The following is a 115,343-nucleotide window of genomic DNA, read 5'->3' on the forward strand; positions in this document are numbered from 1 at the left end:
TTAAAGCCTGGCGATGTCCTACTCTCACATGGGGAGGCCCCACACTACCATCGGCGCTATTACGTTTCACTACTGAGTTCGGCATGGGATCAGGTGGGTCCATAATGCTATGGTCGCCAAGCAAATTCTTTATTTACTTTCAGTTTTTGAAAACTGAAGGCAAAAGTAATCTTAGAAAGCTGATTCTCAAACGCACGTTCAAGTGTTCTTGGAGTCCGTATAAAACCCCTTGGGTGTTGTATGGTTAAGCCTCACGGGCAATTAGTATCGGTTAGCTCAATGCCTCACAGCACTTACACACCCGACCTATCAACGTTGTAGTCTTCAACAACCCTTTAGAGACCTTAAAGGTCTAGGGATGACTCATCTTGAGGCTCGCTTCCCGCTTAGATGCTTTCAGCGGTTATCGATTCCGAACTTAGCTACCGGGCAATGCGTCTGGCGACACAACCCGAACACCAGCGGTTCGTCCACTCCGGTCCTCTCGTACTAGGAGCAGCCCCTCTCAATCATCCAACGCCCACGGCAGATAGGGACCGAACTGTCTCACGACGTTCTAAACCCAGCTCGCGTACCACTTTAAATGGCGAACAGCCATACCCTTGGGACCGACTTCAGCCCCAGGATGTGATGAGCCGACATCGAGGTGCCAAACACCGCCGTCGATATGAACTCTTGGGCGGTATCAGCCTGTTATCCCCGGAGTACCTTTTATCCGTTGAGCGATGGCCCTTCCATTCAGAACCACCGGATCACTATGACCTGCTTTCGCACCTGCTCGAATTGTCATTCTCGCAGTCAAGCGGGCTTATGCCATTGCACTAACCTCACGATGTCCGACCGTGATTAGCCCACCTTCGTGCTCCTCCGTTACTCTTTGGGAGGAGACCGCCCCAGTCAAACTACCCACCAGGCACTGTCCGTAACCCCGATAAGGGGCCAACGTTAGAACATCAAGCATACAAGGGTGGTATTTCAAGGACGACTCCATAACCGCTAGCGCGATTATTTCACAGTCTCCCACCTATCCTACACATGTAGGGTCAATGTTCAGTGCCAAGCTATAGTAAAGGTTCACGGGGTCTTTCCGTCTAGCCGCGGGGACGCAGCATCTTCACTGCGATTTCAATTTCACTGAGTCTCGGGTGGAGACAGCGTGGCCATCATTACGCCATTCGTGCAGGTCGGAACTTACCCGACAAGGAATTTCGCTACCTTAGGACCGTTATAGTTACGGCCGCCGTTTACCGGGGCTTCGATCAAGAGCTTCGACCGAAGTCTAACCCCATCAATTAACCTTCCGGCACCGGGCAGGCGTCACACCGTATACGTCATCTTTCGATTTTGCACAGTGCTGTGTTTTTAATAAACAGTTGCAGCCACCTGGTATCTGCGACTCCCGGCAGCTTAGAGAGCAAGTCTCATCACCGCTAGGAGCGTACCTTCTCCCGAAGTTACGGTACCATTTTGCCTAGTTCCTTCACCCGAGTTCTCTCAAGCGCCTTGGTATTCTCTACCTGATCACCTGTGTCGGTTTGGGGTACGATTCCTTATAATCTGAAGCTTAGAAGCTTTTCCCGGAAGCATGGCATCAATGACTTCATCACCGTAGTGACTCGACATCGTATCTCAGCCTTAAGATGGTCCGGATTTGCCTAAACCATCAGCCTACGTACTTGGACCTGGACAACCGTCGCCAGGCTCACCTAGCCTTCTCCGTCCCTCCATCGCAATTATAAGAAGTACGGGAATATTAACCCGTTTCCCATCGACTACGCCTTTCGGCCTCGCCTTAGGGGTCGACTTACCCTGCCCCGATTAACGTTGGACAGGAACCCTTGATCTTCCGGCGAGGGAGTTTTTCACTCCCTTTATCGTTACTCATGTCAGCATTCGCACTTCTGATACCTCCAGCAAGCTTTACAACTCACCTTCAACGGCTTACAGAACGCTCCCCTACCCAATGGAAGTAAACTTCATTGCCGCAGCTTCGGTGTATAGCTTAGCCCCGTTAAATCTTCCGCGCAGGCCGACTCGACCAGTGAGCTATTACGCTTTCTTTAAATGATGGCTGCTTCTAAGCCAACATCCTGGCTGTCTGAGCCTTCCCACATCGTTTCCCACTTAGCTATAACTTTGGGACCTTAGCTGGCGGTCTGGGTTGTTTCCCTCTTCACGACGGACGTTAGCACCCGCCGTGTGTCTCCCGGATAGTACTTACTGGTATTCGGAGTTTGCAAAGGGTTGGTAAGTCGGGATGACCCCCTAGCCTTAACAGTGCTCTACCCCCAGTAGTATTCGTCCGAGGCGCTACCTAAATAGCTTTCGGGGAGAACCAGCTATCTCCGAGTTTGATTGGCCTTTCACCCCTAGCCACAAGTCATCCGCTAATTTTTCAACATTAGTCGGTTCGGTCCTCCAGTAAGTGTTACCTCACCTTCAACCTGCCCATGGCTAGATCACTCGGTTTCGGGTCTAATCCTAGCAACTATATCGCCCAGTTAAGACTCGGTTTCCCTACGGCTCCCCTAAACGGTTAACCTTGCTACTAAAATTAAGTCGCTGACCCATTATACAAAGGTACGCAGTCACCCAACAAGTGGGCTCCTACTGCTTGTACGTACACGGTTTCAGGTTCTATTTCACTCCCCTCACAGGGGTTCTTTTCGCCTTTCCCTCACGGTACTGGTTCACTATCGGTCAGTCAGGAGTATTTAGCCTTGGAGGATGGTCCCCCCATATTCAGACAAGATAACACGTGTCCCGTCCTACTCGTTTTCACTGATAATGCGTTGTCGGTTACGGGGCTATCACCCTGTATCGCAGAACTTTCCAGAACTTTCACCTAACGCAAAACTAGCTTAAGGGCTAATCCGGTTTCGCTCGCCGCTACTGCCGGAATCTCGGTTGATTTCTCTTCCTCGGGGTACTTAGATGTTTCAGTTCCCCCGGTTCGCCTCGTGCTGCTATGTATTCACAACACGATACTTACTTATGTAAGTGGGTTTCCCCATTCGGAAATCCCAGATTCACCGGTTTTTACTACCTTCTCTGGGCTTATCGCAAGTTAATACGTCCTTCATCGCCTCTGACTGCCAAGGCATCCACCGTGTACGCTTAGTCACTTAACCATACAACCCCAAGAGGTTTCAGTATGTTCAAACAACCAAGGTTTGTGTCCTTGATAAGAGGACATTGGTTTTTCGCCGGACTCGATACAAGACACTTGAATGTGTATTGTTTTGAGAACTCGTTTTCATCTTTCGATGAAAACTATAAATCAATCTATTCGATTGAATTTACTAGTCAGCTTTCCAGATTGTTAAAGAGCATAACGCAAAAGCGTTAATCAATAACGGATGTCATTAATTAGCACTTTCGCTATTTTTCTAAAACCATTTCACCAAGCAATCTGTGTGGACACTGCATTCAACAGTTAAGTCTTTAGGTAAGGAGGTGATCCAGCCCCAGGTTCCCCTAGGGCTACCTTGTTACGACTTCACCCCAGTCATGAACCACACCGTGGTAAACGCCCTCCCGAAGGTTAAGCTATCTACTTCTGGTGCAGCCCACTCCCATGGTGTGACGGGCGGTGTGTACAAGGCCCGGGAACGTATTCACCGTGACATTCTGATTCACGATTACTAGCGATTCCGACTTCATGGAGTCGAGTTGCAGACTCCAATCCGGACTACGACGTACTTTATGGGATTCGCTCACTCTCGCGAGTTGGCAGCCCTCTGTATACGCCATTGTAGCACGTGTGTAGCCCTACTCGTAAGGGCCATGATGACTTGACGTCGTCCCCACCTTCCTCCGGTTTATCACCGGCAGTCTCCCTGGAGTTCCCACCCGAAGTGCTGGCAAACAAGGATAAGGGTTGCGCTCGTTGCGGGACTTAACCCAACATTTCACAACACGAGCTGACGACAGCCATGCAGCACCTGTCTCAGAGTTCCCGAAGGCACCAATCCATCTCTGGAAAGTTCTCTGGATGTCAAGAGTAGGTAAGGTTCTTCGCGTTGCATCGAATTAAACCACATGCTCCACCGCTTGTGCGGGCCCCCGTCAATTCATTTGAGTTTTAATCTTGCGACCGTACTCCCCAGGCGGTCTACTTAACGCGTTAGCTCCGAAAGCCACGGCTCAAGGCCACAACCTCCAAGTAGACATCGTTTACGGCGTGGACTACCAGGGTATCTAATCCTGTTTGCTCCCCACGCTTTCGCATCTGAGCGTCAGTCTTTGTCCAGGGGGCCGCCTTCGCCACCGGTATTCCTTCAGATCTCTACGCATTTCACCGCTACACCTGAAATTCTACCCCCCTCTACAAGACTCTAGTCTGCCAGTTCAAAATGCTGTTCCGAGGTTGAGCCCCGGGCTTTCACATCTTGCTTAACAGACCGCCTGCATGCGCTTTACGCCCAGTAATTCCGATTAACGCTCGCACCCTCCGTATTACCGCGGCTGCTGGCACGGAGTTAGCCGGTGCTTCTTCTGTAGGTAACGTCAAACAATGCCGCTATTAACGACACTGCCTTCCTCCCTACTGAAAGTACTTTACAACCCGAAGGCCTTCTTCATACACGCGGCATGGCTGCATCAGGGTTTCCCCCATTGTGCAATATTCCCCACTGCTGCCTCCCGTAGGAGTCTGGACCGTGTCTCAGTTCCAGTGTGGCTGATCATCCTCTCAGACCAGCTAGGGATCGTTGCCTTGGTGAGCCATTACCTCACCAACAAGCTAATCCCACCTGGGCTAATCCTGACGCGAGAGGCCCGAAGGTCCCCCTCTTTGCTCCGAAGAGATTATGCGGTATTAGCTATCGTTTCCAATAGTTATCCCCCACATCAGGGCATATTCCCAGGCATTACTCACCCGTCCGCCGCTCGCCGCCCTTAACGTTCCCCGAAGGTTCAGTTAAGTCGCTGCCGCTCGACTTGCATGTGTTAGGCCTGCCGCCAGCGTTCAATCTGAGCCATGATCAAACTCTTCAATTAAAGTTTTGTTGGTCTTTCGACCGGCTCAATGAATACTGTTAATTCATCATAAAATGATGAATGAATTGACTGTGCTGATACCCTTCTTTATATAAAGAAGCGAATCAAATTGGTCACTAGTATCATTGATAAATCTTTTTGACTAATCATTCAACGAGTGCCCACACAGATTGCATGGTCAAATTGTTAAAGAACAATACTGATTCGTTGTTTGCCAGTGGCTTGCTCCGTGTCAGTGAGGTCGCATTATAGGGAGTTTGATCGCATTGACAAGTGTTTTTTTCGATAAAAATCACAATAACGAATCAAGCGTTCAATACTCCCTCAATCTTACCCATATCGAACAAAACTAGAGCAATAACTAACAAGGTTCGATACTTTGGTGATTATTTACTATTGATAATGCGCTTACCAAGAGCCTGCCCTTTTAGCTCTATATATCTATATGTCATCATCGAGACAGCGATAACAATACATAAAACTAATAACACTAGTAAGTTGTTATAGAAAACAGAACCCAAATCGATAAAACGTGCATCATTAATCATCGGTGCGATCTCTTTACCTATTACTTTTTGTCCAACCAGCGCCATGGAGGTGATCATAAAGAGGATTGCTGCATGAGTGAGGTAAATAGAATATGACCATTTACCTAAAGCCTGAAATAGACCTTTATTAAATAGCTGCGAGATCACGCCTGATTCAAATGCAAAAAACAGCACTACAACGTAAAACAATAATGTGGCGTATATGTATCGATCTGCAATCTCATTAGAAACCAAGTAGGTCACTGCACTTAAAAGTGCAATTTCAATAACAGAGCCAACAATGAAAGGGATCGATATATGCTTTATCTTGGTATAAACAACATAAGTAAATGCACCGCCAAAGAAGCACGATAAACCATTAAATACGTATGGTTGTAATAGATCAGATTTCTGCCCCATCAATATTAAGATCACAACAGCAATACTCAGCCAACTCCATACTTTAAATCGGCCAAATAAAAACAGTGTCAAAAAGAGTAAAACGTATAAGTAGAACTCGATACTGATACTCCATGATGGATAATTAAATGACAACGGATCTGTCAATGATGTCCATGACTGTAACATCAATAAGTTAGGCAAGATTTGTGTAGGAGAGCCATGCCCTGTAAAGGGTAATGCGTTAAAGCTAAAACCAGCCCCTTTATAAGCAAGGTATTTTACAACCTCCAACCCAATGAACACCATCAACATACAAAAGTACAATGGGTAGAGTCGGAAAAAGCGTGAAAGAATATAGGGTTTAAACTTTAAATTTTCTCGGAAACCATAGCTATGTGCGAGAACAAAGCCACTTAAAGCAAAGAAAAACTCTACAAATAATTCACTGCCTCTAAAAAAAGGCAACTCAGTAACACTTCCGACGACACGGAAGTGAAATAGCACTACAGATAATGCACAAAGTCCACGAAAGGCATCAAGTGCTTCAAATCGTCTTGTCATATAACAACTCAACTTCAATCAATTAATGTCTTACGACTAACTTGGATTCAATGAAATGCCAACTAAACATTGCAAACGAGAAAACAAGCACTGTTGCAATGGCTGCACCTTCATAAATGTTTTCAAAAAAACCGTACATGATTAGCGTTTGCAAGATCGGGAAGTGCCAAATATAGATACCGTAAGAAATATCACCAATGCGCTTACTCACTGCAATTGGTTTAACTTTAAACACAATCACATAGACCATAAAACTCACTGCAAAGGCATAAATCACAAACCAGCTTTGTAGAAATAAAACAACAGGGATCAATAATAATAAATGCCAAGGCTTTAAGAATTTAGGCTCAGCAAAGTTCCAATATGCGCCCAGCATAAAAAACACTAACATTGACGGTAACTGTCGGTTAATACTGGCTGGTAAACCATGATATTCAATTAAATATTGCCCCAAGTAAAAACAGCCAACAGAAAGTACACCTAATACTATTGTCAGTTTTTTATTGTCTAACTTTTTATTAAGCACACCATAAATAATAGGCACACAAACATAAAACATCACTTCAATCTTGATTGTCCAAAGCGACGCATTAACAAAAGGTTGGAAGTTATGTTCAAACAAACCTGGCAAGGTTGGCTGTAAGAAATTCGCTAATAAATAGTTAGCAGCTAGGTACTTAGCTGCACCATTACCTAAATAACTAGCAAAGCTATCTGAGTAATGAAGATAACCAAAAATAAATGCCGTTGTGATAACAATAAAATAAAGCGGATAAATACGTAAAAAACGTGATTTTACATACGTGGATAAGTGCTTACCTTTTAAGTAACTCTTTACGATCAAATAGCCACTGATCACAAAGAAACAATGAACAGCTAAACCACCAGGTACATACATAAGGTATTCATTTTGAGTTTCTATTCCCATATGAAAATAGAAAACAAGTACAGCGAGAAGAATTCGTAAGATATCAAAATTATTTTTAACCACGAGATAAGAACTCAAAAAATGAACAAGATATAATTATTGCACAGTTTTTTTTATTGTCGGAGGAACTGCTTATTTTCGGACAATATCTTCACATAAATTATGATAAATAAACGTGAGATAAGATAAAGCAGCTTCTCTTTTTCAGGGTTATCTCTCTGTTATTTTTAGCATACAACGCGAGAAATAATACTCAAACTCGAGTAATCGCCACTTAGACCTCAAATCGTTTAAAGAGAAAAGTGATGGGAATCGTGCAAGGTTATTTGCAGAGATAAATATAAGGAGGGCTCAGATACAACAAAGCCCCAATCTTTCGATTGAGGCTTTGTTTGAAATTTGGTGCCCGAGGACGGACTTGAACCGTCACTCCCGAAGGAAACGGATTTTGAATCCGTCGTGTATACCAATTTCACCACTCGGGCTGATGTCGGCTATTATACGTATACAATGCTGCTAGGCAAGCATTTATCGTTTAGAAACTCGCTCAAAGCGATTAAATGGTAATTTTTTATCCAATCAGCACTTTATTGCAGATAAACAAGCTGTTGACGGCAACTCTTTCTTACACATTCTGTAGCAATATCAGACATTCTCTGCCCTATCCTTTGCTGTTACACTCCTCCGTATAAATGGATAAACTAGCCTAACTCGGATGTACTATGACAAAGTCAGCACAACATAATACAACACCGCAATACCCTACCTTATTTCGCCGCTTTGCCGCGTGGTTTTATGATGCACTCGTCGTTGCTGCAATCCTCATGCTCGCTGGCGGTATTGCTATGGCACTGATCGCTCTACTGCTTCATTTCGATATTCTTGATATATCTGGTCATGAAGATGTAAGCGCCTACTTAACACTACATCCTTTGGCTAGCTCTATTTACACAGGTTACTTAGCTGCCGTGATTATTGGTTTCTATACCTACTTTTGGACACATGGCGGACAAACACTAGGAATGCGAGCATGGAAACTCAAGCTTCAAAATAAAGATGGTTCATCACTGACCACGACTCAAGCATTGATCCGCGCCACTACATCTGCGTTCGGCTTAGGTAATTTAATGGCTTTCAATACCAAGCGTCGAGCGTTACAAGATGTCATGGCTGAATGTGAAATGATCGTCACTAAAGACATTCGTTGACCAATAAAAAAGGAGCCTTAAGGCTCCTTTCTTTATTTTAAAGTTTACGTCTTAACAAATAAATTGTAATAAATAGGAAGACTAAACTTGGACCTAATGCACCGATAATTGGCGGCAGTCGATATACCAAGATCATCGGACCAAAGACCTGATCTGAAATGTAGAAAGCAAAACCAAAAATGACACCAGATAAAACACGAGCGCCCATCGTCACACTTCGTAGTGGCCCAAAGACAAACGAGAGTGCTAACAGCATCATTACTGCAATCGAAAACGGTTGTAGTGCTTTACGCCAAAATGCTAGCTCATAACGAGACGCATCTTGTTTTGACTCTTTTAAATAGCTGACATAGTTATAAAGGCCTGATAACGGTAACTCTTCTGGTTTCACTGTTACAACCGCTAGCTTATCAGGTGTCATTGTGGTGTCCCACTTCATTGATGCCACATGACTGTTGGTTATCTTGCTATCACCTGCAGTATCTGTGATCGTCACATCATGCATTGTCCAGCCTGTCGATTTCTCATAAATCGCACTTTTTGCTGACGTAACATCTTCAAGTTTACCTTTGTTATCAAACTTCCAGATATTAACAACATCAACTTTATTTAGATCGTGAACACGTCCCATGTAAATAAAGTCATTATCATTTTTCGCCCATACGCCGCTTTGCGCTGCAATAACACTGCCGCCATATACCCAAGCAGAACGATATTCACGTGCCATTTTTTGTGCTTGAGGTGCGCCCCACTGACCCAGTAATACCACGATGATCATCATAGGTACGGCTGTCTTTAACGTCGACAAACCAATATCTAGCTTAGAGAAGCCTGCCGCTTGCATCACTACTAGCTCAGAGCTCGATGCCAACATACCTAAACCAATCAACGCGCCCAGCAATACCGCCATAGGGAAAAACATGATGATATCTTGCGGCATTGATAACAATACGAAGTACAACGCTTTTAATAGATCATAACTGCCTTGCCCTACTTTACGCAGCTGCTCAACATATTTGATGATTGCAGACAAACCAACCAATGTTGATAACGTCAAGGCTGACGTTGCAATGATCGTTCGACCTATATACCAGTCGAGAATTTTAAACATTAACTGCGTCTCCGTAATTTATCTTTGAAGCGTCGAACAGGCATTGAATCCCAGCTATTTAAGCCAAGTGCCACCAGCAAGGTTACGATGTTAATCGGCCACATCCCAATCGCAGATGGAATAATGCCATCTTCAATTGCTGATTTTGCTGATGAGATCGCTAAGAAATAGGCTAAGTAAATCAGTACCGCTGGTGCTAATTTAGCAAATCGTCCTTGGCGAGGGTTGACCGCAGACAGTGGCACAACAATCATCACTAACAGCGGAATACATAAGATAAGAGAAAAACGCCATTGCAATTCAGCTTTTGCGGCAAGGTTACTCTCTTTCATCAAATCAAGTGTAGGTAACGCTTCCCAGTCACGATTGCCTTGCTTCACTTCACGTTGACCAATAAGGGCTTGGTAATCATTAAAGTGCGTAATCGAGTAGTTGAGCTGGGTTGGTATGCCTTCATAGCGGGTACCGTCACTAAGCTCTAACATTTGACGACCATCAGGTTGTTCTGTGATCAAGCCACGATCAGCCACCATCACACTTGGCTGCAAGGTGTCTGTTGCTTTTAATTGGGCAATAAAGACTTTACTTAATTTTGAGCCTTTGTCGGTAATGTCATCAACAAACACCACGCCTTTGCCGTCAGGAGTTTGTTGGAACGTCCCTTTCACCAGCATATTTAAGCCAGGACCCGCTTTCGCCTTTTCCATTACTTGCTCAACATGATCTTGTGACCAAGGAGCTAGCCATAACGCATTCACTGCTGCAATTGAGCCAGTGATTAACGCTAATGCTAATGCTGATTGGAGTAACAGCTTATTACCCATACCAGTTGCATTCATCACTGTGATTTCACTTTCAGCGTACAATCGACCGAAAGTCAGTAAGATACCGATATAGAGGCTAAGAGGAAGCATTAACAATGCCATAGAGGGAATCGATAATCCCATCAAGGTCATAATGAGATCACTCGGGATCGAGCCATCGCTTGCATCGGCTAAAATGCGAATAAACTTTTGGCTAATAAAGACAAGGAAAAGAACAAAAAGTACCGCAATTTGGCTCTTTAATGTCTCTCTCGTCAAATACCTAACAATAATCACGCGTTATATTCCCATAGAAAACTTGTTTTTTTGATGGAATCACTATAGTTTTTCGTTAAATCAGTTATTTTTTTATCTTTCAGCTAAATGAAAGACCGCATTCTAAGCGTATACCGAAATCTCGGTAGAGCAAACAAGTGTGGTATTATCCAACATTTAGCGTTAATTGTCTTTATTAGGATGTTAGGAGTACGCATGGAGTTCAGTGTAAAAAGCGGCAGCCCCGAGAAACAGCGTAGTGCTTGTATTGTCGTTGGCGTCTTTGAACCACGTCGCCTCTCTCCAATCGCGGAACAGCTAGATAAAATCAGTGATGGTTATATTAGCTCCTTACTGCGTCGCGGCGACCTTGAAGGTAAGCCTGGGCAAATGCTCTTACTACACCATGTACCAAATGTACTATCAGAGCGTGTGCTTCTGGTTGGTTGTGGTAAAGAACGTGAACTTGATGAACGCCAATATAAGCAGATCATCACCAAAACAATCAGCACCTTAAATGAAACAGGTTCAATGGAAGCGGTTTGCTTCTTAACTGAACTACACGTTAAAGGTCGTGATACTTACTGGAAGGTACGTCAAGCGGTTGAAACCACCAAAGACAGCCTATACACCTTCAATCAGTTTAAAAGCAACAAACCTGAAACACGCCGCCCGCTACGTAAATTGGTATTTAATGTACCAACTCGCCGTGAATTATCTCTAGGTGAGCGTGCTATTTCTCATGGCTTAGCCATTGCTTCAGGTGTTCGTGCAAGTAAAGACCTAGGTAATATGCCGCCAAACGTGGCAAACCCGGCTTACCTTGCATCGCAAGCTCGTCGTCTTGCTGATGATTTCGAAACGGTTTCAACTAAAATCATCGGTGAGCAAGAAATGCAATCTCTTGGTATGACGTCATACCTAGCGGTTGGTCGTGGCTCGAAGAACGAAGCCATGATGTCAGTTATCGAATATAAAGGTAACCCAGATCCTGACGCTAAGCCGATTGTCCTTGTAGGTAAAGGCTTAACCTTCGATTCAGGCGGTATCTCTATTAAGCCTGGCGCACAAATGGATGAGATGAAGTACGACATGTGTGGTGCTGCATCTGTTTTTGGCGCAATGAAAGCGCTTGCTAAGCTAAACTTACCAATTAACGTGGTAGGTGTGTTAGCGGGCTGTGAAAATATGCCAGGTGGTAACGCTTATCGTCCCGGCGACATCTTAACCACCATGTCAGGTCAAACCGTTGAAGTATTAAATACTGATGCTGAAGGCCGTTTAGTACTGTGTGATGCACTAACGTATGTTGAACGTTTTGAACCTGAATGTGTTATCGACGTAGCAACCCTAACAGGTGCTTGTGTTGTCGCACTGGGTAATCACATTAGTGGTTTAATGGGTAACCATAACCCACTTGCTCACGAAATCATTAATGCTTCTGAGCAATCAGGCGATCGCGCTTGGCGTCTACCAATGAGTGACGAATACCAAGAGCAAATCGCGAGCCCATTTGCTGATATGGCAAACTTGGGTACTCCAGGTGCAGGTACGATCACTGCAGGTTGTTTCTTATCTCGCTTTACTAAGAAATACAACTGGGCGCACCTTGATATCGCAGGTACAGCTTGGAAAGGCGGTGCAGCGAAAGGTTCAACAGGTCGACCTGTCCCTCTCCTTGTCCAATTCTTATTAAACCGAGCTGGCCAAGAGATTGTCGAGTAAAAGACATTGAAAAGGGCCGTAAGGCCCTTTTCTTTAGGAACAAAAACCATGACTCATGCTACGTTTTATATAATCGATGATAAGCAAGAAAGTGCTGATACAGATTTTCAGTGCCATTTTGCCTGTCATCTAGCAGCCATGAGTTACCGACAAGGCAATAAAGTTTATCTTCTTGCCGCAAATAAACAGCAAGCAGAACAAATAGATGAATATCTATGGCAACAAGATCCCGACAGTTTTGTTCCTCACAACCTCGTCGGTGAAGGCCCTAATGGTGGCTCTCCCGTTGAGATTGGCTGGGCAACATTACGTCATACAGGGCATCGTGCCACGCTAATTAATTTAGCGGAAACTGCACCAAATTTTGCCGTAACCTTTGCACAAGTGGTAGACTTCGTTCCTTGCGACGAAAAGCTCAAGCAGTTAGCGCGTGAGCGTTACAAGGCATATCGTCTTGCTGGCATTCAAATTACGACTGCCGCTGCTACTGAGACGCCCTAAATTCCACATAGATTCCTTCTAAGAGCGCTATGGAAAAGACATACAACCCACAATCAATTGAACAAGCGCTATATCAGCGCTGGGAAGAGGCTGGTTACTTTAAGCCTCATGGTGATACATCTAAAGATGCTTACAGCATTATGATCCCACCACCAAACGTCACTGGTAGCCTACACATGGGCCACGCGTTCCAGGATACCATCATGGATACCCTGATCCGTTGTGAGCGTATGAAAGGTAAAAACACCTTATGGCAGGTTGGTACTGACCACGCAGGTATTGCTACCCAAATGGTTGTGGAGCGTAAGATTGCTGCTGAAGAAGGCAAAACTAAGCACGACTACGGTCGTAATGCTTTCATCGACAAGATCTGGGAATGGAAAGGCGAATCTGGTGGCACAATCACTAAACAGCTTCGTCGTCTTGGTGCATCAGTAGACTGGGATCGTGAGCGCTTCACGATGGATGACGGTCTATCAAATGCGGTACAAGAAGTATTCGTACGTTTATACGAAGACGATCTTATCTACCGCGGTAAGCGTCTAGTTAACTGGGATCCTAAGCTACACACTGCGATTTCAGATCTAGAAGTAGAAAACAAAGACACCAAAGGCCACATGTGGCACTTCCGCTACCCACTAGCAGATGGCGTGAAAACAGCAGATGGTAAAGACTACATCGTTGTTGCAACCACACGTCCAGAAACCATGCTAGGTGATACCGGTGTTGCTGTGAACCCAGAAGATCCACGTTACATGGATCTGATCGGTAAAGAGATCATTCTCCCTATCGTAGGTCGTCGTATTACTATCGTTGGTGACGAACACGCTGACATGGAAAAAGGCACAGGTTGTGTGAAGATCACCCCTGCGCACGATTTCAACGACTACGAAGTAGGTAAGCGTCATAGCCTACCTATGATCAACATTCTAACTTTTGACGCTAACATCCGTGACGCGGCAGAAGTATTTAATACAAACGGTGAGCCAAGCGACGCATACAGCGCAGAGCTACCTACGAAATACCACGGTATGGAGCGTTTCGCTGCACGTAAAGCTATCGTTGCTGAGTTCGATGAACTGGGTCTTCTAGAAGAGATCAAAGATCACGACCTACAAGTGCCATACGGCGACCGTGGTGGCGTGGTTATCGAACCAATGCTAACTGACCAATGGTACGTACGTACTGCACCGCTAGCGAAACCTGCGGTAGAAGCCGTTGAAAACGGTGACATCAAGTTTGTCCCTAAGCAGTACGAAAACATGTACTTCTCTTGGATGCGTGACATTCAAGACTGGTGTATCTCTCGTCAACTTTGGTGGGGTCACCGCATCCCAGCATGGTACGACAACAACGGTAATGTATACGTAGGTCGTACAGAAGAAGAAGTTCGTGAGAAAAACAACCTTGCACCTGTTGTGGTGCTTCGCCAAGACGATGACGTGTTAGACACATGGTTCTCTTCTGCACTATGGACATTCGGTACGCAAGGCTGGCCTGAAAACACTGCAGATCTTCAAACGTTCCACCCTTCAGATGTATTGGTGACAGGTTTTGACATCATCTTCTTCTGGGTTGCACGTATGATCATGATGACCATGCACTTCTGTAAAGATGAAGACGGCAAAGCACAAGTTCCATTCAAGACAGTTTACGTAACGGGTCTGATCCGTGATGAAAACGGCGACAAGATGTCTAAGTCTAAGGGTAACGTACTTGACCCAATCGACATGATCGACGGTATTGATCTTGAATCTCTGGTTGAGAAGCGCACTGGTAACATGATGCAGCCTCAACTTGCAGCGAAGATCGAAAAGAATACCCGTAAGACATTTGAAAATGGTATCGAACCATACGGTACAGACGCACTACGTTTCACCCTAGCAGCAATGGCTTCAACAGGCCGTGACATCAACTGGGATATGAAGCGTCTTGAAGGTTACCGTAACTTCTGTAATAAGCTATGGAACGCAAGCCGTTACGTACTGATGAACACAGAAGATCAAGATTGTGGTTTTGCTGCAGGTAGTGAGCTTGAATACTCTCTAGCTGACAAGTGGATCGAATCTCAATTCGAGCTAGCAGCAAAAGAATTCAACGCACATATCGACAACTTCCGTCTAGATATGGCTGCGAATACGCTTTACGAATTCATCTGGAACCAATTCTGTGACTGGTACCTAGAGCTAACTAAACCAGTTCTATGGAAAGGCTCTGAAGCACAACAACGTGCAACGCGCCGTACCCTAATCACAGTACTTGAGAAGACACTACGTCTTGCTCATCCAGTACTACCTTACATCACTGAAACTATCTGGCAGAGTGTGAAGCCACTAGTAGACGGTGTTGAAGGTGACACTATCATGCTACAAGCTCTACCTCAGTACGATGAAAATAACTTCGACGCTGAAGCACTAGCTGATATCGAGTGGGTGAAAGGCTTTATCACTAGTATCCGTAACCTACGTGCGGAATACGATATTGCGCCAAGCAAGCCACTTGACGTAATGCTAAAAGCAGCTGATGAAAAAGATGCAGCACGCCTTGAAGCTAACCGTACAGTGCTAATGTCGCTAGCGAAACTAGAGTCACTAAACGTACTAGAAGCTGGCGCAGAAACACCAGCATGTGCAACAGCACTTGTAGCGAAATCTGAGCTAATGATCCCAATGGCAGGCTTAATCAATAAAGATGCAGAGCTTGCACGTCTAGCGAAAGAAATCGCGAAGACTGAGGGTGAAATCAAGCGTATCGAAGGTAAGCTAGGTAACGAAGGTTTCGTTGCTAAAGCGCCAGAAGCTGTTATCGCAAAAGAGCGTGAGAAGCTTGAAGGCTACCAAGAAGCACTTGCTAAGCTTGCTGAGCAAAAAGAAACTATCGCTGCACTATAATCTGCACTGATAATCTCTCGTAATAAAAACCGATGGCTTAGGCTGTCGGTTTTTTTATATCTCCAGCTTACTCTCTTTAATCATATAATAGTTTTTACCTATTAGTAGGATATAAAGTAACGAATTTAGTTATTGATATTTTTTCATAATAATGACTCCATCGAATTGAGGATCAGATTATGAAAAAGACAATCAGTTTTGCCGCCATCCATTTTACTGTTGCTTTTACAGTGGCTTACCTTCTTACAGGCGACATTATTATTGGTAGTTTAATCGCAATGATCGAGCCTATGGTTAACACCGTAGCCTTCTATTTCCATGAAAAAGTGTGGCAAAGCAAAACACTTAAACAGTCACGCTTTAGCACACCAAGTCGTAAAACCGTTAGCTTTGCGATTGTTCATTTCAGCGTTGCATTTAGCGTAGTGTACCTACTAACAGGTGACATCCTTATTGGTAGTTTAATGGCAATGGTTGAACCTGCGATTAATACCATGTCTTACTACTTCCACGAGCGTGTATGGCAACGTAAAGACAATAGCCAACAAGAGAAACACCAACACTCTTGGTTAGACGCCATGGCTTGTCAGCACTAATATCAGCATCATTACCATGAGTTAGGTTGACATTGTTGTAGGCTGCAACTAATTTAATTGCGTAGTGCAATTACATTCAAGGATGGATCATGCAGCCCCAACAACTTCGTCAACTTTCTCGGCAATTAGTCCGTCAATTAGGCATGCTTAATAGCCAATGTGGACAACTCGCCTTAACCCCAGTGCAAGCACACACCTTAATTGAACTTGAGCAAGGCCCTTGCACGGTTAATCAAATGGCTGAGCGACTACGGGTTGATAAATCCAATGCCAGCCGTAATCTCGCTATGTTGCTCAATCAAGGACTCATTGATTCAGTCCCAAATCCTGACGATAAACGTAGTCAACTGTCTCAACTTACCTCAGATGGTAAACGCACTCTCACCGCCTTACACCACCAACTCGATCAAGATACCCAAGCGATTTTAGATCAACTTGATCAAGACGAAATCGACCAACTCGAAAGTAGTTTGCTCCGTTACTACAAAGCGCTAACGATCACAGAACATCAACAAGGTTATACGATAAGAGAAATCACACCGCTGGATAATGCCGCCGTTGCAGCGCTTATTCGTCGGGTATCAGCAGAATATGGATTAACACCAGATAGAGGTTTTAGTGTTGCCGATCCTCACCTTGATGATTTGTGTCAGCACTACCAAACTGCGAATAGCCGCTATTGGGTAATAGAAAAAAATAATCGAATTTTAGGCTGTGGCGGCATCGCACCATTAGCGGGTGATACGCAGTGGAGTGAGCTACAAAAAGTCTTTTTCTTACCCGAGCTCAGAGGCAAAGGACTCGCACGAGTTTTAACAGTTAAAGCATTAAAGTTTGCCCGAGAAAATAGCTTTAAAGGCTGCTATTTAGAAACCACAGAAGTGTTAAAAGAAGCAGTGAAACTCTATCAATCACTGGGTTTCGTTGATATTCCTACCGCATTAGGCAGTACCGGGCATGATGCGTGTGAAATTCACATGCTAAAAACCTTCTAACCTGTTATTAAGGTGTAAGGTTTAGATAGTAAAAAAGCCTGCGGAGAGTGACTCAGCAGGCTTTATATTTCTCACAAGTACTATGAATTAATAACTTTGCTTTAGGTGATAAACACGTAAACCTTGCACTAGTTCATCGTAACTAGCTGAACCTAAGTATTTAACTTGGCGTTGGTGCTCAGGGACAAGAGTGAAACTTGAATCTTCAAAACGCCCCTCCCCTTCAAACTCAAGATGAACATAGAAAGCAGGCTTACTGCTACTTAGCATCACAAAGATCTCACCATGTAACTCTGCTACCTCAAAGCGCAGATCAGGATCTTCTAATTCACACTCTTTCGGCTTGGCTGGGAAGTAGGTATTTTCAATTAACTTCTCGCCATTACGTAAATGCACATGGAAGAAACCTTCTGTCTCGTGTCCCTCAAGATCTTCATTCAACCACTCCCACGTCACTTTCGTGCTATCTGGGTTTAAGAACTCTGAAATCGGTTCACGATATAAGATCTCACCAGCCCAACTTTGCCATACTACTTCACCTTTCAGCTCGGCACTGTCACGACCATCGTTGATCAAATGCAGTTTTACCCCTTGTTCATCACGAATAAAGGTCGCCATTTGCTGATCAAAGAAACGACGCACATGGTAATGCAACTGCTTCCAACGACCACTGTATTCCAGTGATGACCATGAACTTACTGGCCAACAATCATTTAATTGCCAGTATAAAATGCCACGGTTCGTTGGCTTATGAGCGCGCCAATATTCCACTGCGGTTTTGATCGCCATCGCCTGTTGTACCTGCGATAAGTACAGCATATTGACGAAACCATTAGGAAAACGGAAATAGCGAGTAAACATCTCAGTGATGATTGAGTTACCACGGCTGTTTTTCTGGTGGCACTCAAAACTTGGTGAGGTGATGTTCCAGTCTTGCTCTGGTGCAAAGGTCTTCACTGTTGGCAGAGATGGCCATGATTGAAAACCAAACTCAGAGCAAAAACGTGGGGTAACACTTTGGTACGCTTCTAAGTCTTTACCTGAATGCCACACATCCCAGAAATGCATATCACCGCGTTTATCGTCATGCCATGCATCACCAAAGTCTAACTCACCGTTACATGGTGAACTTGCCCAGAAACGACGAGAAGGATCTTCTTGCTCAACCACTTCAGCTAATGCGCGATTTAAGCGATCATAATTCACCAAGTATTTCTCACGATTTTGACGAGACTCAGGGTACCAGCTAATCGCCCCAATCACTTCGTTATCACCACACCATAGCGCAAGACTGGCGTGATCTTTAAGACGACGAACCTGATATTCTACTTCTTGGCGCACTTCTGCCACAAAGTCAGGGGTTGATGGATATAGCGCACAGGCAAACATAAGATCTTGCCATACCAAGATCCCAAGCTCATCACATAGCTCATAGAAGATGTCTTTTTCATACATGCCACCACCCCATACGCGTAGCATGTTCATATTGGCGGCAACCGCATCTTCTAACAGTGAACGGTAACGTTCATCCGTCATACGCGCTGGCATCGCATCCATTGGGATCCAGTTTGCCCCACGAGCTGATATATCAACATCGTTCACTTTAAAGACCATGCTCTGGCCTAGCTCGTCATCTTCAGTGATCAACTCAAGCTTACGCAGACCAATCTTCTTATCGATCTTATTGCCATCGGCTTCTATTTTCAGATCGTATAGCCGTTGTTTACCGTAACCTACTGGCCACCAGCGACGAGGCTCAACAATACGGAATAACACACAAGCTTTGGTTGCATCACGATCAAGCGTTAACTGGAAGGTTTGATCATCAAACGTGACGGCAGCTGTCGCTAAACCTTTATCTGACACCACTTCATAGTTCAAGGTAACGGAAAGCTCACACTCTTGCTCTAACCATTTTTGCTTAGTACTGATATGGCTAATACGAACATGCTCAATTGGCTGTAATTCAATATCGCCATATACCCCTAATACAGATAAACAAATACCCCAGTCCCAACCCGCATGACATTGGGTTTTACGCAAGGTATTCATATGTGGAATTTGGTTGTTTCCTTCCGCCCATGGCACTGGAAATGGCAGTTTATCAGCACGCTTTTTAGCAGCAAGATCGGCACGATGTAATACGATTTCAATACGGTTGCTGCCAACTTGCAGACAACTTAATACATCCACTTTGTGGCGCATAAACATATTATTGAAATCAGCCACGGTGTGACCGTTTAAACGAATTTCAGCAACGGTATCAAGGTGATCCATCACTAAATCCATCGCATTACAGGCTAACTGCGCTTCGGTTAAGTCGAACTGTCGACTTACTATCCAGTCGCACTCCCCAACCCATTGGACTTTCTTTTCATTGGTTGCCCAGTAAGGATCAGGGATCTCACCTGCAGCAAAAAGTGCAGAATGAACATCACCTGGTAAATCAATATGCAGATCTTGTAAAGCCGCTCGCTGAACACAGGTTAATTGCCATTGACCATTAAGCGAAATTGTCATCATAACTCCAGCACTGAGTACACTCAGTAAGCTTGATAATAAAAAAGGTATATCTACGCAGTTTTTCAATAACACACTGTGATCATTATTAAAATTTGATCATTAAGCAGAATAAAAAGTGCGAGTCCCCACAGCTAAAAGGCGAAAAAGCCAGCAAATATGCCGGCTTTTTTATTATTCGTCTATTTTTAACGATTATTCTTCGTCGTCGTACTCTTCATCGTCGTCTTCACCAGACTCGAAGTAAGTACCCCAACCGTCGTAATCGATCTTGTGTTTTTCAGCAAGTTTGATCAACTTCTCAGCTTGTTCATCGATCAATTCAGCTTTTAGTGCCGATTCCATTACCGCGTCAAAGCAAACGACCTTACCGCCGCCATCTTCTGGATCTAGCTCAAGCTCTTCAGCTTCTAGTACTTCAAAACCAAGTTTAAATGCTTCTACAGCTGCACCTTCTAGCTCTTCAAATGTATCAGCTGAAAAATGGTGCTCAATCGTATAAAGAGCATCTGGCTCACTGCCATCTTCAAGTAGTGCGGCAATAATTTCGCGCGTTTCTTCTTTTTGCTCTTCGATTAGTTCTGCATAAGACATGGGTTCACTCCAACTGTGGAATCAATTTGCTGGCAAATATCGCATGGTTTGCACTCAATTACCACCTGTTAAAACACCACCACTGACAATTCCCTAAATAGCCTTTGTTATCCCACTATGTTGGACTGTCTATAAGCCATGATAAAAGCCTAATTAAAGTAAATAAAATTGCTTAATAAGCGAACAAGTATTCACAACAAGCTAATAATAAGATAAACATAACGTAACATTATTAAATATCGAGCACCTAGGGATTACAGGTCGCATTCGATGTAAAGCAGCATAAAATGAACAGAGGGAACTCGTATGGCTTTTAATCTTCGTAACCGTAACTTCCTTAAATTACTCGATTTTACTCCTCGTGAAATTCAACACCTGCTAGAGCTCTCCGCTGAATTAAAGAAAGCGAAATATAATGGCTATGAACAGCCACGCCTGACGGGAAAAAATATTGCGCTCATTTTTGAAAAAGCATCAACGCGTACCCGTTGTGCATTTGAAGTGGCAGCATTCGATCAAGGCGCACGCGTTACATATTTAGGCCCATCGGGCTCGCAAATTGGTCACAAAGAATCGATGAAAGACACTGCGCGCGTATTGGGTCGTATATACGATGGTATTGAATACCGTGGCTTTGGTCAGTCGGTGGTTGAAGAGCTAGGGCTATACGCTGGCGTACCAGTTTGGAATGGCTTAACCGATGAATTCCACCCTACTCAAATTCTGGCAGACTTCTTAACCATGCAAGAACATGGACGTGGCAAACAGCTTCATGAAATCACCTTTGCTTATTTAGGCGATGCACGCAATAACATGGGGAACTCACTACTTGTCGGTGCGGCAAAAATGGGGATGGATATTCGCCTTGTGGCGCCAAAAGCATTTTGGCCTGAACAAGAGCTCGTCGCACAATGCCAAGCCATAGCTGCTGAAACAGGAGCGAAAATAACCCTAACAGAGAACGTGCAAGAAGGCGTACAAGGCTGTGACTTCCTCTATACTGATGTATGGGTATCAATGGGAGAAGCAAAAGAAGCTTGGGCCGAGCGTATTAAGCTGATGCTACCGTATCAAGTGAATATGGCGCTACTCAAAGCGACAGGCAACCCACATGTAAAATTCATGCACTGTTTACCCGCTTTCCATGGTGAAGACACGGTGATTGGTAAAGAATTAGCACAAGAATATCCAGAGCTTGCACAAGGTATTGAAGTCACCGATGAAGTGATTGAGTCTAAACACTCCATTGTTTTTGATGAAGCTGAAAACCGTATGCACACTATCAAAGCAGTCATGGTGGCAACATTAGGTCACTAATAACGATAGACAATTGATAGTTTTCGCAAACGCTTGCGTCACTAAAAAATGGCGGTATAATCCTTGCCAATTTGTCTAACACGAGCTAACACATGAACCTGACAATAACGTTACTAACAACTTATCGTCACCGCTTTTTCACGAAGGTTCGTGTTTCTATTTTTTCAAAAAAAGCCTCCTTTTATTAAGGAGGCTTTTTTTTGTCTGGAAATCGGCAAATAGCACGGTTTGACCGTTTATTAGCGTTATTTATTTTTATTTTGAGGGAAAGAAGCCATGGCTAATTCGCTGTTTAAAAAGCATATTATTTCCATCCCAGAACTAAGCCGCGCCGAGCTTGAACTAATTATCCAAACCGCTGGACAATTAAAAGCTGAGCCAAATCCGGAATTGCTAAAAAACAAAGTTATTGCAAGTTGCTTCTTTGAACCTTCAACCCGTACTCGCCTGTCTTTTGAAACGGCAGTTCAACGCCTTGGCGGTACAGTGGTAGGTTTTGATACCGCAGGCAATACTTCGCTTGCCAATAAAGGTGAAACCCTGTCTGATTCCGTTCAAGTGATCACCTCTTATGTTGATGCCTTTGTCATGCGTCACCCTCAAGAAGGTGCGGCACGTTTAGCCTCTGAGTTCTCAAATGGTACGCCTGTGATCAATGGCGGTGATGGGGCAAACCAACACCCAACACAAACCCTGTTAGATTTGTTCACCATCTATGAAACCCAAGGTACGCTAGATAATATCAACATCGCTTTTGTCGGTGACTTGAAATATGGCCGTACCGTGCACTCTCTAACCCAAGCACTATCTAAATTTGATAACGTGAAGTTCTTCTTTATCGCCCCAGAAGTACTCGCAATGCCTGATTATATCTGTGAAGAATTAGATGATGCGGGTATCGCTTACAGCTTGCATAGCGATATGGAAGATGTGATCCCAGAGCTCGATATCCTTTACATGACTCGCGTCCAGAAAGAGCGCTTTGACGAATCCGAGTACGCACATATGAAAGCAGCTTACATCTTAACGGCGAAGATGCTTGAAGGTGCACGTGATAACTTAAAAGTGCTACACCCTCTACCACGTGTCGATGAAATTACGGTAGATGTCGATAAAACCAAACATGCTTACTTCTTCCAGCAAGCAGAGAACGGTGTTTACGCACGTCAGGCACTATTAGCCCTAGTTCTTAACGAAACTTTATAAGCAGGAGCGATGATCATGTCAAAAGAAACCCAACTTAAAGTTGAAGCCATCAAAAACGGCACTGTTATCGACCATATTCCTGCTCACGTAGGTATCAAGGTGCTAAAACTGTTTAGCATGGATAATTCAAACCAACGTGTGACTATTGGTCTGAATTTGCCTTCGTCAGCACTTGGTGCCAAAGATCTAATCAAGATCGAAAACGTCTTTATCAATGAAGATCAAGCGAACCAGCTGGCGTTATACGCGCCGAAAGCAACAGTCAATCAAATTGAAAACTATGAAGTGGTGAAGAAACTGAACTTATCACTGCCAGATTTTATCAGTGCGGTATTTAAATGCCCGAACACGAACTGTATTTCCCACGGCGAGCCTGTCGATAGTGGTTTTAAAGTATTAACCAAAAAAGCGGACATTCAGCTGAAATGTAAATACTGCGAAAAAGTCTTCTCTCGCGAAATCGTGACCGAGTGTGGTGCTTAACCTCAGTCAATTCTTTTGCCTGCTATGCAAACCGTCATAGCAGGCAATTCATTACATATCATCAATGAGCTTACCACACCATCAACACCTATCTGAAAATCAGTATTAACACTACACATCAATACGTTATGCTAATCACTGTTTAGTGATAACCATCAAGTTTCTTATTCTCCTTAATTGATACCATTTTATTCCTCAAAGGTATTCCCTTTCTTTTGCTTTGCGTCTTACTAGCACAGCCGCACCCAATAACAATAAATACAAGGAGCTGTCCGTGACTGGGCATGAATTCCCTAACGCTATTTCCTGTCATTTCAACGATGAAGATATGACAGCTGCCTGTAAACGGCTATTACAAAAACAAAGCTTTTCCACTCAAGATGATATTCGCCATTCATTAGCTGAACTTGGCTTTGAAGATATTAGTCAATCTACGGTGTCGCGCCTTTTGGCAAAGCTTAAAATCATTAAAGTGCCCAATGCTTACGGCAAAAGAGTTTACTGCTTAACCGAAAGTACAGAGCCTGCACACCTGCACGCTGCAATTTCATCGCAAATAGAATCAGTTACCCATAATCAACTACTCGTGGTGGTAAAAACACGTCCAGGTTGTGCACAACTGGTTGCTAGGATCATCGATCTTCATCCTCATACTACGGTTTTAGGCACTATTGCTGGTAATGACACCATTATGGTTGCACCTCACGATATTCAGCAGATCGGAGAATGTGAAGCCGCAGTCTGTCAATGTCTAGGCTTACGATAAAAACCTCGATTGCAGCTTGAATATCTATTACTTTGTCCCCATAACTGTAACAATATCGGTGACATGCTTAGCATGAATCCACTGTTTACCTATATTTGCTCTCGTTGTATTTACACCGTATGAGCACAACCTGACAATAAGTAAGGAAAAACAATGACTAAGGTTCTTCACACAGAGCAAGCTCCTGCTGCAATCGGTCCATACGTACAAGGTGTTGATCTTGGCAACATGGTACTAACTTCAGGTCAGATTCCTGTAAATCCAACAACAGGTGAAGTGCCTGAAAATATCGCAGCACAAGCACGTCAATCTTTAGATAACGTTAAAGCAGTGGTTGAGTCTTCAGGTCTACAAGTTTCAGATATCGTGAAAATGACGGTTTTCGTTAAAGATCTTAACGATTTCGCAGCAGTTAACGAAGTTTACGGTAACTTCTTCGACGAGCACAATGCACCATACCCTGCACGTTCTTGTGTTGAAGTTGCACGTCTACCAAAAGATGTGAAAATCGAGATCGAAGCTATCGCTGTTCGTAAATAATCTCGTATTGATGGTGCACGATTAAACTCATCTGCACCAGAAAACAGATATAAAAAAAGCTGCCAAGGTGAACGCCTTGGCAGCTTTTTTATTGTGCGCTATTGATGGCTTATTTAATTGCAAAAGCAAATACTTGGCTAAACCATGCGGTAAATAACTCAGGCTGTGATTCTAAAGTTTGCTTAATGTCTTCTTCTTGCCACCAGCGATAATCCATCACTTCATCAGGATTAGGTACAACGCTGATCTCGCCAGTATCAGCTACTAAGACATGATCAAGCTCATGCTCAAACAGTTGATTATCAAGCGTTGCGTGATAGCAAAAGTGACCAATATCGGCTAAAGCTCGAACCTCAGTGATACCCATCTCTTCAGCTAACCGACGAATACCTGCTTGCTCTATCGATTCATGCTGACGAGGGTGAGAGCAACAAGTATTGGTCCACAAACCACCGCTGTGGTATTTGTGCATTGCACGTTGTTGTAGCAAATATTCTCGACCTGAAGGGGTATCACGGTACAACAGTACCGAAAAGGCCAAGTGCAACGCGCCCTCTTTATGCGCTGCCATTTTTTCTTGCAAGCCTTGGAATTCACCTTGGCTATCAACCAAGATCACATACTCTTCCGTCATTATTCTTTTTCTTCTGTTAGCTATGATTCCCTGTATCTTCAGGGTAATAAAATAAAACAAGGACATGTCATCAACATGTCCTTGTTCATTAAAACTTGGTGTTCTCTAATATTATATTTTAGTGCTTGTTACGCTCATTCGCTTCAGCATTTAGCTCGGCTAGCTTCTCTGCCATTAAATCATGACAACGAGTTGATAAGCTGCGAACATCATCTTTGCTTAAGCCATCTGTTGAAACAGGCTTCATTACTTCAACGATCACTACACCATTGTCCCAACGATTTAAGCTAACATTATCTGTAGAGCTACAAACGATAGGCACAACAGGAACATTGGCACCGATAGCAGCATGGAAAGCACCCGTTTTAAATGGCAGTAAGCCACGACCACGCGAGCGTGTACCTTCAGGGAACATCCACACTGATACTTTATTTTGTTTGATCTTCTCAACCACTTGGCTAATGGTGCTCACAGCCTTACTGCGATTAGCACGATCAATTAAGATGTTACCTGTGATCCAATATAGCTGACCAAATAAAGGGATCCACACAAGGCTTTTTTTACCTACCGTCACGGTACGTGGCATGATTGCACCAGATACTGTGAATAAGTCGTAGTTATTCTGATGGTTAGCAATGTATACCGCAGAGCCTAGTTCTTCAGCTGCATCATCGGCGTAACGGATCTCTAATTTGATCCCAAGTACGCGTGACATCTTGCTAAATAAGCGTCCAAACGTATAAACGTGTTTAGGGTTACGTGGGCTTAATAAACAGTAACCACAGCCACCGATAAACATTACGATGGCAAAAATTGCGACAGCAAAAATCCGCAATAGAAAAATCATTTTAGCTCTCCTCAGCGTACAAGCGTTCGCTAGTATACTCAGCATAAGAGAAAATACACGCTTTATGTGTACGCTTTACCCATTAATTACAATAATGTTAATGGTAAAAACAGGGATAAATAACACAAAAAAAGCCCTCATAAGAGGGCTTTATATATTCATAAACGCAATCTTTAAGCGTCAGTATCTGAATCAGAACTAGCGTCTTTCGGTGAGTCAATTTCCATACGTGTTACACGTTGTAAGCCACGCGGTAACATTGAACCACGACGACCACGCTCACCACGGAAGTTATCTAAATCCGCAGGTTTTAAGCACAGCTTACGCTTACCTGCATGCAATGTGACATGGGTATCTGCACCAATCACCGCAAGATAAGACAAGAACTCTTCTCGAGCTTTGGCACGTGCCGATGGAATATTGATGATCTTGTTACCCTTACCTTTACCCAGCTGTGGTAAATCTTTAATTGGGAACAATAACATACGACCTTCATTAGTGATCGCTAAGATCTCGTCGTTATCAATATTATCAACAGGCTGAGGCGGTAATACGGCAGCATTTTCAGGTACAGTTAATAAGGCTTTACCGCTCTTATTCTTCGATACCATATCCGTACTCTTACAGATGAAGCCGTAACCTGCATCCGATGCCATTAACCATAGTTGATCATCTTCTGCCATCAACACTTGGCGCATATTTGTGCCCGGTGTTAAGTTCAAGCGACCTGTAATTGGCTCACCTTGGCTACGTGCTGACGGTAAACTATGAGATTCTAACGCATAGCTTCGACCATCAGATCCTAGGAAAATAGCTGGCTGATTACTCTTACCTCGAGCATGTGCAAGATAGTTATCACCAGACTTGTAGCTTAACGTGGTTGGATCAACCTCATGACCTTTCGCATGGCGGATCCAGCCTTTGTCAGACAGTACAACAGTGATCGCTTCACTTGGGATTAAATCACGCTCAGTCAGTGCTTTTGCTTCTTCACGCTCAACAAGCGGTGAACGACGCGCATCACCGTACTTTTCAGCATCTGATAGAATTTCTTTTTTGATCAGGGTATTTAGACGACGCTCAGAGCCTAATAGCTTCTCTAGCTGCTCACGCTCTTTAGAAAGTTCGTCTTGCTCACCACGGATCTTGATCTCTTCCAGTTTCGCTAACTGACGCAGTTTGATTTCTAAAATCGCATCAGCTTGAATCGCAGATAAATCAAAACGTGACATTAACTCGGCTTTTGGATCATCTTCACTACGGATGATTTCAATCACTTCATCAATGTTTAAGTATGCTGCTAGTAAACCTTCTAAGATATGTAAGCGAGCAATCACTTTATCTAAACGGTATTGCAGACGACGACGCACAGTAGTACGACGGTACTCTAACCATTCAGCAATGATTTGTACTAACCCTTTTACTTGCGGACGACCATCAAGACCAAGCATGTTCAGGTTGGCACGGAAGCTCTTTTCTAAATCTGTTGAAGCAAACAGGTGATTCATCAACTGCTCGCAATCAATACGGTTAGAGCGTGGCACAATCACGATACGAGTGGGATTTTCATGATCAGATTCATCACGAAGATCTTCCACCATTGGCAATTTCTTCGCACGCATTTGGCTGGCGATTTGCTCAAGTAATTTCGCACCAGATGTTTGGTGTGGCAGCGCAGTGATAACAATATCACCGTTCTCTTTATGCCAAACTGCACGCATCTTAATGCTACCACGACCGCTCTTGTAGACTTTCTTCAAGTCCGCTTTCGAAGTAATGATTTCTGCTTCTGTTGGGTAATCAGGACCTTGAACAAACTCCATCAGCGCATCAAGATCCGCTTTTGGATTGTCAATCATATGTACTGCCGCATTTGCCACTTCACGGGCATTATGCGGTGGGATATCTGTCGCCATACCAACGGCAATACCTGTCACGCCATTAAGCAAAATATGCGGCAGACGTGCTGGCAACATCTTTGGTTCTTGCATGGTACCGTCAAAGTTCGGTACCCAATCAGCCGTACCTTGACCTAGCTCAGAAAGCAGCACTTCAGAAAAACGAGACAAGCGTGACTCGGTATAACGCATCGCTGCAAATGATTTCGGATCATCAGGAGCACCCCAGTTACCTTGACCGTCAACCAGTGGGTAACGGTAAGAGAACGGCTGCGCCATCAATACCATGGCTTCGTAACAAGCTGAATCACCGTGTGGGTGGTATTTACCTAATACGTCACCGACGGTACGAGCAGATTTTTTATATTTTGCTGTCGCACTTAAACCCAGTTCTGACATCGCATAAACAATACGACGTTGTACTGGTTTTAAACCATCACCGATAAACGGCAAGGCACGATCCATGATCACGTACATGGAGTAATTTAAATAAGCGTCTTCAGTAAACTTCCTTAGTGGAAGCTGTTCAACGCCATCCATTGAGACATCTGTCATCGTAAGATAATCCGTCTTTAATTTTGCTTATCCGCAAGCCATCGCCTGCGGATGAAATAGAGTAGAAAAAGCTGCTTATACTTCAGCCATATCGCCTTTGCTTTGTAACCAATGACGACGATCTTCGGCACGCTTTTTACCTAAAAGCATATCCATCATTTCGTTCGTTTCACTGTCATCATCAATGGTCAGCTGGACTAAGCGGCGAGTGTTTGGATCCATGGTCGTTTCACGCAGCTGCAATGGGTTCATCTCACCCAGACCTTTAAATCGCTGTACGTTCACTTTGCCACGTTTGCCTTTTAAGCGATCTAAAATGCCGTTTTTCTCAGCTTCATCAAGGGCGTAGTACACTTCTTTACCCAAGTCGATACGGTACAGTGGCGGCATTGCAATAAACACGTGACCGGCACGTACTAGCGCTTCAAAGTGCTTCATAAATAGCGCACAAAGTAGGGTTGCGATATGAAGACCATCGGAGTCCGCATCGGCAAGCACACAGATCTTACCGTAACGTAAGCCGCTTAAATCATCGCTATCCGGATCAATACCTAACGCTACCGAAATATCATGGACTTCTTGTGATGCCAGTACCTGATCTGCTGACACTTCCCATGTGTTTAGGATCTTACCGCGAAGTGGCATGATCGCTTGATACATACGATCACGTGCTTGTTTCGCAGAACCACCTGCCGAGTCACCCTCTACTAGGAATAATTCGGTGCGGTTGAGATCTTGTTGTGAACAGTCAGCCAATTTACCTGGCAATGCTGGGCCTGAAGCGATCTTCTTACGGACAACCTTTTTGCTAGCTCGCATACGACGATGGGCATTAGCAATACACACTTCTGCCAGTTGTTCAGCCAGTTGTGGGCGCTCGTTTAACCATAGACTAAAGGCATCTTTCACCACACCTGAAACAAATGCAGCACATTGACGTGACGATAAACGCTCTTTGGTTTGACCTGCAAATTGCGGATCTTGGATTTTTACTGATAGTACGTAAGCACAGCGATCCCAGATATCATCCGCAGTTAGCTTTACACCACGTGGTAATAAATTGCGGAATTCACAGAATTCACGCATCGCATCAAGCAAGCCCTGACGCAGACCATTAACGTGGGTACCACCTTGGGCAGTAGGAATAAGGTTAACGTAACTTTCAGTGATCAGTTCACCACCTTCAGGTAGCCACAATAGTGCCCAGTCAGCCGCTTCCGTTTGTGCGCTAAATACGCCTGTAAATGGCTCTTCTGGCAGTAAGGTATAACCTTTAACACCTTCCGCAAGGTAATCTTTCAGGCCATCTTCATAGCACCAACGAATAGTTTCATCAGTGATCTTATTAGTGAAAACAATCTCTAAACCCGGGCATAGTACTGCCTTAGCTTTAAGATTGCTCTTAAGGCGAGAGACTGAGAATTTTGCGCTATCGAAGTATTTCGCATCCGGCCAGAAATGAACACGAGTACCTTTCGCACGACGACCACAAGTACCAATGACTTCAAGTTCAGACACTTTATCGCCATTTTCAAAGGCAATTTGATAAATCTGACCATCACGTTTTACTGTGACTTCAACACGCTTAGAAAGGGCGTTTACAACCGAGATACCAACACCGTGTAGACCACCTGAGAATTGGTAGTTTTTACCAGAGAATTTACCACCGGCGTGTAGCTTACATAAGATCAGCTCAACCCCTGATACCCCCTCTTCAGGGTGAATATCAACAGGCATACCACGACCATCATCGACAACTTCTAACGATTGATCGGCATGTAGGATCACTTCAACTTTACGGGCATGTCCAGCCAATGCTTCATCGACACTGTTATCGATAACTTCTTGACCTAAATGGTTAGGTCTCGCCGTGTCGGTATACATACCGGGACGGCGGCGTACTGGCTCAAGGCCATTAAGAACCTCAATGGCTCCAGCGTTATAGCTTTGATCTGTCATATCACTGAAATTTACGGGAAAATTTTGAAAATAATAGTCAGTAACCCAGCCTTATATGTCAAGTTCTGGGAAACATTAAGGCTCACGACTGTGAGTTCTGACGCGCTTATCAATAAGCACATCAGGGTGAATATGTTTTAGAAATACAAACAATGATAGAGAGTATATAGTGACTCTCCTCTGCTAGCGAATGCTAAACATGGCATTATTGCCGCTGTTATAAATCTAAGAATTGGATGATGGCAGCAGGAAATCGTTCAAAATTAACGAAACTATGATCGCCATTCGGCTCAATAGTGAGCTTAGATTGTGCGTATTTGGTGACAGCTTGGCGATAATCTAGCACTTCATCGGCTTCTTGCAGCAATACCCACAAGCGTTCTGGATCGGTGATCGTTTCGACATCAAGTTGCTGCAGTTGTGCCATGTGCTCTGGCACTAGCACATACTCTTCACCACTGTATGGGTTTTGCTGAGATCCTAGATAATCAGCCAACAACTCATAAGGTTTAACGGCAGGGTTCACCAGTACTGCTGGCACATCAAATCGCTCACTCAGCCATGTACACAAGTATCCACCGAGTGAACTCCCCACTAAACCAATCTTGTTATCGCCATCTTTTAAGCTCTCCATAAGCTGCGTTAAATACTCAGCAGCATCATTAGGATAGCTTGGCAGTTGCGGCATCACGAGCTGAATATCAGGACGATGTGCAGCACAATACTCTGCCATTTGTAAGGCTTTTAATGATTGTGGCGAGCTATTAAAGCCATGAAGATAAACAAGAACCGATTGCATTAATAACCTGCGGCATCAAAGGTAGGTTTAAACTGATCACCGTCAAGGCGGTGAACATGAGTGATAACGTCGCCTGTCGACGTTAATTCTAAATAACGCCAACCTGGATTTTCTTGGTCTAACGCAAAATCATCTGAGTCTGGCAGAAATTGAATACACGTTGATGGCGTCGCAAGTACTCGTACCCCACGATACATACGATCGAGCTCTTGGTGAATATGCCCACAAAGGATCGCTTTAACCTGAGGATGCTTTTCAATCACTTCCCATAATGTATCATTATTGTGTAATTGATGCTGATCGAGCCATGCACTGCCCGCAGGTAACGGATGATGATGCAATAGCACTAATGCATGACGTTCTGGGTATTGCGATAACGCGTTATCAAGGAGCGATAATTGCGCTTGAGATAATTGACCGTGCGGAACACCAACCACTTGGCTATCCAATAGGATCATTTGCCAATGTTCGCCCACTAAGACTTGTTCACAAGGCTTAATCTGTTCTGATGGTAAAACAGATGCCATAGTTGGCTGGTAATCATGATTGCCCGGTAACCAAAAACAAGGCTGTGACCAGCGAGCAATGCCCGTGGCAAATTCTTGATAAGATTCAGGCGTATGATCTTGAGAAATATCACCCGTTGCAACAATGGCATCAAATTCACGTGCAACCGTATCTACCGCATCTAACACGGCATGAAAACTCTTTTGCGTTGCCACACCAAGTAATGCACCTGATTCATTGGCAAACAAATGGGTATCTGTAATTTGAAGAAGAACCACACTTTCAGGGTTCAACTGAGGCAGCAAATAAGTCTGCAAAACGTCAAAAACCTTGTCTTTAAATCAATCAAATATAATTAGCAAACAGATTGGTTACTGATCCCATGGCGTAAACAATGGTTCAACCAATCGCCTAAAAAACGATTTACTTGATGTTTCTCATCTTTCTGATGCATACGCAAGTTAGGATAATCATATATTGGCTTTAATCGAGAAATCTGCTGCGCAGAACACACTTCTGCGACTTTAGCATCATGATAAAGCCTGATCGTTAACGAAGGAGAAAGATAATCAGCAACAGATTGCTCCCCTTGTAACTCAAGAGAAATCATCGTGGTATAGCGTGTTGATTCAATGATTTTTAGGCAATACACATCATCACACACTCGATAAAACCTTTCATCCCCCACCGTATCACTACGCGGTAATAACGGGAGCAACTTAGCATAATTGGTTTCATACAAGCGCATCAAGCTTGATAAATCAACAGAATACCGAGAGTTCAAAGATAAAATCCTTTAGGTCATTACGACCTTTTGTTTGCCTATTTTTGCAGGCGTGAATAATGAAGCTGTAACCATTGTAATGCAATAATAGTGGCTGCATTTTCAATTTTACCAGATTCTACCCACTCATAGGCTTGTTCACGCGATACTACGTGCACTCGAATATCTTCACTCTCTTCAGCTAGGCCATGAATACCACTCGCTTGCGTGCTATCCACGGTTCCAACAAAAATATCGAGCATTTCAGAGCAGCCACCAGAACTTGATAAGTAACGTGTGACTTTTTCTATTGCTGAAACCGTTAAGCCAGCTTCTTCCACTGCTTCGCGCTTTACGACATCTTCGGCCGATTCGTCTTGGTGATCGATCATGCCTGCAACAATTTCTAACTGCCAAGGTGCACAATCAGCTGCCATTGCGCCAATACGAAATTGCTCAATTAATACCACTTCATCAGTAATAGGATCATAAGGCAACAATGCTGCTGCATGTCCACGCTCAAACATTTCACGACTTACCTCACCGCTCCAACCACCTGCAAAAAGCTTATGGCGAAAACGGTATTTCACCATTTTAAAGAAACCTTGATAAACCGTTTCTTTGGCAACGATATCGACATCTTCCATACCGAATGATTGCGGTTTTTCTAAGTGCTGAGACATGATGTTTCCCTAAATAAATTCAGTGCGCCAAGTCGCAATAATTAACTTACAGCCTAAAAAAGCAGAGAAGATTGACTATCTTTTCATTCAATTGCCTTATCAGCAATGATTTACTTCAACAAATTTGATAAATCTTACACCTTTTTTTAAGCCTCATCGTGTATTGTATAATTCACAAGCAGCATAAATGAAAAATAAACCGTTTTATTTACGTAAATATTTGCAATGATCAGTTTCAAGCAAGGCTCGTTAAGGTAAACTACACCTTGTACTTTTATATTTAGCTTCCATTTTTGTCAGCAAGACCAGGAAAGGCATCCATGAAAAAATTGCTTCCAATCGTTATTAGCCTTGCATTTGGCTCACTCAGTCAATCAGCGCTAGCCGAGGATCTCGCACAGATTTATCAGCAAGCGAAACAAAATGATCCACAACTGCTTAAAGCTGCGGCAGATAAAGATGCGGCGTTTGAAGCAATTAACTCTTCTCGCAGTGCGCTACTACCACAAATTAATTTAACTGCGGGTTACGATACTTTCCATTTAGATGCGAAAAATGCCAGCAAAAATGGTTTCAATGCTGGTATTGGTCTAACTCAATCACTATATAACCGTGCTAGTTGGGTTGGCTTAGATATTTCAGAAAAGCAAGCACGCCAAAGTGATGCTGTTTATGCAGTACAACAACAAGGTTTGATCCTTCGCGTTTCAGAAGCTTACTTTAATGTGCTAAAAGCAAAAGATGACTTAAAATTCGTTGAAGCTGAAAAAGCAGCGGTAGGTCGTCAATTAGAGCAAGTAAAACAACGCTTTGAAGTGGGTCTATCTGCTATTACTGACGTTCATGATGCACAAGCACAATACGATAGCGTATTGGCTAATGTAATCATCAAACAAAATGAAGTGGCAAATAGCTACGAAGCACTACGTGAAATCACAGGTCAAGATTACACATCAATTGACACTTTGAACACCAAGACATTTGCAGCAAGTAAATTACCACAATCTGCAGATTCTTTAGTGAAAACAGCACAAACAGAGAACCTAACCCTATTAGCTTCTCGCATTGGTCAAGATATTGCGCGTGAAAACATTTCACTAGCAGACTCAGGTCACTTACCAACATTATCGTTCACGACTGGCTACAGCTACAACGATACCACTAAAGCACCAGGCATGCCGGATGAAGGCGCACTAACTGCCGGTATTAAGATGGAGCTACCTGTTTACAGTGGCGGTAACACCACATCAAAAGTTAAACAGGCACAATATGGCTATGTTGCAGCCAGTGAATCACTGGAAGGTGAATACCGTACAGTGGTAAAAGATGTACGTAACTACTACAACAACATCAATGCACAAATTGGTGCTATTCACGCTTACCAACAGTCTGTGATTTCTGCAAAATCTGCATTAGAAGCAACAGAAGCCGGTTTCGATGTAGGTACACGTACCATTGTTGACGTATTAGACTCAACTCGTCGTCTATACCAAGCAAATAGCCAATTAGCGAATGCACGTTATGATTACATTCTTGCTCAACTACAGCTAAAACAAGCAGTAGGTACACTAAGTGAGCAAGATATCGTTGATATCAACAAAGGCTTAGTACAAAACTAATACTTTGTTTAACCAACACCAAAAACAAAAAAGCGCCTCTCGGCGCTTTTTTATTATCTGCGGTTTTGCTACTAAGCAATCATGATCAACGTATTAACCACGTCCACCACGGATCGCTTCAATAATTTTAGTGGTTGAGCAACCATCTTCAAAGTTCAGCACCAGTACTTGACCACCCGCAGCAATCACTTCTTTACCACCAGCAATGTCTTCAGGCTTATAATCACCACCTTTAACAAGAATGCTTGGTAGCACTTCACTGATCAAACGTTGTGGGGTTTGCTCGGTAAATGGTACTACCCAATCAACCGCACCAAGACCTGCTAACACAGCCATACGACGATCTTCTGGGTTTACTGGACGACCAGGACCTTTTAACTCTTTCACCGAACTATCAGAGTTCACAGCGACAATTAAACGATCGCCTAATTTCGCCGCTTCAGTTAAATATGCTACATGCCCAGCATGCAAAATATCAAAACAACCGTTCGTCATGACCACTGTTTCACCACGAGCACGTGCCGCTTTTACCGCTTGAATTAACTGAGGCTCAGAAATCACACCATAGCCGCTGTCTTGACTACCATGGATCGCATTGGTTAGCTCAATCGTAGATAGTGTAGATGTACCTAGTTTACCCACTACAACACCAGCTGCTGCATTCGCTAACTTACAACAATCAGATAACGATTTACCTGCAGCTAGAGAAGCGGCGAGCACAGAAATTACCGTATCACCCGCACCTGTTACGTCATACACTTCTTGTGCCTGCGTTGGCATGTGTAGTGGCTCTTGGCCTTTTTGTAGTAACGTCATACCGTGCTCTGAGCGAGTCACTAACAGCGCATCAAAATCAAATTTATCAATCAGGCTTAGGCCTTTCTCAACTAAATCTTCATCTGATGTTACTTTACCCACCACCGCTTCAAATTCAGATAAATTTGGAGTTAATAAGGTGGCACCACGGTAACGTTCAAAATCAGAACCTTTCGGATCGATTAAAACAGGTACGTTAGCTTCACGTGCTAATTGGATCATGCTTTGTACATGCTCTAACGCGCCTTTTGCATAATCCGATAAAATCACTGCTTTCACATCTGCCAGTGACTGCTTCATACGCGCTAACATTGGCGCAGGATCAACGTTATGGAAACCCTCTTCAAAGTCTAAACGGATCAACTGCTGACCACGACTCATCACACGTAGCTTAGTAATCGTTGGGTATTCTGGAAGCGACACAAAATCACAAAAAACATTCAGTGATGACAGTTTTTCCGTTAACGCTTTTGCTGGCTCATCAATACCGGTTAAACCTACCAATTTAGCGTGACCACCCAAGGCTGCAATATTCATTGCAACGTTAGCTGCACCGCCCGGGCGTTCTTCTATCTGATCAACCTTTACAACAGGTACAGGTGCTTCTGGTGAAATACGACCTGTTGGTCCTGTCCAGTAACGATCTAACATGACATCACCAACAATCAACACACCTGCTTGGTTATAATCAGGAAGGGTCAGTTTCATTTTTTTCTCCGGGAATGTGAAAACGCTCAAATACTAGCATAAACCAAAATTAAGATGCATCAGGACTATGTTATTCCGTTAATTATCATCACTATTGGGTGAGATTAAGAGCTTTTGCCAAATATCACTGACGTTTTGACGTAAATCAGCAAATTGTGTTTCAGGTACATAAGCATCTAGCCCTAATAGATTCAGCTTATGAATTTCATCTCGCATCTCACAATATGCCTGTTGCAATAGTTTGGCATCTTCCGCTGACAACAACTCACACTGCGCCATGGATGAGAAAATACGAATATTGTCTGACCAACGAGTCACCTCTGGCTTATCCGCAGCATGAGCCAGCACTAAATACTGTGCGATAAACTCAATATCTGTAATTCCGCCTTTGTCTTGTTTTAAACCAAACATCTCTGTTTTTTTCTGACCTAAGTGCTCACGCATCTTGACTCGCATCTCAGCAACCGCTATCGCCAGTTTCTCTGAATCACGAGATGCTGATAACACCTGTAAACGTACGGCTTCAAACGCTTGTTTTAATGGCATATCACCATAAACCATACGCGCACGAACTAACGCTTGGTGCTCCCATGTCCATGCTTCTTGCTGCTGATAATCAGCAAATGCACTCACAGTGCTGACAAGTAAGCCCGATGCACCAGATGGACGCAATCGCATATCAACCTCATACAACACGCCTGATGCGGTGCGAGTAGAGAACAAATGAATGATGCGTTGGGCTAAGCGTAAGTAAAATTGACGTCCATCGATTTCCTTACGACCATTGGTATAAATGTTATCAGGGCAATCATGCATAAACACCAGATCCAGATCTGAACCATAACCTAACTCCCAACCGCCAACTTTACCGTAACCAACAACGCCAAAGCCTTTGCCATCACGATCAACTAAATGGCTCGGCTCACCATATTTTTCAGCCATTTGTAACCAAGCTTGATTGACGACAGCAGCAATAATCGCTTCTGCTAAATAAGTTAAGTGATCGCTCACTTTCATTACTGGCAATACACCAGCAATATCAGCGGCTGCAATGCGTAATAACTGGATTTGCTTGAACTGACGGATCGCTTCCATCTGCTGCTCCATATCCTCTTCTGGAATACGAGCGAGATACTCACGTAATTCATCTTCGTAACAAGTCAGCTCGGTTGGCTTATACAAATGCTGAGGATCGAGTAATTCATCTAACAGTAATGGATATTGCGCTAATTGATCGGCAACCATAGGACTTGCTGCGCACAAACGGATCAGCTGTTTTAACGCCGCAGGGTGTTCAACTAATAACTCTAAATACGTAGTACGAGTAGCAATACGGATGATCAGTTTAGTTAAACGCGGCAATAACTGAATTGCATCATCACGGGTAACCACTTGCGATAACACTTCCGGCATCAAGCGTGCCATGACTTCACGTCCACGAGGGCCTAACGTACGCTTCGACAATTCCGCCTTAAAACCAATTAAATGCTCGGCTAATTCAACGGATGCTGCTGTATTTAGCTCAGATAAAATAGCCACTGATACTTCATAATTAAGTACCATTGCCCATAATTCATGGTATTGCGCATCTACTTCGACTTGTTCATCTTGCTCATCTGCACCAATGATCAGCTCGAATACTTGATGAATTTCACGCATATGGTGATCAACTGCATCAAGTAATGCAGCCCAATCTTGATACCCCATCGCACAAGCTAAGCGTTCTTGATCAAGCACTTTCTCTGGCAACGTCTGCGTTTGTTTATCATCAATAGCTTGTAGCAAGTTCTCTAAACGACGTAAGAAACAGTAACCTTGCTCCAATGCTGTCACTTCTTGCTGTGACAATAATTCAAGCTCTCGAATAGCCGTAAGCGTCGGTAGCAGACCTCGTCCACGCAAGCTAGGTTCACGTCCACCACGGATCAACTGGAACGACTGAGCAATAAACTCCACTTCACGAATGCCGCCCGCCCCCAGTTTAATGTTATTACTAAGTCCACGACGTCTAACTTCACTACTGATCATCGCTTTCATTCGACGCAAAGCTTGCACTGCACTAAAGTCGATATAGCGACGGAACACAAAGGGACGCAGCATCTGACGCAATTCTTGGTACTGAGTAAAGCTCTCACGCCCCATCACCCTTGCTTTGATCATCGCATAGCGTTCCCAGTCACGTCCCTGCTCTTGGTAGTAATCTTCCAGTGCCGCATAACTCATCACTAAAGGGCCACTATCACCAAACGGACGTAAACGCATATCAACGCGGTAACAGAAACCATCAAAGGTTTGCTGATCGAGCGCTTTAATCAGTTTCTGACCCAATCGAGTAAAAAATTGTGCATTAGCTAACGATCGGCGCCCGCCTTGGGTTTCACCATTCTCTGGATAGGTAAAGATCAAATCGATATCAGAAGAAAAGTTAAGCTCGCCACCGCCTAGTTTTCCCATGCCAAGCACTAGCATAGGCTGCGCTTCACCTTGCGCATTCGTCGGCGTCCCCCAATCAGCACAACATTGACGATATAGCCAATGGTAAGCTTCCATGATCAAGGCTTCTGCTAACTGCGATAACGCTTCTAAACTCTGCTCTAAAGGCACAGTGTTAGCAAAGTCATGCCAAGCAATTAAACACATTTGACGACGACGAAACTGTCTTAAAACACGCATCAATCCGGCTTCATCAGTGATCTTAGCTAATTGCTCAACTAACAATTGGCGATAGCAAACAGGCTCGTATTCGTGACGATGGGTTAGCATCCAACTTAACCACTCAGGATCCTTGATCAGTGACGCTGAAATAAAGTCACTCAACCCAAGGATTGAACGTAATTCCTCACGATCTTGACCTTGCCATTGAGCCAATACGTCAGGATGGTGTTCAGCTAGTTTTTCTATAGCAAGATCAGCTGCATCCGTCACAGCAGAAAAAGAAGAAATAGTCGGAAAAAGAGTGGGCGTTTCGACAGTCATGTGCTTTCCTTGAACAAGTAACCTGACAGAATTTGTTCTACCTTAGCATAGAAAAACGCCCATCAAATGATGGGCGTAATAATTTTATAAGTTATATAACATTGAGTAACTTAACAGCGGTTTACTACACTTGAAATGCCTTGATTTTATGTTCTAAATCATTGGCATGTTGATGCATGGTATCAGATGTTTCTGCCAGCTCCGTGACCACAACAACCGAGGCTTCCACCAACTCTCGCACATTAGTTAGATTCTGGTTCATTTCATCAGCAACCGCGGTTTGTTGCTCTGCCGCTGATGCAATATGGAAATTCATATCGTTAATAAGTTGCACTTGCGCCACGATCTTTTCTAATTCATCGCCAGCGCTAGTGACTAAATCAACCCCTTCCGCCGCTTCTTCTACACTTTGCTCCATCAAACCAACCGCTTGTTGCGCACTTTGCTGTAGCTGGCTGATCATATCTTGAATTTCAACCGTTGCGGTTTGTGTTCGCTGTGCCAAATTACGTACTTCATCAGCAACTACAGCAAAACCACGCCCAGCATCGCCCGCACGTGCTGCTTCAATAGCTGCATTTAACGCAAGTAGGTTGGTTTGCTCTGAAATACTTTGAATTGTCACAATCACTGAACCAATCTTCTCTACCCGCTCTTCGACTTGATTCACCGCATCTGCTGATTGACGAATATCATTAGAAAGCTGATCAATTGTACCCATGGTTTTACGTACGAATTCTTGTCCTTGTGTCGCTTGCTCTGAGGTACCAACCGTAGCATCAGAGGCTTGGCGAGCATGCTCTGCGACAGTTTGTACGGTTGATGTCATTTCAGACATGGCAGAAGCTAATTGATCTATTTCAGCAAACTCTTCCTGAGCCGATGATTTGGTTTCCACCATGCTGATAGACATGATATCCGATAAGCTTGATAGCTCACTTGCCGCTGCGCGTTGAGCCAATAATACTTCTTGTAATTGCAGCCGCGTTTTTTCTAACTCACGGGCTAAATCACCGAACTCATCATTACAACCCATAATGATAGGCTCTACTAAATTACGTTGAGCCAGCTTTTGAATACTTTGCTTTAAATAGTCTATTTGACGCAACATCACACGCGACCCGCCAAGTAATAACACCATAAAAGCAATGATCATCACCCCGGTTTGCCATGCGATTTGCCATAAGTATTGATGGTAATAAGCCTTTGCAACATCACTGGATTGTGACCCCACAACAAGCAAACCTAATTGAGGTAAAACTTCAGCATATTCAAAGCGCCCTTTTGACAACGTAATTGGAGAAGACGAGGTTAAATTGTTCAATAACGTTGATAGCGGCTGATTGCTCTCTGTTTCAGCATTTAATTGCGTTAGTTTTGTCGCTTGTGGGTGACCAAATACCTTGCCCGTTTTGGGTTCTAGCACATAAACATAAGCATCTTGTGCAGTTGTCAAAGATGAGGAAGCTAGCGCATCATGGTTTACCCCTGCTTGCAGCATCGCTTTTAATTGGTGGGCATGAGAGATAGCAAGCTCTTTCGCTCTATCTTGTTGAACCTGTAATACAGCAGAATAAAACGTTTGTGCATCCCATAACTGCTTACCAATCAACAAGACAGTACTAAACACCATCAATAAGATAAGTTTGGGTACTAGCCGAATATTGGTTAATCCTTTTTCCCATGGTGTTACTGTCATAATTGCCATGTACTACCTCCGGATTGCACTTCCTCATACCTAGCCAAAATGTGAAAGAGAAAACACAATAAAATATGAATAAATTTGTTATTGTTTGTTCAATAGCACTATATCGGCAAAGGCAATAAAGACCTTAATGATGAAAGTAATAGATGACGAAAAACATGAGCTACATCCCATGAGCTTGATGGCTGTCGTGCTTTCTATAGCATCACTAGCCTTAGTAACTGCCACGCTTTTTCTAAATAAAAATGAACCGACTTTTCATATATTCTTAGCCATTGATACTTTCATCTGCCTGATCTTTTGGTGCCAATTACTCTTTGATTTATCAAGAAGTTCCTCGAAGTCAGCCTATCTAAAGCAGCATTGGCCAGACTTCATTGCGAGCATTCCAGCCATCGAGCCTTTGCGCTTTATGCGCATACTTCAAGTGCTGCGCGTTTTCCGTTTACTCCGATCGAGTAAGCAGATTTACTTCCAAATGCTCAATAACCGCCGCGAAACAACATTAGCATCCATTTTCTTACTACTGACGGTACTCATTACTATCGGCGCAACCTCTATCTTATTTGTTGAAGGTCAGGTGGAGAATGCCAATATTCACACCGCAGGCGATGCGTTATGGTGGGTCTTTGTTACCATCTCGACAGTTGGCTATGGTGATTATTATCCAGTTACAACACTTGGTCGGATCATCGCGATAGGGATCATTATTTGTGGGGTAGGTTTATTTGGTATGGTGGCCGGCTTGATCAGCTCCGTCATTTCTGATCCTCAACATGAGAAAGCACAGCAAGAAAAAGAACATCGAAAGGAATGGCGTGAAATGCTCGCTAACCAACAAGTGCTACTTGCTCGGCTAGAGCGCCTAGAAACCAAGTTAGATCAGCTATCACAGATAGAAAACAAGAGCCAACAGAGACAAAAAAGCCCAACTAAGCAGTCCTAGTTGGGCTTTTAAAAGCAAGTTTGATTAAGGCCAATATGGCGCTAATTCAATACTCATCTTTCGCGTTTGATCCATTGCATGGATCAGAGATTCATTCTGACGTTGTAGCCATTTTTCAATCTGCAATAAATCTTCACCTTCAAATGAAGTTAGCAGTTGGCGAATAGGCTCAAGTGCCGATAAATCTTCAATACCTTGTAATAAATCAAACCAAGGCATACGGAAAACTTTACGCAATTCAGGTTCATAAAGCTCCGCAAAAGATAAACCGCACATCAGATTACGCTGGAGACGGGATTTCTGATCAATATAATCAGAACGTGTCAATTGACGCTCTGCTGGAAAAACTTCGAGTAGCTCACTCCAAGAGCGAGATAATACGTTATCCGCAAAAGGCTTTACTTCACCTAATAACTTAGCGCGCGCTTTATCATCAAGGAATGGTTGCCAACCTCGACTTAAAATCCAACGACTTAAATCAAGTAATAACCCACAGTAACGAGCAGAGTTCATCAGACGCAACATGTCTTCGCCATCTGGCAATTGCTCATAACGGGCTTCTAGTTGAGTCTGAAGTGCTTTTCGAGCATTAAGCTTACGCAGTACATAAGACTTATCTTCCGTTAGCTCAGCAATACTGTTCGCTTCTTCAAGCCATGACAGTTCACCTTCTAACCACTGCAGCTCTTGACGTAATAACGCACTCGCTCGACGAGGGATAATACCGCCGAAGGTTGCAAAGGTTTGACGAAGCAGACTTAGCGATTGGGAAATTTGTACCAACGCTTGTTGATCTTGGCGCTCAGTATAAATTTGCTCATGGTATAACCAATGCTCTAACGCGTGTTCTAACGTTTTTATAAACGTTGATTCAACCGTATCTTGCTCTGTCGTTGCAACATTCTCTAATGGCTTAACGGGATCGCCTTGATAATCTGCTGCTAGGCGGTAGCCACGGGCCGCTTTGCTTAGATTACCTAATCGCATACCACCGTTAGCACAAAGTTCACGTGCAAGGGTAAATAAGGCATCGGTTTGACCCGATTTTAATTCTAATTCCACTTCGCAAATCGGTGATGATTTACCATTAGCATGTACTTCACCATGATCGAAGGCCAATTCAATTTGGCTACCATCAGGCATAGCAACCAACCATTGTTGGCGTGTGAAATCGGTAGAGAATAACGGTTTGATCTGTTGCTGAACCGCTGCAACATCAAAATGGTCTGGCCATGCATCAGCAGGATGCAATGACAAAGTAGGTGCATCACCATCAATTTCTACATTATATTCAGGGCGCTGGTGTAAACCGGCAACAACCCTGCCTGCAGTTTTTAATGTTTGCACAGAAACATCATCAAAACGACGAACCCTAAGGCCAATATCATTTTGACGCAATATTTGGTCTGGCGTATCGAAGTAAGTATTACCTAATTCTCGACTACTCTGCTGCAGAATTTTCGCTTCCGTTATTTTGCTTAATAACTGGCTTGAAAATTCCGGTGAGACGATAAACTTCAGTTCTATCTCGGTTTCCATAGTTATACCTATAAACAGTGGCAATCCAAGGATATTTGCTTATGCGCTTAAGGGCAAGTCAGAAATATCGATAAAACCTTGATCAAAATTAGTTCCACTATACTCACATATACGTTAACATGCGCGCTTCAATGACCATCGCTCAAGATTTAGCCTTTATTAGGGCGCTCTCTAGGTTGATCGGCTATGCCAGTAAATACAATTATGGGGCTCTTTGCAAAATCCCCAATCAAACCGCTACAACGTCATGTTACTCGCGTAAATGAATGTTGTGACTTGCTTATCCCGTTCTTCGAAGCATGTAATGCTGGAGACTGGGAAAAGGCGGCCGTTTTACGCGAACAGATCTCGCAACTTGAAAAAGATGCGGATGTGCTTAAGCGTGAGATCCGTCTAAAGCTTCCTCGTGGTCTTTTCATGCCAGTAGATCGTACTGACATGCTTGGACTGTTAACCCAGCAGGATAAACTAGCAAACCTCTCTAAAGATATCGCAGGTCGTGTCTTAGGTCGTAAGCTAAAAATCCCTGCAGTCATGTACCCAGACTTTGTTGCTTATGTTCAACGTTGTTTAGACGCGGCTGATCAAGCTCGTCGTGTGATCAACGAATTAGATGAGTTATTAGAGACTGGTTTCAAAGGCAGAGAAGTGACGCTTGTTGCCGAAATGATCAATCAGCTAGATGTTATCGAAGATGATACTGATTCTATGCAGATTGCATTGCGCCAACAACTTATGTCCATCGAAGACCAACACAGCCCGGTGGATGTCATGTTCCTGTACAAGATTCTCGAGTGGGTAGGCGCTATTGCTGATCAAGCACAGCGTGTTGGCTCACGTTTAGAAATTATGCTTTCGCGTTCTTAATAACGAGAATTAACAAAAACAAGGTTTTACAATGGAAATCCTGGCTAACTACGGCACTCTGATTATTGGAGTGGCAGCTATTTTTGGTCTTTTGATGGCGATTGGTATTGGTGCGAATGACGTTGCTAATGCCATGGGTACTTCAGTTGGTTCAAAAGCGTTAACAGTGAAACAAGCGATCATCATTGCGATGATTTTTGAATTTGCAGGCGCTTACCTTGCAGGTGGTGAAGTCACCGATACTATCCGTAAGGGTGTTATCGAAACCTCACTGTATGCAGGCCATCCTGAAACACTCGTTTACGGCATGATGTCAGCACTTCTTGCTGCTGGTACATGGCTACTTCTCGCTTCTTATATGGGCTGGCCAGTATCAACAACTCACTCAATCATCGGTGCTATCATCGGTTTCGCGTGTGTGTCTGTTGGTACCAATGCAGTGGATTGGCACTCAATCCAAGGTATTGTTGGTAGCTGGTTAATTACACCTCTTATCGCAGGTATTTTTGCTTACCTCATCTTTATCAGCGCACAAAAGTTAATTTTTGACACTGATACACCGCTTATAAATGCAAAGCGCTTTGTTCCTATGTACATGTTTATCACTGCGATGGTCATTGCATTGGTAACAATTAAGAAAGGTCTAAAGCACGTAGGTTTGCATCTAACAAATGGTGAAGCATGGGTAGCATCACTTGTAGTATCACTTATCGTGATGGTTGCAGGTTACTTCTACATTCAACGTAAATATACTGATGACGGCTCTTCTGTTGATAGCAACGGTTATGCTGGCGTAGAAAGCGTATTTAGCGTGTTGATGGTTGTAACAGCATGTGCAATGGCATTTGCTCATGGTTCAAATGACGTTGCCAATGCGATTGGTCCTCTATCTGCGATTGTTTCTACAATCGAACATTCAGGTCAAATCGCAGCACAAAGTGAAATTGCATGGTGGATCCTTCCACTTGGCGGTATCGGTATTGTTATCGGTCTAGCAACGCTTGGTCATAAAGTAATGGCTACCGTAGGTACAGGTATTACAGAGTTAACACCAAGCCGTGGTTTCGCTGCTCAGTTAGCAACTGCATCAACGGTTGTTTTAGCATCAGGTACAGGCTTACCTATCTCAACCACACAAACACTAGTAGGTGCGGTTTTAGGTGTTGGTTTTGCTCGTGGTATCGCTGCACTAAATCTAGGTGTTGTTCGTAACATCGTTGCATCATGGGTTGTTACCCTGCCAGCAGGTGCGCTACTTGCTGTCATTTTCTTCTACATTATGCAAGCCGTATTTGGTTAAATAGTGGCACAGGTTCAAAAGAGGGAGGCTTAGCCTCCCTCTTTTCTTGCACCTTCCTTCCAAAATTCTTACTATCAACGACCTTAACAAAATTAAGACTCCCCAAGGATCAGATTGTGAAGTACCTCATTAGTCTTTGTTTACTTATTTGTGCTGCTGTTGCGCCAGTAGCAAATGCAGGACAGGTTCGTTATATCTCAGACAACCTATTCACCTACATGCATTCAGGTCCCGGCACACAGTACCGTATTATCGGTAGCGTTGATGCTGGTACTAAAGTTACCCTACTTAGCTCAAATAAAGCAGCTGGCTTTACTCAAATCACCGATGATCGTGGTCGTAGTGGTTGGGTTGATTCAAAGTTTGTTTCTAATGAAATGGGCCTTAAAGAGCGTGTGCCAGCACTGCAAACCGAATTAACGGAAGTAAAAGCAAAATTAGCAGAAGCGCTAACATCAAGCGATACGCAAAATGCAGGTCTAAAAAACACCTTAGCGCAACGTAACAGTCAAATTAACGATCTAGAAACGCGTAATAACAAACTACAAAGCGAGTTATCATCATCTCAAGATGAAATTCGTGAACTACGCGCTAAAATCGATACCCAAAAAGATGATCTACTAATGAAGTGGTTCACTTACGGTGGTTTAGTGGCTGGTGCAGGTCTTCTATTTGGTCTTGTGCTTCCACACATTATCCCACGTCGTCGCAAGCGTAATAACGGCTGGGCATAATCCTAATAGACTCAGATCTATAACGTTTGATCAAAAAAGGCAGCCACAGCTGCCTTTTTTATTATCTGCTTGTCGTTACCACTCTGAAAGTGCTGGCATACTGATTTCATAACCATCGTATTTCAAGATCACATCACGAGCTTCAATTCGTGCTAGTTTCACGCCCGGTGCAATCTCATCACCTTCATGCAATTCTTTACCATTTACCTTTACCCAACGATTTGCTGGTTTTGAAGAGTAAATATGTTGCTCAAAGTTCATTTTCGGTAATTGGTTTTGAACCGATGTTGGTAATAAACCAATCGGGATCACCTTGCTTTTAGGCTTAGCAGCAACAGGTTTCGTAGCTTCCTCATCAACACTACGATCTAACTCGTTGTCTTGATAGTTTTCACCATCAGTTGCCACAATGGCAGACTTCAACTGCGCAGCAAGCTCAGGTGATAATCCTGATAAATCTAAATTATCAAGCTTGTAAGGATCTTGATAATGCTCCGCTTTCTTAGGTGTAGGCTGACTCACATCAGGTTGTTCATAGCTTGGTTCATTGGCAGAATATGACTGAACAGGCTCTGTCACCTTATATTCTTGATACGCAGGCTCTGCCGAATACAAACTATCCCCCACTGGAAGTGGCTCTGTGACTAAAGAAGGAAAGTCCAAAAACAATACATCTTGATCTGAAGAGGTTACCACCGCTTTTTTCTTAGCCGCAGGTGCTTTTAACATTTGTTGCTCTTGCGTCGATATAACAGGTGCAGCATGCACTTCTCCTGACGCTAATGGCGCTTGTTGTTCATGTAACGACTGCGACTGATGATAGTATTTATAAGCCACAATCGAAGCGGCAGGCAATAACGCAATCACTAACGGTAATAACCACGATGTTGATGTTTTATGTGCTTTAACACTACGCATCGGATGCACCACTTTTGCGGCTCCTTGTAATACTTTAGCATCCATTTGATCGCTATTTTTCGTATCTGATTGCTTTAAGCTATCTAACAATTGAGACATTAACTTTGCTCCGGCTGTAACGTCGGCCCAGGTAAATTCATCGCAGAATCTAATACCATCAGTGTCATTGGTCCTGCAATACCATCTGCCGTTAAATCTTGAGAGCGTTGGAAACGACGCAATTTATCTAATACGGATTGATCAAAATAGCCTTTACGAGGCTTATCCTCACCAAGGAAATCATTCAATTGTTGATCAAGCCATGCCACTCGAGGGCCATTTTGGCCAAAACGAATAGTGCTTTTATCCCCTAACGGCGGACGCCACAACAGGCTAAATTTGCCATTCCAACGGGCTTCAAACCATTTTGGTGAAACGGAAATACGTTCCTTACCCAATAAAAGCTCGATACGATCATCTGTAATCGCATACACCACCGCATAAAACGGTTTCTTAGCACCATCTTCTAATGTCACCACCACAGGGCGATTAATTAACCCTAATTTGGCAAGTGTCGTTTTACCATCAAAACAAGCGAGGCTAATACGTGAGCTTGTCGCGCAGGTTGCTTGATTTAATGCAGTATCAAAGCCCCATAACCGATATAAGTTTTGCATCGCTATACGCTCTTTTCGGCTACCATCAATGGCTTTTGCTAAGCGAGAAAGCGTGGTTGCTTTGGTATTCATCTCTGGCGTTGATGCTAACGATGCTGGTGCCTCTACAGCTGATAAATCTGCCGCTGCATACAATGACTGATTCGGCTTGATCGGTGTTGCCTGAGGTGCTGCAGGCAACGGCCAATAATGCCATGCCCCTACCGCTAAAGCAGAGCAAACGGCTACAGCGATACCCCATGGTAACCACGATGATGGGTGACGTTGAGAGCTTCCAGAACGCGATGAAGACGACATGGCTGGCACTTGCCAACTTAGAATATCTTCACACGCTTGCACTGCCATCGGCTTACTCACTTGATGGGTGCCTGCTTGGCAAGCTAGCTGCATCGATTTATCACACACTAAATTGATTAAACGAGGAATGCCTTGGGTTTGTTTCGCAATATATTTAATGCTGCTAGCATCAAATACCGGGTATAAACAATCAACAGCAGTTAAACGGTAGTGAATATATTCACTGACTTCCGCTTCAGTCAGCGGTAATAAGTGATAGCGTGAAGTAATGCGTTGAGCAAGCTGGCGTAGACGCTCTTGTTGCAATAACTGTTGTAATTCAGGCTGACCTATTAACACCACTTTGAGCAATTTACGGCTATCCGTTTCTAAATTGGTCAACAAGCGTAATTGCTCTAACACATCAGGCATTAAATGCTGAGCTTCATCCACCAATAGTAAGGTCTGACGCCCTTCCGCATGGTTTGCCATCAAGTGACGATAAATAATATCGGTAAGCTGCTTAAAACTCGCATCAGACTCATAACTGAGTCCCAATTCATCACAAATAGCGGCTAGTAAATCATGAGCTGAAAGCGCAGGATTTAAAATCACGGCTACCTGTGTTTGGTGTGGTAAACGAGAAATCATTGCACGTAATACCGTGGTTTTTCCCGTTCCAACTTCACCGGTTAGCAAGCCGAAACCACCACCATCGGTTAATCCTGACAGCATATGTGTCAATGCTTCTCGATGTCGTTCACTGAGGTAGAGAAAACGCGCACTAGGGACGATCGAAAAAGGCGCTTCAGTGATCCCGAAAAAGTCCTGATACATAGAAAATACTCTGGTGCCTAAATGAGTGGTTAAAATAACGTAAATGCGTATTAGTTCTTAAAGACGCAACAATATAGCAAGATTTATTATCATCGGTATTCTTGCGAATATTGTATACTGCCTTGCTGTAGCACATCGACCAAGGTCACATTGATCGAGATATTATGGTCAGTTTTAAACAAAAGCGATAGAGATTCATCTCTGTAGAGTGAGTGATAAAGGAGCCTTCATTGCAAACATATCTTGTTGGTGGTGCCGTTCGTGACACCTTATTAGGCCTTGCGGTAACAGATAAAGACTGGGTTGTAGTCGGTACAACGCCTGAAGCGATGCTCGCTGCTGGCTTTGAGCAAATCGGCAGTGATTTCCCTGTGTTTTTACACCCAAAAACCAAACAAGAGCATGCATTGGCCCGTACTGAACGAAAATCAGGTCACGGTTATACTGGTTTTGTCTGTTATTCTGCTCCCGATGTGACGCTTGAACAAGATTTACTGCGTCGCGATCTCACCATTAATGCAATTGCACAAACGTCTAATGGCGATCTGATCGATCCTTACCATGGTCAGCAAGATATCACGAACAAAGTGCTACGCCATGTTTCTCCCGCTTTTGCAGAAGATCCCCTTCGTGTATTACGCGTTGCTCGCTTTGCTGCACGTTTTGCCCATCTTGGCTTTACTGTTGCTCCCGAAACTATGGCACTTATGCAAGAAATGGTCGTTAGTGGTGAGTTGGCAAGCTTAACTCCAGAGCGTGTCTGGAAAGAGTGGGAAAAATCATTATCAAGTAATGATCCACAAATGTTCCTGACTGTTCTTCGTCAGTGTGGCGCACTCGCGATTGTAATGCCTGAAATTGACGCGCTTTTTGGTGTCCCACAACCCGAAAAATGGCACCCAGAAATCGACTGTGGCATTCATACCTTACTGGTTGCGAAAAAAGCCGCTGAGCTCAGCACAGATAAAACTATCCGATTTGCCGCACAAGTACACGATCTTGGCAAAGCACTATCACCAAAAGACGATTTGCCACATCATAAGATGCATTGTCGCGATGGTATCAAACCAATTAAGGCACTTTGCCAACGCTTACGTGTACCTAATGAATATCGCGATCTGGCGCTATTAGTATGTGAGCAACACACCAAGATCCACCATGCCGAAGAAATGCGTGCCGACACTTTTATTAAAATTTTTGATCAAATCGATGCATGGCGTAAACCAGAAAGAGTGGCACAACTTGCAACATGTTGTCGTGCTGATGCTCGCGGACGTACTCACTTTGAGCAAACACCATACCCACAAGCTGATATCTTCCAAGCTGTATTTGCTATCGCCCAACAAGTGGATGTAAAAACAATTGTTGCTGCTGGGTTTAAAGGCGCGGAGATCAGAGAGCAGTTAGCCGCAAAACGTGTAGAGGCAGTCACGCTACATTTAAAAGCGACACGCCAAAGTAGCTAAGTATTATCCTCAAATAAAAAACACAAAAAAGCCGACGTGATGTCGGCTTTTTTGATCTTAAATAACGCGCTCTAATTACTTAGACATCAGGAATAAGAATAATCCGATACCTAAGATCAAACGGTAGATAACAAATGGTGTCATACCCAAACGTGTTACTAGCTTTAAGAACACATGAATACACGCATAAGCACTGATAAACGAAACAGCAATACCAATGCTTAGATTACCAAAATCGATTGGATCTGTGCCTGTCACCAATTTTAAACCAAGGTAACCACCAGCAAGCAGAATAATTGGGATCGACATTAAAAATGAGAAACGTGCTGCTGCTTCACGAGTAAAACCAAGATAAAGCGCTGCCGTCATGGTTGCGCCTGAGCGTGACGTCCCCGGAATGATCGCCGCAGCCTGCGCTAAACCAATAAATAACGCACTTTTCCAATTAGCTTTGTACTCATCATCAGTTTGCTTGGCACGTTTATCAACCCACCAGAGCAATAAGCCGAAGATAATCGTGGTACATGCAATCACCCAGGCTGAGCGCAAATACATTTCGATAAAATCTTTCATCACTAAACCGAAAATACAGGCAGGGATCGTTGCTATTACGATCATCCATGCTAATTTCGATTCAGCACTGTGCTCACGCTTAAAAATGGAATTTAGCCATGCACTGAGTAACGCCACGACTTCTTTGCGGAAATAAAGAATAACCGCCATTAAAGTACCGACGTGAACAGCCACATCAAATGCTAAACCTTGATCCGGCCAGCCTAAGATTTCAGAAGGTAGAATAAGGTGAGCAGAGCTCGATACAGGGAGGAATTCTGTTAACCCTTGAATAAGTGCCAACATGAATGCTTCAAAATGACTCATTAATTGTCCTTAATTTACAACACAAAACATCATAGTTAGTACCAATTAACTATGATAGTTAAATGACAAACTCAACAGGCCATAACTCCTGCTGTTGAGAAAAATTTTGCCAAAGTTGAGCTAACGTTTGTGTCTCTTTAGGGATCACAAGTTCAGGGCTCAACTCACTTAACGGCCATAACACAAAAGCAAAACGGTAAATATCTGAGCGTGGTAGTACAGGCAATTCAGTACTTACTACATCACCGTATAAGAGCAAATCAAGGTCGATAGTACGACTTTGATTCTTTACAGCATGCTCAGGGCGACCTAGCTGACGTTCAATCTCTTTTAACTGAACTTGTAATACAGTAAGAGGCAACAAGGTTTGGATTTCAATGACCGCATTAAAAAAATTATCGCCATCAAAACCGACTGGTTTAGCTTCAAATACTCGTGACATTCGCCACTGATTTGCCAGTTTTTTTACCGCATCTAAACCGGCTTTTAAGTGATATTCACGCTCAATATTTGTTCCAATACTGATATACGCTGTGATCACTTACTGCCTCGCTCAATTTGCACACCCACACCACGAGCATTTGCAACAGCACCAGGTTTTGTTACTCGCACTTTCACCCATGGCACATTGAAATCTGTCATGATCAAGCTCGCCACTTCTTCAGCAACACGCTCAACCAATAAAAAACGCCCTTGTTCAATCAGGTTTGTGACTGCGGTACTGACCGTTGAATAGTCCAACGCCAACATCACATCATCGTTATTAGCGGCAGGACGATTGTCATGTGCCATTTCCAAATCAAGCACAAGTTTTTGCTTAATTTCCTGCTCCCAGTCATACACCCCAATAGTGGCAATGACTTCTAATTGTTCGATAAATACCGTATCCATGCTAAATCGCTAATTTTGTTAGAGGTCGGATACCCAATATCAGCAAAAACGCGTATTATCAGGTAGTATTCGTTAACATGTATATTGCAAATAAGTATGCAACATTACCAATGTTAACTTGGGCTGGGACTATACCACAGCCATGAACGAGTCAAAATTTCTAACCCGTAATATTGACTCAGATAAGATCCAGTTAACATTTCAATTCATGTTGTACTGGCACTGCCCCTAGATAATCGGAATAGTAAATGACGCCATTAGCGCTACTGATGATCATTGCCGCCTACTTACTAGGCTCTATTTCTAGTGCCGTACTCATTTCACGGCTATATTGCCTTCCCGATCCTAGAAAAAGTGGCTCTGGTAACCCTGGTGCGACAAACGTCCTTCGATTAGGAGGCAAAAGTGCGGCTGCCATGGTATTAGTTGCTGATATTTTAAAAGGCATGCTGCCTGTTTGGATCAGCTACTTTTTAGGTATAAATCCGTTCCTATTAGGGATCATTGGTATTGCGGCCTGTTTAGGTCACATCTACCCACTGTTTTTTCACTTCCAAGGCGGAAAAGGCGTAGCAACCGCGTTAGGCGCACTTGCTCCAATTGGCTGGGATTTAAGTGGCATGTTGATTGGTACATGGATAGTTGCACTGGCAATCACGGGTTATTCTTCAGCAGCTTCTTTGATCGCTGCACTATTAGCCCCGATGCTGACATGGTTAGTCAAACCAGAATACACCATGCCAGTTTCTATGCTCTCTTGTTTGATTATTTTCCGGCATCACGAAAATATTCGTCGTTTACTCGATGGTGAAGAAACTAAGATTTGGGACAAATTCGCTAAGAAAAATTCAAATTCTTAAGATAATAAAAAAGCGAGGTGATCACCTCGCTTTTTGCTATCAGTCTTACGACAACACTTATTCTGCAATCGGTTTTAGCTGATCGATAGGCCAACGAGGATAAGCTTTCACACCTAAATCCATCGTTTCTTTATTTTTCAAACGCTGCATACCCGCATAAGCGATCATCGCACCGTTGTCTGTACAAAATTCTGTACGAGGGTAGAACACTTCACCCTTTAGGTTTTTCATCATGCTTTCAAGCTCTTGACGCAAGTACTTGTTCGCACTTACACCGCCAGCAATAACCAATCGCTTCAAACCAGTTTGCTTTAGCGCACGCTTACATTTAATCGCAAGTGTATCAACCACCGCTTCTTGGAATGCAAAAGCGATATCAGCACGGGTTTGCTCATCATCATCGTTGTCACGAATAGTATTCGCTGCAAATGTTTTCAAACCAGAGAAACTGAAATCAAGACCTGGGCGATCTGTCATTGGACGTGGGAACTTAAAACGGCCTGGCGTACCTTTATCTGCCATTTTAGACAACAGTGGACCACCGGGATAATCTAAGCCCATCATTTTCGCTGTTTTATCAAAGGCTTCACCTGCCGCATCATCAATTGATTCGCCAAGGATTTGATACTCACCGATCCCTTTCACTTCCACCATCATAGTATGACCGCCAGAAACTAACAGGGCGACAAATGGAAACTCAGGTGCGTGCTCTTCAAGCATTGGTGCAAGCAAGTGACCTTCCATATGGTGAACCGCAACGGCAGGTAAATCCCACGCATACGCAAGGCTACGACCAATGGTTGCACCCACTAATAATGCACCAACAAGACCAGGACCTGCGGTGTAAGCCACACCATCAAGATCTTCATGCGTCATACCAGCCGATGCTAGTGCAGCTTTGATCAATGGGATTGTTTTCTTCACGTGGTCACGAGATGCCAATTCAGGCACCACACCACCGTAATCAGCATGTAACTTTACTTGGCTGTAAAGTTCATGTGCCAAGAGACCTTTTTCATCATCGAAAATAGCTACGCCTGTCTCATCACAGGAAGTCTCGATGCCCAGTATACGCATAACAACCTCTATACTATTAGGGGGATCAAATGAAAAATCGGTATGGTTTCAATAACAACCGATCACTCAAATAGGGTTAGGAAGTACTAATTAAGGGGCATGTTACCGTTGTTGACAGAAATTAACCAGTTCATAGACGCAGAATGCTTTACAAATGCCCCTAGATCAGATTAGAATTTCGCACCATTTTTAATCAGCTGACACTTTGACGTCAGCTTTAAACCGAATCACTCTGAGGTGAGTATTACATGCCAGTAATCAAAGTACGTGAAAACGAACCGTTTGACGTAGCACTACGTCGTTTCAAGCGCTCTTGCGAAAAAGCAGGTATCCTTTCTGAAGTTCGTCGTCGTGAGCACTTCGAAAAGCCAACTACTGTACGTAAGCGCGCTAAAGCAGCGGCAGTTAAGCGTCACCTGAAGAAATTGGCTCGCGAAAACGCGCGTCGCGTTCGTCTGTACTAATCTTACGATTAAAAACAGAAGGATCGCGTAATGACTCTAATTGAACGTCTTAAAGACGAACAAAAAGCGGCGATGAAGGCGAAGGATAAACCTCGTCTTGGCGCTATCCGTTTAGCACTTTCAGCAATTAAACAACGTGAAGTTGACGAAAAGATCACTCTTAACGACGACGACGTGTTGGCTGTATTGACTAAAATGGTAAAGCAACGTCGTGACTCTGTAGCTCAATACGAAGCTGCAGGCCGTCAAGACTTAGCTGATGTTGAGCACGCTGAAATCAGTGTTCTAGCCGAGTTTATGCCTCAAGCATTAACTGAAGAAGAAATTTCTGCGTTAATGGATGAAGCTATTGCTGCGACTGGCGCTGCTAGCATGCAAGACATGGGCAAAGTGATGGGCGTACTGAAACCGCAAATTCAGGGTCGTGCCGATATGGGGATTGTTAGCAAGTTAGTGAAAACTAAACTAGGTTAATCACTCTCCTATTCAGCGACAAGCCGTGCTATCCTTTTGGGGATGCGCGGCTTGTTTGTATCTGACCATCTCAGATCGCACATCCCTTCTAAAACTTATCTTCATCATTTTACTATCAGGTTATTTGCTTTCTTATGGCAGGAAAAATCCCTCGCTCATTTATTGATGATCTCATTTCTCGACATGACATTGTCGATGTCATTGATGCGCGAGTGAAACTCAAAAAACAAGGTAAGAACTTTGGTGCTTGCTGCCCTTTCCATAATGAAAAAACACCGTCATTTTCAGTTAGCCAAGAAAAACAGTTTTATCACTGCTTTGGTTGTGGTGTGCATGGCAACGTTCTTGATTTTGTGATGGAGTTTGATCGCCTTGATTTTGTTGATGCTATTGAAGAACTTGCTTCGCAACTAGGCTTAGAAGTCCCACGTGAAAACGATGGTAATAATACACATCGTGGCCCAAAAGCGGCCGATAAACGCAACTACTATGAATTGATGGGCCAAGTATCGCAGTTCTATCAGTCACAACTCCGTACTAAAGAAGGTGAGATTGCGGTCGATTACCTAAAAGGGCGTGGTTTATCTGGCGAGATTGTTAAGAAGTTCTCGATTGGCTTTATTCCCGATCAATGGGACATGGTACGTAGCCGATTCGGTAGAGATAATGAATCGCAAAAAGCACTTGTGAACACAGGCATGCTGATCGAAAACGACAATGGTCGTCGTTACGATCGCTTCCGTGGTCGAGTGATGTTTCCAATTCATGATCGTCGAGGTCGAGTGATCGGTTTTGGTGGACGTGTCATCGGTGATGGCACCCCAAAATATCTCAACTCACCTGAAACCGACATTTTCCATAAAGGTCGTGAGCTTTACGGCTTATATGAAGTCCTACAAACTCACCGTGAACCAGAAAAAATCATGGTGGTTGAAGGCTATATGGATGTAGTGGCGCTTGCGCAGTTTGGTGTTGATTATGCCGTCGCCTCGCTAGGGACATCCACGACAGGCGATCATATCCAAAGCCTATTTCGCCAAACCAGCACCGTAGTATGCTGCTATGACGGCGATAGAGCCGGCCGAGATGCGGCATGGCGCGCGATGGAACAAGCATTGCCGTACTTAACCGATGGCCGTCAACTTAAGTTTATGTTTCTGCCTGATGGCGAAGATCCTGATTCTTGTATTCGCGCAGAAGGCAAAGACGCCTTTGAGCTTCGCGTAAACCAAGCAATGCCGTTATCAGAATTTCTGTTTAATAGCCTAATGCTACAAGTTGACACTACAAGTCGTGAAGGCAAGGCAAAACTCAGTACGCTAGCCGTACCTCTGATAGATAAAGTCCCGGGCGGTACGCTAAGGCTATACTTACGTGAACTGCTTGGCAAAAATTTAGGCTTACCTGACGAAGCACAGCTACAACAACTAATATCAATGCATGGCAAAGAATCTAAGCCTGTAGGCCAAGTACAAATTAAACGTACGCCTATGCGTGAAGTCATTGCCCTGCTGATCCAGCATCCTAACTTTGTCACTCAACTCGAATTTGATATGAGTGCATTTGATAATATTGAATTATCAGGCTTAAATTTATTGCTATCGATAGTTGATAAATGCCGAAATAACCCCAATATCAGCACTGGACAGCTTTTAGAGCACTGGCGCGGCACCAAAAATGAAGCCATGATGGCAAAGCTTGCTGCGTGGGAGCTACCGTTGTCGAAAGATGAAGACAACAGCTTAGATGTATTTTTAGACGCAATGGACAAAATTATTGATCAATGCGTTGAACAACAAATTGAACAGTTGCAGACTAAATCAAGAACTGTCGGCTTATCAGTCGAAGAAAAACAGGAATTACAGTTACTAATACTGAATCGTCCTGTTTAATAAGTAGTCAACAATTAAGAAATTTGTTATAATGACTGGTTTGCAACTCTGCATACTAAATTATCACTCAGACCCGAAGTTGGATACCGTCTATGGAGCAAAATCCGCAGTCACAGCTAAAGTTACTTGTTGCGAAAGGCAAGGAACAAGGCTATCTGACCTACGCCGAAGTAAATGACCACCTACCAGAAGACATTGTAGATTCTGATCAGGTTGAAGACATTATTCAAATGATTAATGACATGGGTATCAAGGTAGTTGAAACAGCACCTGATGCCGATGAACTCATGATGACTGAAGATAATGCCGACGAAGACGCCATTGAAGCTGCGGCGCAAGCATTATCAAGCGTAGAAAGCGAGATCGGCCGCACGACAGACCCAGTACGTATGTACATGCGTGAAATGGGTACGGTTGAACTACTTACTCGCGAAGGCGAAATTGATATCGCAAAACGCATTGAAGATGGTATCAACCAAGTTCAATGTTCAGTCGCTGAATACCCTTCTGCGATCGCTCACCTACTAGAGCAGTTCGACAAAGTAGAAGCTGATGAGCTTCGTATCACTGATATTATTTCAGGCTTTGTTGATCCAAACGAAGAAGCTACAGCAGCACCAACAGCAACGCACATTGGTTCAGAGCTAAGCGAAACCGATCTTGAAGATGAAGATAAAGATCTTGAAGATGATGAAGACGATGACGAAGACGCAGAAAGCAGCGATGACGATGACGGTAGCATCGATCCAGAGCTTGCGCGTGAAAAGTTCATCGAGCTACGCCAAGCTTACGACAAGATGGCGCTAGCAATTGAGACCAATGGTCGCCAAGACAAGCAAACTGAAATTGCTGTTGAAGAGCTATCAGAAGTATTCAAACAGTTCCGTCTGATCCCTAAACAGTTTGATCGCCTTGTTGGCTCACTACGTGACGCGATGGATAAAGTACGCACTAACGAGCGTCTTATCATGCGCATGTGTGTAGACAACAGTAAGATGCCTAAAAAGACCTTCGTTACACTATTTGCAGGTAACGAAGCGAACCAAGATTGGATTGATGAAGCACTAAATTCTGGCAAGCCATACGCTGAGCGTTTAAAAACATACGAAGAAGATCTTCGTCGTTCAGCAATTAAACTGCGCATGCTAGAAGAAGAAACGGGTCTTTCAATCGAGCGTATTAAAGACATCAGCCGTCGTATGTCTATCGGTGAAGCAAAAGCACGCCGAGCGAAGAAAGAGATGGTTGAAGCAAACTTACGTCTGGTTATTTCTATCGCTAAGAAATACACCAACCGTGGTCTGCAATTCTTGGATCTAATCCAAGAAGGTAACATTGGTTTGATGAAGGCGGTTGATAAGTTTGAATACCGTCGTGGTTACAAGTTCTCAACTTATGCAACATGGTGGATCCGTCAGGCAATCACGCGTTCAATCGCCGATCAGGCACGTACGATCCGTATCCCTGTTCACATGATTGAAACGATCAACAAGCTGAACCGTATTTCTCGTCAAATGCTACAAGAAATGGGTCGTGAGCCGTTACCGGAAGAATTGGCTGAACGCATGCAAATGCCGGAAGACAAGATCCGTAAAGTATTGAAGATTGCTAAAGAGCCAATCTCAATGGAAACACCAATTGGTGATGATGAAGATTCACATCTAGGTGACTTCATTGAAGATACAACTCTTCAATTACCAATGGATGCGGCAACAGCTACGAATCTACGTGCAGCAACGAACGATGTCCTTGCTGGCTTAACACCGCGTGAAGCCAAAGTTCTACGTATGCGTTTTGGTATTGATATGAATACTGACCACACGTTAGAAGAAGTTGGTAAGCAGTTTGACGTAACGCGTGAACGTATTCGTCAGATCGAAGCAAAAGCGCTACGTAAGCTACGCCACCCAAGTCGTTCAGACGTACTACGTAGTTTCCTAGACGAGTAATCTAGCACGACATAAAAAAGCGAGCACTGAGCTCGCTTTTTTTATATCTCAAACTCGGTATATAACAAGTCAAGTCGAAATACCGCTATACAATGTTCAGTTTTAGCTTACTTAAATTCTTCTAACTGTTGAAAAAGCAAACAAAATCCAAACCTTAATCGCTAGACAAGGGCAGAACCATCCCCTATAATTTGCCCCATATTGGCCCCTTAGCTCAGTGGTTAGAGCAGGCGACTCATAATCGCTTGGTCCCCAGTTCAAGTCTGGGAGGGGCCACCAAATACAGAAAGGCCGAAATGGTTATCCATTTCGGCCTTTTGCTTTTCTAATAATCGCACTTTCGATTCACCTCACAAAAGCCATCATTAAGATTTCATCAGTTACTCGATAGTCAGTTAAATACAAAAGAAAATATTGTCTTCTTAAAACAATATTGAATAACCCTTCAACTCTTGATAAATGACAATACTTTATTTTTATTTTTCAGCATAATCATCATCGTTGCGTCACATAGCAATGAGACCATTTAGCCTCTTAACTCTAAGTGCAAATAAAAAGAGTTCTGCTATAATGTTGCGCTTATTAATCACGGATTTGATTAAACAGTTTCATATTACTGGCTAAACGCAAGTACCAAGATCTAACCAACGATGAGTAACGATTAAAAATTCAATACCACCACTTTATCAAAGCGCCAACGTTTTTATAAAGTAATGTTTATCGAGTTTTTTATTACAACCATCATATCAACAGTTATCTCATTAAAGGATGTAGCAATACAGAAACTAACATGATGATAATCGTTCTATGGTGATAATTTCCCCTTGGGTAAAAGTTCGTCTGGAGAGAACCCTCAATGAAAAAGACCAAGATCGTATGTACGATTGGACCTAAAACTGAATCTGTAGAAATGCTTACTAAACTAGCTAACGCTGGTATGAACGTAATGCGTCTAAACTTCTCACACGGTGACTTCGAAGAGCACGGTCAACGTATCCGTAACCTTCGCGAAGTAATGGCTAATACAGGCAAAGAACTAGCAATCCTGTTAGATACTAAAGGCCCTGAAATCCGTACAATCAAACTAGAAGGCGGTCAAGACTTCTCTCTAGTAGCTGGTCAAGAGTTCACTTTCACAACTGACACTTCAGTTGTTGGTAACCAAAACCGCGTTGCTGTAACTTACCCTGGTTTCGCTAAAGATCTAACTAAAGGTAACACTATCCTAGTAGACGACGGTCTAATCGAAATGGAAGTGCTTGAAACAACTGATACTGAAGTTAAGTGTAAAGTTCTTAACAACGGTGACCTTGGTGAAAACAAAGGTGTTAACCTACCAGGCGTTTCTGTAAAACTTCCAGCACTTGCTGAAAAAGACAAAGCAGACCTTAAGTTTGGTTGTGAGCAAGGCGTTGATTTCGTTGCTGCTTCTTTCATCCGTAAAGCAGAAGACGTACAAGAGATCCGTGCTCTTCTAGCAGCTAACGGTGGCGAAAACATCCAAATCATCTCTAAGATTGAGAACCAAGAAGGTGTTGATAACTTCGACGCTATCCTTGAAGCTTCTGACGGTATCATGGTTGCTCGTGGTGACCTTGGTGTTGAGATCCCAGTAGAAGAAGTTATCTTCGCTCAGAAGATGATGATCGAGAAATGTAACCGTGCACGTAAAGTTGTAATCACTGCAACTCAAATGCTTGACTCTATGATCAAGAACCCACGTCCAACTCGCGCAGAAGCGGGCGACGTTGCTAACGCAATCATGGATGGTACTGACGCAGTTATGCTTTCTGGTGAATCAGCGAAGGGTAAATACCCAATCGAAGCTGTAACTATCATGGCTCAAATCTGTGCTCGTACAGATGACGTTCTTAAGCCTGAGCTAGGCTCTCGTCTAGATAGCCCACGTCTACGTATCACTGAAGCGGTATGTAAAGGCGCAGTAGACACAGCTGAGAAGCTGAATGCTCCACTGATCATCGTTGCTACTGAAGCTGGTAAGTCTGCACGTTCTGTACGTAAATACTTCCCAACTGCACGCATCCTTGCAGTAACAACAAACACTAAGACAGCAGCTCAACTATGTCTATCTAAAGGTGTTACTCCTGTTGTTGTTGATTCAATCGAAAGTACTGACGCATTCTACCTACGTGGTAAAGAGCTAGCACTTGAGACTGGTCTTGGCGCTAAAGGCGACATCGTTGTTATGGTTTCTGGTGCACTTGTTGCTTCAGGTACAACTAACACTGCATCTGTACACGTACTATAATTCGTACTCACAAATGCTAAAAAGGAGCCCATGCGGCTCCTTTTTTATTATCATCAATTAAGCTCATATCCTACATATATTACTCAAGAACATCCCTATAAGATAAGAGGTATAACCTACAACTCATGAGGTTATATCGCTCATTTAGCCATCACTAGTTTGATATCCCTTCTATAAATGACCAAATACCATCTAAAATGTTTAAGCAATAAACAAAGCAAGGTATAATTAATTTTAGCCGAACTGTAAAGTTCGATATACAGCAAAGCAAAATCCCAATAATAATAATAACGGGATAATAATAACAATAATGAGGACTCACGTGTCTAGCCCGACTTTAACAAATCAGGTTATGGAAGTAATTCGACAGGACATCTTGCTCGGTAAACTCACTCCTGGACAAAAACTGGTTGTAGCTGATCTAAAAGAACGCTACAACGTTGGTGCATCGCCAATCCGTGAAGCATTGGTGCAATTATCATGGAAGAAGTACATTAAATTTGCACCACAAAAAGGCTGCTGGGTAGCCCCTGTCTCTATTGAAGAGCTACAGGATCTTTTCAGTGCTAATAAAATTATTTCACGTGAACTATTAACACGTGCAATTACCCATGGTGATGAAGCATGGGAGCTTAATATCCTAACTGCTTACCATAAACTAAGCCGTCTTGATCCTACGTCAGATGAAACAGATTTATCTGAATGGGAACAACGTCATTGCGATTTCCATACCGCAATTCTTACCAGTGAGCATTCTCCTGTAATGCTAGATATCTACCATGATATCTATGATCAGATTAAGCGATATCGCCATATTTGGGTCAGTAAAACCCGACAAGTCGAAGATCGTTACACTGATGAAGGTGAACATGAAGCATTGATGAAAGCAGTGCTAGCACGTGATGTTGAGCTCGCACAAAAGATCATGCACACCCACTTTGAACGTGCGGTAGAAGATATTAAAAACTATCTTTAATACGCTTAGTTTAAAATAATAAAAAGCTCGCTAACCACTTAGCGAGCTTTTTAGATCTTACCAGCCAAAAATCTCTTTATGATGGGTATTGAGTAGTAAAACTACCAATAAAAAGTAGATAGCACTCACTTTAAACCCCAAAATAACCAGAGTAGCTGTGGTTAATCGGACCAAAAATTGCTGCAGCATCGCTTACCTCTGTGGTACAGCGCTTCCCTGCCTTCTGCTCCTCAATTAAGCTTAGTCTATGTTTATTAAACCATTACAAACAAAAGAGCCGATTGCTGCTATCAACAATCGGCTCAATATTAATCGGCTATGATTATGCTCTTAGTGCACGCTCTCCACGGGCCATACCCACTACACCACTTCTAGCAACTTCAATAATTTCAGTTGCTTCACCGACAGCTTCCAGAAAAGCATCAAGTTTATCGCCAGTACCTGCAAGTTGAATGGTATATAACTGACTGGTCACATCAATGATCTGTCCACGGAAAATATCTGCAGTGCGTTTAACTTCTGCGCGAGCAAAACCACTGGCTTTCACTTTCACTAACATCAGTTCACGCTCTACATGTTCCGACTCAGTAACATTACTCACTTTTAAAATATCGATCAGCTTATGCAGTTGTTTTTCAATCTGCTCATAAGCCGATTCATTTTTAACATTTGTCGTAATGTTTAAACGAGAAAGCGTTGGATCATCAGTTGGTGCAACGGTTAACGATTCAATGTTGTAGCCACGCTGAGAAAACAGACCAACCACACGAGACAATGCGCCCGGTTGGTTTTCAAGTAATACTGAAATGATTCTACGCATTATGTTCTCTCCGTTTTACTTAGCCACATCTCATTCATTGCACCACCACGGATCAACATTGGGTACACATGCTCCGTTTCATCGACGCTGATATCGATGAAGACTAATTTATCTTTCAGCGCTAACGCTTTTTCTAATTCACTTTCTAATTTATTCGGATCTGAGATACGTACACCAACATGACCGTAGGCTTCAGCTATCGCAGCAAAATCAGGTACTGAGTCCATGTAAGAGTGAGAATGTCGACCTTGGTAGATCATGTCTTGCCACTGCTTAACCATGCCTAAGAAACGGTTGTTTAAGTTAATAATTTTAACTGGGATATCATATTGCAGTGCGGTCGATAGCTCTTGAATATTCATCTGAATACTGCCATCCCCCGTGACACACACCACTTCTGCATCAGGCAGGGCAAACTTCACCCCCATCGCAGCTGGAAGACCAAAGCCCATGGTGCCAAGACCACCTGAATTGATCCAACGGCGAGGCTTATCAAACGGATAATAGAGAGCAGCAAACATTTGGTGCTGACCTACATCTGAGGCAACATACGCATCACCATCAGTTAAACGATGCAACGCTTCAATCACTTGTTGTGGCTTAATACGCTCGTTACTCGTCTCGTAGTTTAAACACTGGCGATCACGCCATGTTGTGATCTCTTGCCACCATTGATCTATAGCTACTTGATCATTTTTCACTTCGTGCTCTTTTAACTGTTTTAGCATTTGATTTAAAACAGTATCAGCAGAGCCAACAATAGGAATATCAGCAGAAACCGTTTTAGAAATTGATGAAGGATCAATATCAATATGCATGATGGTCGCATCAGGGCAATACTTCTCTAAGTTATTGGTCGTACGATCATCAAAACGCACACCTACCCCAAAGATCAGATCAGCATTGTGCATCGCCATATTGGCTTCATAAGTCCCGTGCATACCTAACATGCCTAGACATTGCTTATGAGTACCGGGAAACGCACCAAGCCCCATTAAAGTGTTAACTACTGGAATATTTAATGATTCAGCAAGCTCTATCAACTGCTCGCTACACGATGACATGATCGCGCCACCACCAACATATAAGACGGGCTTTTTCGCAGACAGCAATGCTTTTACGCCGCGCTTAATTTGGCCTTTATGGCCTTGCGTAGTGGGATTATAAGAGCGAAGGGCAATCGACTCTGGATATTGATAAGGATACGCTTCTGCAGGGTTTAACATATCTTTTGGAATATCAACCACAACAGGACCAGGACGCCCTGTTGACGCAATGTAGAATGCTTTTTTAATGATCGCTGGAATATCTTCAGGCTTGGTCACTAAAAAGCTGTGTTTCACCACCGGACGTGAGATCCCGACCATATCACATTCTTGAAAAGCATCATTACCAATCAAGCTACTCATTACCTGACCGGATAGCACCACCATTGGGATAGAATCCATATAGGCTGTTGCGATACCTGTAATAGCATTGGTTGCGCCAGGGCCTGATGTGACAAGCACAACACCAACTTCACCCGTTGCACGTGCGTAACCATCAGCCATATGCACAGCGGCTTGTTCATGGCGAACAAGGACGTGTTCAATATCGCTTTTCTCATGAAGGGCATCGTAGATATCAAGAACTGAGCCACCAGGGTAGCCGAATATATGCTTAACGCCTTGATCGATCATAGAACGTACGATCATATCAGCGCCGGACAACATCTCCATATTTTGTCTCCAGGTCGATGAAACATAGTTAGGGCTTATTTTTAGCCTAATAAACACATGATCTTGTCATGCTATGTATGCTGCGCTAAGTCATAACAAAACGCAGTTACCTGTAACAACTTTAACGCCTTTGCAGCATTTAGATCCAGTAGCTAAATAGAGTTTACGGTTAAAATCTAACAAATGACTTATTCATAAGTATTTCTACAAACAACCTCTTTGGTTGCCATATCAATAACTAGATTATTAAACCGATACCAAACATGTCACTAGTGATAATAAAAAAGGAGCCCCAAGAGGCTCCTTAATTTATTAAAAGTAAAACATTAATCGTCTTTATGAGAGGCCTTTTTATGGCTTTCCTCATACATGCGTTCAATTTCTTGATGGTAACGATCTTGGATCACTTTACGACGCAGTTTTTGCGTTGGGGTTAATTCACCATGATCCATCGAGAACGATTTGGGTAACAAGGTAAATTTCTTCACTTGCTCAAAACGGGCTAAGTCTTTTTGTAGCTCAACGACGCGCTTTTCAATCAACTCAACAATTTGGCTATGTTTGATCAGCTCTAAACGGTCTTTATATTTGATATTCAATTCACGAGCGTGCTCTTCAAGGGTCTCAAAACACGGAACGATAAGCGCTGATACAAACTTGCGGGTATCCGCAATAACAGCAATTTGTTCGATGAAGTGATCTTTACCGATAGCCCCTTCAATCACTTGTGGTGCGATGTATTTACCACCAGAAGTTTTCATCAACTCTTTAATACGATCAGTGATAAATAAGTTACCTTGCTCATCAATGTAGCCCGCATCACCAGTTTTCAAGAAACCATCTTCAGTGAAGTTTTTCGCTGTCTCTTCAGGCATGTTGTAGTAACCACGCATCACCATCGGACCACGTACTAAGATCTCGTTTTCTTGACCGATCTTCACTTCAGCACCTGGCATTGGCATACCGATGGAATCAGGGTTATAACAGCTGTCATCCCAACAAGATACGGTTGCTGTGGTTTCAGTCATGCCATAACCCAGCTTCACATTAATACCGATGGCATGGAAGAAACGACCGATACCTGCATCCAGTTTTGCACCACCACATGGCATGAATTTAATGTTACCACCAAGCACTGCCTGCAGTTTTGATAACACCACTTTCTCAGCTAATGCATAAGATTTCTTCAATAACCAAGATGGCTCACGACATTCTTGGCGTGCAACCGACATCTTCGCGCCCATATTAACCGCCCATGTGAAGATCATTTTACGGTGTAATGGTGCACGAGAAACTTTGTCGTGAATACCAGAGTAAATTTTTTCAAATACGCGTGGTACCGCTGACATGTAATGCGGTTTTACTGTTACTAACGCTTCTTTTAGCTTGTTTGTATCTGACAGATAACAGTTCACCACACCACGATGGAGCACATAGAACGTCCATGCGCGCTCAAATACGTGTGATAACGGTAAGAAACACAGTGATGTGTCGCCTTCATCTAAAGCTAAACGCTGATCGTGCGCTTCGATTTGTGAAGCAATATTCGCGTAATCTAGCATTACCCCTTTAGGTGTACCAGTTGTACCCGAGGTGTAAATAAGGGTGATCAGATCATCCATTGCTTGTTCAGCTAAACGGGCATCTAGCTCTTGCTGATACTCTACGCTTGCTTGATTAACAAAGTCATTGTAATGACAAGCTAATGGGTGCTTAGGAATAACGACATCATCAGATAAAGCAACAATTCGCTCTAACTGAGGGCATTGTTCTGCAATTTCGACAGCCGCATCCATTTGCGCCTGCTCGCCAACAAATAAAACTTTTACGCTTGCATCTTGCAGAATATAAGCTGCTTGTTGCGGTGTACTTGTTGGGTAAATAGGAACAGTAATACAACGATTGTATAAAGTAGCAAAATCAGCCACAGTCCAACGAGGCATATTATTTGAGAAAATACCTACTTTATCTTGAACTTGTAGACCCTGACGCAATAGCGCTAACGCCAATTGCTGAATTTGTTCACCAAAACAATTCCAACTAATATCTTGCCATTCACCATCAACTTGATGACGTAATGCTGCCTTCTCGCCTAAACGGGCAATTTGGCTACGAATGCGGTGAACAATATGAAAATCGTGTTGTGCCATAAGTACTCTGTTTTTTTAGCTTACACTTGTAAGCTGATTCGAGGTATGCAGTCTACAATTCAGCCTATAAAAAGCCAACCATAATGCGCATAAAAATATCTATTCTGATGCCCGAACTTCACTCTACGCCTTATGAATAAAGGCTATCAAACGACTTTTTGAGCAATTGATAAAAGTGTAAGAATCTATAAATAACATGGATGAACAGCGAAACCCCACGCTTACACTTATATACCGAAATGACTTGAGTATATTAATAATATTATCATTTCACTTCTCGTATTTACTGCTCTTACCACTACTGTTCATAGGGATATAATAAAAAAGGTCAGCAACTAGGCTGACCTCTCTTTCAATGATGCTTATAGATTACTGTGCTAGATCGCCACAGATAGCCATTAATTGATCGCGCATCCAAATGTTACCTTTGTCTTTTTGTGTTGATTCATGCCAACTTAGGTAACCACTGATCTTGTTGTTCGCAAATGGTAGCTCTAATACCTTTAATTGTAGGTTATCAGCCACAGATTCCGCTAACCAACGAGGTGCTACAGCAATCAGTTCAGATTGACCTACAACGTACATAATATTGCTCAGGCTTGCACCTTGATATGCTTCGTTATAATTCACTGCTTGATTGTAAATATGATCAGCAAAGTTTTTTACTTCTGGTACATTTTTAAGTACCGCATGCATTTCATGGTTAAACTCGGATTCTGAAATAGTATCACCTAAACGCGGGTGCTTATCTGAAGCGATAACCACTAGCTCATCGCTGAACAATTCTGTACTACAAAAACCTTGCTCATCAAAGCGTACATAATCAATAACAAAATCGATTTCCTGATAACGCAATTTTTGTGCTAAATCCGCTTCAAATTCTGCTTCAAGTTGTACACGCAAGTTCGGCGCTTGAGTGCTCATTTCTGTCAGAATTTGTGGTGCAAAACGCATGTCTGAAGGGCTACAAATAGCAAGCTTAAATGAGCGGCTCGATGTCTGAGGACTAAAGATAGAGCACGGCAATTCATTCTTCACTAATTGCAACGCTTGGCGTAATGGACCAAACAATTGTTTTGCTCGTTGAGTAGGTTGAATACCACGGCCATGGCGAATAAAAAGTTCATCATTGAACATAACTTTCAGGCGAGCAACAGCATTACTTACAGCAGGTTGTGACATACCCAAATTATGTGCAGCACGAGTGATATTTTGCTCTTGCATCACGGCATCAAAAACCGTCAATAAGTTAAGATCAACACTACGTAATGTCGATTCCATTGAGTAATTGTCTGCTGGGTAAACTGTAGATGTCTTACGTGTCATGTTATGCCTCTAATTATTAATTTATAGGCATATCCGTTATGCCAGCAGTAACTTAGAAGCCTAACGCTAACTTCTAGTGTTACTCCCCTAAACTCGGGATGAGGCAAGTATTATCCAAACCGATTGATGAGACTAATAATAGAAAATAAGCGATCATGAAGATTGTATGAATCGATAAACATTCAGAAAACAAAACATTAAAAATCAAATATATAGTTGATACATAAAATAAATAAAAAAAGATATAAATAAAAATTTAGATTGTTTTTTAATATAAAACCTCACCACCAATTCAAGAATAATCAGTACTCTAAGGTCATTAATTCACTTCATTAATGGTTTAGTTAACGAAAGGTTCGAGGTGATATATTGGCTTTCTGGATAATGTTCTGACATCACCTCACAAACTAACTCAGGGAATTCAACTTGCGACCAAAGTGTATTTTGTAGCGTTGTTATATCATCCCAATCACCACTAAGTAACCACTTACCAACTTCACTTGCAACATCAGGAATTTTGACTCGTCCTACACTTTCACTATCTAGCCATACTCGCATCGTCGTGACATCTAACGACTGAGTAACATGAGCCAATCCCATCATTGCTAAAGTGGCAACATTACTGCTTTGTTCAAATTGCCCTTGTAGTGGTTTCAACAACAATTTTTTTCCCAGTGAAATCGCCTCCGATGGCAATTCAAATCCCCCGTTTGCCACCACGCCTTTGCATTGATGTAAGTGATGATGAAAACCATCACGACTAAGTGGCTTTAACTGCACATTTTGCCATTGAGATTCAACCTCAATATCGGGGTGATAACAGACAAAATTAATCTGCTGAAAATGTGAAAGTAGCTCGGTAATTTGAGTTAAGGATTCAAATGGCAAATACACCAAAATGAACGATGCTTGATTGATGCTTGGCTTATCAAAACAAGGAATAATCGGTGGTAATATTGGACAGTTAAAATGATACCAATGTAGTCCAATTTGATACTGAGTTGGAGCAAAATAACGCGTCAATAATCGATCAAATAAGCTGTCGTTAACCTTAGGTACATGATGAAGAAATGCCGCTTGGTGGCTAAGCGATAAACTGGGTACTTGCTGTTGCTTGGCTGCCCATGCTGTTACTGGATCAAAATCATTAAGCACCAGATCATAATCGGATAAATCTAGCGCTTTCACTTCTTGACGAAAATAACCTAACTTCAGCTGACGCCACGTTTTCCACTTTTGCACGCAGCCTTGCTCGGTAACAAACGTCAGCCCTTTACCTACTTGAAAGTCACCAAAGCAACTCATATCAAAAAATTTGTCTGCGGCTCGACCTGAAAAGTAATAATCAACCTCACAGTCTAACACCTGAAAAACCCGTGCCATTTCGCGAGCGCGAGAAATATGACCATTGCCTGTACCTTGGATCCCATAAAGTATTTTCATTGTTTATTCCTCACAAGGTAACACTGACTAATTCAAAGCAAACAAGGCCTAATAACGCACCTGCCACAATGTCGCTAAAGTAATGTACCCCCAGCAACACACGAGATAGTCCAATGCAGCTAGCCCAACACCAAACCAAGAGGCTAAAAGCAGGAAAAAAACTTGAAATCAACGCCGCCATCATAAAAGCGGCCGCAGTATGACCTGACGGCAAGCTGTAGCGATCGGAAGGTTTAATAAAGGTGGGTAAACTGACTGGGCGATCGCGTTTGAAGCTATTTTTCAACAGCCAGTACAGGGGCAATTCAAGTAAAAACATCAATAAGCCGTAGCGTAAAAATGCACTACCTTGTTGATCATCAAGCAACCATACCATCAAGCCAATCAAAGCATAGAGATGTCCATCGCCTGTACGAGAAACAATACGGCTGATCTTAGCCACAGAAGGGGTAAAACGATGACAAAGACAAAGCGTTGAAAAGGCATAGTCAAAACGCTGAATAGGGCTTAATAACGTCATCTATCAATCTCCTTTTTATAATTATCACTAGCATAAAAAGGAGTTATGACAGCAAAGTTAAGCTTCAAAGGAGACTCAATGACAATCCATTTCTCTATTAAAAAGCAAGAAAATGTTAGCTAAATGTAATAAGAACAGATACTTTAAAATAATATTGATAGCATCATGCCTTGTGCTTATATCGAGAAACAACACTTTCTTTTAATTTAAAATCAACACCTTAATGGTATATTTGTAAAATAAACGTAATTATTGGTTGACCTTTGACCTGTCTATTTGGTATTCATTTGTTAATTAACTTTATATAAGTGTGTACAAGATGAAAAAGCATTTCTCATTACTCCTAAGCCTCCTCCTTATCGTGACTTAATCGCGCGGGTTGCTTATGGGTGGGAAATGCCACTGATGAATTTAGAACCCGCGCCACTTGCGCGGGTTTTTTCATATATCGACTAGCGCAAGTGAATGCGAACTAACCTGTAACGGTAATAGACTAAAAGGAAGTAGCAATGAAAGATCAGGTCATTATTTTCGATACCACGCTACGTGACGGTGAGCAGGCCCTATCAGCAAGCCTAACCGTAAAAGAAAAGCTACAGATCGCATACGCATTAGAACGTCTAGGTGTTGATGTTATTGAGGCGGGTTTCCCAGTTTCATCACCAGGTGATTTTGAGTCAGTGCAGACCATTGCCAAAAATATCAAAAATAGTCGTGTTTGTGCCCTTTCTCGTGCCGTTGCGAAAGATATTGATGTGGCAGCAGAATCTTTAAAAGTCGCAGAAGCTTTTCGTATTCATACCTTCATTTCCACTTCGACCGTTCACGTCCAAGACAAACTGCGTCGCAGCTATGATGACGTGATTGAGATGGGTGTTGCCGCAGTTAAACGTGCTCGCAATTACACTGATGATGTCGAGTTTTCTTGTGAAGATGCAGGTCGCACTCCTATTGATAACCTGTGTCGTATGGTAGAAGCTGCGATCAATGCAGGCGCGAACACCATTAATATTCCAGATACCGTAGGCTACACCCTACCAAGTGAATTTGGTGGCATCATCACTCAACTATTTAACCGTGTTCCGAATATCGATAAAGCCATCATCTCGGTTCACTGTCATGATGATTTAGGTATGTCTGTTGCTAACTCAATGGCAGCGGTTCAAGCGGGTGCTCGCCAAGTGGAAGGGACGATTAACGGCTTAGGTGAACGTGCAGGTAACTGTTCGCTAGAAGAGATCGCCATGATCATCAAAACCCGTCAAGAGCTACTTGGCGTGACCACCAATATCAAGCACGATGAAATTCACCGCACCAGTAAAATGGTCAGCCAACTGTGTAACATGCCTATTCAGGCCAACAAAGCGATTGTTGGTGCTAATGCCTTTAGTCACTCATCAGGTATTCACCAAGATGGCATGCTAAAGAACAAGAACACCTATGAAATCATGACGCCAGAATCTATTGGCCTTAAAAACCAAGCGCTAAACCTAACTAGCCGTTCAGGTCGTGCAGCAGTGAAAAGCCATATGGATGCCATGGGTTACACCGAAAACGAATACAACCTAGATAAATTGTATGCGGATTTCCTAAAGCTAGCGGATCGTAAAGGTCAGGTGTTTGATTATGATCTTGAAGCGCTGATGCATTTTTCCAACCTACGTGATGAAGATGACTACTTCAAACTCAATTACCTAAGCGTGCAATCAGGCAGTGTAATGGCAACCACCAGCATCAAGCTGCAATGTGGTGATGAAGAAAAATGTGAAGCGGCTGTCGGTAATGGCCCAGTTGATGCGCTATACCAATGTATTTACCGTTTAACAGGTTACGACATCGTATTGGATAAGTTTGATCTAACCGCCAAAGGTGAAGGCGAAGATGGTCTAGGTCAGGCAGATATTATCGCTAACTATAAAGGCAGAAAATACCACGGTACGGGTCTCGCAACCGATATTGTTGAAGCCTCTGGTCAAGCCCTACTGCACGTTATTAATAGTATTCACCGTGCCGATCAAATTGAAGAGATCAAACAGCGCTCTGCTCATTGAGCTGATAGCAAACCCAGATAACGAATTTTAATGTTTACATAATTACGGAGAGCAACAAGCCATGGCAGGTTCTTACAAAATTGCAGTTCTACCCGGTGACGGGATTGGCCCTGAAGTGATGCAGCAAGCACATAAAGTGCTAGATGCTGTTGAAGCTAAATTTAATCTTACCTTTGCTCGTACCGAGTATGATGTCGGCGGGATTGCTATCGACAACCACGGTTGCCCACTACCTGATGCAACCCTAAAAGGCTGTGAAGAGGCTGACGCTGTACTATTTGGCTCTGTCGGTGGCCCTAAATGGGAACACCTTGCACCAAATGATCAACCTGAGCGTGGTGCCCTACTGCCACTACGTAAACACTTCCAACTATTTTGTAATCTTCGCCCAGCACAGATCCACCGTGGCCTTGAGAAGTTCTCGCCACTGCGTGCTGATATTTCTGAGCGCGGCTTTGATATTGCGGTAGTCCGTGAACTAACGGGCGGTATCTACTTTGGTCAGCCAAAAGGTCGTGAAGGTGAAGGCGATCAAGAAAAAGCGTTCGATACCGAAGTTTACTATCGTTATGAGATTGAACGTATTGCCAAGATTGCCTTTGAATCAGCACGTCTTCGTAGCAAGAAAGTATGCTCGATTGATAAAGCGAACGTACTACAAAGCTCAATTCTATGGCGTGAAGTGGTCGAAGAAGTGGCAAAAGACTACCCAGATGTCAGCCTTAGCCACATGTACATTGATAATGCGACGATGCAGCTTATTAAAGATCCTTCGCAGTTTGATGTGATGCTATGTTCAAACATCTTCGGCGACATCATTTCAGATGAATGTGCCATGATCACAGGATCTATGGGTATGTTGCCATCAGCCAGTCTTAACCAAGACAAGTTTGGCATGTACGAACCAGCGGGCGGCTCTGCACCTGATATTGCAGGTAAGAATATCGCCAACCCAGTGGCACAGATCCTATCAGCTGCACTGATGCTACGTTACAGCCTTGGCGAAGAAAAAGCTGCACGCACTATTGAGCAAGCTGTATCACAAGCATTGGAAGCTGGTGAACTCACCGCCGATCTTGCCAGTGATAAACCTGCATTAACCACCTCTGAAATGGGCGACAAGATCGCTGCATACATTCAGCAAGCATAAGGGAGCATGAGCAATGTCGAACACTAATAATAGCGCCCCTAAAACGCTTTACGAGAAAGTTTACGATGCCCACGTTGCCGTTGCAGCACAAGGCGAAAACCCGATCCTGTATATCGATCGCCACTTAGTGCATGAAGTGACATCACCACAGGCTTTTGATGGTCTGCGTGAAAAAGGTCGTAAAGTACGCCAAGTATCAAAAACCTTTGCCACCATGGATCACAATGTCTCTACTCAAACTAAAGACATTAATGCCTCGGGTGAAATGGCACGCATTCAAATGGAAACGCTAGCCAAAAACTGTGAAGAATTTGGTGTTACCCTGTACGACCTAAATCATAAATATCAAGGCATTGTGCACGTTATGGGCCCAGAGCTAGGTATTACGCTACCGGGTATGACCATTGTTTGTGGTGACTCACATACCGCCACTCACGGTGCCTTTGGCGCGCTAGCCTTTGGTATTGGTACTTCTGAAGTGGAGCACGTTCTAGCAACTCAGACCCTAAAACAATCTCGTGCCAAAACCATGAAGATTGAAGTAAAAGGTAAAGTTGCTGAAGGCATTACCGCTAAAGATATCGTCCTTGCGATCATCGGTAAAACCACTGCCGCTGGCGGTACGGGTTATGTAGTGGAGTTCTGTGGGGAAGCCATTACCGATCTGACGATGGAAGGTCGTATGACCGTCTGTAACATGGCAATTGAACTGGGCGCAAAAGCCGGTTTGATCGCACCGGATCAAACCACGTTTGATTATATTAAAGATCGTGAATTTGCACCGAAAGGCGCTGACTTTGATGCAGCAGTCGAATACTGGACATCACTGAAATCGGATCCTGATGCTGAGTTTGATGCAGTCGTCACCCTTGATGCGAAAGATATTAAACCACAAGTGACATGGGGAACTAACCCTGGCCAAGTGATTGCCGTTGACGAGCCAATTCCAACACCTGAAAGCTTTAACGATCCAGTAGAAAAAGCATCAGCGGAAAAAGCCCTCGCTTACATGGGGCTAGAAGCAGGTAAAGCACTGTCTGATTTTTCTGTTGATAAGGTATTTATCGGTTCATGTACCAACTCACGTATTGAAGATATGCGTGCAGCAGCAGCGATTGCCAAAGGGCGTAAAGTTGCCCCTAATGTTCAGGCTCTGGTTGTGCCAGGTTCAGAGCAAGTTAAAGCACAAGCGGAAAAAGAAGGGCTAGATAAAATCTTTATTGAAGCCGGCTTTGAATGGCGTCTACCTGGGTGCTCAATGTGCTTGGCAATGAATAACGATCGCTTAGGTCCCGGTGAACGTTGTGCCTCAACCAGTAACCGTAACTTCGAAGGTCGCCAAGGCCGTGATGGACGTACTCACCTAGTAAGTCCTGCGATGGCAGCCGCTGCGGCATGTGCTGGTCACTTTGTCGATATTCGTCAACTAGACGCAGCTTCTGCGTAACAAAAGGATGTGAACATGACTGGTTTTAAACAACACACTGGGCTTGTCGTACCGCTAGATGCTGCCAACGTCGATACCGATGCGATTATTCCAAAACAATTTTTACAGAAAGTCACTCGTACTGGATTTGGTAAACACCTTTTCCATGACTGGCGTTTTCTTGATGATACTGGCGAGCAAGCAAATCCTGATTTTGTAATGAATGCCCCACGTTACCAAGGGGCTAGTATTCTGCTTGCCCGTGAAAACTTTGGCTGTGGTTCATCTCGTGAGCACGCACCATGGGCACTGGCTGATTACGGGATCCAAGTAATGATCGCACCAAGCTTTGCCGACATTTTCTACGGTAACTCGATCAACAACCAAATGGTGCCTGTTCGCCTAACCGAGCAAGAAGTCGATGAGCTGTTCCAATTTGTTGAAGCCAATGAAGGTGCTGAGATCAACGTCGATCTCGAAAAGATGATCGTCACCGCTAACGGTAAAACCTATTCATTCGAAATTGATGAATTCCGTCGCCACTGTTTGCTTAATGGTCTAGACAACATCGGCTTAACGCTACAACACGAAGATAAGATCGCCAGCTTTGAGAGCCAAATCCCTCGCTTCCTTGCTTAATCATTCATCATTTTAAACTTCATAGACGCCCTTTGTGGGCGTTTATTTTTTGTCGCTAATAACAAAATAAACAATAAAAGCAGGTTTTAGTCACCAAATACTCTATAGTCGTTTAGAAAAACGATTGCTTACTATTATCAAGGAATACAACACCTTGATGAGAGAATGTTAATACTGTCATTGCTTTAAATAATATGCGCTTTGTCTACAGCAGGTGGTGTATTCAGACGCTATCACTTATTTACTGTTACAGGTACAATGCATTGTTCTCATTGGGGAGCCTGTTGGCTGAGATTGTTAAGCATAACTGCTTTATACAGAACCCATCGAACCTGAACCAGGTAATGCTGGCGTAGGAATTGAGATACTCGAACATTTAACTAAATGCTCGAGTCTGCTGCACCGCACGATGCGACAGCTCTCAAACCTGTGCCGCTCTCTCTTTCTATTTTTGTCCATAGGATGTCGGACATACCGGAGCGCATAGTGAAAAAAACAACCACTCTTCTACCACTTATCTCATTGTCACTTATCGCAAGCACTGCTTTTGCTGCCGACAATACTCTCAACGTCTACACCTACAGCTCATTTGCATCTGAATGGGGCCCTGGCCCTGTGATCAAGAAAGCATTTGAAGCGCAATGTAATGGCTGCAAGGTAAATTTTGTTTCACTAGAAGATGGCGTCTCTATTTTAAATCGTGTGCGTCTTGAAGGTAAAAACAGCAAAGCCGATATTCTATTAGGGCTTGATAATAACCTGATGACAGAAGCAAAAAACACTGGATTACTAACAACCTCTAACGTTGATACCAGTAAGCTAACACTACCCAAAGGCTGGAATGACGATACATTCGTGCCTTATGACTATGGCTACTTTGCCTTTGTCTACGACAGTTCAAAACTGCCAAATCCACCAGCAAGTCTTGACGCCTTGATCAAAGATCAAAACATTAGTGTGATCTACCAAGATCCTCGCACCTCAACCCCAGGCCAAGGTTTAATGTTGTGGATCAAGTCTGTCTATGGCGATAAAGCACCGGAAATGTGGCAGCAATTGGCAAAACACACCGTCACTGTAACCAAAGGCTGGTCAGAAGCTTATAACATGTTCTTAAAAGGCGAGTCAGATATGGTGCTGTCATACACCACATCACCGGCTTATCACATCATTGCTGAGAACAAGCATCAGTACAAAGCGGCTGATTTTAAAGAAGGCCACTACATGCAAGTGGAAGTCGCAGCGAAGATGAAAAATAGCCCACATCCAAAACTGGCTGATGAGTTCATACAATTTATTGTCAGTGATGCGTTCCAATCACAAATCGCTACCCATAACTGGATGTATCCAGTAACCAAACAAAACTTACCAAAAGGATTTGATGAGCTCACCGTACCAAGCAAAGCCCTTGAGTTTAGTGCCGATGAAGTGGCAACACACCGCAAAGCTTGGATCCGCGAGTGGCAACAAGCATTGACTCAATAATGGTTTAAGACTTTGAACAAACGCATCACCTTATTGCCCGGTATGATCAGTGCCGGGCTGATCATTTTCATTGTCGTTTCTGCGCTATATGCCTTAATCAGTGAAGCTAGCGATTGGCAACTGGCAACCTTATGGCATGATCCCTACCTGCGTCATGTAACGGGGTTTAGCTTCTATCAAGCGATCCTCTCAACGCTACTCAGTATCATTCCTGCGATCCCCATCGCCTATGCCCTTTCTCGTCGTCAATTTATCGGCAAAGCCCTACTCCTTCGCCTCTTTGCGATGACATTGGTTATGCCCGTCTTAGTGGCCGTTTTTGGTTTACTGTCGATTTATGGCAAAAGCGGCATCATCAGCCACGGCTTAGCGGCACTTGGCTTACCACCATTAAATATTTACGGCTTAAGTGGGATCTTACTGGCACATGTGTTTTTAAACCTGCCGCTTACTGTACGCTTTTTACTGCAAAGCCTCGATGGTATTCCTGCTGAGCAACATCAACTTGCTGCTCATTTAGGGATCACAGGATGGAGTAAGTTTCGCTTAATTGCATGGCCTCGACTACGCCAGCAGCTACCGCACATTGCCGGCTTAGTCTTCATGCTGTGCTTTACCAGTTTTGCGGTGATCATGTCATTAGGTGGCGGTCCTAAATCCACCACGATTGAACTCGCGATTTATCAAGCGCTGCGTTATGACTTTGATTTAGCAACCGGTGCTATTTTGGCGCTATGGCAAATGCTGCTGTGTTGTTCGTTAGTATTGATCACTCAACGCTTTGCTAAACCACTATCAACCCTAAATGGCTCGATCAATAAAACGGTAGTGAACTATCACGATCACTGGCGTGCTAAATGTTGGGATGCCTTTTGGATCATCGTAGCATTACTGTTTGTCGTACCACCGATCATCGCTGTGGTCGTTTCGGGTATTAACCGCCAATTGCTCACTATTTTAGAGCAAGAGCAACTCTGGTCCGCTATTTATAACTCGCTGCATATCGCCCTGTTTTCTTGTGTTCTCGCTTTCTGTGCTGGGGTGATGATTTTGATCACCAGTCGCAGTTTACGTATAGCCCGTCGCAAGCTTGCCGCCGATGGTATCGAAATGATAGGTACCGTGATTTTAGTGACGCCGGGGCTGGTACTGAGCACCGGGATCTTCTTATTATTACGCCAATACACCGATGCTTACAGTGCTGCATTTTGGGTCGTCGTCTGTGTTAATGCCCTAATGGCGCTGCCGTATGTGATCAAAACATTAAGCCAGCCAATGCTACATCTAGCGCAACAATATAATCCGTTATGTCGCAGTTTAGGTATGACACATCTATCACGATTACGCTTAGTTGAGTGGCGTGCGTTACGTGCCCCTATTGCCCAAGCTCTCGCTATTAGCTTTGTGTTATCACTGGGGGATTTAGGTGCCATAGCCCTATTTGGCAGCCAAGATTTTCAAACCTTACCATTGTATTTATTTGAATTAATGGGTAGTTACCGAATGGATGCAGCAGCCGTTGCAGCACTCGTTCTACTATTACTCAGCTTAGGTTTATTTAGTGTTGTCGAGTATTTGGTTGTGACTCGTCATCGCCAAGGAGTTCATCATGCTAAACATTAATCAGCTCAACTATACCTATTTACCTCAACATAAAAATGAGGTGTCGATGGCATTGAGCTTTGATGTTCAACTTGAGCAAGGTGATATTGCCGCCCTTATTGGCCCGAGCGGTGCGGGTAAAAGTACTCTATTGGCGCTTATTGCAGGCTTCCTCGTGCCTGATAGCGGTGATATTACGATAAATGGTACATCTATCTGCCAGCTAGAGCCTGCACAGCGTCCGCTGTCTATGCTATTTCAAGAGCACAATTTATTTCCCCACCTCAGTGTGTTTGAAAATATTGCATTGGGAATAAACCCTAAGCTTAAACTCACAACAGAGCAAAAACAGCGGGTGATTGATAGTGCCAAACAGGTAGGAATTGAGAGTTATCTTGAGCGTTTACCTGAGCAGCTTTCTGGAGGTCAACGTCAACGGGTTGCGCTCGCACGTTGTTTACTCCGTGATCGTCCATTGCTGCTACTTGATGAACCATTCTCTGCGTTAGATCCTGCGCTTCGCGCTGAAATGCTGACGTTAGTGCAACAACTGGCGAAAGAGAAAAACATCACGGTATTAATGATCACCCACAGCCCTGATGACGCCAGAAAAATCGCCGATAAATGTATTTTTATTGATGATGGCAAAATTAAAGCAGAAGGTGTAACGCAAGCAATCCTTGATAATCCAAGCTTACCTGAGCTGAAAAAATACCTCGGATTAACGCCCACTGTGATTTGATTTATCGCTATCTACAATCAATTCACGGCAAAAAAAGCGAGCACCTAATGTGCTCGCTTTTCATATCTATTAAGTAATGTGAATTAGAGATTTTCTTCAGCAAATTCTGCAAGGCGACTTCGCACCACACCATTGAGGTAAATGTTGGCGCTCCCTTCGAAGTTTTTAAAGCGCTCAACAATGTAAGTGAGTCCTGATGTCACAGGGGATAAGTAATTCGAGTCAATCTGGGCTAAGTTACCCGAACACACAATTTTAGTGCCTTCACCACAACGGGTGATGATGGTTTTGATTTGAGAAGCGGTTAAGTTTTGGCACTCATCCAGTAATACAAACGCATTTTGGATCGAGCGTCCACGCATAAAGTTAATCGATTTAAATTGAATATTCGCTTTATCAAAAATGTACTTCATTGAGCCGTCAGTACACACATCATGCTTATGAAGAGCTTCCATAGTATCGGTAACGGCAGCAAGCCAAGGCATCATTTTCTCTTCTTCTGTGCCCGGTAAGAAACCGATAGATTCTGCAATTTCAGGCGTATTTCTCGTCACTATGATCTTGTCATACATCCCTTTTTCAATCACCTGCTCAAGTGCTGCCGCCATCGCTAAAATGGTTTTACCACAGCCCGCTGGGCCCGTTAAGATCACCAGATCGATGTTTGGATCGAGCATGGCATCGAGTGCCATTCCTTGATAAATGTTTTTCGGGGTAACACCCCACGCTTGTCGATGCATTAACCGCTCTTGGCTAATGTCTTTTATGGTTACTGTTTCGTCATCAATACGTTGAATTCGCGCAGCAAAATCACTGCCTTCATCAACAAGGTATTGGTTTATATAAGGAGTCTCAAAAAGTGATTTAGGAAGTGTGTGCAGTGTCGCTCGGCCTTTATTTTCAGATTGGCACTCAGCAACGTTATCCCAAAAATCACCATTGTAACGATGGAAACCTTTACTTAATAAGGCAACATCATCGATAAGTTGGTCGGTACGATAATCGTCAACATGTAATACACCTGCACCCTTAGCGCGCAATCGCATATTAATGTCTTTAGTTACTAATACCACAGGTCGTGGCGCATGTTTTTGTTGCAGAAATAGAACACTATTAAGGATCCGGTTATCACCTGCTTTATCACTAAAAGCATGAACCGTTTCTTTTACTTCATAATCGGCAAAAATAGAAATTGTGCCGCTATGTGCGACTGTGTCATTGAAAGGAATACCTGCTGAAATTTGCTCAGGTGGCGCATCGTGAAAAATATCTTCTAACGCACGTATGGCGACTCGTGCATCACGAGAAACATCACGTTTACTGTCTTTAATTCTGTCCAATTCTTCCAGTACCGTCATGGGAATAACCACGTCGTGTTCCTGAAATGAAAAGAACGCCAGAGGCTCGTGGAGAAGAATATTTGTATCTAGTACAAACAGTTTCCGTGCGGCGTCGTCCATAGGCACCTCCTTGGTTGTCTGGACAGCGATAATTTAGCTATCACTCTTTTAGCTTACGTCATAATTTACAATCCGGTTTAATTCTGACGTATTTCTTATTAAGCCCTCTCTAAATGAAAGTTTTATGATGATTTTACTGTGACGTATTTTCATCACTTTCACCGTGACCTTAATCACATCATGCAGTAACATTACTCCCCTTTTTTGAGCTATGCACAAATTTCAAATTCTAGCGTACACTTATCTTCAGTGTCGCTTATTAATAAACTGCATAGCTTAATGCACTCTCTTTGATATCAAATAATTAGAAGGTTTCTACCACTATGCCATTTGCTTTGGGTCAACGTTGGATCAGTGATACAGAAAGTGATTTAGGTCTAGGTACCGTTGTCGCTCTTGAACCAAGAACGGTTACCTTGATGTTCCCCGCATCAGATGAAAACCGCCTATATGCACGTAATGATGCCCCTGTTACCCGTGTCATGTTTAATATTGGTGATGTGATTGAAAGCCATGAAGGTTGGTCACTAAAGGTAGAAGCGATCAACGAAGACAATGGTGTGATCACCTACATCGGTACTCGCACTGATACCGAAGAAGAAAATGTCGCGCTACGCGAAGTTTTCTTAAGCCACCAAATCCGTTTCAACAAGCCACAAGATAAGCTATTTGCAGGTCAAATCGATCGCATGGATCGCTTTGCATTGCGTTACCGTGCGCTAAAAAACCAGTACGAGCAGCTTAAGAGTCCATTACGTGGTTTATGTGGTATGCGCGCAGGCTTGATCCCCCATCAGCTATATATTGCCCATGAAGTAGGTCGTCGTTACGCACCACGTGTTTTACTTGCCGATGAAGTTGGTTTAGGTAAAACCATTGAAGCAGGCATGATCATCCACCAGCAAGTACTATCAGGCCGTGCTGAACGTATTCTGATCGTAGTTCCTGAAACCCTACAACACCAATGGCTAGTTGAAATGATGCGTCGTTTCAATCTGCACTTCTCTATCTTTGATGAAGAGCGTTGTGTTGAAGCCTTTGCTGATGCGGCCAACCCTTTTGATACCGCGCAATATGTACTGTGTTCTTTAGACTTTTTACGTAAAAGCCGTCGTCGCTTTGAACAAGCGCTGGATGCTGATTGGGATCTACTGGTTGTCGATGAAGCGCACCACCTTGAGTGGAGTGAAGATAAGCCAAGTCGCCAATACCAAGTAATTGAAGCACTTGCTGAAAAAACACCGAGCGTACTGCTACTAACCGCGACACCTGAGCAATTAGGCCGTGAAAGTCACTTCGCACGTCTACGTATTCTTGATCCTGATCGTTTCTATGATTACGAAGCGTTTGTTGAAGAAGAACGTCAATACGAGCCAGTAGCTGATGCAGTCACTCAACTGCTTTCTGGTGAAAAACTCAATAACGATGCAAAAAACACCTTAACTGAGCTGTTATCTGAGCAAGATATTGAGCCAATGCTGCGTGTTATCGAAGATTCAACGCAAGACGATCCTGAAGCGTTAACTGCACGTCATGAGTTGATCAACAACCTAATGGATCGTCATGGCACTGGCCGTGTATTATTCCGTAATACTCGCTCAGCGATCACAGGCTTCCCTCAGCGCCACCTAAACATGTATCCGCTAGCCATGCCGAACCAATACACCACAGCGATGCGTGTTGCCTCAATGATGGGCGGAAAAATGGGTGTCAACGAGAAAGCAATCAAGCTGCTGTACCCTGAAGATATCTACCAAGAATTTGAAGGTGAATCTGCCACTTGGTGGAACTTCGATCCTCGCGTGAACTGGCTACTAGATATGCTAAAAGCCAACCGTAACGAGAAGGTATTGGTGATCTGCTCTCGTGCACAAACAGCACTTACGCTTGAACAAGCACTACGTGAACGTGAAGGTATTCGTGCCACTGTGTTCCACGAAGGCATGTCGATCATCGAGCGCGATAAAGCCGCCGCTTACTTTGCGCAAGAAGAAGATGGCGCACAAGTGTTGCTATGTTCGGAAATTGGCTCAGAAGGTCGTAACTTCCAGTTTGCTAACCAATTAGTAATGTTTGATCTACCAAGCAACCCAGATCTGCTAGAGCAGCGTATTGGTCGTTTGGATCGTATCGGTCAAAAACGTGAAATCGAAATTCATGTTCCTTACCTCGAAGGTACTTCCCAAGCCCTATTGGCGCGTTGGTTCAACGAAGGTTTAAATGCCTTTGAAGAAACGTGTCCAACAGGTCGTGCGGTTTATGAAGAAGTCTGTGAAGATCTGATCACCTTACTTGCTAGCGATAAGCACGATGTTGAAACACTAGAATCTGTGATTCAACGCAGTGCTGAAATGCACAGTGAGCTAAAAGCAAAGCTTGAACAAGGTCGTGATCGCCTATTAGAAATTCACTCTAACGGTGGCGAAGAAGCACAAAAACTGGTTGAAGAAATTGGCGCAAAAGATGGCGATACTAACCTGGTGACTTTCGCACTTGGCTTATTCGATACCATTGGTTTGAACCAAGATGACAAAGGCGAAAATGCGATTGTTGTAACACCTTCTGAGCACATGATGGTGGCAAGCTACCCTGGCTTACCTTACGACGGTTGTACCATCACATTTGATCGTGATACGGCACTATCTCGTGAAGATATGCACTTTATCAGTTGGGAGCATCCAATGATCCAAGGTGGTATCGAGTTACTACTCAGCGAAGGTGTCGGTACAACAGCGGTTTCTCTGCTTAAGAACAAAGCACTACCTGTAGGTACCCTGCTACTTGAGCTGATCTACGTGGTAGACGCACAAGCACCAAAACAATCAGGTATTGGTCGTTTCTTACCAAAAACACCGATCCGCATTCTGCTTGATGGTAAAGGCAATAACCTATCGGCTAACGTTGAGTTTGAAGGCTTTAACCGCCAGCTAAGCCCTGTTAATCGCCACTTAGGCAGCAAACTGGTTAACTCAGTACAAAAAGACATTCATACCTTAATTGAGTTTGCTGAACGTGAGATCAGCAAAGAGTTAGATGTTGTTCGCAGCCAAGCACAAGCGGAAATGGAAGCGACGCTACGCGCTGAGTTTGATCGTCTACAAGCGTTAAAAGCGGTGAACCCGAATATTCGTGATGACGAATTGGAGTTAATCGAAAGCCAAATCAATGAGCTAACCGGCTACATTGAGAAAGCTCAGATCCAATTAGATTCACTACGATTAATTGTTGTGAGCCATAACTAAGCCACAATAGATTGATGACAATGAAAAGCCGTGAGTATTTAAACCAATACTCGCGGCTTTTTTCTTAAATCCCTTCGCCAAACATACCAATTTGCTACTATTCATATTAGTATTCAGCCCGTTTTTTTCACCTTAATCCTGCGAGCGCATCATGAAACCATTGCCAGTGCTGAACTACAATCCACCGACAGATCCATGGTTGGATACCCTTTTTCTTGATAGCGACATTATTGCGGTTAATAAGCCTTCCGGCATACTGTCAAATCCAGGGCGTGCGCCTGAGCATCATGACAGTATCTTTGCTCGAGTGCTAGCAGAGCATCCAGAATCTCAAATCGTCCATCGTTTAGACATGGGCACTTCAGGTCTCATTGTGCTGGCACTTAATAAAAACTCTGAGCGTCATTTAAAAGCACAATTTCGTGAACGAGACACACAAAAAGTCTACTACGCCCGCGTATGGGGACATATCGCGCAAGATACGGGCACCGTTGATCTACCACTGATCTGCGATTGGCCAAATCGTCCTCGCCAGAAAGTGTGCTTTGATGATGGTAAACCGTCTGTGACCCATTACGAAGTGGTTAGTCGAGATGAGAAAACAACCTTAGTTCGCCTGCTTCCAGTAACGGGTCGATCTCACCAACTTCGCGTACACATGCAAGCATTAGGTCATCCGATTTTAGGCGACCAATTCTATGCAACTGATGAAGCGCTTGCGGCTTCTCCTCGTCTATTACTCCATGCTGCAGAGCTAACATTTACTCACCCAGGTACAGATGAGCCAATGCATTTATTCGCACCTTGTGAGTTCTACCCTGATGCGCCTACACAAACGATTTTTAATAAAAAGTCGTAACGGCAATCACGCAATAGTAATCAAAGAGATAATTAGATTGTAAGTACAAACAATGCTAGCTTAGTTGCTAGCATTTTTATTTCAGCGGAACGTGACGTTCCATGGAGCTTACAGTGGAACATATCGTCTTTTTAGATCGCGCAACCATTCCAAGCCATATCACTATCCCTCGTCCACGCATTCCTCATCAGTGGACGCAATACCAGCGCACCAAGCCCGAACAAGTGATTGAACGCTTGCAAGATGCCACCATCGTTATTAGCAATAAAGTCTTACTCACTGCCGATATTTTATCTCAGTTACCAAAGCTAAAATTTATCGCTATTGGCGCAACTGGCACCAATAACGTCGATATTGATTATTGTCACCAACATCATCTTCCTGTGGCGAATATTCGTGGTTATGCGACACGCTCAGTCCCTGAACATGTGATTGCGATGATATTTGCTTTAAAACGTAACATTGTTGGCTATCAACAAGATATCATCGCTGGCGAGTGGCAAAAGCAGCAACAATTTTGTTTTTTCACTCACCCCATTAGTGATATTGCAGGCTCAACCTTAGGAATTGTAGGTAACGGGAGTTTAGGGCAAGCGACAGCAAACTTAGCTAGAGCACTGGGGATGAAGGTGTTATTTGCTGAGCATAAAGGGGCAAGTGTATGTCGTGATGGCTACAGACCTTTTAATGACGTATTACAGCAAGCCGATGTACTGAGTTTGCATTGCCCACTGACACCAGATACCCAAAACTTAATCGCTAAAACCGAGCTTTTGCAAATGAAGCCGAATGCGATTTTAATTAACACAGGGCGTGGCGGCTTAGTCAATGAACAAGACTTAGTCGATGCATTGTTACATCAAGATATTGCAGGCGCTGGTTGTGACGTGTTTACTACAGAGCCACCTACTAATGATAATCCCTTATTACAGCATGCCCATTTACCGAACTTATTACTCACTCCACATGTCGCTTGGGGCTCAGATTCAGCCATAACAACCTTAGTTGAACAGCTGATTGAAAATATTGAATGTTTTTATAATGGCAAACCGCAGAATCTCGTTTAAATATCAGCCCAATAAAAAAAGCGAGCTCAAGGCTCGCTTCTATTATTTATTCCATGCAGGCTGTTGATTACTTAAATCCTTTCTCTTTTCGGATCAAATCATAAGCCGCTTGTAACTCTTGGGTTTTCTGCTTGGCAATTTCCATCATCTCTGGTGGTAAGCCTTTCGCAGCCAGTTTATCTGGGTGATGTTCATTCATTTGCTTACGATAAGCACGCTTTACATCTTGTGCTGAAGCATTTTCATCAACGCCTAATAGATTAAATGCATCTGCTAATTGATCACGACTTGGTGGCGCTTGGTAACTACCGCCTTGCTGTTGATACTGCTGATGGAAGCCACCTTGTTGGAAACGAAACGCCGCTTCTTGCATACGTAAACGTTGCTCAAGTTGTGCTTCTGAGAAACCAAGGTAACGCGCAATGATGTGCAGTAACTGACGCTCTTTCGGGTGAATCGAGCCATCAGCAAATGCAGCTTGAATTTGTAACTCTAAAAAGAACTGTAATAGATCTGCACGACCTGCACGGCTACGCACTCGATTTAGTGTCTCTTCTAACGGAAAGTTATCTTCTTTGCCTTCACGAAATGCATTTTGTGCTTGAAGGCGAGACTCTCCTTGTAAGCCCATACGATCCATGATCGCACTTGCAACACGGATTTCTTCTTTTGTTACACGCCCTTTAGCTTTTGCGACATGTCCCATAACTGCGAAGCAAGCATGAAAAAAGGCAGCTTGCTGCTCTGCACTGCTAGCTCGGTTTTGTCCAAATCCAGCAAAACCGCCATTCATCTGACGGGCGTACGCCTTATCAAACTGATGACCAATAAATAAGCCAATCAACAATCCAGGCAATTTACCAATGGAGAGGCCAAGTAACGCACCAATAATTTTTCCCCATATACCTGTCTTCTGCATTCTATACTCTCTGGTAATTTGTTAAATTTTTTCAAGGTTTACCCAACAGCATGCGCTGAAAAGATGCTGTCTGGTCGAATTTGCATTATGATAGCTGTCATTTATCGGGAATGCTTGTAAAAAGCGCAATTATTCGCCTTGCTCTCAAACTGATACAGGAATGTTGAATCTGATGTCACTTACCTCTCACAGCTTACTTGCCACCATGATTGGCCTTGCCATATATGGTCCGGCGATGGCAGAAGATGCCACTTCTTTACATAAAGATATCAACAATAAACATGCTGTAGCAGAAGATCAAAGCACAAATGAAGCAATCGCTAATGATCCTTTAGCTATGGTACGTGGTGTTTGTATCGCGCCAAAAGATCGCAAAGAAGATACCAATAACTTACCAATACACATTGAAGCAGACAGTGCAAAAGCTCAGAACGAGCATCAAGCTGTTTACACTGGTGATGTAATTGTTCAGCAAGGTACCCGTACTATTGCAGCAGATAAGGTAACACTAAAACAACCAGAAAATATTGTTACCGCCAAGGGCAACGTTTTCTACCACGATGGTGGTATTGAAATGGAAGCCAAACAGTTACAAAGTGATCTTGATACCAAAGATTCACAAATGGATGATGCCGTCTACCGTATGACCTGTCAGGCAGGTCGTGGTGAAGCAGAGCAAATCGACAAGCGTAATGTTGATGGTACCCAATTCTACAAAATGAAAGACGGTACCTACACTACTTGTCCTGAAGGCGATAAAAGCTGGCGCTTTGCGGCAGGATCGCTAGAGCGCGATGGTGAATCGCCTTTTGCCGATCTCTACAACGCGCGCTTTGAAGTACTTGATGTGCCCGTTTTCTATTTACCTTGGTTACGAGTACCCGTCACAGATGAGCGTATGACAGGTTTCCTATACCCGACGTTAACCTATGGTTCACGTAACGGTATGGAGTATGAAGCGCCATTCTACTGGAATATCGCACCGAACTACGATTTAACGCTAACGCCTAAATACATGAACCACCGTGGTCTACAAACGACCGCGAAGTTCCGCTACCTAACTGATTTCGGTGAAGGTGATTTAATTGGCGAATACATGGGGCGAGATAAGAAGACTGATTACGATAAACGCTGGGGTTTCCAATGGAAGCATAACGGGATCATTGATCAAAACTGGTTAGTTAATATCGACTACAGCAAGGTCAGTGATTATGAATACTTTGACAGCGGCTTAGATTCCAGCATTGGTGAGCGTGAAGATAACAACCTGCTACAGACAGCAGAGGTGTCTTACCGTAATGCCAACTGGGATACCATGCTAATGGTGCGTGACTTCCAGCCACTAACAATGGATGGACAAGGTACTCAATACCGCTTAATGCCTCAGCTATCATCCACTTACTATCGTAATAATTTAGGCTACGGACTCGATTTCAAAATGCCTATGAGCATCAGTAAATTCGATAACGATGCTAAAAATAAACCAACAGCGGATCGTATTGTATTAGAGCCAACGTTAACCCTGCCTTATGCAACACCTTGGTGGTCTGTAACCACACAAGCAAAAGTTAACTACGCCCATTACAACCAAGACAAGAAAGAATCAGGGTTAACCACTCTGAAAGATAATGTTGATCGTGTTGTTCCTGAGTTTCGAGTTAACAGCAGCCTCTACTTTGAACGCGATACCTCTATTTTAGGTAGTCATTATACCCAAAGTTTAGAACCGCAGATTCAGTACCTATACATTAAAGATGTCGATCAAAAAGGGATTTATAACCCATTTGATTACGTTGGTGGTGGTTATGATTCAACTCGCTTACAACAAGACTACTATGGCTTATTTAGCGATCGTACCTATAGCGGTAGTGACTACATCGCCCCTGCGAACCAATTCACAATTGGTGCATCAACCCGTTACTTTGACGAAGATTTTAAGGAACGATTTAGCTTATCTGTAGGTCAAATCTTCTATATTGATAAACCAGTAAACCAAGGTACGGATAACAAAGAAGCAAAAAGTTATTCGGCAACCGCGCTTGAAACTGAATTTAACCTTGATGATAACTTATTCCTAAAGAGCTCAATGCAATATGACTCAAGTGAGAATGAAATTCAGCAAGGTAGTACCACCGTTGAATACCGTGATGGTGGTGTCTTTGTTCAACCAAGCTACCGTTACGTATCTAGTGATTACTTAACCAAATACGTAAATAACCCGAACCCAATTATTCCAGGAACCAAAGATAAGCGTGATGGTATTTCACAATTAGGTTTATCCATCGGCTTCCCTGTGAGTGATAACATTGATGTCAAAGCGGACTATTTCCAAGACATGAATGTAAATAAAATGCTGGAAAGTAAAGTTGGCTTCACTTACCGCTCTGCGTGTTGGATGATTGGTCTTAGCTACAATCGATATGCAAAAGATCCACTGTCACAAGACTTTACTGAATACGATAGCAACGTAAGCTTCTCGTTCAGCTTATTAGGGTTACAAGGTGCACGACCTTTTGGTCAATCATCGGATGATGGCGGTAATATTTTGTCTTACGGCGATCCGTTCACTCTTAACAATTAATGTTTTGGCGGTACTTGTACCGCCTCATAACCTGATGGAATATAAATGAAAAAGTGGAAGTATTCTGTACTTAGTCTAATGATGATGGGCATGTCAGCAACCAGCATGGCGGCACCTCAAGAGCTAGATCAAGTTGTCATGACTGTTAACGATGGAGTGATCCTACAAAGCGACGTTAACGCAATGCTTAAAACCGTTCATCTAAACGCTGCTGAAGAACACCAACAGTTGCCACCTAATGACATTTTGCGTCAGCAAGTGATGGATAAACTGATCATGGAAAACTTGCAGATCCAGCAAGCGAAACAGCTTGGGATCCGTATTGATGATAGCCAATTAGATCAAGCGATTACCGATGTTGCTAAACAACGTGGTATGACAGTCGATCAACTTCGCCAAACATTAGCAAAGGCTGGTATCTCTTACCCAATGTTCCGTGAGCAAATGCGTAACGATATGCTTGCATCAGAAGCGCGCACCATCATTGTGCGTAAGCGTGTAAATATTCTGCCGCAAGAAGTGGATGCACTAGCGAAACAAATGGCTAAGCAAACACAGCAAAACGTGCAATACAACATCAGCCAAATCCAAATTCGTGTTGATGAAGATGCCGACAAAGCAGCGCGTGATAAAGCGAAACAAGAAGCAGAAGACATTGTTGCTCAGCTTAAAAAAGGGGCTGATTTCTCGCAACTGGCTTACCGCTACTCAAAAGGTCCTAAAGCCTTAAAAGGTGGAGAATGGGGGTGGATGAGCAAAGAAGAAATGCCAACCATTTTTGCCGATCAAATCCAAAATAATGGAAAAAATGCGATCATTGGTCCATTTCGCAGTGGTGTGGGTTACCACATCCTAAAGATCAACGATGTGAAAGGTATGCCTAGTGTCTCTGTGGTTGAAGTCAAAGCTCGTCATATTTTGATCAAACCATCAGTGATCCTAAGCGATGCAGCAGCTAAGAAAGAGCTTGAGCAAATTCGCCAGCGTATCATTAGTGGTAAACAAAGCTTTGCTGCAGCAGCGAAAGCTTACAGCCAAGATCCAGGTTCAGCAGCTAATGGTGGTGAACTAGGTTGGCAAGTGCCAGATATGTATGCACCAGCATTTAAAGACAAAGTAGAAACACTACCAGTTGATAAAATCAGCGAACCGTTTAAATCAGCGTTTGGTTGGCACATTGTAGAAGTAGAAGGTCGTCGTAAAGTCGATCGTACTGATGCTGCAATGAAAAACCGCGCAGCCCAAATTCTCTTTAACCGTAAGTTCAATGAAGAAGCGCAAACCTGGCTGCAAGATCTGCGTGCAGGTGCTTACATTGAACAAATGAATAAGGTAAATAATGACTAACACAAGTACAGTGACTAACACGCAACGGATTGCAATTACCCCTGGTGAGCCTGCAGGAATAGGCCCTGATTTAGTCATTGCCTTGTGTCAGCAAGATTGGCCGCATCAACTTGTTATTTGTGCTGACGCACAGGTTATGGTAGAACGTGCGGCTAAATTAGGTTTACCACTAACCGTTTTACCCTATCAGCCAGAACTTGCAGCAAAACCGCATCAAGCTGGAACTATCACCGTGGCGCAAATTGATCGTGCCGTTGATGTTATTCCAGGCTTGTTGGACGAACGAAACGGCATGTATGTGCTATCGACGCTACAACGCGCAGCTGAAGGATGTATAAATGGCGAGTTCGCTGCGCTCGTAACAGGCCCTGTACATAAAGGGGTTATTAACCGAGCGGGCGTCTCATTTAGTGGTCATACCGAGTTTTTTGCACAACAATCAGAAACCGCACAGGTTGTGATGATGCTTGCTACCGAGGGATTACGAGTTGCACTAGTGACTACTCACATTCCTCTTGGCTGTGTATCTAAAGCCATTACTGAAGCAAGATTAAAGCAAGTAATTCGAATCTTACATGCTGATCTGGTGAGTAAATTCGGTATTCCATCGCCGAAAATTTACGTGTGCGGTTTAAATCCTCATGCTGGTGAGGACGGGTGTTTAGGACGCGAAGAAATTGAAGTAATTTCTCCAACTCTTGAACAACTGCGCCAGCAAGAGAATATGGATCTTATCGGCCCATTACCGGCTGATACTATTTTCCAACAAAAATATTTAACTGATGCCGATACGGTATTAGCAATGTATCACGATCAAGGGCTACCGGTGCTGAAATACAAAGGCTTCGGTAAATCCGTTAACATTACGTTAGGACTGCCCTTTATCCGAACTTCAGTAGATCATGGTACCGCACTGGAACTCGCAGGTACCGGACAGGCAGATACAGGTAGCCTTTGGACAGCGCTATCTCACGCCCTCGAATTGGTAGATAAACAAGCATGAGCAGCGATCAAGTCCATCTAGGTCACCGCGCCCGTAAGCGCTTTGGCCAGAACTTTTTGAACGATCCGTACATCATTGATGGCATTGTGTCAGCAATTAACCCGAAACCAGGTCAGAACTTAGTTGAGATCGGCCCTGGTCTAGGTGCAATCACAGAGCAAGTCGGTAAACTAGTTGATAAATTTACTGTTATCGAACTTGACCGTGATCTTGCAGAGCGCCTTGAGAATCACCCAGATCTAGCTTCAAAGCTAACGATCCACCAAGGTGATGCGATGCGCTTTGACTTTACGCAACTTATTAAAGAAAACAATAAGCTACGTATTTTTGGTAACTTGCCATACAACATCTCAACCCCTTTAATGTTCCACATTTTTGAATTCCACAAAGATGTGCAAGACATGCACTTCATGCTACAGAAAGAAGTGGTTAATCGTCTTGCGGCAGGCCCAGGTAGCAAAGCATATGGTCGTCTAACGGTCATGGCACAATACTACTGTCGTGTAATGCCAGTACTGGAAGTACCGCCTGAGTCTTTCGTACCAGCACCAAAAGTAGATTCAGCAGTGGTACGTTTAACTCCTTACGAAACACTGCCATACCCATGTACTAACCTAAAATGGTTAGATCGCGTATGTCGTGAAGGCTTTAACCAGCGCCGTAAAACTATCCGTAACTGTTACAAAGCACTATTTACTGCTGAACAGTTAGAAGCGCTAGGTATTAACCCATCTCACCGCCCTGAAAACATCACTGTTGAACAGTTTGTTGCGATGGCTAACTGGTTAGATGCAAATTACCAAAAAGATGAGAACGCCTAAATTTATTTGAAGTGCGTTACACGAAAACCCCGAGAGCCTCACGGTTATCGGGGTTTTTCTTTCTTTGTGTTTGAATAAAGCTAGAATGAAAGAAGATCATAAGCAAAAGGATGTTGTCTGTGAGTATTACTTCTCCCCCAACAATCAAATGTTATGTTGTTACCCATTATCTCGCCGATCAATCAGAGCCTGATGAAAACCGTTACGTTTTTTCCTATACCATCACCATTCATAATCTTGGTCGAGGTCAAGCCCAACTACTTAAACGTCACTGGTTGATCACCGATGCCAATGGCAAAAAGTTAGTCATCGATGGTGAAGGCGTCGTCGGCAAACAACCTGTGATTGAAGCTAGTGATGACTATACCTACACCAGTGGTACAATTATCGATACCCCGATCGGTGTGATGCAAGGCCATTACATTATGGAAGACGGGAACGGTAACAGCTTTAAAGTGGACATCGCTCCATTTCGTTTGGCGATGCCCAATATAATCCACTAGCTGTATCACTCACTTTCCTCAATACGAGAGCACTATGGCAACCTACCTTGTTGGTGATATTCAGGGCTGCTTACCTGATCTAAAAAAGCTCCTTTCTCAAGCAAACTTCAATCCAGAATACGATCAACTATGGCTTGCTGGCGATCTGGTAGCTCGTGGTCCAGAGTCATTGGAAACCCTACGCTTTGTAAAATCATTAGGTGATAGCGCCCAAGTAATTTTAGGTAATCACGATTTACATTTACTTGCAGCGGCAAACGGATTAGCACGTTTGAAGCCTAGTGATAAAACCCAAGCGATTTTAGAAGCGCCTGACTGCAATGAATTATTAGATTGGTTGCGCCACCAGCCACTATTAGCAGAGCATCCTGACTTTCCTCTTGTGATGGTACATGCAGGCATTAGCCCACAATGGTCACTGGCAACAGCACGTCAACAAGCCCGCCATGTCGAGGCCCTGCTACAATCCGATCGCTATGTATGGCTGTTAGAAAACATGTATGGCGATGGGCCTGATTTTTGGCAAAAAGATCTGAGTGAATTAGAGCAACTTCGCTATACCATCAATAGCTTTACCCGTATGCGCTTTTGCGAGCCAGATGGGCGTTTAGATATGCATTGTAAAGTAGAGCCGGGAAATCCAGACGTCGGCAGTTTAATCCCATGGTTTGAAGTAAAACGTGCAGAGCCGATTGAGAAAACCATTATCTTCGGTCATTGGGCGGCACTAATGGGACATACCGATGAGCACTGTATCGGGCTTGATACCGGCTGTGTATGGGGTAATAGTTTAACCATGCTGCGCTGGGAAGATGGCAAACGCTTTGTTACTGAGTGTCCAATCTATTAACTTGCGTAGTATTAGAAAATAGAATAATGCCCACCATTTTGTGGGCATTATTTACATTTAATTAATCACGTTCAAGCACAGTAAAGTCCATCGCATACGCATTTTTTTCATCAGCAGCGTAATGCTCTGTACTCACTTGATGCCAGCCATTACCCCACTCAGGAAAACGTGTATCACCATCAAGATCAGCATCAATAAACGTCAAATACAGACAATCAGCTTGCGCTAAACAAGCTTGGTAAATACTGCCACCACCGATGATCATCAGCTCTTCAACATCGCCAGCCGCTTGCTTTGCGGTATTAATATCACCGACCACCGTGATCCCTTCAGCATGAAAGTCAGGATTTCGGCTGATCACAATATTGTGTCGCCCCGGTAATGGACGACCGATTGATTCAAACGTCTTACGTCCCATCACCACAGGCTTCCCTAAAGTACATTGCTTAAACCAAGCAAAATCAGCAGGCAAATGCCATGGCATCGCATTTTCTTTTCCAATTACTCGATCATGTGCCATTGCAGCGATCATACTGATCTTCATCTTTAGGGATCTCCTTTTAAATTCGTGAAGCTAGGTTATACCACAGGACGACGGCGATAGAACAATAATCCCGGCATGGCTAAGCCAATCGCTAAGGCGGCAACGATAAAGATCGCTTTTAACACGTTCTCAATCATCAACCCCCATAGCTCCATCGAAAAACCACGGTGATTGATCTCTACTATTGCAATCATTGCCTTATAAGCAAACACACCGGGTACCATAGGGATCATCGCCGCGACCGTAAACACTTTAGGGTGCGCTAAAAAGCGGTGTGACCAGTGTACACCGATCATTCCCACCACAGTGGCAGCAGCAAGTGTAGCCCACTCAATCGGCATTCCCCAATGCATCAAAAGAAAACGAGTTCCGTGTCCTAATGCGCCACCGATGGCACAGTACTTCAGTGCTTTTGGTGGTACGTTAAACACTAATGCAAAACCAACCGCAGGGATCATCGCAAAAAACATATCATTGCCAAGTGCGATCAGAAGCTCCAACAACGCATTCATAACAACCATCCCCACACATTCAGCACGTTCATTGCTGCAACAATGCCAATGCAAGTGGCTAACGTCAGTAAACTCGCCATTGTCCATCGTGCTAATCCCATCGATGGATAGCCTTTCACCATATCAGCAACAGCATTAATTAAAGGAAAACCCGGTACGAGCATTAACACAGAAGAAGCCATGGCGATAAAAGGCTTATCGCCTATTTGATACACCTGAGCAAAGCCAGAAATAAGTGTGGTGACAAATGCAGTGAAAGCAAAATTGATCAAAGGGTTGAAATGACAATGGGCAATCTCTTGGCGGACAAACATACCAATAGAAGAGGCAATAAAGGTAACAAAGAAAACAGGCCAATCGCCACCAGCTAAGCGGCTGAATGACGCACAAGAAAGACCGATCATAATGATCACTAACAAGCGAGGATAACGCTGGGGTTGAATTTGCTCGAGTTTGTTATGAACATCTCTAAGATCCATTAAGCCACGTTCAGTCAAAATACAGATCCGTTGGATCTCAGTGACAATCTGCATGTTGATCCCACCGTCTTGGCATTGGCGAGTGGTAGTAATACAGCTTCCCATATGGCGAGTACTGATCACCATAGAACTGGCAGACAGTGATACTTCAACACTTTCTACCCCTAACGCCAGCCCTAAGCGTCGTGTTACATCCATTACTAAGGCACTTTCTGCACCGTGCTGTAATAAACGTTGACCAGCTGAAATAGCCAATCGTGTGATTTCCCTTTGCTCTGGTTCCGAAAGTGGGGCTATTTCACGCTCCGTGTAACTTGCCATGTCTCATCCATAATGATTGGTTACTTTTCATACCACTAAGCATATCGAATTCGATCACACTTTATTTTGATAAGGCACAAAAAAAGCCGTACCTCTCAGTACGGCTTGTTCGACACAATCAAATCAGATTATGGCTTGTAGATGATTTCAACATCGTAATCATCTTCATTCCAATCATCCCAATCTTCATCGTCGTCGTCATCGAATTTCGCTTTCTTAAGCTGCTCAGCGTGGTAATCATCCCACTTGAAGTCAACTTTATCTTCTTTCGCTTCTTCTTCAACGTATGCTTCACGAGGCAATGCTTCAATTGCTTCCATTAGATCATAAGTAAGCTCTTTCGTACCTGTACGATTTAGCGCAGAAATACTGTAGTACTTATCTTCCCAAGCAAGGGCTTCAAGTACTTCAGTCATCTTCTCTTGTGCTTCTTCTTCATCAAGCAGATCAGCCTTGTTGAAGACGATCCAACGCGGCTTGTTACCAAGCTTATCGCTGTATTGCTCAAGTTCGTTGATGATTGTAAATGCATTCTCAACGGGATCAGAACCATCAACAGGCAGTAGATCGATCATGTGAAGCAATACACGACAACGCTCTAAGTGCTTAAGGAAACGAATACCTAAGCCAGCACCATCAGCCGCACCTTCGATTAGACCAGGAATATCAGCAACCACAAAATTACGGTCTGAATCCACACGTACCACACCTAAGCTTGGTACTAGGGTTGTAAATGGGTAATCTGCTACTTTTGGCTTAGCCGCTGAGACAGCACGAATGAAGGTAGATTTACCCGCATTAGGTAAACCAAGCATACCTACGTCAGCCAATAGTAATAGCTCAAGACGAAGATGACGAACTTCACCCGCACTACCCATGGTCTTTTGACGAGGAGCACGGTTTACAGATGATTTAAAGCGAGTGTTACCAAGGCCGTGGAAACCACCTTTAGCTACCATCACTTTCATGCCGTGTTCAGTCAGATCGGCAATCACTTCACCTGTATCTTCATCAACAGCACGTGTACCTACAGGCACAGTTAGCACCTTATCAGCACCACGTTTACCGGTACAGTTACCACCACGGCCGTTCTCACCACGCTCAGCAGCATGGAAACGCTCGAAACGGTAATCAATCAGGGTGTTAAAGTTTTCATCAGCGAGTAGGTAAACGTCACCGCCGTCACCACCATCACCACCGTCAGGTCCACCTTTCGGGATGTACTTTTCAGTACGAAAACTTACTACGCCGTTACCACCGTCACCGGCATCAACTTTGATAACTGCTTCATCTATAAACTTCATTCTTTTCTCCGCACTCTGGCGTTCAACATACGATCATGATCACCAACGCATCATGATGTAGTAATACTTGTCATCGACCTGATTATTTGTGCTGGCGAATAAATTTATGGCCTATAGCACAGCATATCGCACCGCTTACCACGACCATTGCTCCGAGGTAACCCCAGATATTCAGCGTTACCGCTGCAACATATTGTGGCCAAGCAAGGCTGGCGAGATCGACAAATAATATTGTAAACAAAGGAGTCAGCGTGATCACTGCACTCACTTGCGAGGCTTGCCAACGTGACATTGCTTCAGCAAAGGCACCATAGCCAACAAGCGTATTAATACAACAGAACATCAACATCGCAAGTTGACGATCATCCATTGCAAAGATCTGTTCAGGTTGTGCCATTGGCGTTAAGATCAAGGCACAGATCACATAGATCATCAGCAAAATTTGTGCTGATGTAAACTGCCTTAACAACCACTTCTGTGCAAGGCCATATACCACCCACACAACGGCAGCCGCCACTGCTAAACTTACACCTAGAGTATAACCAGAAAAACTGGTAAACAACTCAATTAAGCGTTCGTTAAAAAACAATAAAAGGCCGCCAAGTAAACAACTCACACCAATGATCTGATGTTTGGCGAGCTTTTCTTTAAACACCCATGCACTGGTCACCAACAGCCCCACTGGCGCTAATTGGATAATAACTTGTACAACAGGTGGATTAAGGTACTGCAACGAGCTATTAAACAGAACGAAATTACCAGCAAGCCCCAAGCTTGCAACCAGTAATATCACGCCACCGACTCGTCCAATATTTGACACGCTTGGTAACTGTTTTTTCCAGCCTAACAGTAAGCCTAAACCCACAGAGGCGGTAATAAATCGATACCAAACGATGGTAAAAGGGTCCATCACTTCAACAGCTTGCTTCATCGCAATTGGTAACGCGCCCCAAAAGACTGCCGTTGTTAATGCGAGGAAAAAGCCGATCATAGGGCCACGATCGCGCATAAACCCTCCAGATATAAAAAGCCCCGCCAATAGGCAGGGCTTTAATCTTCGTGTCAAAGTTGAATATTATTCAGCTTCGATAGATACGAATTTACGGTTCTTAGGACCTTTAACTTCGAACTTCACTTTACCGTCAGATAGAGCGAATAGAGTGTGGTCTTTACCTAGGCCAACATTGTTACCAGCGTGGAACTTAGTACCACGTTGACGAACGATGATGTTACCTGCTAGTACAGATTCGCCACCAAAACGCTTAACACCTAGGCGTTTGCTTTCTGAATCACGACCGTTGTTAGTAGAACCGCCAGCTTTTTTGTGTGCCATCTTTAAATTCTCCTGTTATTAAGCGCTGATGCCAGTAATTTTGACTTCAGTGAACCACTGACGGTGGCCCATTTGCTTACGAGAGTGCTTACGACGACGGAACTTAACGATTTTAACTTTATCGCCACGACCGTGAGTAACAACTTCAGCTGTTACTTTACCGCCAGCTACAAAAGGTGCGCCTACAGTTACTTCTTCGCCGTTAGCTACTAGAAGTACTGAGTCGAATTCAATGCTAGCGCCAGTTTCAGCGTCTAGTTTTTCTAAGCGTAGGGTTTGGCCTTCGCTTACACGGTGTTGTTTACCACCACTTTGGAAAACAGCGTACATGTCTTACTCCGCTTGTCCGCATAGGCCATATGCCACGTATATTGGGCTATGGGTATGCGCTTAATCTTGTCATCAATAGGGCGCAGATTCTACGTAAAAATAGGGCTTATGGCAAGCCATTATGGAAAGAAAATTGATGAAAAGCTGCTCAACAAAAAAAGTCTTTGAAATAGCGCACGTTGGGGTTATGAAGATAGGACTGTTTTAGTGTAAGATTCGATAAATCATTCGAATCACTTTTCCGCCCTACGTGGCTAACAATCTTGCTGGATGTACAATGGATTTTAAAGCTATCCAAGCGCTCACCGCCAACGATATGGCCCAGGTCGACGCGAAGATACAAGCGCAACTTAACTCAGACGTTGCCCTTATCAATCAACTAGGTTTCTACATTGTCAGTAGTGGTGGCAAACGCCTACGCCCCATGCTAGCTGTACTTGCAGCGCGTGCATTAGGCTATGACGGTGAAAAACATACAACGGCAGCCGCTTTTGTTGAATTTATTCACACCGCAACATTATTGCACGATGATGTAGTTGATGAATCAGACATGCGTCGCGGCAAAGAAACCGCCAATGCCGCATTTGGTAATGCAGCAAGCGTCTTAGTTGGTGATTACATTTACACCCGCTCATTCCAAATGATGACTAGCCTACGATCTTTAAAGATCCTCGACATCATGAGTGAAGCTACCAACGTGATCGCTGAAGGTGAAGTATTACAGTTGATGAACTGTAATGATCCTGACACGACAGAAGATAGCTACATGCAAGTTATCTACTCAAAAACAGCACGCTTGTTTGAGGCATCAACACAAATCGCAGCAATTATTGCTGATGCCCCAGCTGAAATTGAACTTGCCTTCCAAGAGTACGGCCGTTACTTAGGTACAGCATTCCAGCTTATCGATGATGTCCTTGACTATATTGCTGATGGCAAAGAAATGGGCAAGAACGTAGGTGATGATTTAGCAGAAGGTAAACCGACGTTACCATTACTCCATGCAATGCACCACGGTAATGAAGAACAAGCAGCAATGATCCGAGAAGCGATTGAGAAAGCCAATGGCATGGAGAAACTGGATGTTATTCTAGCTTGCATGCATGAACATGGCTCACTGGAATACACTCAAAAGCGCGCTGAAGAAGAAGCAGAAAAAGCCATTGCAGCCTTAGCGCCTATTGCTGATTCTGACTACAAAGAAGCCTTAGTTTCACTGGCTCACATGGCAGTACAACGCAATAAATAAGCCAGCACCTTAACTCAATAAAACCTGTCATCTTTGGCAGGTTTTTTTATGCCTAAAATAGAACGAACATGATGATCTATACTTTAAATCAACCTATTTCTTTTGCTAAATCGGTAGGAGTAAATAATGGAGATAACCCAACTTAAGGTGGGTATGTGGGTAGAATCATTGCATGGGGTTGGCAAAGTGATCGGTATTGATCCACAAAACAATGCCGTGATCATTGAACACAAAGATGATCATCAACTTCGCTCAGTTGAATGCAATGAGATCGTTGACCAACCACAACTACATTCAGGCTGTGATCGTTACTATTGACAGTATTGATACCGCAATATGTTCAGATAATAAAAAAAGCGACTCATAAAGCCGCTTTTTCTCTTCTTTTAATCGCAATTATTTCGCTGCGAACTCTTCACCTAACGTGATATCGCCTTTTAGCGTCTCTAGCATGCTTTCCATTGCAGATTGCTCAAAGTCACTTAATGAACCGTAGTCCATGACTTCTTCAATACCTTCTTTACCTAAAAGTACTGGTTGTGCGAAGAAACGTGCATGTTTACCATCACCTTCAACATAAGCACATTCAACAATACCTTGCTCACCTTGCAGTGCACGAACAAGAGCAAGACCAAAGCGACATGCCGCCTGACCCATAGATAGTGTTGCTGAGCCACCACCCGCTTTGGCTTCAACCACTTCAGTACCCGCATTTTGGATACGTGGTGTCAGTGCTTTGATTTCTTCTTCAGTAAACTCAACACCTTCAACTTGTGATAGTAGAGGCAAGATAGTCACACCTGAGTGGCCACCAATAACCGGAACACGAATATCACAAGGTGCTTTATCTTTTAGCTCAGCTACAAAAGTTTCTGAACGGATCACATCAAGCGTTGTGATACCAAATAGTTTACGTTTGTTATAAACGCCAGCTTTCTTTAATACATCTGCCGCGATTGGTACTGTTGTATTAACAGGGTTAGTGATAATACCTACGCAAGCTTCTGGACACACTACCGCAATTTTTTCTGCTAGTGACTTAACAATACCTGCGTTCACATTAAATAGATCCGCACGATCCATACCAGGTTTACGTGCAACACCTGCAGAAATTAGGACAACGTCAGCCCCTTCTAATGCAGGCGTTGGATCTTCGCCCGCATAGCCTTTAATAGTAACAGGGGTTGGGATATGGCTAAGATCAGCAGCAACACCCGGTGTAACAGGTGCAATATCATATAGAGCAAGATCTGAGCCAGCAGGCAGACGGTTTTTAAGTAGCAGAGCAAGTGCTTGACCGATACCACCAGCAGCGCCAATTACAGCAACTTTCATGTTCGTTCTCCTTTACGATAGAAGTATCTTTTTTTATTAGTACATCTTATTTGAACACCACTATAAATGGTCAAATAAGAAGATTAATGGGACGTTATAGCAAGCTGATAACAAATACAATCGCCAGCCTCACGCTTTGCGAAGTTGAGCAGAAACCCACTTTATTGACCTATAATCTCACAAGAAGAAAACACTTTTATTCAAAAAAATGAGAATTTAATCAAAAAGCAGTTTATGTTATTCAATAAAAACAATAACAAAGATTGTTTTGCAGTTTATGCAGATCGCTAACCTCTGATAATGCAAAAATCAGATTTCATGCAGTTTGTTTGCTAGTTAGTGATAGGTTATGCAAAAATACCTTACCTCGTCCCTGTAGATAATATTTATTTATGCGAAATTCAGATAAACAAGAACGTTTAGTAAAAGCGTTTAAAGCAATTCTAAAAGAAGAAAAATTTAGCTCTCAAGGTGAGATCGTTGACACCTTGAAGGCTCAGGGTTTCGATAATATCAACCAATCTAAAGTGTCACGTATGCTAACCAAGTTTGGTGCGGTACGTACACGTAATGCAAAAATGGAAATGGTGTATTGTCTACCTGTAGAGCTAGGCGTACCAACCACCACAAGTCCATTAAAAGATCTTGTGATGGATGTGGGCTATAACAGCGCATTAGTGGTAATTCACACAGGTCCTGGAGCCGCTCAAGTGATCGCGCGCCTATTAGATTCATTAGGCAAAGCAGAAGGTATTCTTGGTGTAGTCGCTGGTGACGATACTATCTTTATCACTCCAACGAACACAGTAACCACTCTTGAGTTGTACGATTCAGTGTGTGAGCTGTTCGAATACAGTAAGTAATTTGTTTGGGTCTATTTATTTTCACAATTAACAGAAAACTCAAATAGACCCGGCACCTCACCTAACATATTCTTTGATCCCTTTCCTGCTAACTCCCCAACATTTCGTTTTTTACATCTTATACTTCTGCTAAGTGAGCGATTGCTCACAGACAAAAACAGCACCCCTTATTCTCATTTGCTATGATAAACATTCAATTTATTCATTAATACGCTCTGATTTTATATTTACTCATTTCATGATAAGAAAGGATTCATTCATGACATTAAAAAAAAGAGTAATGCTTGGGCTATTTACGCTAGGTTGGTACTGCTTTATGACTACCGCCCATGCTCAAAGCTTTATTACTATAGGAACTGGCCCGATTAATGGCGTTTACTATCCAACAGGTGGTGCCATCTGTAAGCTCGTCAATCAAGAACGTCAGCTGCATAACTTACGCTGTTTAGTTGAATCGACAACCGGCTCGATATACAACATTAACAAACTTAAAGATCAGCAACTCGATTTTGGTATTGTGCAATCAGACTGGCAATTTCACGGCTATAACGGCACCAATCAATTTAGCTCTCAAGGTCCATACCACAAGATGCGGGCGATCCTGTCACTGCATGATGAGCCATTCAATATCATTGCCCGTAAAGACTCTAATATTAATAACCTAGATGATCTAAAAGGAAAAAGGATCAATATTGGTGAAACAGGATCCGGCGATAGGGCTACCATGAAAATCGTCATGGATAGTCTCGGATGGGATCATAATGATTTTCAACATGTCTCCATTCCACCTGCAGAACGTTCAGAAGCATTATGTAATAACAAAATAGATGCTTATATCTTTTTGGTTGGTCATCCTAATGGCGCAATAAAAGAGGCGGCTGTTTACTGCAATGCGAAAATGATCTCAGCAAAAGGAAAAAATATCGATAAGATCATTTCAACGCACCCTTTCTATGCCAAATCCATAACCCCTAATGGACTCTATAAAGGGATCGAAGAAGATATTGAAAGTTTTGGTGTTTCAGCCACCTTAATCTCAAGTACAGATGTCCCAGACGAGACCGTTTACGCCCTTACAAAATCTATTTTTGAAAACTTTGATATGTTTAAGCGTCTACACCCTGCTTTTGCCAACTTAAATAAAACCGACATGCTGAAAAACGGTTTATCTATCCCCTTTCACCCTGGCGCGGTGCGCTATTATCAGGAAGCTGGCTATCTGCCAGAAAATGAAAAGTATTAAAAAAGCCCGCACAATTGCGGGCTTTATTTATGCTTAAGCTATTAGCGTTGATCGTATCCCCATCGAGGAACGAGACCTTGCTCCACACCAAGGTGATCGAGAATTCGAGCCACCATAAAATCAATCAAATCATCAATTGACTGAGGTTGGTGATAAAAGCCGGGAGCAGCAGGCATCACCGTCACACCAAGCTTTGATAATTTCAGCATATTTTCTAAATGGATCGTAGAAAATGGCGTTTCACGTACCACCAGCACTAACTGACCACGCTCTTTGATCACCACATCAGCTGCACGCTCAATCAAATTATCAGACATCCCATAAGCAATAGATGCCAGTGATCCCGCTGAACACGGACAAACAACCATTTGTTTTGGGGCTGCCGAACCTGATGCGACCGGTGAGAACCAATCATCTTTACCGCAAACAATCAATTTTTCAGCATCACAATGAAGATGCTCAACTAATTGCTCTCGCGCTTTATCAGGCGATGCCGATAGCTTCAAGCCATGCTCAGTTGCTAGAACCACGCGTGCTGCTGATGAAATCAACAAGTATACCTGATAATCAGCCGCTAATAAGCACTCCAATAGTCGCAAACCGTAAGGAGCACCCGATGCGCCAGTCCATGCGAGCGTTATACGCTTATCCGTCATTCCCATTTCCTACTTACTTTGCTAATGCGGTTAATAGCTTGTCGTGAATACCACCAAAGCCACCGTTACTCATCACTAAAATGGTATCGCCTGGCTTTGCTTGCTCCACAATACGCTTAACCAGTTCATCAAGATCACCATTGCAATAGGCAGGTTGAGAACATTGCTGTGCGATCTCTTCTACCGACCACGGAATATTGGGTGGTTGGAAGAAGAACACTTCATCAGCCGCATGTAACGATGGTGCAAGATCGTCTTTGTGAACACCCAGTTTCATGGTGTTTGAACGTGGCTCTAACACCGCAAGAATACGTGAATTACCGACTTTAGCGCGTAAGCCACCAAGAGTAAGTTCAATTGCCGTTGGGTGATGAGCAAAGTCGTCATAAACCGCAACGCCATTTTCTTCACCTTTTAGCTCTAAGCGACGCTTGGTATTAATAAATTTCGCTAATGCTTCACAAGCTAGATCTGGTGTTACACCGACATGACGCGCTGCGGCAATCGCCATCAATGCATTATTAACATTATGATCGCCAACTAAAGACCAGCGTACCGTGCCAACATTATCGCCATCAAGATGCACATCAAACACACTGCCATCTTCACGGTGTTTTTCTGCACGCCAGTGACCATCACCACCGATATATTCAAGCTCACTCCAACAACCCATCTCTAGGGTTTCATCGATATTCTTTACCCCTTTCGGTGCTAAGATACGACCATTACCTGGAACAGTACGAATCAGATGGTGGAATTGACGTTGGATTGCTTTTAGATCATCAAAAATATCAGCATGATCAAATTCCAAATTATTCATGATCAAAGTACGAGGGTGGTAATGGACAAACTTCGAACGTTTATCAAAAAAAGCACTGTCATATTCATCCGCTTCAACCACGAAGAACATGCTTTCACCTAGGCGTGCTGAAATACCAAAGTTACCTAAAACACCACCGACTAAAAAGCCCGGCTGATAACCACAATCTTCTAAAATCCAAGCCAACATACTAGCTGTGGTAGTTTTACCGTGTGTACCTGATACCGCCATTACCCAGCGATCATGTAATAAATATTCTTGTAGCCACTGTGGGCCTGAGGTATAGCGTAAATTGTTATTTAATACGTATTCAACGCAAGGGTTACCACGACTCATGGCATTACCGATCACCACTAGATCAGGTGCAGGATCTAACTGAGCAGGATCGTACCCTTGAATAATTTCAATGCCTTGAGCTTCTAACATGGTGCTCATTGGCGGATAAACATTAGCGTCAGAACCAGTGACTTTATGACCTAGCTGTCTTGCAAGCATTGCAGCACCGCCCATGAATGTACCGCAAATACCGAGAATATGAATGTGCATTACTGCTGGCTCCGTGATTAATTCGGCTCTTTTCACGCTTTCGCGTTACTTCGTTACCATAAAAAAGATCTTTATATACAATTCTTTATATAACAAAAAATACAGTTAAGCACTCGCCTTCATCCCTAATAAAGAGGCCTAGCGCTATATTGTACTCTCTTCACCCGATGATATGACAACAAGATGCAAGGATTGTTTATGGCAAATATTAGAACGCTTGGTGAATTCATTGTCGAGAAACAGAGTGATTTCCCGCATGCCAGTGGTGAACTTTCATCACTGCTAGGTTCAATCAAACTCGCTGCTAAAATTGTTAATCGAGAAATTAATAAAGCAGGCTTAGTCGACATTACTGGAGCAGCAGGCGATCAAAATGTTCAGGGCGAAGAACAACAAAAACTCGATATTTATGCCAATGAGAAATTTAAAGCCGCTTTAGAAGCACGGGATCAAGTGTGTGGTATTGCCAGTGAGGAAGAAGATAACGCTGTTGGCTTCAATAAACCGCTAAACCTCAACGCCAAATACGTTGTGCTGATGGACCCTCTTGATGGTTCATCCAACATTGATGTCAATGTCTCGGTAGGCACCATATTTTCTATTTATCGCAGAATATCGCCGGTTGGATCGCCACCAACAGAAGAAGACTTTCTCCAACCAGGTAGCCAACAAGTTGCCGCAGGCTATGTCATTTATGGCTCTTCAACCATGCTCGTTTACACCACAGGCAACGGCGTTCATGGCTTTACATATGATCCATCCCTTGGCAGCTTTTGTCTCTCCCATGAAAATATGACCATACCCCAAGACGGCGTGATTTATTCCATCAATGAAGGTAATTACATTCGTTTTCCAATGGGCGTGAAGAAATACATCAAGTTTTGCCAAGAAGCCGTACCAGAAGAAAAACGTCCTTATACTTCCCGTTATATTGGTTCCCTTGTTGCTGATTTCCATCGTAACTTACTAAAAGGTGGCATTTACCTCTACCCAAGTACTGCCAGTTACCCTAACGGAAAACTGCGCCTGCTTTATGAATGTAACCCAATGGCATTTCTAATCGAACAAGCCGGTGGTAAAGCCTCGGATGGCTTTCAGCGGATCTTAGATATTCCACCCACTGAATTACACCAACGGGTACCTTTCTTTGTTGGCTCTACCAATATGGTCGAAAAAGTTGAAGACTTCCTTCGTGAATATCCTGATGAGTAAGTACAAGCGATACGTGTCGCGCATTTGATTGTGCGACACCGCAACGATGATGATTTGCTTTTGTTTTTGTTTACATTCATTATAATTTTAACAAACAACAACATCTCATTAACCTTAGAAGGAATTAGTCATGAGCCTTAATCAGGTCCCTGCTGGCAAGGATATCCCAGAAGATATTTACGTTGTTATTGAAATCCCTGCAAACGCAGATCCGATTAAATACGAAGTAGACAAAGACACTGGTGCAATTTTTGTAGACCGTTTTATGTCTAGCCCAATGTTCTACCCATGTAACTACGGTTACGTAAACGACACCCTATCACTTGATGGTGATCCGGTTGACGTACTTGTCCCAACGCCATACCCGCTAGTACCTGGTGCGGTGATCCGCTGTCGTCCTGTGGGCGTATTGAAAATGACGGATGAGTCTGGTGAAGATGCGAAAATCGTAGCTGTACCACACACAAAGCTAAGCAAAGAATATGATCACATTAACGATGTAAACGATCTACCAGAGCTACTAAAAGCGCAAATCACTCACTTCTTCGAGCGTTACAAAGAGCTTGAGCCAAACAAATGGGTAAAAGTAGAAGGTTGGGATAACGCAGAAGCTGCTAAAGCTGAAATCTTGACATCTTTCGAGCGTGCTCAAAAGAAATAACAATGATGTAAATCTATCAATAGCGGTGGAAGTATGATGAAAAAGACACGTGGCTTAGTTACCCTCTTATTTGCTCTCTTTCCCGCTATTTCATTGGCCAAAAACGTCACACCTGATGAGTTTTGGCAGATCGAAAAAGCCCAACAACCTCTGATTATTGATGTTCGTACCCCTGAAGAGTTCAGTGAGGGACATCTCACTAATGCCATCAATATTCCTTTCGATCAAATCGCTAAAATCGAAAACTACCTTACCGATAAGTCCAAACCTATTTTATTGTATTGTCGCTCTGGCCGACGTGCAGAGCTGGCTGAAAACACACTCTATACACTTGGCTATAAAGAAACCTTTAACGGTATGAGCTACCAGTTATTGCTTAAAGCCAAACCCCAAAGTTAAAAATGCTATGTCACTAAATCAAAATAACCAGATATAAAAAAACCCAATGCTCTGCATTGGGTTTTTATTTATCTCACGCTTACGATTAGTTAAATTCAAATTGGTACAGTAAGTCGACCGCCTGATCTAATCCAGACACAGCCTCTACGTACAAATTCTTCATTAAACGATAACGCAGTGTAAATTCATCCACTTGGTTAAAGATACCTACGCCATACTTCACCTGTAGACCTGGAGCAATATAGCCACTAATCTGTACTTGTGAGTCATCACCAGCACCAGCCGTTGACAAGCTAAGATCTTTAATGCCTACCGCTTCACCAACATCACCGACTAGCTGACCACTTTGCGCTAGACCCATACCAATTAAGGCTGTTGTCATTGCGCTATTCGAACCACCGTCACCTTCACTGTCGATGTTACGTCCCGTTAGGATGTAAGACAGTGCGTTTTGTTGTGGCATTGCAGGATCAGAGAAAATCGTCACTTCTGGCTTATCAGCTGAACCCGTCACCTTCACACCAGCAATCACGTCATCTTCGATATTATCCGGATCACGGATCGCTTCAATCGATAAGAACGGTTGATCTGCAGGGCCATTAAACAAGATCTGACCTTTACGGATCTGTAACTCTTGACCTAATGCACGATAGAACGAGCCTTTGGCAATGTTCACTTCACCGTAAATCATTGGACCTTTACCGTCTTGGCGAACATTAAGATCACCTAATAGACCGGCCTTCAGACCAAAGGCTGACAATTTCACATCATCACCCACATGCACCATGATATTGGTTGTAATATCAAACGGTGTTGATTTTGGTGGTACTACTGGCTCTAAGTTATCTTTTAAGATCACCTGATCTTTAGATACCGCTATCGCAGATTTTGGTAATTGGTTAACCGTAATACGGCCCCATGGAATACCGACTTTACCAGTGATATCAGCTGACTTTGGCGTCGCTTTGATCGTGAGATCTGGCGACACTTTCAAAGACACCATTGGTGGAACGCTAACCTGTAGCTCTTTACCATTAATGTTTAGCTCAGTTTTCCAATTTGCCATATCTTGCCAGTCACCCATACCACGTAGCAGTAACTGACCATCTGGGGTATAGATATCACCCATCAATGTGGCGTTATAACCCGTAAAGGCTAACTTCACATCTGCATTTTTAATATCAAGTGGGACTTTGCGTCCTGTTGCTTGCAGCTTAGTCACTTGAATAGAACCGTTCACCGCAGGGTGCATGATCGGTCCTGTAACTTGCAAGTTGGTATCTACTTGACCATTAAACTGATGGTAATCTTTGATCACAGGCTCTAAGAATGCCAACATGAAACGATCCAATTTCACATTCGCATTAATACGCTTATCACCTTGTAAGTTAGTGATCTTCGCATTACCAGATAAATCACCATTATCTTTCACAGCCACTAACCAGTTAGCATTCAGTACATCGTTTTGCATCTCTGCATTCACGGTCACTTTATCCCAACCTAGGGTTAATGGTTTATCATCCGCTGCTACTTGCTGAGTAAATCGGCCGCTTGGCATCAAAATATCAGCTTTCACGTAAGGTGCTGCTTTTGGTGACCACTTCGCTACAACATTCGCACCAAGCTCGCCTTTCACGTTCATCTCATCAGGAATGAACTGCTTCAATAAATCAAAGTTAAACTGCTTGATTGCTAACTGCGCTTCACCCGATGCACCTGCCGTCAGATCCTGAGTTAAACATATCCCTGCTTTTCCTTGCTGCCAACAGTGCGCACCCACAGTTGCCATCGCGGTTTTAAGATCATAACGAATTGGTGTTGGGTGATTCAGTACCCAGTCTCCAACAGGTGTAGTAAAGTCGCCTTTTTGCAACATACCTTGCCAACCTGTCTTACGATCTAACTTACCGGTCAGTAATAGCTCTGTACCAACAGGCTCACCTTTAACATTGACTGATAAACGATGATTTTGCTCGGTACCTGTAAACACCACATTCATGTCATCCAGTGTCACCGTATCAAACTTACCTTTCTTCGCAGTGAGGCTTACATCTGCTTTTAACGAAGGCAGTGGTGTCACATTACCTTTCAGATCAAAAGAGGCAAGGCTTGCTACTTTCTGCCAACCTAAGTTATCACCTGCAAGATCAAGCTTCACATCAGGCTCAGCCATTTTACCCGACAGCTTTACATCACCATTAATACGTCCATGTAAACCTGTGAGTGATTTCGATAGATCAGGCGCATGAATATTAGCAATGAGATCCCATGTTTTATCTAACTTACCTTTTGCTACTAACCCATTAGGACCATGTTTTAACGTTAAGCCTTGGGTTATAAGTTTTAGATCTGTACCTTTACCTGTAGGATCGGAAGCATCTAATTGACCATGAAGATCCAATGGTTGCTTCATGATTGAGCCATTTACCATCAGCTCAGGTAACTTAACAAACCAACCACCTTTCGCCGTTAAGCCTCCAGACGTTGTTAGCTTACCACTTAAATTACCTTCAGCTTCTGGCCATTGTTTACCCGGTTGAATATTGGTAAATGCCAACTGACCTTGCCAATTAACAAGATCTTTCCAGCTGGCTTTGGCATTACCTTTGATAGAACCACCTAAGGTATCTACATTCAGTGAAGACAAGTCCACAGAAGCTAAGTCACCTTTACCTTTTAAGTTGAATTTCACGTTAGGCATAGGCTTACCATCAACGTTACTTTTCGCATTAAATGTGAAGCCTTTTAAGCTACCTTTGGCATTAATATCGGTATTCGCGACAGTAAATTCCGCTTTTTTATCAATTGGCCACTGTAAGTGCTTACTTGTGACTTTAAGATCAAACGGCAGGTTAGGATCTAATGGCGAAAGTTTACCTTTCACTAAAGCGTCCAATTTACCTTTCAACGTTGCATCCAATGCCAATTTTGCCAGAGATCCTGAAGCTTTCAGTTTTAGCTTATGACCTTCAACCGGCTTCATCGCAATGTTCACATCAGCATCAAGGGTTAGCGGGTAATCACCTTTAAGCTCAACATTTGCTTTAGCGTTCAATGTCGCTTGAGGCGCTTTTAGCTCTAGCTTATCAATGGTGACATCACTGTCTTTTGCTTTTGCAATTAACTCAAGCAAAGCGACTTTTTGCGGCGTTTCTCCCGCTAATTCAAAGTCTTTAATCGTGAATCGCTCAATATCAAAAGACATTGGTAACACGACGTCAGGCAGCTTGATCGCTTCAGCTTTTTTTGTCGTTTTGGTCTTTGCTGCAGGCTTTTTGTCTTCTGGCTTTGATGGCGCTAAAGCCAGTTTAATGCCATCCCAATCCGTTGGCTTCAACGTGACATGACTACCTTCAAGATCTGCAGCCGTTGAGAAGTGTTTCCACTTCACTTTATTAGCAAGAATGTCTAGATCGATATCATCAAGTGTTACCTTCTCAATATGGATCGGTAACGGCATCGAGATTTCAGTAATAGGCTCAGAAGGCTCTTCTGGTTTATCAGATGATGGTGGAAGTTCTGGCATAGAGAACTTCACCCCTTTGACACCTAGATCAGACACACAAATCGCAGGCGTTAATAAACAGCTATCATTTAATGTTAAATTCAGCTGATTAACCGCAAGATCGATACTGCCATCTTTATAGCTAACATTCTTAAATTCAAACCCATCAAGCAGAGCACCTTGTGCCTCACCAATAGATAATGCAGGTAACGCTTTTTGAGCGCCCCATGCGGCAACTTTTATCCCCGCAGGCGTGTAGAGCAAAGCTGCTACCGCAATTACGAGTAAAAGTAATAAAGCGAGTACGCCAAGCGAAATACGCTTAACCCAAATCATAATTCAGGACCTAATGTAAAGTGGAGCTGGAACTTGTCTTTCTCTTTCTTATCAAGTCCCCATGCAAAATCGAGACGAATTGGACCAACAGGTGATACCCAACGAACCCCTACGCCTGTACCGCGTTTCCAATCTGGTGAATCATTCCATGCCGAACCATAATCGTAAAAGACTGCACCCCACCAATCGCCGTAGACACGGTATTGATATTCAATGCTAGATGTTGCCATATACTGACCACCAATCATGCGCCCTTCACTATTACGAGGAGAGATAGATTGATACCCATAACCACGTACACTGTTATCACCACCAATGAAATAACGCAGTGAAGGTGGAACATCAGTCACATCATCAGCCAGTACCGCACCACCATCCAAACGGAAAATACCACGCTGGTTTTCACCAAAACTACGGATCCAGGCACTCTTTGCTTGCAAACGAACAAAACTGGTATTAGAACCAAGAGACTTATCAGCAAAATCAACTGAGAAGTTATATTTACTGCCTTTAGATGGGAACATGCCACCTACCATGTCACTCTTGCTATAAGAGATCCCTGGCATTAAGACATTAAAAACGCCTTTCTCATTATCTTTGCCGCCTTGAGTATAATCTTCCGTCATCCAACGAAGTGATGCCGTACGGTTCCACCCAGAATCTAAACGCCAGTGACGTTCAACGCCGACACCAAACTGAGTACTTACTGTGTCATGGCTATCAACATAACGAATACCACCCACAATTTGGTAGTAGTTATTTAACACATCATCCAATGGGATCTTGTAGGCCGCTTCAACCTTTGGCTCAACCTGAGAGATCTCAGATTTTAAGTAAAAACTATGGCCTTTACTGGTGATCCATGGCTTCTTCCAATTGAACTTCAATCTTGGGCCTAAGTCAGTGGAATAACCGATACCCGTTTCAAATTGATTGCGAACTTGGGGAGTTACGACAACATGAATAGGGATCGCATCATCTTTGCGCTCCTTCACATCGCCACCGACAAAAATAGAAGAAAACCAACCAACGTTAGATAAACGCTCATTGTACTCACCTAATTTTGACGCAAGATAAGGCTCATCTTCGGTGTAAGGGATCATCGAACGTAAGCGATTATCATCAATCTGACTACCTTGGAAAGTTGTCTCGCCAAAGGTGTAACGGCGCCCAGAATTAAAATCGATAGTAATAAACGCTTCATTACGACTCGGTACAATCTCTAACGTACTCTTCGTTAGCTCAGCGTCAAAGTAACCACGTCGAACAGCAAGGCTGGTTAATGACGATTTAAGCGCTTCATATTTACCCTGATTTAAGGGCTCACCAATGCCTAAACCACTGTCTTTAATTAACGACATAAAAGCAGGGTCGTTTTTCGCATCACCAGTAATATTTAGGTTACTTTTACTAATATGCGTACGTGGACCTTGATCAACCGTCACTACGATTTTAATTTTTGAACCGCTACCCGTGACCTGATAATCAAATTTTGGCTGATAGTAGCCTAACGCCTGCAAGGCTTGGTTGATCTCATTTAAGACTTGCTCTTTAAAACGCAGCGTCTCACTGTAATCATCTTTGGAGATAGCAGACAGATACGCATCAACGTTATCTTCTACGGCTCCATCTATCCCCTTCACTTTCAATGAAGAGGCCATAGCAGGGCTTGATAACACCAGAACAAATGATGTCATCCCCAACCATTTAAAAACTTTATTCATTCTATAATGCTTCTTCGCGAAATTTAGAATTAACCCACAAGATCATTTTGACAAAGCCATTACTAACTTCCAACCTTTGTCTTTTGAAAATTTATGAATATTGAACTCTAGAAACATTTATCTAATATTTATCCAAATATTTCTAAAAATTAACAAATTAATTTTACTTAAGCTCAGTTCGGGGGCGATTGTCAGGACTCATCAACCTCAACAATCACTCAGCAGAAATCAAGCATCAGTATCAATGCCTACTATCAACACACCAGAATCATAAATATTGAAAGGTACAGTAGTTAGCCGTCATTGTTTAAATTGTATCTAAATCAACTCAAACAAATGTAGATCAGTTACCTACTCTTTTTTGATAAAATCATAACTAAACGCAAAGAATGCGACAAAGTCATGATTATTGATGAACAGCATTATCTAAGAATTGACACACTATCGCCAACATAGATTCTATTACAAAATGTATGGTCAATTAGCATCGCAAAATAAAAATAAGCGCTTGAGTATCACGAATGTAATATCACACAACAACGGATAAGGATTGGATCTCTCGATTCACTTCAGTTAATACGCTAAGCGCTTTGAGATTCGCAGATTTTGGCGGTAACAAACGCCCACTATCAAACTCAAAACCACCAATGCCAACAATAAAAATACGTCCTCGAAAATAGCTTTTCACATAACGTGCAACTTGCTGTGGACGATAAATTTTAAAGATTCTAAGCATGTCACCCTCACATAACGGCTATATAAATAGACCGTAAAACGATGGTTTTGTTTCATCCCTAATTCAGTAATGCAAACAATTTGCCAAGCTATCTCGTTTATCAGATATACGAAAATAACAATCATTACGATCGCTACAAAGTTAACAAAAATACGACGTGGTACAACCAGATTAAGTAAGATTAACTATCATAATGGCACGCCTATTTTAGAAAGAGAGTCACTATGAAATCAAAAGCACTGCTATTCTTACTTGCAACACTTATTCCCTCTCTCACCTATGCGAGCAATGTAAAAGATGGCAGCACACTGCCTGGTGTAACGGTGACAAACAAAGGGGAACTGGTTTTAAAAGGTAATGACATTAGCTACCAATCTTGGCGAAGCACCAAACTCACAGGAAAAATGCGTATTGTTTTTGCCATTGCAGGTAGAAGCGCAGCTAAGGAGCTCAATGCACCACTGGTTGCAGCAATCAGCGCAGCAAAGTTCCCGGAAGATAAATACCAAACAACAACTATCATCAATCAAGATGATGCGATTTGGGGCACAGGAAGCTTTGTAAAATCAGCGACGGAAGACAGTAAACGCCAATATCCATGGTCATCAATTGTCTTAGATAGTAAAGGAATTGTACAAAAGGCATGGGATTTAAGAAAAGAAAGCTCAACCGTTTTTGTACTAGATCAATCGGGGAAAGTGCTTTTCGCTCAAGAAGGAAAACTTTCGCCTAGTGAAATTAAACAAGTGATCAACTTAGTTCAATCTAACCTGTAATCACAGCGAGTCACCTCAATACCAAGAGGTGGCTTTTCTCTACTG

The 115,343-nt window shown here is 43.3% G+C and carries 93 protein-coding genes, 2 tRNA genes, 3 rRNA genes and 1 riboswitch; of the genes, 49 read left to right on the forward strand and 49 right to left on the reverse strand.

The window, feature by feature from the left end:
* Window positions 1-5: 5 nt before the first annotated feature.
* The 6 genes from rrf to Q7657_RS06590 form a co-directional block, all read right to left on the reverse strand.
* Window positions 6-121 (reverse strand): 5S ribosomal RNA (gene rrf, locus Q7657_RS06565).
* 119 nt (window positions 122-240) lie between these two features.
* A 23S ribosomal RNA gene (locus tag Q7657_RS06570) occupies window positions 241-3,131 on the reverse strand.
* Between the two features lie 318 nt (window positions 3,132-3,449).
* A 16S ribosomal RNA gene (locus Q7657_RS06575) occupies window positions 3,450-5,001 on the reverse strand.
* The 16S, 23S and 5S rRNA genes sit together here, the layout of an rRNA operon.
* Window positions 5,002-5,387: 386 nt before the next feature.
* A complete protein-coding gene (locus Q7657_RS06580) occupies window positions 5,388-6,491 on the reverse strand; it encodes an acyltransferase family protein (protein ID WP_107167018.1) in 1,104 nt (367 codons plus the stop codon).
* A 22-nt stretch (window positions 6,492-6,513) separates the two neighbouring features.
* Entirely contained in the window at window positions 6,514-7,482 is a 969-nt protein-coding gene (locus Q7657_RS06585; protein WP_053987189.1) for an acyltransferase family protein, read from the reverse strand.
* Window positions 7,483-7,819: 337 nt separating this feature from the next.
* Window positions 7,820-7,904 (reverse strand) — tRNA-Leu (locus tag Q7657_RS06590).
* A 237-nt stretch (window positions 7,905-8,141) separates the two neighbouring features.
* Here Q7657_RS06590 and Q7657_RS06595 point away from each other — a divergent pair.
* Window positions 8,142-8,627, forward strand: a complete 486-nt coding sequence (locus Q7657_RS06595; RefSeq protein WP_053987190.1) for an RDD family protein — start codon at window positions 8,142-8,144, stop codon at window positions 8,625-8,627.
* Window positions 8,628-8,664: 37 nt separating this feature from the next.
* Here the strand turns inward: Q7657_RS06595 and lptG are convergent, their stop codons facing one another.
* Both lptG and lptF read right to left on the reverse strand, forming a co-directional pair.
* Complete coding sequence (gene lptG / locus Q7657_RS06600; RefSeq protein WP_107167019.1) at window positions 8,665-9,738, reverse strand: LPS export ABC transporter permease LptG; 1,074 nt, start codon at window positions 9,736-9,738, stop codon at window positions 8,665-8,667.
* Entirely contained in the window at window positions 9,738-10,838 is a 1,101-nt protein-coding gene (lptF, locus tag Q7657_RS06605) for an LPS export ABC transporter permease LptF (protein ID WP_053987192.1), read from the reverse strand. The genes lptG and lptF overlap by 1 nt, the downstream gene beginning before the upstream one ends.
* Window positions 10,839-11,033: 195 nt before the next feature.
* On the opposite strand from lptF, the gene pepA reads away from it, so the two are divergent.
* From pepA to Q7657_RS06630, 5 genes are all read left to right on the forward strand, one after another.
* Window positions 11,034-12,542 carry a leucyl aminopeptidase gene (gene pepA, locus Q7657_RS06610; RefSeq protein WP_053987193.1) on the forward strand — a complete coding sequence of 503 codons (1,509 nt, stop codon included), beginning with the start codon at window positions 11,034-11,036 and terminating at the stop codon, window positions 12,540-12,542.
* 48 nt (window positions 12,543-12,590) lie between these two features.
* On the forward strand, window positions 12,591-13,043 hold the full coding sequence (locus Q7657_RS06615; protein WP_008989767.1) for a DNA polymerase III subunit chi: 453 nt from the start codon (window positions 12,591-12,593) through the stop codon (window positions 13,041-13,043).
* A gap of 29 nt (window positions 13,044-13,072) precedes the next feature.
* Window positions 13,073-15,934: a valine--tRNA ligase gene (locus tag Q7657_RS06620; protein WP_107167020.1), complete on the forward strand. Its 2,862-nt coding sequence runs from the start codon at window positions 13,073-13,075 to the stop codon at window positions 15,932-15,934.
* Between the two features lie 179 nt (window positions 15,935-16,113).
* Window positions 16,114-16,530, forward strand: coding sequence for a DUF2061 domain-containing protein (locus tag Q7657_RS06625; RefSeq protein ID WP_107167021.1), 417 nt, complete (start codon window positions 16,114-16,116; stop codon window positions 16,528-16,530).
* A gap of 89 nt (window positions 16,531-16,619) precedes the next feature.
* The gene (locus Q7657_RS06630; RefSeq protein WP_107167022.1) at window positions 16,620-17,525 is read left to right on the forward strand and encodes a bifunctional helix-turn-helix transcriptional regulator/GNAT family N-acetyltransferase; all 906 of its coding nucleotides are present in this window, start codon (window positions 16,620-16,622) and stop codon (window positions 17,523-17,525) included.
* Between the two features lie 87 nt (window positions 17,526-17,612).
* On the opposite strand, the gene Q7657_RS06635 is transcribed toward Q7657_RS06630, so the two are convergent.
* Both Q7657_RS06635 and rraB read right to left on the reverse strand, forming a co-directional pair.
* Entirely contained in the window at window positions 17,613-20,045 is a 2,433-nt protein-coding gene (locus tag Q7657_RS06635; protein ID WP_107167023.1) for a beta-mannosidase, read from the reverse strand.
* 195 nt (window positions 20,046-20,240) lie between these two features.
* Entirely contained in the window at window positions 20,241-20,639 is a 399-nt protein-coding gene (rraB, locus tag Q7657_RS06640) for a ribonuclease E inhibitor RraB (RefSeq protein WP_008989772.1), read from the reverse strand.
* Window positions 20,640-20,945: 306 nt separating this feature from the next.
* On the opposite strand from rraB, the gene Q7657_RS06645 reads away from it, so the two are divergent.
* The 5 genes from Q7657_RS06645 (at window position 20,946) to Q7657_RS06665 (ending at window position 24,951) form a co-directional block, all read left to right on the forward strand.
* On the forward strand, window positions 20,946-21,956 hold the full coding sequence (locus Q7657_RS06645) for an ornithine carbamoyltransferase (protein ID WP_107167024.1): 1,011 nt from the start codon (window positions 20,946-20,948) through the stop codon (window positions 21,954-21,956).
* Window positions 21,957-22,232: 276 nt separating this feature from the next.
* Window positions 22,233-23,162: an aspartate carbamoyltransferase gene (gene pyrB / locus Q7657_RS06650; RefSeq protein WP_008989774.1), complete on the forward strand. Its 930-nt coding sequence runs from the start codon at window positions 22,233-22,235 to the stop codon at window positions 23,160-23,162.
* A 15-nt stretch (window positions 23,163-23,177) separates the two neighbouring features.
* Entirely contained in the window at window positions 23,178-23,645 is a 468-nt protein-coding gene (gene pyrI, locus Q7657_RS06655; RefSeq protein WP_008989775.1) for an aspartate carbamoyltransferase regulatory subunit, read from the forward strand.
* Between the two features lie 328 nt (window positions 23,646-23,973).
* On the forward strand, window positions 23,974-24,411 hold the full coding sequence (locus Q7657_RS06660) for an arginine repressor (protein WP_053987229.1): 438 nt from the start codon (window positions 23,974-23,976) through the stop codon (window positions 24,409-24,411).
* 153 nt (window positions 24,412-24,564) lie between these two features.
* Window positions 24,565-24,951 (forward strand): Rid family detoxifying hydrolase, encoded by a 387-nt coding sequence (locus Q7657_RS06665; protein WP_107167025.1) that lies wholly within the window; start codon window positions 24,565-24,567, stop codon window positions 24,949-24,951.
* A gap of 109 nt (window positions 24,952-25,060) precedes the next feature.
* On the opposite strand, the gene idi is transcribed toward Q7657_RS06665, so the two are convergent.
* The 8 genes from idi to nudF all read right to left on the reverse strand — a co-directional run bounded on the left by idi (window position 25,061) and on the right by nudF (window position 33,596).
* On the reverse strand, window positions 25,061-25,585 hold the full coding sequence (gene idi, locus Q7657_RS06670) for an isopentenyl-diphosphate Delta-isomerase (protein WP_107167026.1): 525 nt from the start codon (window positions 25,583-25,585) through the stop codon (window positions 25,061-25,063).
* 118 nt (window positions 25,586-25,703) lie between these two features.
* The gene (locus Q7657_RS06675; protein WP_107167027.1) at window positions 25,704-26,432 is read right to left on the reverse strand and encodes a 1-acylglycerol-3-phosphate O-acyltransferase; all 729 of its coding nucleotides are present in this window, start codon (window positions 26,430-26,432) and stop codon (window positions 25,704-25,706) included.
* 173 nt (window positions 26,433-26,605) lie between these two features.
* Complete coding sequence (gene parC / locus Q7657_RS06680; RefSeq protein ID WP_107167028.1) at window positions 26,606-28,885, reverse strand: DNA topoisomerase IV subunit A; 2,280 nt, start codon at window positions 28,883-28,885, stop codon at window positions 26,606-26,608.
* Window positions 28,886-28,960: 75 nt separating this feature from the next.
* On the reverse strand, window positions 28,961-30,844 hold the full coding sequence (parE, locus tag Q7657_RS06685; protein ID WP_107167029.1) for a DNA topoisomerase IV subunit B: 1,884 nt from the start codon (window positions 30,842-30,844) through the stop codon (window positions 28,961-28,963).
* A 217-nt stretch (window positions 30,845-31,061) separates the two neighbouring features.
* On the reverse strand, window positions 31,062-31,643 hold the full coding sequence (gene yqiA / locus Q7657_RS06690; protein WP_107167030.1) for an esterase YqiA: 582 nt from the start codon (window positions 31,641-31,643) through the stop codon (window positions 31,062-31,064).
* The gene (gene cpdA / locus Q7657_RS06695; protein WP_107167031.1) at window positions 31,643-32,467 is read right to left on the reverse strand and encodes a 3',5'-cyclic-AMP phosphodiesterase; all 825 of its coding nucleotides are present in this window, start codon (window positions 32,465-32,467) and stop codon (window positions 31,643-31,645) included. Before cpdA ends, yqiA begins: the two co-directional genes overlap by 1 nt.
* Before the next feature lie 38 nt (window positions 32,468-32,505).
* Window positions 32,506-32,934 carry a DUF1249 family protein gene (locus Q7657_RS06700; protein ID WP_107167032.1) on the reverse strand — a complete coding sequence of 143 codons (429 nt, stop codon included), beginning with the start codon at window positions 32,932-32,934 and terminating at the stop codon, window positions 32,506-32,508.
* Window positions 32,935-32,972: 38 nt separating this feature from the next.
* Window positions 32,973-33,596, reverse strand: a complete 624-nt coding sequence (gene nudF, locus Q7657_RS06705; RefSeq protein WP_107167033.1) for an ADP-ribose diphosphatase — start codon at window positions 33,594-33,596, stop codon at window positions 32,973-32,975.
* A 320-nt stretch (window positions 33,597-33,916) separates the two neighbouring features.
* Between nudF and tolC the strand changes: the two genes are divergently transcribed.
* Window positions 33,917-35,215 carry an outer membrane channel protein TolC gene (tolC, locus tag Q7657_RS06710; RefSeq protein WP_107167034.1) on the forward strand — a complete coding sequence of 433 codons (1,299 nt, stop codon included), beginning with the start codon at window positions 33,917-33,919 and terminating at the stop codon, window positions 35,213-35,215.
* A gap of 93 nt (window positions 35,216-35,308) precedes the next feature.
* Here the strand turns inward: tolC and hldE are convergent, their stop codons facing one another.
* The 3 genes from hldE to Q7657_RS06725 all read right to left on the reverse strand — a co-directional run bounded on the left by hldE (window position 35,309) and on the right by Q7657_RS06725 (window position 41,423).
* Window positions 35,309-36,739 (reverse strand): bifunctional D-glycero-beta-D-manno-heptose-7-phosphate kinase/D-glycero-beta-D-manno-heptose 1-phosphate adenylyltransferase HldE, encoded by a 1,431-nt coding sequence (gene hldE, locus Q7657_RS06715; RefSeq protein ID WP_107167035.1) that lies wholly within the window; start codon window positions 36,737-36,739, stop codon window positions 35,309-35,311.
* A gap of 78 nt (window positions 36,740-36,817) precedes the next feature.
* A complete protein-coding gene (gene glnE / locus Q7657_RS06720; protein WP_107167036.1) occupies window positions 36,818-39,715 on the reverse strand; it encodes a bifunctional [glutamate--ammonia ligase]-adenylyl-L-tyrosine phosphorylase/[glutamate--ammonia-ligase] adenylyltransferase in 2,898 nt (965 codons plus the stop codon).
* Between the two features lie 124 nt (window positions 39,716-39,839).
* Window positions 39,840-41,423 (reverse strand): methyl-accepting chemotaxis protein, encoded by a 1,584-nt coding sequence (locus Q7657_RS06725; RefSeq protein ID WP_107167037.1) that lies wholly within the window; start codon window positions 41,421-41,423, stop codon window positions 39,840-39,842.
* Between the two features lie 130 nt (window positions 41,424-41,553).
* Between Q7657_RS06725 and Q7657_RS06730 the strand changes: the two genes are divergently transcribed.
* Window positions 41,554-42,366: an ion transporter gene (locus tag Q7657_RS06730; RefSeq protein ID WP_107167075.1), complete on the forward strand. Its 813-nt coding sequence runs from the start codon at window positions 41,554-41,556 to the stop codon at window positions 42,364-42,366.
* Between the two features lie 24 nt (window positions 42,367-42,390).
* Here the strand turns inward: Q7657_RS06730 and Q7657_RS06735 are convergent, their stop codons facing one another.
* Entirely contained in the window at window positions 42,391-43,905 is a 1,515-nt protein-coding gene (locus Q7657_RS06735) for a CYTH and CHAD domain-containing protein (protein WP_053987211.1), read from the reverse strand.
* Between the two features lie 186 nt (window positions 43,906-44,091).
* Between Q7657_RS06735 and Q7657_RS06740 the strand changes: the two genes are divergently transcribed.
* The 3 genes from Q7657_RS06740 to Q7657_RS06750 all read left to right on the forward strand — a co-directional run bounded on the left by Q7657_RS06740 (window position 44,092) and on the right by Q7657_RS06750 (window position 46,806).
* Window positions 44,092-44,772: a TIGR00153 family protein gene (locus tag Q7657_RS06740; protein ID WP_053987212.1), complete on the forward strand. Its 681-nt coding sequence runs from the start codon at window positions 44,092-44,094 to the stop codon at window positions 44,770-44,772.
* 31 nt (window positions 44,773-44,803) lie between these two features.
* Entirely contained in the window at window positions 44,804-46,072 is a 1,269-nt protein-coding gene (locus Q7657_RS06745) for an inorganic phosphate transporter (protein WP_008989793.1), read from the forward strand.
* A 116-nt stretch (window positions 46,073-46,188) separates the two neighbouring features.
* A complete protein-coding gene (locus Q7657_RS06750) occupies window positions 46,189-46,806 on the forward strand; it encodes a TIGR04211 family SH3 domain-containing protein (RefSeq protein ID WP_107167038.1) in 618 nt (205 codons plus the stop codon).
* 75 nt (window positions 46,807-46,881) lie between these two features.
* Here Q7657_RS06750 and Q7657_RS06755 read toward each other — a convergent pair whose 3' ends face one another.
* Both Q7657_RS06755 and Q7657_RS06760 read right to left on the reverse strand, forming a co-directional pair.
* Window positions 46,882-47,823, reverse strand: a complete 942-nt coding sequence (locus Q7657_RS06755) for a general secretion pathway protein GspB (RefSeq protein ID WP_107167039.1) — start codon at window positions 47,821-47,823, stop codon at window positions 46,882-46,884.
* On the reverse strand, window positions 47,823-49,493 hold the full coding sequence (locus tag Q7657_RS06760; RefSeq protein WP_181319889.1) for an ExeA family protein: 1,671 nt from the start codon (window positions 49,491-49,493) through the stop codon (window positions 47,823-47,825). The genes Q7657_RS06755 and Q7657_RS06760 overlap by 1 nt, the downstream gene beginning before the upstream one ends.
* Before the next feature lie 230 nt (window positions 49,494-49,723).
* On the opposite strand from Q7657_RS06760, the gene Q7657_RS06765 reads away from it, so the two are divergent.
* A complete protein-coding gene (locus Q7657_RS06765; protein WP_107167040.1) occupies window positions 49,724-50,959 on the forward strand; it encodes a multifunctional CCA addition/repair protein in 1,236 nt (411 codons plus the stop codon).
* Window positions 50,960-51,034: 75 nt separating this feature from the next.
* Here Q7657_RS06765 and Q7657_RS06770 read toward each other — a convergent pair whose 3' ends face one another.
* The 3 genes from Q7657_RS06770 to folB are packed head-to-tail and all read right to left on the reverse strand — an operon-like array spanning window position 51,035 to window position 52,729.
* Complete coding sequence (locus tag Q7657_RS06770; protein ID WP_008989798.1) at window positions 51,035-51,838, reverse strand: undecaprenyl-diphosphate phosphatase; 804 nt, start codon at window positions 51,836-51,838, stop codon at window positions 51,035-51,037.
* A gap of 58 nt (window positions 51,839-51,896) precedes the next feature.
* Entirely contained in the window at window positions 51,897-52,379 is a 483-nt protein-coding gene (folK, locus tag Q7657_RS06775) for a 2-amino-4-hydroxy-6-hydroxymethyldihydropteridine diphosphokinase (RefSeq protein WP_107167041.1), read from the reverse strand.
* On the reverse strand, window positions 52,376-52,729 hold the full coding sequence (gene folB, locus Q7657_RS06780; protein ID WP_053987218.1) for a dihydroneopterin aldolase: 354 nt from the start codon (window positions 52,727-52,729) through the stop codon (window positions 52,376-52,378). The genes folK and folB overlap by 4 nt, the downstream gene beginning before the upstream one ends.
* 248 nt (window positions 52,730-52,977) lie before the next feature.
* On the opposite strand from folB, the gene plsY reads away from it, so the two are divergent.
* A complete protein-coding gene (gene plsY / locus Q7657_RS06785; protein WP_107167042.1) occupies window positions 52,978-53,589 on the forward strand; it encodes a glycerol-3-phosphate 1-O-acyltransferase PlsY in 612 nt (203 codons plus the stop codon).
* A 57-nt stretch (window positions 53,590-53,646) separates the two neighbouring features.
* Here plsY and tsaD read toward each other — a convergent pair whose 3' ends face one another.
* Entirely contained in the window at window positions 53,647-54,666 is a 1,020-nt protein-coding gene (tsaD, locus tag Q7657_RS06790) for a tRNA (adenosine(37)-N6)-threonylcarbamoyltransferase complex transferase subunit TsaD (protein WP_107167043.1), read from the reverse strand.
* A gap of 248 nt (window positions 54,667-54,914) precedes the next feature.
* On the opposite strand from tsaD, the gene rpsU reads away from it, so the two are divergent.
* The 7 genes from rpsU (at window position 54,915) to Q7657_RS06825 (ending at window position 62,690) form a co-directional block, all read left to right on the forward strand.
* Window positions 54,915-55,130 (forward strand): 30S ribosomal protein S21, encoded by a 216-nt coding sequence (rpsU, locus tag Q7657_RS06795; protein ID WP_005301411.1) that lies wholly within the window; start codon window positions 54,915-54,917, stop codon window positions 55,128-55,130.
* Window positions 55,131-55,160: 30 nt separating this feature from the next.
* Entirely contained in the window at window positions 55,161-55,604 is a 444-nt protein-coding gene (locus Q7657_RS06800; protein ID WP_053987221.1) for a GatB/YqeY domain-containing protein, read from the forward strand.
* Window positions 55,605-55,738: 134 nt separating this feature from the next.
* Complete coding sequence (gene dnaG / locus Q7657_RS06805; RefSeq protein ID WP_053987222.1) at window positions 55,739-57,496, forward strand: DNA primase; 1,758 nt, start codon at window positions 55,739-55,741, stop codon at window positions 57,494-57,496.
* A 92-nt stretch (window positions 57,497-57,588) separates the two neighbouring features.
* Entirely contained in the window at window positions 57,589-59,445 is a 1,857-nt protein-coding gene (gene rpoD, locus Q7657_RS06810; RefSeq protein ID WP_107167044.1) for an RNA polymerase sigma factor RpoD, read from the forward strand.
* 203 nt (window positions 59,446-59,648) lie between these two features.
* Window positions 59,649-59,724, forward strand: a tRNA-Ile gene (locus tag Q7657_RS06815).
* Between the two features lie 577 nt (window positions 59,725-60,301).
* Complete coding sequence (gene pykF / locus Q7657_RS06820; protein WP_053987224.1) at window positions 60,302-61,714, forward strand: pyruvate kinase PykF; 1,413 nt, start codon at window positions 60,302-60,304, stop codon at window positions 61,712-61,714.
* A 352-nt stretch (window positions 61,715-62,066) separates the two neighbouring features.
* Entirely contained in the window at window positions 62,067-62,690 is a 624-nt protein-coding gene (locus Q7657_RS06825; RefSeq protein WP_053987233.1) for an FCD domain-containing protein, read from the forward strand.
* A gap of 322 nt (window positions 62,691-63,012) precedes the next feature.
* On the opposite strand, the gene ilvN is transcribed toward Q7657_RS06825, so the two are convergent.
* The 6 genes from ilvN to Q7657_RS06855 all read right to left on the reverse strand — a co-directional run bounded on the left by ilvN (window position 63,013) and on the right by Q7657_RS06855 (window position 70,667).
* Window positions 63,013-63,510, reverse strand: coding sequence for an acetolactate synthase small subunit (ilvN, locus tag Q7657_RS06830; protein WP_008989809.1), 498 nt, complete (start codon window positions 63,508-63,510; stop codon window positions 63,013-63,015).
* Window positions 63,510-65,228: an acetolactate synthase 3 large subunit gene (locus Q7657_RS06835; protein ID WP_107167045.1), complete on the reverse strand. Its 1,719-nt coding sequence runs from the start codon at window positions 65,226-65,228 to the stop codon at window positions 63,510-63,512. The genes ilvN and Q7657_RS06835 overlap by 1 nt, the downstream gene beginning before the upstream one ends.
* A gap of 326 nt (window positions 65,229-65,554) precedes the next feature.
* A complete protein-coding gene (locus Q7657_RS06840; RefSeq protein ID WP_107167046.1) occupies window positions 65,555-67,378 on the reverse strand; it encodes an AMP-dependent synthetase/ligase in 1,824 nt (607 codons plus the stop codon).
* 369 nt (window positions 67,379-67,747) lie between these two features.
* Window positions 67,748-68,704: a transcriptional regulator LeuO gene (gene leuO, locus Q7657_RS06845; RefSeq protein ID WP_053987227.1), complete on the reverse strand. Its 957-nt coding sequence runs from the start codon at window positions 68,702-68,704 to the stop codon at window positions 67,748-67,750.
* A 324-nt stretch (window positions 68,705-69,028) separates the two neighbouring features.
* Window positions 69,029-70,147: an MJ1255/VC2487 family glycosyltransferase gene (locus tag Q7657_RS06850; protein WP_107167047.1), complete on the reverse strand. Its 1,119-nt coding sequence runs from the start codon at window positions 70,145-70,147 to the stop codon at window positions 69,029-69,031.
* 10 nt (window positions 70,148-70,157) lie between these two features.
* On the reverse strand, window positions 70,158-70,667 hold the full coding sequence (locus Q7657_RS06855) for a phosphatase PAP2 family protein (protein WP_107167048.1): 510 nt from the start codon (window positions 70,665-70,667) through the stop codon (window positions 70,158-70,160).
* 509 nt (window positions 70,668-71,176) lie between these two features.
* Here Q7657_RS06855 and leuA point away from each other — a divergent pair.
* The 7 genes from leuA (at window position 71,177) to thiQ (ending at window position 79,762) form a co-directional block, all read left to right on the forward strand.
* A complete protein-coding gene (gene leuA / locus Q7657_RS06860; protein WP_023932259.1) occupies window positions 71,177-72,718 on the forward strand; it encodes a 2-isopropylmalate synthase in 1,542 nt (513 codons plus the stop codon).
* Between the two features lie 61 nt (window positions 72,719-72,779).
* The gene (gene leuB, locus Q7657_RS06865) at window positions 72,780-73,868 is read left to right on the forward strand and encodes a 3-isopropylmalate dehydrogenase (RefSeq protein ID WP_107167049.1); all 1,089 of its coding nucleotides are present in this window, start codon (window positions 72,780-72,782) and stop codon (window positions 73,866-73,868) included.
* 13 nt (window positions 73,869-73,881) lie between these two features.
* On the forward strand, window positions 73,882-75,315 hold the full coding sequence (gene leuC / locus Q7657_RS06870) for a 3-isopropylmalate dehydratase large subunit (protein WP_107167050.1): 1,434 nt from the start codon (window positions 73,882-73,884) through the stop codon (window positions 75,313-75,315).
* A gap of 15 nt (window positions 75,316-75,330) precedes the next feature.
* Window positions 75,331-75,933 carry a 3-isopropylmalate dehydratase small subunit gene (leuD, locus tag Q7657_RS06875; RefSeq protein WP_107167051.1) on the forward strand — a complete coding sequence of 201 codons (603 nt, stop codon included), beginning with the start codon at window positions 75,331-75,333 and terminating at the stop codon, window positions 75,931-75,933.
* Window positions 75,934-76,196: 263 nt separating this feature from the next.
* A riboswitch (TPP riboswitch) is annotated at window positions 76,197-76,309 on the forward strand.
* 86 nt (window positions 76,310-76,395) lie between these two features.
* Complete coding sequence (gene thiB / locus Q7657_RS06880) at window positions 76,396-77,418, forward strand: thiamine ABC transporter substrate binding subunit (protein ID WP_181319891.1); 1,023 nt, start codon at window positions 76,396-76,398, stop codon at window positions 77,416-77,418.
* A 42-nt stretch (window positions 77,419-77,460) separates the two neighbouring features.
* Entirely contained in the window at window positions 77,461-79,041 is a 1,581-nt protein-coding gene (gene thiP, locus Q7657_RS06885) for a thiamine/thiamine pyrophosphate ABC transporter permease ThiP (protein ID WP_181319893.1), read from the forward strand.
* Window positions 79,028-79,762, forward strand: a complete 735-nt coding sequence (gene thiQ, locus Q7657_RS06890) for a thiamine ABC transporter ATP-binding protein (RefSeq protein WP_107167054.1) — start codon at window positions 79,028-79,030, stop codon at window positions 79,760-79,762. Before thiP ends, thiQ begins: the two co-directional genes overlap by 14 nt.
* An 83-nt stretch (window positions 79,763-79,845) precedes the next feature.
* Here thiQ and Q7657_RS06895 read toward each other — a convergent pair whose 3' ends face one another.
* Window positions 79,846-81,222, reverse strand: coding sequence for a PhoH family protein (locus tag Q7657_RS06895; RefSeq protein ID WP_053987358.1), 1,377 nt, complete (start codon window positions 81,220-81,222; stop codon window positions 79,846-79,848).
* A 323-nt stretch (window positions 81,223-81,545) separates the two neighbouring features.
* Here Q7657_RS06895 and rapA point away from each other — a divergent pair, with 323 nt between their 5' ends.
* The 3 genes from rapA (at window position 81,546) to Q7657_RS06910 (ending at window position 86,390) form a co-directional block, all read left to right on the forward strand.
* Complete coding sequence (gene rapA, locus Q7657_RS06900) at window positions 81,546-84,464, forward strand: RNA polymerase-associated protein RapA (RefSeq protein ID WP_107167055.1); 2,919 nt, start codon at window positions 81,546-81,548, stop codon at window positions 84,462-84,464.
* Between the two features lie 151 nt (window positions 84,465-84,615).
* The gene (gene rluA / locus Q7657_RS06905) at window positions 84,616-85,323 is read left to right on the forward strand and encodes a bifunctional tRNA pseudouridine(32) synthase/23S rRNA pseudouridine(746) synthase RluA (RefSeq protein WP_107167056.1); all 708 of its coding nucleotides are present in this window, start codon (window positions 84,616-84,618) and stop codon (window positions 85,321-85,323) included.
* A gap of 101 nt (window positions 85,324-85,424) precedes the next feature.
* Complete coding sequence (locus tag Q7657_RS06910; RefSeq protein ID WP_219908799.1) at window positions 85,425-86,390, forward strand: D-2-hydroxyacid dehydrogenase; 966 nt, start codon at window positions 85,425-85,427, stop codon at window positions 86,388-86,390.
* A gap of 67 nt (window positions 86,391-86,457) precedes the next feature.
* Here Q7657_RS06910 and djlA read toward each other — a convergent pair whose 3' ends face one another.
* A complete protein-coding gene (gene djlA, locus Q7657_RS06915) occupies window positions 86,458-87,309 on the reverse strand; it encodes a co-chaperone DjlA (protein WP_023932270.1) in 852 nt (283 codons plus the stop codon).
* A gap of 172 nt (window positions 87,310-87,481) precedes the next feature.
* Between djlA and lptD the strand changes: the two genes are divergently transcribed.
* The 6 genes from lptD to Q7657_RS06945 all read left to right on the forward strand — a co-directional run bounded on the left by lptD (window position 87,482) and on the right by Q7657_RS06945 (window position 94,414).
* Window positions 87,482-89,890 carry an LPS assembly protein LptD gene (gene lptD, locus Q7657_RS06920; RefSeq protein WP_107167057.1) on the forward strand — a complete coding sequence of 803 codons (2,409 nt, stop codon included), beginning with the start codon at window positions 87,482-87,484 and terminating at the stop codon, window positions 89,888-89,890.
* A gap of 45 nt (window positions 89,891-89,935) precedes the next feature.
* Window positions 89,936-91,237 carry a peptidylprolyl isomerase SurA gene (surA, locus tag Q7657_RS06925; protein WP_107167058.1) on the forward strand — a complete coding sequence of 434 codons (1,302 nt, stop codon included), beginning with the start codon at window positions 89,936-89,938 and terminating at the stop codon, window positions 91,235-91,237.
* Between the two features lie 10 nt (window positions 91,238-91,247).
* Window positions 91,248-92,240, forward strand: coding sequence for a 4-hydroxythreonine-4-phosphate dehydrogenase PdxA (gene pdxA / locus Q7657_RS06930; RefSeq protein ID WP_107167078.1), 993 nt, complete (start codon window positions 91,248-91,250; stop codon window positions 92,238-92,240).
* Complete coding sequence (gene rsmA, locus Q7657_RS06935; protein ID WP_045063516.1) at window positions 92,237-93,061, forward strand: 16S rRNA (adenine(1518)-N(6)/adenine(1519)-N(6))-dimethyltransferase RsmA; 825 nt, start codon at window positions 92,237-92,239, stop codon at window positions 93,059-93,061. The genes pdxA and rsmA overlap by 4 nt, the downstream gene beginning before the upstream one ends.
* Window positions 93,062-93,171: 110 nt before the next feature.
* Complete coding sequence (apaG, locus tag Q7657_RS06940) at window positions 93,172-93,564, forward strand: Co2+/Mg2+ efflux facilitator ApaG/CorD (RefSeq protein ID WP_181319892.1); 393 nt, start codon at window positions 93,172-93,174, stop codon at window positions 93,562-93,564.
* 34 nt (window positions 93,565-93,598) lie between these two features.
* Entirely contained in the window at window positions 93,599-94,414 is an 816-nt protein-coding gene (locus Q7657_RS06945; protein ID WP_107167059.1) for a symmetrical bis(5'-nucleosyl)-tetraphosphatase, read from the forward strand.
* Between the two features lie 61 nt (window positions 94,415-94,475).
* Here Q7657_RS06945 and folA read toward each other — a convergent pair whose 3' ends face one another.
* From folA to rplU, 7 genes are all read right to left on the reverse strand, one after another.
* On the reverse strand, window positions 94,476-94,958 hold the full coding sequence (gene folA, locus Q7657_RS06950; RefSeq protein WP_107167060.1) for a type 3 dihydrofolate reductase: 483 nt from the start codon (window positions 94,956-94,958) through the stop codon (window positions 94,476-94,478).
* A gap of 35 nt (window positions 94,959-94,993) precedes the next feature.
* Entirely contained in the window at window positions 94,994-95,470 is a 477-nt protein-coding gene (locus Q7657_RS06955; RefSeq protein WP_053987349.1) for a threonine/serine exporter family protein, read from the reverse strand.
* Entirely contained in the window at window positions 95,467-96,270 is an 804-nt protein-coding gene (locus tag Q7657_RS06960) for a threonine/serine exporter family protein (RefSeq protein ID WP_107167061.1), read from the reverse strand. The genes Q7657_RS06955 and Q7657_RS06960 overlap by 4 nt, the downstream gene beginning before the upstream one ends.
* A 128-nt stretch (window positions 96,271-96,398) precedes the next feature.
* Window positions 96,399-97,574: an Obg family GTPase CgtA gene (gene cgtA, locus Q7657_RS06965; RefSeq protein WP_053987347.1), complete on the reverse strand. Its 1,176-nt coding sequence runs from the start codon at window positions 97,572-97,574 to the stop codon at window positions 96,399-96,401.
* A gap of 82 nt (window positions 97,575-97,656) precedes the next feature.
* Window positions 97,657-98,583, reverse strand: coding sequence for a DMT family transporter (locus Q7657_RS06970; RefSeq protein ID WP_053987346.1), 927 nt, complete (start codon window positions 98,581-98,583; stop codon window positions 97,657-97,659).
* 66 nt (window positions 98,584-98,649) lie between these two features.
* Window positions 98,650-98,907 (reverse strand): 50S ribosomal protein L27, encoded by a 258-nt coding sequence (gene rpmA, locus Q7657_RS06975; RefSeq protein WP_005369901.1) that lies wholly within the window; start codon window positions 98,905-98,907, stop codon window positions 98,650-98,652.
* A gap of 18 nt (window positions 98,908-98,925) precedes the next feature.
* Window positions 98,926-99,237, reverse strand: a complete 312-nt coding sequence (gene rplU, locus Q7657_RS06980; RefSeq protein WP_008989838.1) for a 50S ribosomal protein L21 — start codon at window positions 99,235-99,237, stop codon at window positions 98,926-98,928.
* Between the two features lie 277 nt (window positions 99,238-99,514).
* Here rplU and ispB point away from each other — a divergent pair, with 277 nt between their 5' ends.
* Together ispB and Q7657_RS06990 are read left to right on the forward strand one after the other, a co-directional pair.
* Window positions 99,515-100,486: an octaprenyl diphosphate synthase gene (gene ispB / locus Q7657_RS06985; protein ID WP_107167062.1), complete on the forward strand. Its 972-nt coding sequence runs from the start codon at window positions 99,515-99,517 to the stop codon at window positions 100,484-100,486.
* Between the two features lie 126 nt (window positions 100,487-100,612).
* Window positions 100,613-100,804, forward strand: coding sequence for a hypothetical protein (locus tag Q7657_RS06990; protein ID WP_107167063.1), 192 nt, complete (start codon window positions 100,613-100,615; stop codon window positions 100,802-100,804).
* A gap of 78 nt (window positions 100,805-100,882) precedes the next feature.
* On the opposite strand, the gene mdh is transcribed toward Q7657_RS06990, so the two are convergent.
* Window positions 100,883-101,821 carry a malate dehydrogenase gene (gene mdh / locus Q7657_RS06995; protein WP_107167064.1) on the reverse strand — a complete coding sequence of 313 codons (939 nt, stop codon included), beginning with the start codon at window positions 101,819-101,821 and terminating at the stop codon, window positions 100,883-100,885.
* A 392-nt stretch (window positions 101,822-102,213) separates the two neighbouring features.
* On the opposite strand from mdh, the gene argR reads away from it, so the two are divergent.
* On the forward strand, window positions 102,214-102,684 hold the full coding sequence (argR, locus tag Q7657_RS07000) for a transcriptional regulator ArgR (RefSeq protein ID WP_008989843.1): 471 nt from the start codon (window positions 102,214-102,216) through the stop codon (window positions 102,682-102,684).
* Between the two features lie 259 nt (window positions 102,685-102,943).
* Window positions 102,944-103,927, forward strand: coding sequence for a TAXI family TRAP transporter solute-binding subunit (locus Q7657_RS07005; protein WP_107167065.1), 984 nt, complete (start codon window positions 102,944-102,946; stop codon window positions 103,925-103,927).
* A gap of 41 nt (window positions 103,928-103,968) precedes the next feature.
* Here Q7657_RS07005 and Q7657_RS07010 read toward each other — a convergent pair whose 3' ends face one another.
* Together Q7657_RS07010 and mpl are read right to left on the reverse strand one after the other, a co-directional pair.
* Window positions 103,969-104,583: a flavin prenyltransferase UbiX gene (locus Q7657_RS07010; protein ID WP_161117747.1), complete on the reverse strand. Its 615-nt coding sequence runs from the start codon at window positions 104,581-104,583 to the stop codon at window positions 103,969-103,971.
* Between the two features lie 13 nt (window positions 104,584-104,596).
* Complete coding sequence (gene mpl / locus Q7657_RS07015; RefSeq protein WP_107167067.1) at window positions 104,597-105,949, reverse strand: UDP-N-acetylmuramate:L-alanyl-gamma-D-glutamyl-meso-diaminopimelate ligase; 1,353 nt, start codon at window positions 105,947-105,949, stop codon at window positions 104,597-104,599.
* A 198-nt stretch (window positions 105,950-106,147) separates the two neighbouring features.
* Here mpl and fbp point away from each other — a divergent pair, with 198 nt between their 5' ends.
* The 3 genes from fbp to Q7657_RS07030 all read left to right on the forward strand — a co-directional run bounded on the left by fbp (window position 106,148) and on the right by Q7657_RS07030 (window position 108,221).
* Entirely contained in the window at window positions 106,148-107,161 is a 1,014-nt protein-coding gene (fbp, locus tag Q7657_RS07020; protein WP_107167068.1) for a class 1 fructose-bisphosphatase, read from the forward strand.
* Between the two features lie 130 nt (window positions 107,162-107,291).
* A complete protein-coding gene (gene ppa, locus Q7657_RS07025; protein ID WP_107167069.1) occupies window positions 107,292-107,822 on the forward strand; it encodes an inorganic diphosphatase in 531 nt (176 codons plus the stop codon).
* A gap of 33 nt (window positions 107,823-107,855) precedes the next feature.
* A complete protein-coding gene (locus Q7657_RS07030; protein WP_237458799.1) occupies window positions 107,856-108,221 on the forward strand; it encodes a rhodanese-like domain-containing protein in 366 nt (121 codons plus the stop codon).
* Between the two features lie 85 nt (window positions 108,222-108,306).
* Here the strand turns inward: Q7657_RS07030 and tamB are convergent, their stop codons facing one another.
* The 3 genes from tamB to Q7657_RS07045 all read right to left on the reverse strand — a co-directional run bounded on the left by tamB (window position 108,307) and on the right by Q7657_RS07045 (window position 114,522).
* Window positions 108,307-112,062: an autotransporter assembly complex protein TamB gene (gene tamB, locus Q7657_RS07035; RefSeq protein WP_107167071.1), complete on the reverse strand. Its 3,756-nt coding sequence runs from the start codon at window positions 112,060-112,062 to the stop codon at window positions 108,307-108,309.
* Window positions 112,059-113,786 (reverse strand): autotransporter assembly complex protein TamA, encoded by a 1,728-nt coding sequence (tamA, locus tag Q7657_RS07040; RefSeq protein ID WP_107167072.1) that lies wholly within the window; start codon window positions 113,784-113,786, stop codon window positions 112,059-112,061. Before tamA ends, tamB begins: the two co-directional genes overlap by 4 nt.
* 529 nt (window positions 113,787-114,315) lie before the next feature.
* Complete coding sequence (locus Q7657_RS07045) at window positions 114,316-114,522, reverse strand: DUF1107 domain-containing protein (protein WP_053987334.1); 207 nt, start codon at window positions 114,520-114,522, stop codon at window positions 114,316-114,318.
* Window positions 114,523-114,746: 224 nt separating this feature from the next.
* Here Q7657_RS07045 and Q7657_RS07050 point away from each other — a divergent pair, with 224 nt between their 5' ends.
* Complete coding sequence (locus Q7657_RS07050) at window positions 114,747-115,298, forward strand: YtfJ family protein (RefSeq protein ID WP_107167073.1); 552 nt, start codon at window positions 114,747-114,749, stop codon at window positions 115,296-115,298.
* Window positions 115,299-115,343 lie beyond the last annotated feature (45 nt).

Origin of the sequence: Candidatus Photobacterium acropomis (genome assembly GCF_030685555.1) — a bacterium.
GTDB classification, from domain to species: Bacteria; Pseudomonadota; Gammaproteobacteria; order Enterobacterales; family Vibrionaceae; genus Photobacterium; species Photobacterium lucens.

Bases quoted from the DNA above. Each gene is read 5' to 3' on its own strand.
- pyrI (WP_008989775.1), top strand. From the start codon at position 23,178: ATGTCAAAAGAAACCCAACTTAAAGTTGAAGCCATCAAAAACGGCACT.
- Q7657_RS07045 (WP_053987334.1), bottom strand. From the start codon at position 114,522: ATGCTTAGAATCTTTAAAATTTATCGTCCACAGCAAGTTGCACGTTAT.
- ilvN (WP_008989809.1), bottom strand. From the start codon at position 63,510: ATGCGTAGAATCATTTCAGTATTACTTGAAAACCAACCGGGCGCATTG.
- Q7657_RS06800 (WP_053987221.1), top strand. From the start codon at position 55,161: ATGACTCTAATTGAACGTCTTAAAGACGAACAAAAAGCGGCGATGAAG.
- Q7657_RS06970 (WP_053987346.1), bottom strand. From the start codon at position 98,583: ATGCGCGATCGTGGCCCTATGATCGGCTTTTTCCTCGCATTAACAACG.
- ppa (WP_107167069.1), top strand. From the start codon at position 107,292: ATGAGCCTTAATCAGGTCCCTGCTGGCAAGGATATCCCAGAAGATATT.
- Q7657_RS06730 (WP_107167075.1), top strand. From the start codon at position 41,554: ATGAAAGTAATAGATGACGAAAAACATGAGCTACATCCCATGAGCTTG.
- Q7657_RS06745 (WP_008989793.1), top strand. From the start codon at position 44,804: ATGGAAATCCTGGCTAACTACGGCACTCTGATTATTGGAGTGGCAGCT.
- Q7657_RS06895 (WP_053987358.1), bottom strand. From the start codon at position 81,222: ATGGACGACGCCGCACGGAAACTGTTTGTACTAGATACAAATATTCTT.
- yqiA (WP_107167030.1), bottom strand. From the start codon at position 31,643: ATGCAATCGGTTCTTGTTTATCTTCATGGCTTTAATAGCTCGCCACAA.
- pepA (WP_053987193.1), top strand. From the start codon at position 11,034: ATGGAGTTCAGTGTAAAAAGCGGCAGCCCCGAGAAACAGCGTAGTGCT.
- pyrB (WP_008989774.1), top strand. From the start codon at position 22,233: ATGGCTAATTCGCTGTTTAAAAAGCATATTATTTCCATCCCAGAACTA.
- Q7657_RS06960 (WP_107167061.1), bottom strand. From the start codon at position 96,270: ATGGCAAGTTACACGGAGCGTGAAATAGCCCCACTTTCGGAACCAGAG.
- nudF (WP_107167033.1), bottom strand. From the start codon at position 33,596: ATGTCTCAGCACTTAGAAAAACCGCAATCATTCGGTATGGAAGATGTC.
- Q7657_RS06665 (WP_107167025.1), top strand. From the start codon at position 24,565: ATGACTAAGGTTCTTCACACAGAGCAAGCTCCTGCTGCAATCGGTCCA.
- Q7657_RS06945 (WP_107167059.1), top strand. From the start codon at position 93,599: ATGGCAACCTACCTTGTTGGTGATATTCAGGGCTGCTTACCTGATCTA.
- leuA (WP_023932259.1), top strand. From the start codon at position 71,177: ATGAAAGATCAGGTCATTATTTTCGATACCACGCTACGTGACGGTGAG.
- Q7657_RS07050 (WP_107167073.1), top strand. From the start codon at position 114,747: ATGAAATCAAAAGCACTGCTATTCTTACTTGCAACACTTATTCCCTCT.
- Q7657_RS06615 (WP_008989767.1), top strand. From the start codon at position 12,591: ATGACTCATGCTACGTTTTATATAATCGATGATAAGCAAGAAAGTGCT.
- Q7657_RS06990 (WP_107167063.1), top strand. From the start codon at position 100,613: ATGGAGATAACCCAACTTAAGGTGGGTATGTGGGTAGAATCATTGCAT.
- Q7657_RS06910 (WP_219908799.1), top strand. From the start codon at position 85,425: ATGGAGCTTACAGTGGAACATATCGTCTTTTTAGATCGCGCAACCATT.
- rsmA (WP_045063516.1), top strand. From the start codon at position 92,237: ATGAGCAGCGATCAAGTCCATCTAGGTCACCGCGCCCGTAAGCGCTTT.
- Q7657_RS06580 (WP_107167018.1), bottom strand. From the start codon at position 6,491: ATGACAAGACGATTTGAAGCACTTGATGCCTTTCGTGGACTTTGTGCA.
- tsaD (WP_107167043.1), bottom strand. From the start codon at position 54,666: ATGCGTATACTGGGCATCGAGACTTCCTGTGATGAGACAGGCGTAGCT.
- hldE (WP_107167035.1), bottom strand. From the start codon at position 36,739: ATGAAACTGACCCTTCCTGATTATAACCAAGCAGGTGTGTTGATTGTT.
- rpmA (WP_005369901.1), bottom strand. From the start codon at position 98,907: ATGGCACACAAAAAAGCTGGCGGTTCTACTAACAACGGTCGTGATTCA.
- Q7657_RS06760 (WP_181319889.1), bottom strand. From the start codon at position 49,493: ATGTATCAGGACTTTTTCGGGATCACTGAAGCGCCTTTTTCGATCGTC.
- folB (WP_053987218.1), bottom strand. From the start codon at position 52,729: ATGGATACGGTATTTATCGAACAATTAGAAGTCATTGCCACTATTGGG.
- ispB (WP_107167062.1), top strand. From the start codon at position 99,515: ATGGATTTTAAAGCTATCCAAGCGCTCACCGCCAACGATATGGCCCAG.
- Q7657_RS06770 (WP_008989798.1), bottom strand. From the start codon at position 51,838: ATGAGTCATTTTGAAGCATTCATGTTGGCACTTATTCAAGGGTTAACA.
- Q7657_RS06735 (WP_053987211.1), bottom strand. From the start codon at position 43,905: ATGGAAACCGAGATAGAACTGAAGTTTATCGTCTCACCGGAATTTTCA.
- Q7657_RS06755 (WP_107167039.1), bottom strand. From the start codon at position 47,823: ATGTCTCAATTGTTAGATAGCTTAAAGCAATCAGATACGAAAAATAGC.
- Q7657_RS07005 (WP_107167065.1), top strand. From the start codon at position 102,944: ATGACATTAAAAAAAAGAGTAATGCTTGGGCTATTTACGCTAGGTTGG.
- Q7657_RS06840 (WP_107167046.1), bottom strand. From the start codon at position 67,378: ATGGCACAACACGATTTTCATATTGTTCACCGCATTCGTAGCCAAATT.
- rluA (WP_107167056.1), top strand. From the start codon at position 84,616: ATGAAACCATTGCCAGTGCTGAACTACAATCCACCGACAGATCCATGG.
- folA (WP_107167060.1), bottom strand. From the start codon at position 94,958: ATGAAGATCAGTATGATCGCTGCAATGGCACATGATCGAGTAATTGGA.
- Q7657_RS06630 (WP_107167022.1), top strand. From the start codon at position 16,620: ATGCAGCCCCAACAACTTCGTCAACTTTCTCGGCAATTAGTCCGTCAA.
- Q7657_RS07030 (WP_237458799.1), top strand. From the start codon at position 107,856: ATGATGAAAAAGACACGTGGCTTAGTTACCCTCTTATTTGCTCTCTTT.
- glnE (WP_107167036.1), bottom strand. From the start codon at position 39,715: ATGACTGTCGAAACGCCCACTCTTTTTCCGACTATTTCTTCTTTTTCT.
- Q7657_RS06645 (WP_107167024.1), top strand. From the start codon at position 20,946: ATGGCTTTTAATCTTCGTAACCGTAACTTCCTTAAATTACTCGATTTT.
- Q7657_RS06660 (WP_053987229.1), top strand. From the start codon at position 23,974: ATGACAGCTGCCTGTAAACGGCTATTACAAAAACAAAGCTTTTCCACT.
- Q7657_RS06675 (WP_107167027.1), bottom strand. From the start codon at position 26,432: ATGATTTTTCTATTGCGGATTTTTGCTGTCGCAATTTTTGCCATCGTA.
- fbp (WP_107167068.1), top strand. From the start codon at position 106,148: ATGGCAAATATTAGAACGCTTGGTGAATTCATTGTCGAGAAACAGAGT.
- lptG (WP_107167019.1), bottom strand. From the start codon at position 9,738: ATGTTTAAAATTCTCGACTGGTATATAGGTCGAACGATCATTGCAACG.
- leuO (WP_053987227.1), bottom strand. From the start codon at position 68,704: ATGACACGTAAGACATCTACAGTTTACCCAGCAGACAATTACTCAATG.
- rpoD (WP_107167044.1), top strand. From the start codon at position 57,589: ATGGAGCAAAATCCGCAGTCACAGCTAAAGTTACTTGTTGCGAAAGGC.
- Q7657_RS06625 (WP_107167021.1), top strand. From the start codon at position 16,114: ATGAAAAAGACAATCAGTTTTGCCGCCATCCATTTTACTGTTGCTTTT.
- Q7657_RS06850 (WP_107167047.1), bottom strand. From the start codon at position 70,147: ATGAAAATACTTTATGGGATCCAAGGTACAGGCAATGGTCATATTTCT.
- Q7657_RS06725 (WP_107167037.1), bottom strand. From the start codon at position 41,423: ATGGCAATTATGACAGTAACACCATGGGAAAAAGGATTAACCAATATT.
- Q7657_RS06595 (WP_053987190.1), top strand. From the start codon at position 8,142: ATGACAAAGTCAGCACAACATAATACAACACCGCAATACCCTACCTTA.
- rapA (WP_107167055.1), top strand. From the start codon at position 81,546: ATGCCATTTGCTTTGGGTCAACGTTGGATCAGTGATACAGAAAGTGAT.
- Q7657_RS06825 (WP_053987233.1), top strand. From the start codon at position 62,067: ATGGAAGTAATTCGACAGGACATCTTGCTCGGTAAACTCACTCCTGGA.
- leuC (WP_107167050.1), top strand. From the start codon at position 73,882: ATGTCGAACACTAATAATAGCGCCCCTAAAACGCTTTACGAGAAAGTT.
- idi (WP_107167026.1), bottom strand. From the start codon at position 25,585: ATGACGGAAGAGTATGTGATCTTGGTTGATAGCCAAGGTGAATTCCAA.
- Q7657_RS06955 (WP_053987349.1), bottom strand. From the start codon at position 95,470: ATGAATGCGTTGTTGGAGCTTCTGATCGCACTTGGCAATGATATGTTT.
- Q7657_RS06740 (WP_053987212.1), top strand. From the start codon at position 44,092: ATGCCAGTAAATACAATTATGGGGCTCTTTGCAAAATCCCCAATCAAA.
- dnaG (WP_053987222.1), top strand. From the start codon at position 55,739: ATGGCAGGAAAAATCCCTCGCTCATTTATTGATGATCTCATTTCTCGA.
- Q7657_RS07010 (WP_161117747.1), bottom strand. From the start codon at position 104,583: ATGACGGATAAGCGTATAACGCTCGCATGGACTGGCGCATCGGGTGCT.
- thiQ (WP_107167054.1), top strand. From the start codon at position 79,028: ATGCTAAACATTAATCAGCTCAACTATACCTATTTACCTCAACATAAA.
- thiP (WP_181319893.1), top strand. From the start codon at position 77,461: ATGATCAGTGCCGGGCTGATCATTTTCATTGTCGTTTCTGCGCTATAT.
- plsY (WP_107167042.1), top strand. From the start codon at position 52,978: ATGACGCCATTAGCGCTACTGATGATCATTGCCGCCTACTTACTAGGC.
- leuB (WP_107167049.1), top strand. From the start codon at position 72,780: ATGGCAGGTTCTTACAAAATTGCAGTTCTACCCGGTGACGGGATTGGC.
- argR (WP_008989843.1), top strand. From the start codon at position 102,214: ATGCGAAATTCAGATAAACAAGAACGTTTAGTAAAAGCGTTTAAAGCA.
- mpl (WP_107167067.1), bottom strand. From the start codon at position 105,949: ATGCACATTCATATTCTCGGTATTTGCGGTACATTCATGGGCGGTGCT.
- surA (WP_107167058.1), top strand. From the start codon at position 89,936: ATGAAAAAGTGGAAGTATTCTGTACTTAGTCTAATGATGATGGGCATG.
- cgtA (WP_053987347.1), bottom strand. From the start codon at position 97,574: ATGAAGTTTATAGATGAAGCAGTTATCAAAGTTGATGCCGGTGACGGT.
- Q7657_RS06635 (WP_107167023.1), bottom strand. From the start codon at position 20,045: ATGACAATTTCGCTTAATGGTCAATGGCAATTAACCTGTGTTCAGCGA.
- djlA (WP_023932270.1), bottom strand. From the start codon at position 87,309: ATGCAGAAGACAGGTATATGGGGAAAAATTATTGGTGCGTTACTTGGC.
- rpsU (WP_005301411.1), top strand. From the start codon at position 54,915: ATGCCAGTAATCAAAGTACGTGAAAACGAACCGTTTGACGTAGCACTA.
- mdh (WP_107167064.1), bottom strand. From the start codon at position 101,821: ATGAAAGTTGCTGTAATTGGCGCTGCTGGTGGTATCGGTCAAGCACTT.
- Q7657_RS06835 (WP_107167045.1), bottom strand. From the start codon at position 65,228: ATGGAGATGTTGTCCGGCGCTGATATGATCGTACGTTCTATGATCGAT.
- pykF (WP_053987224.1), top strand. From the start codon at position 60,302: ATGAAAAAGACCAAGATCGTATGTACGATTGGACCTAAAACTGAATCT.
- parE (WP_107167029.1), bottom strand. From the start codon at position 30,844: ATGACAGATCAAAGCTATAACGCTGGAGCCATTGAGGTTCTTAATGGC.
- tolC (WP_107167034.1), top strand. From the start codon at position 33,917: ATGAAAAAATTGCTTCCAATCGTTATTAGCCTTGCATTTGGCTCACTC.
- tamA (WP_107167072.1), bottom strand. From the start codon at position 113,786: ATGAATAAAGTTTTTAAATGGTTGGGGATGACATCATTTGTTCTGGTG.
- rraB (WP_008989772.1), bottom strand. From the start codon at position 20,639: ATGTCTTATGCAGAACTAATCGAAGAGCAAAAAGAAGAAACGCGCGAA.
- parC (WP_107167028.1), bottom strand. From the start codon at position 28,885: ATGACAGATGTCTCAATGGATGGCGTTGAACAGCTTCCACTAAGGAAG.
- Q7657_RS06855 (WP_107167048.1), bottom strand. From the start codon at position 70,667: ATGACGTTATTAAGCCCTATTCAGCGTTTTGACTATGCCTTTTCAACG.
- tamB (WP_107167071.1), bottom strand. From the start codon at position 112,062: ATGATTTGGGTTAAGCGTATTTCGCTTGGCGTACTCGCTTTATTACTT.
- apaG (WP_181319892.1), top strand. From the start codon at position 93,172: ATGTTGTCTGTGAGTATTACTTCTCCCCCAACAATCAAATGTTATGTT.
- lptD (WP_107167057.1), top strand. From the start codon at position 87,482: ATGTCACTTACCTCTCACAGCTTACTTGCCACCATGATTGGCCTTGCC.
- rplU (WP_008989838.1), bottom strand. From the start codon at position 99,237: ATGTACGCTGTTTTCCAAAGTGGTGGTAAACAACACCGTGTAAGCGAA.
- thiB (WP_181319891.1), top strand. From the start codon at position 76,396: ATGTCGGACATACCGGAGCGCATAGTGAAAAAAACAACCACTCTTCTA.
- leuD (WP_107167051.1), top strand. From the start codon at position 75,331: ATGACTGGTTTTAAACAACACACTGGGCTTGTCGTACCGCTAGATGCT.
- Q7657_RS06620 (WP_107167020.1), top strand. From the start codon at position 13,073: ATGGAAAAGACATACAACCCACAATCAATTGAACAAGCGCTATATCAG.